The following is a 106118-nucleotide window of genomic DNA, read 5'->3' as shown; positions in this document are numbered from 1 at the left end:
TAACTGGGAATGCATCGCGAGAGAGGACCACACAATGGCGGATCGCAGTTTGCGCGGAATGAGGCTCGGATCCCAGAGCCTTCAGAGTGAAGAAGGCGTTACCTTCTCCCCGCGAAAGAAGAGCACGTACCAAGCCGCTGACGGGTCGACCTTTGAGGTGACGTTCTCGGCGGATGCCGAAGTTCCCACCGTGTGGGAGTCGCCGAAGAGCGGTCAAGAGGGTCGTTTGCTCGACGCTGCCGGGGTGCAGGTTGAGCCGGAGCCGTCAGACGCGAAGATTCCCCGTACCCACTGGGACATGCTGCTCGAGAGGCGCACCCGCCCGGAGCTCGAGGAGTTGCTCCAGGAGCGCCTCGACTTTCTCAGGGCGCGCAAGGGCCAGCACAAGATCGGCGCCTGACCACGGTTGGTCGCCCCACGCGTGAACGCGTCGCAGCCTCGGTTGCGGCGCGTTTGTCGTTTAAGGGCCAGTGTCGTTGAAGGGTCAGGGCCTGTGGCGTGCAAGCCGGGCGCCGATGCCCCACACCGTCACTCGCAGCAGGGCCTCGACCACGATTCCGAGGTGCATCTTGGACCGGCCGGCCGCGCGTTCGACGAAGGTGATGGGATGCTCCACTACCACTCCCCCGGCCCGTTCGAGTCGCCAGGCCAGCTCCACCTGGAAGCAGTAGCCCTGCGACGACACGGCGGAGAGGTCGAGGGAGCGCAGGGCCTCCGCGCGGAACACCCGGAAGCCGGCGGTGATGTCCCGGATGTCGGAGCGGAGCACCGCGCGAGCGTAGGCGTTGCCGAGGCGCGAGATGGCCTGCCGCAGCCACGGCCAGTTGCGCACCGATCCGCCGGCGACCCACCGCGAGCCGATCACGAGATCCGCGCCGTGCTGGGCGATTTGGAGCATGGCCGGCAGCTCGGCCGGGTCGTGCGATCCGTCAGCGTCGATCTCGACGACGTAGAGGTAGTCGCGCTCGAGGGCCAGGCGGAAGCCGGCGAGGTAGGCGCGGCCCAGGCCATCCTTCGCCGCCCGGTGCAGCACGGAGAGGCCGGGGTCCCCCGCGGCGAGCTGCTCAGCGAGCTCGCCGGTGCCATCCGGGCTCGAGTCGTCCACGACGAGGACGACGGCGAGGGGCAGCGACTGCCTGATTCGCCCGATCACCGTGGCGAGGCTCTCGATCTCGTTGTAGGTGGGAAGGATCACGAGAGTCTCAGCCACGGGCTTCCTTCCTGGGGGCGCGACGCGCGAGCGGGGTGAAGATCATGGCCAGCGCGAGGGTCGCGAGGCCGAGGCCGGAGACGAGCCATTCGATGCCACGGCCGATGAGCGTCGCCGGTGTCGTGGTGTGGCTGAGCGGCACGTCCTCGACCATCGATCCGGCCTGGAACGTCGGCAGTTGGGAGATCACGCGGCCGTCCGGCGCGAACATGGCACTCACGCCGACGGTGGAGGCGTTGACGACGCTGCGGCCGGTCTCGATGGCCCTGAGGCGGGCGATGCCCACCTGCTGGGCGCTCTCGTCGGTGTGGCCGAAGTCGGCGTTGTTGGTCGGCGCGATGATGAAGTCCGCACCGTCGCGCAGCATCTGGCTGATGAGCTCGTCGTCGACGATGTCGAAACAGATCGCGAGCCCCGCCACGGCACCCTTGATGGAGAAGACGTTGTCGCGGGTGCCGAACGAATAGTCCCTCGGCACCAGGTCGAACAGGCTCGGGGCAAGCGGATACCAGAACGCGCGGTCCGGGAGGTACTCGGCGAACGGCACCGGGTGGATCTTGTCGTACTGGTCGACGGCTCCCCTGCCGTGCTCCCAGAGCAGCAGGCTGTTGAAGGTGCGCCCCTCGGAGTCCTCGGTGATGGTGCCGGTGACGAGCGGCGCCTTCATCGCCCCGGTCACGTAGTCCAGGGTCTGGGCGGCGCGCTCGTTCTCGAGCGGGTTGACGTCCGACGCGTTCTCGGGCCAGACCACGACATCCACGGTCTGCCCGATGAGGGGAAGGGTGGCCTGCAGGTGGTCGTTGAGACTGTCGCCCGGCTGGATCTGCGCGAAGAGCCCCGAGTTCGAGTTGCCCTGCACCGCCGCCACCCTGATCGATCCCGCGGAGATCACGGGCCAGGCCGGGATGGCGGCGGCCAGCAGGAACGCGAATCCGGCGACGATGCCGCGCATCGTCCACGGCACGCTCACCTCGAGGAACGCCTGCACCAGCACGGCGCTGAGGAAGGCGATCGTGAAGCTGAGGCCGGAGATGCCGATCCAGGCCACGAGCGGGGCGAACGGACTGTCGGACTGGGAGAAGGCGAGACGGCCCCAGGAGAAGCCGCCGTACGGCCAGACGCTGGTGAACGCCTCACGAGCCACCCAGAGCCCGGCGAGCACCAGGGGCAGGCCGAGCAGGCGACCGGTCAGCCCCGGCCAGTAGCGTGGCACGAACCGCCAGGCGAGGGCGAGGAGGGAGGCCCCGAACGAGAAAAACACCGATTCGAGACCGGCGAGGGCGAGCCACGGTACCGGGCCCAGGTACACGGTGAGCCAGAGGATGTGGTTGCCGAAGAAGGCGAAGCCGGCCACCAGCCCGACGAGCACCGAGGGCCAGAACCGCCGCCCGCGAAGCGACAGCAGCAGCATCGCGGTGCCGACGAAGACGAGCGGCCACCAGCCGCGCCCGGGAAAGGCGAACGAGTTGACGAAACCGGAGAGGGCGGCGAGCACGACGGCGGCCCAGAGGGGCAGCGGTCTCAGGGGCCTCGGTCGCACTGGATAAGCCTAGATTGCCGCGAACACGCCGACTGACAGCGTTCTCAGGGGCCGAGCGTCGGTCACCGGGCCTCAGGCGACCGACGAGTACGCCACGATGCCACGGCGGATCGCGTCGAGGGCTGTGCGCGCCGTTCGCCCGACCTGACCGTCCGCCACGACCGAGAGCTGGTCGAGCAGGTCGATGGTTTGCTTGGTCATCCGCACGAAGTCTCCGGCGGCCAGGTCCGCCTCCCTCAGCACCGCGTCGAGCGACACCCCCTGCGCCCAGCGGTTCATCGCGAGCGACAGCCCGGTGGAGAGCGGGTTGCTCCCCGGCAGTTTGTGGTCGCGTTCGATGTCGTCGAGCCGCGCCCAGAGGTCGGTGGTCTTGTCGAAGGCGGGACGGAACGCGCCCTTCGGGAGGTAGCGGTCCGAGGCCTGGCCTTCGTCCCGGCGGGGCTCGTAGACGAGCGCGGCGGCCATCGCGGCGAGCCCGGCCGGGTCGAGGTCCTTCCAGACCCCGCGCCTCAGGCACTCGGCGACGAGCAGGTCGCGTTCGCCGTAGATGCGGCGCAGGGTGCGACCGTGCACTGTCGCGGTGACGACGCCGCGGTCCGACCGCTCCAGGTAGCCGAGTTCGAGCAGCACGTCGGAGACGCGATCGAAGATCCTCGCGACGGCACCGGTGCGGCTCCGGATCTGCTGGCTCAGCTCATCCGTCTGCTTCTTCAGGCGCCACCACCGCTCCGCCCAGCGCGCGTGCGCCTCTCGGTCGTTGCAGGCGTTGCACGGGTGCTGCTTGAGCTTGCGGCGGAGCGCGGTGAGCTGGTGCTGGCGCTTCTCCCGTTCGGCCCGGCTCTGGGTGTCCGCCCGGGCGGCACCCTTGCGTTCCACGTCGGTCAGTTCGCGTCGGATGCCGGAGTACTCGCGGAAGTCGCCGAGGTGGCAGCGCATCGCCTCCTCGTAGCCCGCGAGCGACTCCTCCTGGCTGCGCACCTTGCGGGCGAGGTCGACGACGGCGCGGTCCGCCTGGAACTGCGCGAACGAGGACTCGAGGATGTCGCGGGTGCGTTCCCGACCGAACTGCTCGATGAGGTTCACCGCCATGTTGTAGGTGGGCGAGAAACTCGAGTTGAGCGGGTAGGTGCGCCGGGACGCGAGGGAGGCGACCGCCTGCGGGTCGAGCCCGTCCTGCCACTGGATCACCGAGTGACCCTCCACGTCGATGCCGCGGCGCCCGGCGCGGCCGGTCAACTGGGTGTACTCCCCCGGCGTGATCGGCACCCTGGCCTCGCCGTTGAACTTCTCGAGCTTCTCCAGCACGACCGTGCGCGCGGGCATGTTGATGCCGAGCGCGAGGGTCTCGGTGGCGAAGACCGCCTTCACGAGCTTCTTCTGGAAGAGCTCCTCCACCACCTCCTTGAAGGCGGGGAGCATGCCGGCGTGGTGCGCGGCCACGCCGCGCTGCAGGCCCTCCAGCCACTCCCAGTAGCCGAGCACCGCCAGGTCCTCGTCGAGGATGGTTCGGCAGCGTTCCTCCACGATCGCCCGGATCTCGTCGCGCTCGGGCGCCGTGGTCAGACGCACGCCGGCGCGGAGCACCTGCTTCACGGCCTGGTCGCACCCGAGACGGCTGAAGATGAAGAAGATCGCCGGCAGCAGGTTGCGTTCGCCGAGCATCTTCACCACCGCTGCCCGGTCCATCTTGAGCTGCTCGGGACGGCCGCCGCGCGAGTGGTAGCGCCCCACATCCTTCATCTGGCGGGAACTGATGGTGCGTCCGCCGTAGCGCGCCATCTGCACGAGCTCCGGATTGACCCGGTTCGTCGCCGCGAGCCCGGACGAGTCGAACAGGTCGATGAGCTTGGTGCGCATGATCACGTGCTGGTCGAGGGGAACCGGCCGCTCCTCGGAGACGATCACCGCGGTCTCGCCGCGCACCGCCTGCAGCCAGTCGCCGAACTCCTCGGCGTTCGACACCGTGGCGCTCAGCGACACCAGCCGCACGTTCTGCGGGAGGTGGATGATCACCTCCTCCCAGACGGCCCCGCGGAAGCGATCGGCGAGGTAGTGCACCTCGTCCATGATCACGAACGAGAGGTCGCTGAGCAGGTCGGAGTCGGCGTAGAGCATGTTGCGCAGCACCTCGGTCGTCATCACGACGACCCGGGCACCCGAGTTGATGTTGGTGTCGCCGGTGAGCAGGCCGACATCCTGCGCCCCGTACTCGGCCACGAACTCCTGGAACTTCTGGTTGCTCAGGGCCTTCATCGGCGCCGTGTAGAACACCTTGGCCCGGGGATCCTGCATCGCCAGGAAGACCGCGAATTCGGCAACGATCGTCTTGCCGGCCCCGGTGGGCGCGGCGACGAGAACGCTGTCGCCGTTCTCGAGCGCGACGCAGGACGCGATCTGGAACGGGTCGAGGTCGAACGCGAGGTTGGCCCGGAAGCGTTCGAGCCTCGGGGAGCCCTGGCGGGACCTGGAGGCGGCGAAACGTTCGGCGGGAGAGAGCTGGTCGGTCATACGGTCGCCGGGCCGCCGAGTTCGGCGGTCAGGGCATCCGCACGCTTGGCCACCACGCGGTCATGCCACCAGGCGATCGCCGCGGCGACCAGATAGAGCAGGATCATCGGCACGGCGAGCAGGAACATCGAGCCCACGTCGGCCGACGGCGTCGCGATCGCGCAGAACACGAAGATGAGCAGGATGGCCACCCGCCAGCTCTTGATGATGGCGCGGGCCGAGATCACCCCGATGAAGTTGAGCAGCACGAGGAAGACCGGGAGCACGAAGGCGACACCGACGGCGAGCACGAGCTTGAGCACGAAGCTGAGGTAGTCCTTGGCCTCGATGAAGCTCGCGTCCTCCTTCGGCACGAAGGAGGTGAGGATCACCACGATGTGCGGCAGGACGAACCAGCCGGCGGCGCAGCCGGCCAGGAACAGCGGGATCGCGGAGAAGAAGAATCCGAAGGTGTAGCGCTTCTCCTTCTTCGTGAGCCCCGGCACGAGGAACGCGAAGACCTGGTACAGCCAGACCGGACTCGACACCACGATGCCCACGGTCACCGCGATTTGCAGGCGCAGGTCGAACGCGGAGGTCAGCCCCGAGTAGTTGATGATCGCGTTGTGGGCCTTCGCGATGGTCGAGATCGGCAAGCGAAGACCGTCCCAGACGAAGTCGGAGACGAACCAGCCGCCGATTCCGCCCACCACGATCGCGATCGCCGAAATGAAGAGTCGCTTGCGTAGTTCGATGAGGTGCTGGCCGAGCGACATCCGGCCTTCGTTGTTCGCGCCTCGCCTTGTGCGCGTTGCCATCGGAACGTCGACGGTCGGGCTACGGCTTGCTGTCGGACTTGGTGGCGTCCGTCGTCTGCTGCTGCGTCTCTGGCGAAGTCTGGTTCAGCTGTGGTCCGTCGACCGGCTTTGCCGGGTCCTCGCTCTTGACCTCGTTCTTGAAGATCTTCATCGACTGTCCGACGCTCTTGGCGAGGCCGGGAAGCTTGGTGGCTCCGAAGAGGAGAACGATGATGACCAGCAGGATGAGTGCGTGCCAGCCGGTGAATCCTTGGAACATGGGCGACATCCTTACGAGTCGAAATTGCCGTGACGATCAGTTTACCGCCCCGGAGGCCGAATACCTCTCAGTTGTCTTCGAACCACCGGCGAGTATTCGCATCGATCGCCGTGATCCGGCGGGCGCGGTCCAGCCGGGCGTCGCGCCTCGCCTGGCGGCGGTCCGCCGCCTGTCGCCGAACCCGGTCCCGGCGTGCGACGACCTCGGACCTCTTCTGCAGCAGCGCGAGGGTGGCGTGCTGCTCCCCCAGGGCCTCCCCGGCCGACTCGAGAAGCTCGGTCTTGGCGGCGAGTGCCTCGAGCGACTCGAAGACGGCCATCACCTTGCGGAAGAGTTGCCAGCCGAACAGCCCGAGCATCCCGAGCAGGGCAAGCCCGAGCACCACCCAGATGATGAGCCACGACCACCAGGGCATCAGTCGGCCTCGTAACGCGCGGCGCCGGCAGCGGCCCACTCCGCAACCGCTCGCCTGGCCTCCGGCGGGTCGACGACCGTGACGACTCCGGGCATGCCGGCGACGAGCCGTTTGAGCCCGTGGTAGTGCGACACCCGCACCGCGGTGCGCAGGCGTCCGTCGACCTCGGTGGACACGGCGTCGTCTGGAATGTAGTCGGCGAGCAGCGGCGCGGCGGCCGGGGCGACGTCGAGCGTGACGATGAGGTCGTCGGCCGACCCCTCGAAGAGCACGTCGGGCAGCAACACGTCGGCGGGGTGAAAGGCGATCGGCTCCGTCGTGATCTGCGGATTGCCGATGCGGTCGAGCCGGAAGGTGCGAACGGCCTCGCGGAGGTGGCACCAGCCGCGCAGGTACCAGTCCGCATCGACGGACTCCACACGCAGCGGGTCCACGCGGCGGCGCTCGTGTTCGCCGCGGGCATTGAGATAGTCGAATTCCAGCTGGACTCCGGTCGCCACCGACTCGCGGATGAGGGCGAGGGTGGCGTCGGACTCCGAGGCCTCCACAGCGACCTGGCTCGGCACCCCGGAGGCCCCGCGGGAGAGTTTGGTCATGAGCGTCGCGATGGCGCCGCGGTCCGCGTTCTCCGGCAGGGCGGAGAGGTACTGGAGCCCGGCGATCAGGGCGGCGGCCTCCCGGCCGGAGAACCGCGGGGCGTCATCGATCGCGACCAGGTTGGTGAGCACGATCTGGTCGTTCTCTTCGAAGTCGTCCCAGGCCAGGTCGAACAGGTCGCCGTGCTGGTACTGGCCGGTCTCGCCGGGGATTCCGGACACCGCGATGAGCTTCACGGCCTCCCTGATCTGCTGCGTCGGGACGCCGAAGTGCTCGGCGGCCTCCTGAACGCCGATGCGTTCGTGTTCCATGAGGAACGGCACGAGCGAGAGCAGGAAGGCGAGCTTGTCCTGCGCGTGGAGTGGAGCCTGGCGTTCAGCCACGGTGGACCCCCTCTCGTGCGTCCGTATGTTCGGCGGCAGTCCTGAGCAGCCGGGTGCGCACGGCGGCCCGCAAGACCGGAGGTGAGAGCACGAGCACCTCCGGTCCGTAGCCGGCGAGCTCGTCGGCGAAGATGTTGGCGTCGGAGTAGTGGAGTCGCAGCACGCCGTTCGCGTGGGTCTCGGTGCCGCGACGCTTGTGCAGGCGCGTCGCCGCATCCGAGTCCGGCACCACCTCGATCTCGGCGGTGTGGGACTCCCACACCTCCTCGAGCTCGCTCAGCGCGGCCTTCGTCTGGTCCACAAGCGGCGCCGGGAAGGTGGCCCCGGTGGTCGCTACCTGGCTCACGATCCGGCGCAGCAGGAACGTCTTGGTGCGCTGGGTGTCCGGTTCGAGCGCGTGCAGGTGCCAGCGGCCCTGGTGCTGCACGAGGGCGAGGGGTGCCACCGTGCGCACCCGCGCCTGCTCCTCCCCCGGCTTGAGGTAGGCGAACCGAACGACGGCGTTGCGTTCGAGGGCGGCGCGCAGCGGCTCGAACGCGGCATCCCGCACCCGCAGGCGCGGGGCGTAGCCGAGAACCGGTTCGTCGGAGACCAGCCCGAGACCCTTGAGCTTCATCACGGCGCGACGGGACTCTCCCGAGAGGGAGCCCTCTCGCCACACCATGGCCGCGAGGTTGAGCAGCGTCGTTTCCTCGGCCGAGAACGTGATGTCGCTCGGGAGCTCGTAGGCGCCGCGCGGGATCCGGTAACGCAGGTTCTGGTTGTTGCCGGCCTGGCCAGGCGATTCCACGGTCTCGAGCGGCACGCCGAGGTCGCGGATGTCGTCCTTGTCGCGCTCGAACTGCCGCTCGAGGTTGGCGTTGTCGCCGCCGACCCTGAACCGCTGGCGATAGCCCTGCACGGTGGACAGCACCTCGTTCTTCGTCAGCCCCGTCTCGGTCGCGAGTAGCGCGAGGACGAGGCTGAAGAGACGCTCTTCGACCGGGACCTTCTGGGTGCTGGATGCTGACACGAGAGAAACCCTAGTTTGGAATGAACTTGGAGACACTCGGCCTGTGTCTGCGGAGTGGGTGGACTACTTCGCTACACCCAGAATATCCACGACGTAGACGAGTGTCGCGCCGGTGGGCACCGTGGCGCTGGTGTCCGAGCCGTCGCTCGTCGCGAGTTTCGGCGGAACGACGATGAGCACCTGGGAGCCGACGCGCTGGCCGATGAGGCCCTTCGAGAGTCCGGCGACCACGCTCGAGGCGCCGACGCCGATCGCGGAGGCCTGGCCGGTCTTCCAGCTCGAGGTGAACACCGAGTTGTCGGCCCAGTTGATGCCGGTGTCCTTGATGATCACGAAGTCGCCGTTCGCGACCTTCGCGCCGTCGCCCTTCTTGAGCAGGGTGGCGCTGAAGTCTTTGGGAGGCGTCGTGTGCGGCAGGGTGATGCCGGGGGCGCCGTTCGGGGCCAGCACCACCGCGGGCAGGCCGTTGATCGGAAGCTGGTCCGCGCCATCCGCCCGGGCGGGGAAGGCGCTCTTCACGTCGATGACGTAGACGACGGCGTCGTCCTTCGCGAGGCCGGTGGAGGCCTGGCCGCCGTGGCTGTCCTTCGGGGAGCCGACGATCGCCACGCGGGAGCCGACCGTGGCGCACTGCAGCCCCTTGCTCACCGCGGGCAGGCTCGACTTGCCGATGGTGATGACGCTGCCGCCGCTCTTGGCATAGCTCGTCTTCTGCAGCACGCTGCCGTCCGCGCCGTTGAGCACGGTCACGTCGACGATCACGGGCTGGCCGTCCTGGATGGGCGCGCCCTTGCCGGCGATGATCGCGGAGCTCTGGGTGGTCTTCGTGCGCAGCGGCACCGGGAAGTCCACGGTGGGAGCCGTGCCGAAGTCGCCGGGAGCCGAGACCGCCGATGAGGCGTCGCCGGACGACACGAGGGGGTCACAGCCGTTCGAGCCGGCACCGCCCGCACACGCCGTGAGGCTGGCCAGGATGCCGAAGGCAGCGATCAGCGCTGTGGTCTTGCGCACGAATCCTCATTTCGATCGAGCTCGTGGGATGTCACAATTCTAGGGTCACGCCCGGTCACGGGTTGTCCGACGCCGCGACGGCCTGCTCGGCCGTGGCCTGGGCCGCCCGCGCGGTCTTGCGCAGGCGCTTGTCGGTGACCACACGCTCGCCGAGGGCGCCGGGGGTCCAGGCCTCGACATCCTCGTCGCTGAAGTCCGTCTTCGACGGCCGACGCTTGAGCTGCGGGAGGATCGTGTGTGGAGCCAGCCGGCGCGCGGTGAGCAGGAAGCCGGTGTGCGCCACCATGCGGTGGTCCGGGCGCACCGCGAGGCCCTCGACGTGCCAGCCGCGGATCATCGTCTCCGACGAGTCGGGGTCGGTGAACAGGCCGGTGCCGCGGATGGCCTCCGCCACCCGGGAGAGCTGGGTCACGGTGGCGATGTAGCAGAGCAGCACCCCCCCGGGAGTGAGCGCGTCGGCGACGACATCGAGGCACTCCCAGGGCGCGAGCATGTCGAGCACGACCCGGTCTACCGAGCCGTTCTCGACAGCGGTCGGCAACGACTCGACGAGGTCGCCGACCTGCACCGTCCAGTTGGTCGGCTCGGCGCCGAGGAAGCTCACGACGTTGCCCCGCGCCACCTGGGCGAACTCGTCCCGCCGCTCGAAGGAAGTGAGGGAACCGGTGGGCCCGATCCCGCGCAGCAGCCAGAGGCTCAGCGCGCCGGAACCGACGCCGGCCTCCACGACCTTCGCGCCGGGGAAGATGTCGCCGAGGCTCAGGATCTGCGCCGCGTCCTTGGGGTAGATGATCGCCGCGCCACGGGGCATCGACATGACGAAGTCGCTGAGGAGGGGGCGGAGGGCGAGGTACTCGTCACCGTTCGAGGCGGTGATCACCGAGGCGTCCGGCAGCCCGATCAGCGAGTCGTGCGCCACCATTCCGCGGTGGGTGTGGAACACCTTCCCGGCCTCGAGGGTGATGGTGTTGAGGCGGCCCTTCGGCCCGGTGAGCTGCACTCGGTCGCCCGCGCGGAACGGCCCGCTCTGCCGGCGTTCGCCGCTCACGCGACGCTCGTCTGGAGGAGGCGGAAGACGCTGGTGAGGTCGGCGAAGGTCTTGCCCTCGAGGCTGGGCCAGATCGTGTAGCCGAGGCCGTGCTCGAGCGGCGAGTGCAGCGGCACACCGATGGACACCGCGCCGGAGGCGACGGCGGAGGCGAGTCCCGTCGTCGAGTCCTCGATGGCCATGCACATCGCCGGGTCGACGCCGATGAGCTCTGCGCCCCGCAGGTACGGCTCGGGATGTGGCTTGCTGTGGGTGACGTCGTCCCCCGCCACTATGTGGTCGAACGCGTCGAACGGAATCGTGGAGACCACGTGCTCGGCCATCCGCCGGATGGACATGGTCACGAGCGCGGTGGGGATGCCGGCCTCGCGCACGGCGGCGAGCAACTCGTGCGCGCCCGGTCGCCACGGCACGCTCACGCGGATCTGGTCGAGCACGCGGTCGGTGAGGTGCTGCACGATCTCGTCAGCGCTGAGCTCCACTCCCCTGCCCTGCAGGACGGCGGCGGAGTGCCAGAGGCCGGATCCGACGAGGGTGAGGCCGTCCTCCTGGGTCCAGTTTCCGCCGAAAGACCCGACGAGATCGGCCTCCGCGCTCAGCCAGTACGGCTCGGTGTCGACGAGGGTGCCGTCCATGTCCCAGAGGACGGCGGCGGGGAGGAGTTCAGTCACGGAATCCGAGTTTAGCCGCGGGAGCGTCCTATCCTTGACTCTAAGGAAGTCGGCCAACACCAGTGCCGACCCAGTGAAGGTAGCGATTGTCTGACGCAGGAATGCTGAAAGGGCGGCTTCTGGTCGTCGCGTTCGAGGGCTGGAACGACGCCGGGGAGGCGGCGAGCGGCGCCGTGCGCACGCTCAAGGAACTGCTCGACCTGTACCCCATCGCCGAGATCGACGCCGAGCGGTTCTTCGACTATCAGTTCAACCGGCCCACGGTGGCGCAGGACGACGATGGCAACCGCGCGCTGGTCTGGCCGAGCGTCGTCACCTATGGACCGACATCCGTGCTCGCGCAGCGACTCCCCCTGGAGGGCCTCGCCGACGACGCTGAGCTGAGCGTGAGCGCCAACAACGGCTCGAACATCTACGTGCTGCTCGGCACCGAGCCCTCGCGCAACTGGAAGAGCTTCACCGCGCAGATCATGGAGACGATCACGCAGAACGAGATCTCCGGGGTGGTGTTCCTCGGTGCGATGCTCGCCGACGTTCCGCACACCCGACCGATTTCGGTGTTCGTAAGCAGCGAGAACGCGGATGTCCGGCGCGAGCTGGGCATCGAGCGCAGCACGTACGAGGGGCCGGTCGGCATCCTCTCCGTGCTGAGCGAGGCCGCGGAGAAGGCGGGGATCCCCACCGTGTCGATCTGGGCCTCCGTGCCGCACTACGTGCACAACGCCCCGTCGCCCAAGGCGACCCTCTCGATCATCGACAAGCTCGAGGAGATCATCGACGTGGTCATCCCCCGCGGCGACCTCGTCGACGAGTCAGCCGCCTGGGAGAGCGGTATCGATGCGCTCGCCAGCGAGGACGAGGAGATGGCGTCCTACATCTCGCAGCTCGAGCAGGCTCGGGACACCGTGGACTCGCCGGAGGCGAGCGGGGAGGCGATCGCGCAGGAGTTCGAACGCTACCTGCGCCGCCGCGACGGCAAGGGCGATTCCCGCGGGCCGGCCGGATCCGGCCCGAACGGGCCTGACGACCGTCGCCCCAAGGACTGACCGCGCCCGGCGCGGTCCCCAGCCATGCCCTCGTTTCGGGTGACCATGTCGATCGGCGCGCTCGCCGCCGGCACCGCGCCGCCGACGGTCGTTCCGGCGGCCGCGGCGGCCGTGGCCGAGCTCGCGACGGTCGAGGCCCAGGATCTCGCGGTGGTGAGCGGCGGCGCGCGCGTCACCGTGCGGTTCACCGGCGAGGACGATGAGCACGCGCTGCGGATCGGTCGGCACGCGGTCGAGCGCCTTCGGGAACGGGCCGAGGTGGTGTCCTGGCGGGTCACCCGACGCGTCGGCGGTCGCTGGTACCCCGTCGTTCCCTGACGCCCGCCGCAGGGAGTCACGACTCCCGCCGCGACGGCGTCGATCGGGAGTCGCGGATGCCGCAGGGATCGACCGGGCGGATCAGCCGGCGGGCAGGGAACGCAGCCGGATGCCCAGCAGCGCGTGTATCGCGGTGACCAGCGTCACCGTGCAGAGCGCTCCGCTCGCGATCCGGGCGTCGATGGCCCGGAGCGCGGACGGCGAGCCGAGGTCGTCGGCAAGCAACTCGCGGAGCTCTGTTGTTCCCTCGTCCGGGCTGCCGCTCTCGGGCTGGTCGGCGCCCGCGCGGGCGGCCCACTCGTCCCACGCGGCGAGTCGGGCCTCGGCCGTGACCAGGTGCGCATCCGTCCACTCCCAGTCCGAGCGATAGTGCTCGGAGAGCAGCGCGAGGCGTATCGCGCGCGGATCGGTTCCCTCGGCGACGAGCTTCGACACCAGCACGAGGTTGCCGAGCGACTTGCTCATCTTCTCGCCGTGATAGGCCACGAGCCCCGCATGCGAGTAGATCTGCGCGAGAGCGTGACCGGTGAGGGCCGCGACGTGTCCCGCGCTGAACTCGTGGTGCGGAAAGATCAGGTCGGATCCGCCTCCGTTGACGGTAATGGGGGTCGGCAGGTACTTGGCGGCGATCACGGCGCACTCGATGTGCCAGCCGGGCCGCCCGCGCCCCAGCACGGTGTCCCAGTGGGGCTCGCCCGGCCTCGCGGAGCGCCAGAGCACCGGGTCCAGGGCGTCACGCTTGCCCGGGCGCTGCGGGTCGCCCCCGCGCTCCGAGTTCAGCTCGAGCATCGTCGCCCGGTCGAGGTTGCACTCCGCGCCGAGGTGCCAGGGCGCGGGTGTTCCTGGATGTTGGACACCGGCCTTCTCGGCCGCCGCACTGTCGAAGTAGAGGTCTGGGGCGGCGCCCTCGCTGTCTACCGGGTAGGCGATTCCGCGGTCGAGGAGCTCTCGCACCGCCTCGGCGACCTCGGTGACGACCTCGGTGACCGCGATGTAGTGGTCCGGCGGGATGATCTGCAGCCGCTCCATGTCTGCGCGGAACAGATCCGTCTGTTCGGCGGCAAGCTCACGCCAGTCCACCCCGTCACGGGCAGCGCGTTCGAGAAGCGGGTCATCAACGTCCGTGGTGTTCTGCACGAAGTCGACCGCATAGCCGGCGTCGAGCCACAGTCTGATCAGGGTGTCGTAGGCGAGGTACGTCGCCGCGTGCCCCAGATGGGTCGTGTCGTACGGGGTGATGCCGCACACGTAGATGGCCGCGCGGCCGTCCGGTCGAGCAGTCAGCACGGAGCGGGACGCCGAGTCGTACAGTCGAGGGACGGAGCCGGTGCCGGAAAGCCGCGGCACCTCGGGTCGGGTCCAGGCTCTCACTTCAGCATTCTAGGCGAGTGCGGGCATCCCTCGAAGTCGGGGGCCGTTGAGGGCTACGGAGTCACCGTCCGCGCGACGACCCGCGCCGCCACGTCGTGCAGGTTGAGGTTGTTGTCGCGTGCGTAGGACCGAAGGATGCGGAACGCCCGGTCCATGTCAACGTTTCGGGTCTGGGCGATCACGCCCTTGGCCTGCTCGATCACGACCCGGCTGTCGAGGGCGTGCTGCAACTGTTCCTTCGCGACGCTGTTCTCGCGAAGAGTGCGTTCGTGGAGGATGCCGATGGTCGCGACATCGGCGAGACCCTGCGCGGCGGCGGCATCCTCGGGCGTCAAGAACCCCGGCTCGTTCCGGAAGAGGTTAAGTGTGCCGATCACGGATCCGCGCAGGCGGAGGGGAATGGCGTGCACCGAACGGAAGCCCTGGGAGAGTGCCTCCTCGCGGAACTCCGGCCAACGGGCGCTCGGCGCCTCGAGGTCGTCGACTTCCATCACAATTCCGGTGGTGAACGCCTCGACGCAGGGCCCGTGACCGTATCGCAACTGCATGATCTCCACGAGCCGGCTGCGCTCACTCGTTGATGCCATGACGGCGAGGTCGCCACTGTCGTCCGCGAGCATGAGCCCGGCGGCCGACGCGTCGAGCAACTCGGCGCACGCCTCTACCAGCGTCTGCAACAGATCGACCACGTCGTATCCTGCGACGAGTGTGTCTGCGAGAGTGACGAAGGTGCCAACGAGTCGCCTCTCGCGTGTCTCGGCCACCATCAGATCAGTTTACCTCCGCATCGAGGCGAATCACTGCGAAGCGCCCGTGGAAAAGTCGAGCCGCCTCTCGACGACGTCGTTCGAGATCTCCCGTACCGAACGTCCGCTCGAAAAGGCGTGCGCGCGGAGAAGCAGCGAGGCTTCGTCGGCGCTGACACCGAGTTGGGCGAGCACCATCCCGGTGGCCTGGTGCACCTCGCGCCTCGAGTGCGTCGAGCCGTCCTCGTCATCGGGGTTTTTGGTCAGCAGCCGCCGCAACACCTGCCAGCCGGTGAGCTGGGCGAGAGCCGACGCATCCGAGACCTGCTCTGCGGTGAGGTCACCAACGGTTGAAGAGTAGAGGTCGACAGCACCGATGTCGAGAGACCCGACCACGAGTGGGAAGGCGAACATTCCGTGCACTTCGCTGCCGCGGACCGCGTTGGCGAAGGCCGGCCAACTCGGCTGGGCCTCGTCCTGGATGTCGGAGTGCAGCGCGGGCCTCCGGGATGAGAGCGCCTCCCAGCACGGCCCCTCACCCAGATCGAACTGCAGCTCGTCGAGATGAGCCGCGGTGCTGTCACTCGAGCAGATCGTGGCCTGCGCCGCCCGGGTGACAAGAACCGAGACCGCCGCGCCCGTGACCGGCACCACCGACAGGAACGGCGCGCACAGCGAGGTCTTCTCGTCGAGCGAATAGATGATCGCCCGTTTAGCTTCTTCAAAGATCTCGCGTGTTACCGCCACGATTCACCCTCGCGCAATATGCTGCCCTCGCTCTCGTCCGCGGAGCTCGGGCGCTAGAGCGAGTCGCTGCGCCAAGTCTACCGCCGAGTGTGGCCGAATTACGGGTTCTAGGTGGGCTGAAGAACACCAGTCAGCAGCAGAACTACGAGCACCGCGCCGAGCAGCAAACGGTAGATGACGAAGGGCAGGAAGGAGCGCTTGGAGATGTAGTTCATGAAGAAGACGATCACGCCGAGGCCCACCACGAAGGCGATACCCGTCGACAGCGCGGTCTCGGCCGGGCCGAACACCTCCGTGGTCGGATCCTTGATGCTCTTGTAGAGCTCGTAGAACCCGCTGCCGAGCACCGCCGGGATCGCGAGCAGGAAGGAATAGCGTGCCGCGGCGCGCCGCTCGTAGCCCAGGAATAGGCCGGCGGTGATGGTGCCGCCGGAGCGCGAGACTCCGGGGATCAGGGCGAGGGCCTGCGCGCCACCGTAGATGGCGGCGTGCGGCACCGTGAGGTCCTTGAGCCTGCGCTTCTTCTCGCCGACGCGGTCCGCGATGCCGAGCAGGATGCCGAACACGATGAGCGAGATCGCGATCACCCACAGGGAGCGCAGCGTGGTCTCGATCGCGGTCTGGAAGATCACCCCGAGAATGACGATCGGCAGGGAGCCGAGGATGATGAACCAGCCCATCTTCGCGTCGGGATCATTGCGCGGGATCCGTCCGAACAGCGCGAGGAACCAGCGCGAGATGATGCGCCAGAGATCCGCGGCGAAGTAGACCACGACGGCGGCCTCGGTGCCGAGCTGGATGATCGCGGTGAATCGTGCGCCCGGGTCCGCCCCGATTCCGATGAGTTCGCCCACGATGCGCACGTGGGCGTTCGAGGAGATCGGCAGGAACTCGGTGAGACCCTGCACGATTCCCAGAATGATCGCGTTGATGAAGCTCACGGGGTCGATCCAATCGCCTGGTCAGTAGTTCAACAGCAGGTCGCTGAGGACTCGCCTGCCAAACACTAACGCGTCAAGCGGCACGCGCTCGTCAACGCCATGGAACATCGACGCGAAATCCATTTCGGGCGGAAGCTTGAGCGGGGCGAAACCGTAGCCCTTGATGCCGAGGGTGGAGAGCGCCTTGTTGTCGGTGCCTCCCGACAGCAGGTACGGAAGCACCGGGGCGCCGGGGTCGTGTCGTTTGAGGGTTCCGGTGATGGCGTCCACGAGGGGGCCAGCGAACTCCGTCTCCAGCCCGATGTCGCGGTGCATGACCACGATCTCGATGTCCGGGCCCACGATCTCGGCAAGCTCCGCGAGCACGGCATCCTCTTCGCCGGGCAGCGAACGGATATCGATGAGGGCCTCGGCCGTGTCGGGGATCACGTTGTGCTTGTAGCCCGCGGTGAGGGCGGTGGGGTTGGTGGTGGTGCGCAGGGAGGCCTGGATGAAGCGGCTCGCCGAACCCGTGGCGAGGGCCAGCTCGTCTGGACCGACGGTGAGTGGGTCGACGTCGAGGATGCGGGCCAGCTCGCCGAGCAGCTCGGTTGTGGTGTCGGTGAGGCGGATGGGCCACTCGCGCCGCCCGACCTTCGCCACCGCCTCGGCGAGCTTGGTGACGGCGTTGTCGCGCATCACGTGCGAGCCGTGGGCCGCGGTTCCCCGCGCGACGAGCTTGACCCAGACGAGCGACTTCTCTCCGGTCTGCAGCAGGTAGGCGCGGCTGCCGTTGAGGGTGATCGAGTAGCCGCCCACCTCGCTGATCGCCTCCGTGGCGCCGGCGAAGAGTTCCGGGTGGGTCTCCACGAGGTAGTGCGAGCCGAGCACTCCCCCGGCCTCCTCGTCCGCGAAGAACGCGATCACGAGATCCCGCGCCGGCCGCTTGCCCGCCTCCAGGATGTCGCCGAGCGCGGTGAGCATCATCGCATCCATATTCTTCATGTCGACGGCCCCGCGGCCCCAGAGCATCCCGTCCCTGATCTCGCCGCCGAACGGGTCGACCGACCAGTTGTCCGGCTGGGCGGGCACCACGTCGGTGTGCCCGTGCACCACGAGGGCGGGCTTGCTGCGATCTGTGCCCTCCACCCGGGCGACGACGCTCACCCGTCCCGGCTCGGATTCGAACATCTGGGCGTCGAGGCCGAGCCTTGTGAGGTGGGCGGCGACGTACTCCGCCGCATCCGTCTCGCCGTTGGAGCGGCCCTCCCCGAAGTTGCTGGTGTCGAATCGGATCAGGTCCCGCGCGATAAGCGCGGTGTCGTCGAGTAACTCGTCGGAGGGGAGGCCGGTCATGGGTCAACGCTAGCCGCGATCGTGGGGCGCCCGATCCGCCGGCACTCGCCGTGGCCGCCCCGATGTGCTTAGTTGGCCGTACCGCTTGTGCCCCGAAGAGGAGACCGATGCCCCACCAGCTCACCCCGGACGACGCCACCCACCTCGACCACGCGATCGACCTCGCCGCCGAGTCGCGGGAGCGAGGCAATCATCCGTTCGGAGCCGTCCTGGTCGCCGACGGGGTCGTGGTGGAGGGCTGGAACACCGTTCTCACCGAGAACGACCCGACCGGGCACGCCGAAACCAACCTCGTGCGGCGCGCGTCCGCGCGGCTCACACCGGCCCAGCTCCGTTCGGCCACCCTCTACACGAGCACGGAGCCGTGCGCCATGTGCGCCGGGGCGATCTACTGGGCGGGCGTGCCGCGCATCGTCTTCGCGCTCGCGGAGAGCGCGCTCGCCGAGTTCACCGCCGGCAGCGACGAGCCGACCCTGGCCCTCCCCTGCCGGGAGGTGTTCGCGCGCGGCGGTCGGTCGATCGAGGTCATCGGGCCGATCCCGAGCGAGCGCGCCGCCGAGGTGCACGCCGGATTCTGGTGATGACGCCCCGACTCCGGGGTCGGCGCAACGGGGTGCTTCGCGCGTGCTATTCTCGTGTGTCGGAGGTTCTGCAAGGGACTTTCGGATGCGCGCGGATGGCGGAAATGGCAGACGCGCTAGCTTGAGGTGCTAGTGCCCGTATAGGGCGTGGGGGTTCAAGTCCCCCTTCGCGCACAGAGGGGTAGTTCGGGCAATTGCCCGGTACTTGTTCAGAAAATGGGTCGCGACAACCGGTCAACGGTTGTCCGGCCCATTTTTCGTGCCCGGCTGAGGTCCTTTGAGTGATTCGTCGCCTCGCGCAATGGCGCGCTAACGAAGAAACGGCATGCCTGAAAGATTTCAGGAACGCCGGATTGTTCAAGTCTTGCAGATGTAGGGAATCGGTTGGAAAGCGGGAGGCTAGCCGGGCGGGTCTGAAGCGTCGTTGGCTTCGGCGGCCGGTGTCGTCGATTGCCAGTAGCTGCCCGGCAGTCGGTTGTTTTTCGGGGTGAGGGTTCGTAGTTTGAGTTGCTCTTTGTAGAAGCTCACGATTTTGCGCATGTTCTCGACGACGGTCGCGAGGGCGATGACGAGGTAGCTGAAGGTGTTGCCGCGGACGGCGCGCTTCTCGGCGTCGGCGATGTCCTCGTACTGGCTTCGCTTTAGGTTCCGGTTCACGGATTCGAGCCCGTTGCCCATGCCATTCGCGGCGCGCCAGTTGTCGCCGCCCCAGGGGTAGTACTGCTCATGCTTGAGCCCTCCGGCGTTTGGAATGTCAGCGTCCTTGCCTTCGGGTCGCTTCATTAACACGCTGCTGCCTTGATGGGCGCCGGGTTTCGCCTTCCACTTGGCGTAGTCGGGAGATTCGGTGGGGATCAGGTATCTGCGGGTCCAGTCAGGCTCCATGTGTCCCTTGGGCTTGAGTCGCGACTTCGCTCGCTGGGCGCTCTGCTGACGATAACGGTCCTCCGCCAGATCAAGTTGCTTTCTGGCGATGCTGAGAGCTTTCTCCTTGTCGGCGGGCGTGGAGGTGATGTCCTTTTTCAAGCGCTTCTTGATCGCGTCGTAGGTGTTGCCTGCCGCGAGGATGACTTTGTCAGCGTCGCGGAGAACCTTCGGCAAGGTGTCGAGGTACCAGGCGCCGGAGATCTGGACGAAGCCGCGAGGGTCGAATGCCTGTTCGCCGAGGTCGTTCTCTCGGTAGTTGAAGACGTGTTTGAACCCAAGCAGGCGCAGCGGAACGGCGTACTCGCTATAGAGCCCGTTGGAGTAGGCGCGGTCGACGATGAAGAGGTTGGCTTTGTGGCCCCTCTCCAGCAGCGAGTCGGCGATTCGGACGCCTTCGCCGACGATCGCTCCGGGGATGTGAAAGGAGATGCCGACGGTGAGGAGAGGGAAGCGTTCTTCCTCTTCGCGGTAGTTCGCGGTCATACGGGCGATTTCGATCTCAATCCCCCAATCCCGCTTGCCCTCAGGGGTTCCCTTGTAATTACTGCTCGGGTCGGCTTTGTTGAATATCACGGCGTCGAGGTGGGTGACAGCGCCATGGCTGCCCTCTCGCCGGTACCATCCGCCATCGGGGTTCGCTGTTCGACGATCGCCCTTGAGGTTCTTCGCTGAGCGGTTCCCGGTCTTTCCATGGAGGCCGGCGAATGTCGCGTCAAGGCAGACGTTGCCGTCTGAGCGGTCTCGGAGTTCTTGAGGTAGGCACAGTCGGGAATTACCCATGCAGCACTCACACGAACCCCCTTTGTCTTGTTCGAGCATGGCAGACCTGCCGAGATCTGCCGTGACACACTTCGCCGTTTACGGTCGCTCGTGCGCCACCCGACGAATCGCCTCGGCGAGTTCGTGAAAGCGCAGCGGCTCACTCTGCGCACCTATCTTTTTCACGGTGGACAACGCCATTCCATCTTGCGCGCTGGCCGAGACCCGTTCGTTGGACGCTACGTAGAACTCCCACTGGCCAACGTCAAGCGGGTCGTAGGTGCTGTGAGTGATTGCGTTCTGCACGCAGAAGACGTAGACGTCGGCGTTGTAGGTGCGTTCGCCGGAATAGCCGCCATCGGGTGTGAAGAGTTTCGCCCGAAGTCCTGAAAACGCGATTTTAGAAAGGGTTCGCTGATCCCAAGATTGTAGGTATGCCGAGGACTTCACCTCGATGGTGACTCCCTGCCAGTCCAAGTCAAACCCTGCCCACTCGACGCGCTTAGTCGAGATCCCGAGAGCAGTGGCCACGATGAACTCGGCCAGATATCCCCGCGCGTTATTCATCCGCAAATCCCCGAGCGCAAACTGCCAGAAACTCACCACCGACTTCTTCATCCCGGCGAACTTCTCAGTTCCGTCCAGGGGATCGTTGTCGATCGGCACTAACCAGTCCTCGTCCGAAGCCATTGGAGAATCATGTCACCGAGTCGCGACCGAGTCGGTGTGGTGGCACCAGGAAGCGCGGAATTGCCATTGAGAAGGATCTCTTAGGCGAAGATACTGTGGTGACGATTTCAACCGGCCCAGCAGACGGCCTAGCCCCCGGCGAGCGGTTCCTTCACACCTTTCGAGAGCTCGAAACTTGGATGCGCCACACCCTGAAAAGGGACGAGAGCTACGCCTACGGACGAATGGTCAAAGACTTGCACCAAAGGGCAGCAATCACCGAGGCACAAGCACAGCAACTCGTCACTTTCGGATACCTGCGCAATGCTCTCGCTCACTGGCAAACCGATTCCGATGGCACCGCGATCGCCGATCCTCGCCCAAACACACTCGCAGAATTTCAGCTCTTGGCAAGCAGAGTCATGGAGCCCGTTCTTGCCACGAGAGCTATTGGTGAGCAGAAAGTACGAACGCTCAACATTGACGACCGAATCGAGGATTTCCTGACCGTCGTCAGAGAGCACAACTACTCGCAAGTACCGGTGATGTCCTCAGGCGCGTACGTCGGCATCCTCACCGTGGGCGCTGTCGCGCGGTGGCTGGCGGAAAAGTCCTGGCAGGGGCCGGACGATTTTCGACGCGTCCCCATCAGCTCCGTGTCTCTTCGAGAGCTTGAGGATCCGGAGTTCACAGAACGCCCTCCGTCCCTCACCGCCCCCGAGGCGGTGTCCGCATTCAACGCAGAAGCCAACGCCGGCGCAATCGCTGGAATTGTGGTCATCGATCGAGACGAGGGAGACGATCGCGTGGTGGCGATAATCGTCCCCTGGGACATACCTGCCCTCATAAAAGCAACCTGATCTGACCAACTGAGATTGACACCAGCGGTGGCCTTGCTCCGCTCACGTGACAGGTTGTGGCCAGGTGACCGTAGCGGCCAGGTGAGCATCTAGGTTTCGGGAGCACGAAGCGCGCGGGCCGGCCGATCACCGATAGCAGCACTTATGACCACATTTGCGAAAGGTCACGGGCGAGGCCCAGCGCGCAGGGCTTCGTTGGAACTAAGTCTGCGGGGATGAGCCCGGGAACTGCTCGGATTCGAGTGCGCTTTAGTATGTAGACCGGGTCCAATTGGCTGTCCAAGACCCGTCGTCGTGCATCTCGAAGTGGTAGCCGATGATGTTCTGCGACCACAGGACGACGATCTTGCAGAGGTCCGTCAGCACAGCAGTGATCTCGTCAACTGTCATGGGTTCGTCTGCGGGCTCAAGCCGGTCGAGGTTCAAAGCCCATGCGTCCCAAATTTCCTCTAGGTACTTGTCCCAGCCTTCCGGCAGTGGGTCGGGTCGCAGTCCCTTGGTGATCGCGCCGCCAGTGCCCAGTTCGGCCCCGAGGTACGTCATTACTCGTATGAGGTCGTTTACAGCGTTTGAACTGCGCAACGTCGCGGCTTCGCCGTTCGTTAGGCGGAGGACATTCGATTCCGTCAGCTCTTTTCTCATGTGCGCGATCGTGTCGCCGATACTCTCGACGTTTGAGGACGGCGAGGGTGCGGTGCGGTTCGTCATCTTCTCGATGCGGAAGTCATCAATGTGAGCGGCCAGATGCTTCCGCCACGCCCGCTCTGTCTTGGTGCCGGTGGCGAGTTCTTGGAAGGCCTCCGAATCCTCGCCGCGCTGATGAAGGATCGCGTGACCGGACTCGTGGATGGCGAGATGCGCTCCGATGCTGTGCATGTACTCGACCAATTCCTCCGCAGAGGAAACCTCGAACGCGGGCATGAAAGACCACGCGCCAATCACGATGTCATAAGTCCCGTCGTGCGCGCTGATGGTCCGTGCGCCAACTTCGCCAACACCCCTCTCGATCGTGTAGCCGTTGTCTTCTTCGCGGTGCTCGATCGCGTTGACGCTCGCCACAACATCTCCGCTAATCGTCAGCCGCCACATGCCCGGGTCAGGCAGTTGCAAGAGCAGGCCGGCAACGAGTGTCCTCGCCAGCCCATGGTTGTTCAGGACGGTTACGAGGGCGTTAGCGAACTCGTCGTCCAGCACGTCGAAGTGCTCGATGTCGACTCGGTACTCGGGCTCGGGCTCTGGCGTCACAGTCGGGTCCTGATTCGTCATCCAACGAACGATACAGCCCGCTTCGACTAGGGAGTTGTTCGTGCGCTTCGAGAGTCGTTCTACTCCGCACGGCGCCTATCAAGTCAGATGGTTTTCGCTGCAATCCCATGAACCATTTCTGCACGATCCTTTTGGCTCCCCCGCCCGAACATTACAAGCATTGCGGGATCACGAAGGTGTAGCACCAACTGTCAGAGGTGCGATCAGTCACGGAGTTCAGAAGCCAGCGCGGCGCTTAAGGGACGCACAAGCCACCGGTGCCCCAGAACTGGCCCGATGGCTTGGTGGCGGTGACCTTGACTGGAGACGATGACGCCGGGCGTATCGAAGTGACGATCCACGGGCAAGGCACTATCTGTACTCGACGATCGCCAGCGAGCTCATCAACCTGCTCGTTGCACCGTTCGAGGGGAGCCGTCAGGCCGACATCGCGCTGTCCAATCCGCCTTCGACATCTGGAGCAGGTCGCGAGCGCACCGGCTTCCGATCCGCTGGCGGCACCGGCTCGTCTGGCACATGCACCTGGTGCGCGATGTTGTTCAGATGCGGCTCCGCTCGAAGTCGCCCATCCCCGAGATCCGAGAGCTTCACTGACATGAGCGTGTTCTGCGCAGCGCCAAGAGTGAGCGTATCCCCACCGATCACGGCGGTTAATGGCTCGATCGTCGCGAGCTGGTAGTGCTCGTCCGAAGCGATCGTGACGGAACCTTCGGTTTCGAACTCCATCGTTTTCCAAGTTCCGACAACTGTCTGCCCGCCTAAAAGCTTGGCCGCGCGGTGGACGGTCTGGGCGTCGCGTCCGGTCACGGTCGTCAGATCGGGTACGACAATCAACGTCGAAGTATGAGCTTGAATGGCAGCAAGAGCCTCGATGTACCGTGCGAGGAACATCGGGAACGGTGCCTCAACTTCGGGGATGACCTCGAAGTCGTGAAATGCCCCGTACTTTCCTGCAACCTGAAGTCGGTTCGGGTGTGAAAAGCTCGCCAGGAAGTGGACGGCCAAGGCGACCTCCGCCGCCTCGCGGCCGGTCGGGTCGTCGAGGGAAAAACTGAATACGCCTGATCGGTCCGTAGCGTCGAGCTTTCCATCTATTGACAAGATCCCTGACGCATCTTGGCCCTGAATCCAGGCGCCAGTGCGGTCGAGCCCGGTCGTGGAACTCAAAGAGAATCGCAGTTCTGCCAGCACCGAGCCGTCGGGGGCGCTAATGCGATACCGGCTCTCATACTTCGTTCCCCCGCTGGCCGGCAAGATGCTTGCGGTCGCGTTGTCGAACGATCCACCGAGCCCACCGGGCAGGTCCGCCTCAATGCTGACGCCGGCAGTCAGCGGCTTGCCGTACTTGCGCCAGTCGTCGAACGCCTCCTGCTCCGCGCTCCCCGGTTCGAATTGAAACTGGACTGTGATCGGGATCGGTCGCTCATTCAACGCCTCCGCGAACCGTTCGAAGATGCGGAAAGTGATGCACATTCCGCCGGGTGCGATCTCCTGTGCTGCCGCGATCAGACCTGTCTCCTCGGGCAACTGCGGGGCCGCGGGATCAACACTGAACCCGTACCGGAAGTGCGGGTCGCCATCGAGCACCCGAGCTAGCCTAGATAGGTGCTCGCGCAATTCGTGCGGCTCCACAATGGATGTACTGGGAGCTTCGGTACCGGCATTGGGGAGAATGACATCGCGCTGGAGGATCTTTGCGACCTCTGCCACAGCATCTTTGATTCGCTCACTCCCACCGTGGAGGTAGTACTCGGCAACGAACCAGAACTTGCTCGCAAGAGCCTCACAGTAGGTCAATCCCTTCCACTCGATGATCCGTCCGGGAGCCCCGCGCCATGCTTCGATGACGTCCATCTCTCTTTCCGTCAAGCCAAGCTTCTCGTTGGATGACATCCGGGAAATAACGTCATCGGGCATCCCGGCAAACCAGTCGAGCGCGTTCTCGATGGTCGGGTCCAGCGGCATTGTTAAGTACCAGTCTGCGAGCGGGATCGCTCGCCGAACCAGGCCAACCAATACCCGCTGGAAGGAGTCTTCGATCTGCCGCTTCTGCGAGGCATCCAGGTTCACGGCGAACTTCTTGATCTGATGAACATCCGCGAGCGAAGAATCACCAGGATGAGGCACAAGGACGTCGATGCCGAAGTCGCCCTGCGACGGTCGAATTCGCGTTGCACGGGGATGCTCATTGAAGATGAGCATCGAAACGACGGTCTCGACGTCGTCACCGCTCAGCGCAGCCCATTCGATTCGCGCCACCTACGACCTCCTTGTCGTTCCCAAAACGGCGGCTTCTTCCTCGACGCTCAGAACTCATGACCTCTTTCTCCAAGACTATCGAGCATCACTGAGCCCCTGAGGGCCGGAAGCCGACCTCATCACGTGGGGCACCGGATGCGAGTGACGGTCTGCGACGCTCGGCTATGTGGCTGATTTCATTGCGTGGCTGGAGCCGCAAATGGTGGTCTTGGGCGCCAAGTTGGGACCGGATTCTCAACATTTTCGCGTACTTGCGCAGCACCCTTCCGGACACTCAGCGGTCAGGGCCATTGCTTCTTGGCGAAAGCCTCTCCAAACCGAATTCCCCGGGATGCGGCCAGCGCTGACTTGAACTCCAAATCGAGCTTCGTTGCGCGAGGCGCGAGAAGCACAGCCTTCCAATAATTGTTAAGAGTTCAATTTGGGCGATCACGCCGTGGAGTCACCGAGGTCTGCGCTTTCGTTCCTCGGCAGTTGCTCACGGCTGATGCTGGTCAGCAACCGTGGAAAGTTTCTCGCCTTTCGACCCTCGATGTGGGGCATTCGAGGCCCGTTCGCAATTGGTACTGTGAGCAAATCGACCGGAGGACAGATGCTCACCCAGCTACAGATCCGCGTGCTGCTCGGCCTGTCCGTCTTCGTATTTTCCCTCACTGGCTGCTCGTCCACGTCTGACATCGAATATGGGAGCGATGCCGCCAACGACCCGCCGGACAGCTACGAACAGTCCGATGAACAGGCCCAGGATGAAGCGGATGCCTACTTGGACCAGCAGCGATCTGAAGACTTCGCCGCGGCCGGGTGGCGTTGTACGTGGGATCCGACGATGAATGACAACTGGCACGACGACTACGTCTGTTCTAACGGCACAAGCTACGACCGTCCGAACCTGCTTCCCGGGGATTCGTTCGTCGAGCGGTGGGAGATCGACGCCGCCGCGGCCGACTACGAAGTGAGTCTGAACCGCTGATCGGGCGCGGATGCTCTCGTCTTCCCGCATTGGACTTATCGGGGTTGGCCAGGCGGCACTCCTTTTCGAAACTGGCGCTCCGTGGCAAGCCTCCGCGGTGCTGAGGGTTGATCGACGGGTCCGGCCCGAGTTCATGCGGTGGGGCATCTCAGCGCAAGCCCCAATGGCACTGCCTCTGCGACACACTTTCGGCCTCGCCCCCGTTATGGGGTTCGTAGCGCGCGGGCGCGAAAGATAGCGTCAAGCAGATGGGAGTTCGACTTGTCTGATCCAGCGGCACGGCCGCCGAAGACCATGCGTCTTCGATACTCCGGCCACTGCGTAGTGTGCGGAATCGAATTGCCTGGCGGCACGATTGCGGTTTACAGCAGCAGTACCAAGAGCGTGACCTGTCTGGTGTGCCAGGCACCAGGATCCTCGGTTGTTCCTCAATCGCAGGGGCTGGATGTGCCAGCGAAGCTCAATGACGTGGAGGACTCACTAGCGGAACTGGTTCTGGAAGAGTCAGAGGTGTTCGTCGGGGTTGCTGGCGGATCGGCTCAGCGCGAGTATGAACGACGCAAGGACAAGCGTGAGTCACTCATTCGCGAGGCTCACCCGCGCATCGGTGGCCTCATCCTCGCTTTGAGCGATGACCCGCAAAGCACAAAGGCGTGGGCCACCGGCGCGCAGGGTGAGGAGCGACTGGGCCGACAACTCGATGCCGTCGTACAGGCGGGTATTCACGTTCTTCACGACCGCCGCATCCCCACCACCAAGGCCAACATCGATCACATTGTTGTCTGCCCTTCGGGCGTCTTCGTCATCGATGCCAAGAAGTACCAGGGGCAACGCCCCAGCCTTCGAATCGACGGCGGTTGGACTCGCCCGCGCACGGAGACATTGATCATCGGATCGCGAAATGGCACAAAGCTAGTCGACGGCGTGCAAGAGCAAGTAGACCTCGTCCGGGCGACGCTCGAAGCCAGCGGCCTCAACGAAGTGCCGGTCGGTGGAATGCTTTGCTTTGTCGAAGCCGATTGGCCCCTTTTCGGCGGCGATTTCACGATTGCCGGGGTGGGTGTGCTGTGGCCAAGGAAAGCAACCAGCCACATTGGGCGGCCCGGCGCCATCGATGCGGTAACGGCGGCTCGGATCCATCACGTCCTCGAATCTTCGTTCCCGCCGGCGTGAGCTCGTCAATTTCGGTTCCGAGTCCGTCACGCTCGCAGAATCTGAATGCTCGGTCCATTGCGCCGCCGGACGCCGTATTCATTGGGATGCTGGCGTCCTGCTGGAATTTTCGGGGTTTCTCGGTGGAACGACTTTTCCACCGTTCGAAATCCGACGCCTCTGATCAGGGCTTTTGTATTCTCCGAATCACCCACAGAGGGGTAGTTCGGGCAATTGCCCGGTACTCGTTCAAAAAATGGGTCGCGACAACTGGTCAACGGTTGTCCGGCCCATTTTTCGTTCCCTAAAGGCCGCGGTCGGCAGGGTTCTCATGATTAGGCGCGGAGCAGTTCGGTGAGAGCGGGATTATCGATCTCGGCCCCCAGCAGCCGAGCGGCCCGCCCCGCAGTCGAATTTCCCAGCGCCTCGGCGTGAAGCAGCGAGCGCACCGAGAATTCCTTCATCCCAGTTCGTGATGCAAGCGACTCCAACGACCTCACCCAGGATTCGGTGTCAGGGTGCCCATGACGCAGGCCGAGCGAGCATTGGGCGTCGAGAATGTGCGCGTCGAGCCAGACGTACGGATCAGCGAGCCGGTTGGACCTGATCCGCGCGTCGGCGAGGATCTCGAATGCGCGCTTCGATTCGCCGGCGGCCTCTGCGGCTAGCGCGAGTCCTCGGGCCGAGATCCCCTCCCAGCAGGGATCTCCGAGCTGACAGGCCCGCGCAAAGGCTTGATCGAGATACCCGGAGGCCTTGGCCGGGTTGGATCTGCCCAGTTCGACTTCGCCGCGCAACGCCTGGGGCCACGGCAGGAACGCTAGCCAGTGACTCCGTTCGCTCAGCTCGAGTGAGAGTTCGAGATAGTGAGCAGCCGCATCGAAGTCGCGCCGGATGAGGTGAACGCGACCATGCATCGACGCGGCGAAAGCTTCCATCCGTACTTCGCCCGCAGCGCGCGCCGCTCGAAGAGCCTCCTCGAGATGGGCGGCGGCTTCGGAGTAGTTGCCGCGGTCGCTCGCGATTGCACCAAGGTACATTCCGGTCTTGGCCACGGTCGCTGGGGCATCCGAACCCGTGCCCAGAGCACGGGCTTCGGTCAGCCACAGCTCCGCCCGGTCATAGCGTGCCCTGAGGAATCGACATACCCGATCTCCGCGCGGGCGTCGGCCGCCAGTCCGAGCTCTCCGGCGGTCATGCTCACCTGTTCGGCGACGTGCAGCGCAGCCACGCCCTCTTCATCCTGGCCTCGCAGGGAGTGGATGTGAGCCTCGCTGAGGGCGAGGCGGGAGGTCACTCTAAGCAGGTCGTGGGAGCCCGCGTCCGCCATCGCCACGCCGGTGCGCAGCGACTGGACGCCGGCCTCGATAGCTCCCGCACGCACCGCCGCCAGGCCCGCTTCGACGGTCGCCGCTACCGAAGCGGCGTCGGTCGGGCCGTCGATACGAATCCTCCGGGCGCGCATGGCCGCCTGAACGGCAGGCCCAGGGGTCACTCCGAGTTCCGCTTGGAACAGCTCGGTGCAGGCAGCGAATTGGCGCTTCGCGGCATCGTCATCCCCGGCGAGGCGATACAGCCTGATCAACAGATCTCGAGGCCTACCGCTCGTTCGGCGTGGGGCAGTGGGGTGTGGAGCAGGTGTTGTTCGACGCCGGCCCCGAGTACTGGACGCATCCTCGCGCGATCGGAGTCGAATTCCGGGAAGAACGGCGTCAGCAGGGGCGGGCGCCCGTGGATGATCCCTGGCGTGCGACAGCCGAGTTCGTCGTCGGGGTCAACGGCCTGGTCAGGCTGGCCTACGACTACCAGTATTGCGAGGACTTCCCGGATCCGCGGGTGCTCACGACCGCTGCCCGGCTGAGCTGACGGCGGAGAAAGGTACCTTCGGATGCGCCGGAAAATCCAGCCTGCGAACGGCGCTACTCGGGCGCCGGGAGAGCCATCACGGCGTCGCGGGAGTGACGGTTGCCTGAAAAGCAACGTTGGGGGCGCACCCCTCGATGGGCGCGAACCCTGAGGCGCGAACAAGGAACGCGGCCGCTTTGTCCCAGAGTTCCCACCGGCCCCATTCCGAATCGGAGGTGATGTCGGGTCCGGCGTGAGCCTCGAAGACCTGCCCGATCCTGCGGATGAAGCCGATCACCCGATGGTCGAGCTCAATTTCGTAGGTCGAGTTGCCGACGAACACCACGATGGTCTGGAGTGTGGTGATCTTGCCGCCCACCCCCATCCCCCGAAGTGGCGTGCTTCCCAGGGCCAGGGAGCCAGGCGCACAAGACAGTAGGAACGGCCACGAACCCTTCCTCGTCTCGCCCTCCGAGCGGGCACGGTCGCCGGCCTGTCCCCTCGCCTCGATCGATCTGCCCCCCCCCGGATCCCGCCCCGACTCCGGGAGGACGTGGCCGATCGCGCCCGGGCTGGTGGTGGGGTCACCCGCGCTACGAGGAGGGACGGGCGCCGCGCGCGATCTGGATTCGCGCTCAGAAGCGGAAGGGTCGACCAGAAAATCGGACACGGGGACTCCCGCCGGGGAAAATCGGCACCCCAACCACCGGAGTAACCGGGGTCTGGGGTGACTCCCGACCAGCATAGGCGCCCCCTTGCGGGGGCGCCTAGGAATTACTCCCCGCGTCAGTGACCACTCCCAGCTGGCCCGGTGAATCTCGATGTGCGGTGCACCCGCACATCAGCACGATGGCCACCGCACAGGAGGCCGCGGCGAAGCACGACTTCACACTCGCTCGAGAACTCAGCACACCCTGAAGGTAGCGAGAAAAGCAGGGGCGGCGTACGGGGGCCGCGGAGATCATCCTTCGGAGTCCTCGGAGCCTCGGCACTCGGCCCGTTGCACATCCGTGCAGCGAGAACGTCGAGCTCAACGGCATCGGCGTCGACCGAGGCGACAGGAATCCCGTCATCGCCCGCCTTCAGTGCATCGAAAAAACGCCGGTGAACCCGCGGCTATTGACTCGTGGTCAACGAATCGCCGCGCCGGCGCGAGGTTCCGGGCGGGGTGTGCACGTTCTCCCAATATCCGCTGTTTCCCAGTGCGCCGTGGCTGTCTTGGTCTCAGCCCCGGGTCCTGGACGACCCGGGAGAGCCTCAGGACGGGGCCCCTCTTTAGGACAATGACGACTGGAGACATGATGCACATCCGCACACCGCGAACTTTGTTCGCGACCGTTGCCGTGGCCACACTCGCGCTCACGTTCGCCGCGAGCCCCGCATTCGCCGACACCACCAACGTGAACCCGCCCGGATCCAATGACTTCTCCTGCAAACCGTCCGCCCTGCACCCGCAGCCGGTGATTCTGGTCCCCGGCACCTACGAGAGCATGGCCAAGAACTGGGCCGTGATGTCACCGATCCTGAAGAAGGCGGGCTATTGCGTCTTCTCGCTGGACTACGGCGCGGAGGACGGCGTGCCGGCCTCCGGGCCGATCGCGGATTCCGCCGCACAGCTCGGCAGTTTCGTGAATGCCGTCCTCGGCGCGACCGGAGCCAGGCAGGTCGACCTGGTCGGCCACAGTCAGGGCGGCATGATGCCGCGCTACTACATCAAGTTCCTCGGCGGCACAAAGACGGTGCATTCTCTGGTCGGCATCGCCCCGTCGAACCACGGCACCACGCTCACGCCAAACCCGCTCAGCTATGTGCCCGGCGTGTCCACCGGCGGGGATGGCGTCCCTTCGACCGCGCCGATCCCCGGCGGCCCCACCACCACGGAGATGTCCGGTTCCGTGGCCTTGGGCGACTTCAACGCGGCGGCCTCCGATCAGAGTGCCGGTTCAGCGTTCCTCAGCAACCTGAACGCCGGCGGCGACATCCAGGGTGACGTGTTCTACACGACGATCGCGACGACCCACGATGAGGTCGTCACCCCGTACACGAGCGAGGGCCTGGCGGGGCCGGCTGATCAGGTGACCAATGTCGTGATTCAGAACTTCTGCGCGCTCGACCCGATCGAGCACGACCAGACGCCCAACGACCCGGTGGTGCAGCAGCTCGTACTCGCTGCCCTGAGTAACGCGACCGGGCCGTTGTCGCCGAGTTTCAGCCCGAACTGCCTGTAGCCCGCAGTCGCCCGGGACGATGAGGGCTTGGGGGTGCACCGACGATCTCGCTCGCGCCGGTGCACCCACATCACCCGGCAATCCTCGTCCCTGCAGCCCGTGCCAGTCGCGGCCGGCATTACTGTGAGCATGTGGACTCTTCGCGGACGAGGCGGTTTCGGACCTGGATGCTCCTGGGCCTTGTCGATCAGAGCGGTGTGCATGTGGGGCCGTATGCGAAAACGGTCGAGAAGACGCATCCGTGGTGGCGGGTGATGTGTTTGACGGGTGTGGACTACTTCTCCACCCTCGGGTACCAGCCGGCAATTGCGGCGCTGGCTGCCGGTCTGCTGTCCCCCATCGCCACGGTCGTGTTGGTCGTGTTGACTCTCGCCGGCGTCCTTCCCGTGTATCGCCGGGTCGCAGAGGAAAGTTCCCACGGATCAGGTTCCATCCACATGCTCGAACGGTTGCTGCCATGGTGGAGCGGCAAACTTTTCGTGTTGGTGCTGCTCGGGTTCGCGGCCACCGATTTCATCATCACCATCACGTTGTCGGCCGCGGATGCCGCGGCGCACGCGGTCGAGAACCCCTTCGTCCCCTCCTGGCTGCACGGGAATGAGCTTCTCGTCACACTTGTGCTCGTCGCGTTGCTCGGGGTCGTGTTCCTGCGGGGTTTCAAGGAAGCAATCGGGATCGCCGTGGTGCTCGTTGTCACCTACCTGGCGTTGAACCTTATCGTGGTCATCGTCGCGGCCGCCCATGTCGCCGGGCATATGGCGGTCATCACCGATTGGTGGGGTGCGCTTACCGCACAACACGGGAATCCGCTGATCATGGTCGGTATCGCGCTGCTCGTCTTCCCCAAGCTCGCCCTGGGCCTATCGGGGTTCGAGACCGGCGTCGCCATGATGCCGCAGGTAACCGGGCGCCCGGATGACACCGAGGAGAACCCGGCGGGTCGCATCCACGGGACAAAGCGTCTGCTGACGACCGCGGCAATCATCATGAGCTGCTTCCTCATTGCCACCAGCACGGTGACCACCCTGCTCATCCCCCAGAAGGCGTTCCAGGCGGGTGGGCCGGCCAACGGTCGCGCCCTCGCCTATCTCGCCCACGAATACCTCGGTCCCGCGTTCGGGACCGTGTATGACATCAGTACGATCTGCATCCTCTGGTTCGCCGGCGCTTCGGCAATGGCAGGCCTGTTGAACCTCGTACCGCGGTACCTCCCGCGCTACGGCATGGCGCCCCAGTGGACCAGGGCGGTCCGTCCGCTCGTGCTCGTCTTCACCGGAATCGCGTTTCTCATCACCATCGTCTTCGACGCCAACGTCGACGCGCAAGGCGGCGCGTACGCCACGGGCGTGCTGGTTCTGATGACGTCCGCCGCCGTCGCCGTCACCCTCTCCGCCCGTCGCAAACGGCAAACGTGGCATGCCATCGGGTTCGCCGCGATCTCCCTCATCCTGCTCTACACGACGGTGGTGAACGTGATCGAACGACCCGACGGGGTTCGCATCGCCGGGTTGTTCATCCTCGGCATCCTGACCGTGTCGATCATCTCCCGCGTGCGCCGCTCGTTCCAACTTCGCGCAACCTCCGTCGTCCTTGACGCGAACGCCCTCGATTTCGTCAGTCAGGATGCTGAAGAGCACGCCGCCATCCGCATCATTTCCCACGAGCCGGACGGCGACAGTGACGACGAATACCAGAAGAAGAGCCGCGCGATGCGCCTCTACGACCACATCCCCGAACGCTCCCCCATCATCTTCCTCGAGGTGCACCCGGCGGACTCCTCCGACTTCGAGGAGGACCTGGTCGTCCATGGCGTCGCCAGACACGGATACCGTGTGCTCGAAGTCGTCAGCGCGAACGTGCCGAACACCATTGCGGCGGTGCTGCTGGAAATCCGAGATCAAACCGGAATTGTGCCCGAAATCTATTTCCAGTGGACGGAGGGCAACCCTCTGTCGAACATGTTCCGGTTCCTGATCGTCGGCGTTGGCGAGGTCGGGCCCGTGACACGCGAAGTGCTGCGCACCACCGAGCGCAATCCCAAACGCCGCCCAGCAGTGCATGTGAGCTGAGCAACGCGCGTTCGGCGGTCGTTCGCAGGGGCCTCGCGCGCGAAGGCGTATCGCGTGACGACAGTCCGTTGACCGGCCGATCCCTCTCCTGCGGTGAGGAGAGTCCCCCGATTCGAGAGCCGACTCACTGACTGGGCCGTGTCGCTGCGTCTCTCCACATCGTGAAGATCGTGGGCCCGTCGCCGGGCAGTTCGAACGAACCAATCACCTCGAATCCGTATCTTCCGTATAACGCTACGTTCGCCGGGTTGCTGGCCTCCAGATAGGCCGGCATCCGAAGCTCGTCGATCCGGCGCAGGTTGGCGGCCAGGAGGGCGAGCCCATATCCGCGCCCGCGGTGCTCGGAGCTCGTGCCCAACAGACTGAGGAAGAAGTGCAGCACCTCTCGAGGGTGGGCCCGCTCGAACAGGTCGAACGCCTCGAGCACGGGAGAGGCATCCGCCCCCAGCATCTCGACGATGGTCGCCTCCAGCGATGCATCCTGCTCGGGCGACAGGTCGGTTCCCTCTGGGGGGATCCAGACCGACGCGGCGGTGTTGTCCCGGCTCAGCCACACCCACGGGTAGCGCAGGGCGCCGTCGACGAACAGCCCCCACAGCCGCCTGTGCTGCTCGGATCTCAGGGCCGGATCCGGAAACGCCCAACTCCACGCCGGGTCGTCGTGGAACGCACTGACAAGAATCTCGACGACGACATCCCGGTCCTGCGAGGTCGCGACACGGGGACCCGTGACTTCTGCCGGCATGCACTGACTCCAACCCTCTGCAACTTCGGCCAGCGTACAACTCAGGCGTCCGGCGCGGGTGGCCAAGTCTTCGGCCCGATCTTTGGCGTCTGACGCGGTCGTCCTGCGGGGCTCGTCGCGCAGGTCATTCACCCGGGCGCCCACCGAGCTCTCAGCGGGGTCTCGACGAATCGCCAGGACAGGTAGGCGACGCCTATCAGCGATGCGAACCAGGCGACGCCCCACCAGCTGTGAATGGGGCTGAGGTGCACGATGGAAGCGAGAACGAAGATGGTGAGCAGGTTCCACAGATAGATGCCGTAGGACAGTTTTCCGACGAGGACCACCGGGGGCCAGGAGAGGATGGCCGCCACCCGGCCCGCCGGGGAGGTGGCCATCCAGAGAACGAGTGCCGCCGAGGCGAGGGCCGCCTGGCCGAAGGCCCCCTTGTCCATGTGGACGAGGGCGTCGCCGGAATACGGCCAGACGAGGGCGACGAGCGCGAGCAGACCGAGCGGCCCGGCAATGCGACCGGCCATGCGCAACGCCCGGCTTCGCGGCCAGCGGACGAGTACGAGGGCCAGGAGCGCGCCCAGAAGGAGGGCGTCGGCGTTGGTGTCTGGGGCGAAGTAGAAGCGGTTGTGGCTCATCCCGTCGGAGATCAGGAACGCCCGCAGGGCCCAGCAGCCCACCACTCCGGCGACGAGAACCGTCACGGCCGCCGCGAAACGGTGCCACCGGGCCAGGAGGATCAGGGACATCGGCCAGACGAGGTAGAAGAGCTCCTCGACTCCGAGCGACCAAGACCATTGGAAGTAGTGGCCGACGCTGCCGTTGCCGAAGAAGGGCTGAATGAGATCCGTGGTGAAGGTGAGACTGCCGATGATGCCGCCCCAATACGAGGCGATCGGTTCCCTCCTGATCGCCAGCCAGAGGCAGGTCGCCGCAATCACGACGATGAGTGCCGGCACCAGGCGCGCGAACCGGCGGCCGTAGAAACGGGCCAGCCGGATGCCGCCGCTCCTGTCGTGCTCCTTGAGCAGGAGGCCCGTGATCAGATAGCCGCTGATCACGAAGAACAGCGTGACCCCGTGGTAGCCGTCGAGGCCGGGAATCCCGGCGTGCTGGGCGACAACGGCGAGGATCGCCACCGCCCGCAGGCCGTCCAGGGCCGGGTTGTAGGCGTGCCCGGCCGGGGACTTCGCTGCCGCGACACTGGGGGTAGACATCCGCCGACGGTAGCCGCGGTACCTGAGGTGCACCTCCGTGTCGAGCAGGTTCTACGAGGAACCGCTCCAGGCCGCCGGAACGATGGTCCAGATGATCTCCGTGACGGCATCCGTGCCGTTGTCCCAGGAATGCGGCTCGCGGCCGGCGAGGGTCATGGTGTCGCCCGTCGCGAGTTCGACGGTGCCGGTGACGAGGCGCACGTGCAGCGAGCCGCTGAGCACGTGCACGATCTCCACATCGCAATTGATCGTGTACAGCTCGAGACCCCCGGTCGCACCCGGTTCGAGTCGGGAGCGGAGCACCTGCACTCGGGATTCTCCGCGGGGCGTCAACAGCCGCTCGATGGCGTTGCTGCCTCCCATGTTGATGAAGGGCGCATCGGCGAGGGCGATCACCTCGTTCTCCGGTGCCTCGAAGAGGCTGCCGAGCGGCAGCGAGAGCACCTGGCAGAGGGTGACGAGGGACGTGACGCTCGGCGAGGTCTCGTCGCGTTCGACCCGGCTGATGAAACCCGTGCTGAGACCGGTCGCCGTCGCGACGTCGGCGATGGTCAGGGACTGCGCCAGGCGGGTGGACCGGAGCTTGGCCCCGATCGCCAGCGGGGTTCCCGAAGGAGTCGGGTGTACGGCTCGCATGCTTGCCTCTTCGTCGGTGCGACCAGGTTCGTTGTGACGGCGAAACGCCGCCCTGCCAGTATCGGCCACCAGCGCGTGACGGGCGTGTAGGCCGTGCCCGCGCCGCTTAGCTGCTCTGCTCCGGTCGTGGAGTCATGGCGGACAGGATCTCGTAGGCCACGTGGGAGGCGGCGACGGCGGTGACCTGAGCGTGGTCGTAGGCCGGGGCGACCTCCACCACATCCGCGCCCACGATGGTGACGGCGGCGAGTGCGCGGATGATGGCCAGCAGCTCCCGGCTGGTGAGGCCGCCGGCCTCCGGTGTGCCCGTGCCCGGGGCATGGGAGGGGTCCAGCACGTCGATGTCGACGGAGACGTAGACCGGACGATCGCCGAGTCGCGCGAGCATCCGTTCGATCACCCGGGCGAGGCCATCCGTTTCGAACTCGTGAGCCGCGATCACCGCGAACCCGAGACGGGCGTCGTCCCTCAGGTCCTGGCGGCTGTACAACGGGCCGCGGATGCCGATGTGCAGGCTCGCGTCGAGGTCGATGAGTCCCTCCTCCGACGCGCGTCGGAACGGGGTGCCGTGGGTGACGGGGGCACCGAAGTAGGTGTCCCAGGTGTCGAGGTGAGCGTCGAAGTGCAGCACGGCGACCGGCCCGGTGCGCCTGGTGACGGCACGGAGCAGCGGCAACGCGATCGTGTGGTCGCCGCCGATCGTGAGGAGTCGGGTGCCGTCCGCCCCGAGCGCGGTCGCGGCCGCCTCGATCTGCTGTACAGCCTCGTCGATGTTGAAGGGGTTGGCGGCGATGTCCCCGGCGTCCACGATCTGCTGTGCGTTGAACGGCTCGACATCCTGAACCGGGTTGTACGGGCGCAGCAGCCGGGACGCCTCGCGCACGTGGGCCGGGCCGAACCGGGCGCCCGGCCGGTAGCTGACCCCGCTGTCGAAGGGCACGCCCACGACGGCGATGTCTGCCCTCGGCACGTCCTCGATGCGGGGAAGCCGAGCGAAGGTGGCGATGCCCGCATACCGCGGGGAGACGCTCGCGTCGGATGGACCGATGAAGGGTGAGGTCATTTCGATGCTTTCGGTCTGGAGGTCTGGAGGTCTGGAGGGCTGGTCGGGCGGACGTCAGGGGGCCAGCTGCAGCGCCACGGCGCGCACCGGTGCTCCATCGGCCGCCTCGAAGGCGAGCGGGAGCAGGGAGATGAACGGGTCAGCGAAACGGATCGACTCGAGGTTGGTCAGGTTCTCGCTGATGACCCCCGCCGCGTCGGCGATGAGGTGATGCACCGGGAATCCCTCGCCCGGGTGATCGTCATCCGGGGTCTCGTCGATGTTGAGCGCATCGATGCCGAAGGTGCGGATGCCCCGCGAGATCAGCTGCGCGCACGCCCCGGCATCGAGGAACGGGTTCTCGAAGTACCGTGGTGTTCCATAGTGAGCGCTCCACCCGGTGTGCAGCAGCACGATGGTGCCCGGAAGGAGCGACTGCTCGACGGATTCGAAATAGTCCCAGGTGATGCGCCCCCGCCGGCCGGCCGCTCGCGCGTCGACGACGACACCGGTGCCGACGAATCGCTCGAGCGGCAGTTCGTCGAGCTTCGCGGCGGAGTCGTCGAAGTGGAAGGGGGCGTCGACGTGGGTGCCGGTCTGGGATCCCATGCTCACCGACATCAGATTGAACCCGTCCCGCGCGATCGTGCTGTGGGGCTCGAATCGCGGCGTCGGATCCCCGGGGTAGGTCTGGGTGTCCTCATTGACCACAACCGAGAGGTCCACGATGGCTTGTATCCTCATGGTCAACAACTATTGCATGACAGTCACTATTTGCACTAGTGTCTTGCAGATCCGACGTGGGTGAGCCACGTCCGACCGAGAGCGAATCAATGTCACACAACAGAGCTGTTGCTGATGAACCCGTGACCGTCAACGCACGGCCGAAGGTCACCGAGATCGAGGTCCACGGGGTCGACACCATTCCGGACGCCGACCGCACCTCGAACTGGCTGGACCTGCTGCGCATCCAATTCGGCGGAGCAAACACGTTCGCCACGGTGCTGCTCGGCACCTTTCCGATCGTGCTCGGACTCTCGTTCTGGCAAGCGGTGCTCGCCACGATCTCGGGAGTTCTGATCGGCACGATCTTCCTCATGCCGATGGGCCTGTTCGGCCCGAAGACCGGTACCAACAATGCGGTCTCCAGCGCCGCCTTCTTCGGGGTGCGCGGGCGCATTGTGGGATCCTTCCTCTCGCTCCTCACCGCCATCGCGTTCTATTCGATCTCGGTCTGGGTGAGCGGCGACGCGCTGGTGGGGGCACTCACCAGACTCGGCGGCATCCCGGACTCCCTCGGCCTGCGAACTCTCGTCTACGGCGTGATCGGCGTGATCGTGATCGTCGTGGTGGTCTTCGGCTTCCAGTTCATGCTCCTCGTGAACAAGACCGCGGTGATCGCCAACACGATCCTGATCCTGTTGGCCATCGTCGCCTTCAGCGGCACCTTCGACGCCTCGTACGATCCGGGACCGAAGGGCTTCGCGCTCGGAGGGTTCTGGGCCACGTTCGTCGCCGCCGCCCTCATCGTGGCCTCGAATCCCATCTCCTTCGGCGCATTCCTCGGCGACTGGGCGCGGTACATCCCGCGCAACACGCCAGCACGCAAGCTCCTGGCCGCGACCCTGTTCGGGCAGCTGCTCACGCTGATCCCGTTCCTCTTCGGCGTGGCCACCGCCACGATCGTCGCGGGCAAGAGCGACTACGTGGTGGCCCTGATCCAGGCCTCACCGATCTGGTACGCGGTGCTGCTCATGGTCGTCGCCTTCATCGGCGGCCTCTCCACCGGCACCACCTCGCTCTACGGCACCGGCCTCGACTTCTCCTCGGTGTTCCCCAAGTTCAGCCGGGTGCAGGCCACCATCGGCATCGGGGTCGTGGCGTTCCTGTTCATCCTCACCGGGCGGATCTTCTTCGACCTGCTCGGCGCCGTGAACGCCTTCGTCGGCGCCATCATCGTGACGACGACACCGTGGATGGTGATCATGGCGATCGGCTACATCGTGCGTCGCGGGAGCTTCCGCCCGCGCGACCTGCAGGTGTTCAACCGCGGCGAGATCGGCGGAACCTACTGGTTCCGCAACGGTGTCAACTGGCGCGGGATGGTCGCGTGGCTCGGCGCCGCGGCCCTCGGCCTGCTCTTCGCGAACTACCCGCCGATCATCATCGGACCGTTCATCAACGTCGGCGGCGGCATCGACCTGAGCCTGGCGGTGGCCGTGGTGGCGGGAGCCGTGCTGTACCTCGGCGCGCTCTGGCTGTTCCCCGAGCCGCGGTACGTGTTCGGCGAGGAGGGACCGCGCGGCGTGCCGAGCAGACCGGGCGAGCCTCGGCCGATCGAGACCGACCACTCCTCCACTGCCGCCAGGGTCGCGGCCCGTCGAGCCGGCGCCACCTCGTGACCGGGACCGGCGCGGCGACCGAGGCGAGTGCCCTCGCCGCCGCGGACCGCATCATCGACGACTTCGGCAATCACCGCCGCGACGCCTACTTTGCGGGCTTCTCCCCCGACGCGACATTCCTGTTTCACAACGTCGACCACCGGCTCGAGTCCCGCGCGGCCTACGAGCGGCTCTGGTCGGAGTGGGAGGACGAGGGGTTCCGGGTTCACCGGTGCCTCTCGAAGAATCGTCGCGTGCAGGTCTACGGCGACGTGGCGGTATTCAGCCACGACGTCGAGACCGAGGCGGAGCTCGGGGGCGTCACGGAGGTCACCCACGAGCGCGAGACGATCGTGCTCGCGCAGACCGCCGGCCGCTGGCTGGGCGTGCATGAACACCTGTCGGCGATGGACTGATCTGAACTGATCGCACCGCGACAGCGCCGGGTGCCTGCGGCCCGTTTACTGCAGACGTTGCGGTCGGCAGCGCATAATTGTCACCGGCGCTCAGGCCCGTGGGACTGGCGCCCGCCATCTCCGTCCACGGAGTTGACGGCATCCGCCGGGAGCTGCTGACCGAACCGACCGGCAGCGTCCCACTTGTCACGGGAAGGCGGCACCACGTTGAGTTCGATCCTTGCGCTCAACATCGTCGACGGCACGGTGATCATCATCTGCAGTGCCCTGAGCGCGGCCGCTCTGGGTTATCTCCTGGTCCGTCGCGCCTCCCCGGGGCGGGAGAACGCGCGCCGGGCGGTGCGGCGTCCTGGCCGACGCTGGGCGATGACCGTGCTCGCCGGGGCCGGCGCGGGTGCGGTGCTGGCCGTTGTGATCCTGGTCCTGTGCGAGGTGGTCTTCAACGTCTTCGGTCTGCCGCTGGACCCCGACACTCGTGCCTGGGTGATTGGTGCATTCGCGGCCGTCGGCGTCGCGGTCGTTAATCTGTGGAATTCGCGATGGTGGCGCAAGGCAATTGCCGCGGTTGCGATTCTGCTCTTCGCGGCCACCGCTACTCTCGGCATCAACGCCGGATACGGGCTCAACCTCACCCTCGGCTCACTGCTCAACCTCAATACCGGGCAGGCCTTGGCGGTCCCTCGCCCGGTGAACTCCCCGACCTCGAGCCCGTCGACGCCCCCTCAGCCGCTGTGGCAGACCTGGAAGCCACCGGCGGGAATGCCGGCGAGTGGACAACTGGGCACCGTGAAGATCCCCAACACGGCATCAGGCTTCGCGGCACGGCCCGCCTATCTGTACCTGCCCCCCGCCGCTCTCGTGCCCAACCCGCCTGCCCTGCCGGTCCTCGTCATGATGATGGGACAGCCGGGCGGCCCCGAAAGCAGCGCACTCTTCGTGCCTACCCTCAACGCGATGGCAGCCGCGAACAGGGGCCTCGGACCGATCGTGCTCACGATCGACCAGATCGGCAGTCCGACGAAGAATCCTTTGTGCATCGATTCCCCGGCGGGCAGAGTGCACACCTACGTGATGACCGACGTCGTCAATTTCATCCGCACGAACCTGCACGTCGCAACCGGGCGGCAGTACTGGGCAGTGGGCGGCTACTCGAACGGCGGTGAGTGCGCCCTGTCCTTCGGGGCGAAACACCCGGACGTCTTCGGATCGATTCTGGACATCTCCGGTGAGATCGGGCCGTCGTTAGGGTCTCCAAGTGCGACGCTCAGGCTTGGTTTCGGCGGAAACAAGGCGGCATATGACGCCGAGCAACCACTCAACATCATGAAGGCCACCCACTACACCGATATGCTCGCGATCTTCACGAGCGGCTCGAAGGACACCGTCTACACACCCCAGGGGGCTGCGGCCGAGGCTGCGGCCAAGGCCGCGGGTATGACCACGGCGCGATTCATCGGACCGGGCGTCGGACACCGGGCGGACGCCATTCTGTTCGGCCTCCCCAAGGGGCTTCCCCTTCTCTACCGGCGATGGGATCTCGAGGCACCGGCACCGTGAAACCCACGGATGGCCGTGACGGCGGCGATCACTTGCTCCTCGAGGGGCGGCCGGAGCAGGCGGCTGCCCGGCCGTTCGCGGGTGCGTCGGTCCTTGAGACCCAATGATGGGATGGCAGTCGTGTCCAGCCCTGTTGCGAAGTGAGTCGGTGGTTTACCGAATGTGACCACCGGCGAGCGGCGCGACCGTCCGGTGCCTACGGTCGGAGGATGAGTCAGGCTGACAGCAGAGGAAATGCTCCGGTTCGTCGCGGAACCATGGTCATCGGTGCCACGGTGCGCACCCTCGGGGCCTGGCCATCCGGCTGGCGGTATCCGGGGGCGCACCGGGACCCGGCGGGCGACCCCCGCGTGCTCCGCTCCCTCGCGCTGACCGCCGAGGCCGCCGGGCTCCACTTCCTCTACTTCGGCGACTGGCTCGCGACCGGGCCGGAATTCGAACAGACGGATCCGTACCTGCTCGCACGCATCGAGCCGCTGGCGGCCATCAGCTACCTCTCCGCGGTCACCGATCGGATCGGACTGATCGCGACAGTGAGTTCGGCCCATTCCGAGCCGTATTCGACGGCCCGCGCATCGGCATCGATCGACGTGCTCAGCCACGGGCGCGCCGGTCTTTCCATCTCCAGCGGAGCGGAGCCGCGCTCGGCGGCGAACTTCGGCTGGACGAGTGTGCATCCGGACGAGGACCGCATCGAGGCGGCCGGCGAGTTCATCGAGATCCTCCGCGGACTCTGGGACAGCTGGGACGACGACGCGTTCATCGCGGACGCCGCAACGGGCCGCCTGATCGGCCACGGGGCCGTGCGCCCTCTCGGCTACGTCGGGCGGCACTTCTCCTCAGCCGGCCCGCTGAACGTGGTGAGACCGCCGCAGGGGCATCCGATCGTCTCGGTGGTCGGCAATGCGCCGGGCGCACGCGCCCTCGCCGCGCGGCAGGCCGACATCTCCTTCCTCGCGCCGAACTCGCTGGCGGAGGCGATCGACTCCTATCGGGCCACGAAGGAGCAGGCGCGGGATCTCGGGCGCGACCCGGATCAGTTCCTGCTGGTCACGCCGATCCTCCCCATCGTCGCTGCGACGCGGGAGGAGGCCTGGAGGGTCTACGACGACCTGGTGGACCTGGTGCCGGTGGAGACGGCCGCCGGAGTGGATGCGGGAGTTGCCCTCCCCTCGAACCGCACGATCCGCCGTCTGTCCAGCTTGCTCGGGGTGTCCCTCAACGGGGTGATCATCGACGAGGCCGTTCCTCTCACGACCGCCGCGCGGTTCAGCCCGCTCGGCGCCGGGGTCGTCGCTCTGGTGACCTCGCGCTCCGGCCGCACGGTCGGAGGGTATCGCCCGGTGACCTACCGGCACCTGCTCGTGGCTCACGCCGTGAGTGCTCCGGTGCTCGTCGGCTCGGGAACCGACGTCGCCGACTATCTGGAGGCCTGGTTTCTCGCCTCGGCGACAGACGGGTTCACCATCCTCTCCCCCTTCCTCGGTGGGCAGTTCGAGGCCTTCACCGCCCTCGTCATCCCCGAGCTCAAGCGCCGTGGCGTCTTTCCCGAGAACTATGCTGGGGCGACCCTCCGGGAAATCCTCGGCCTGCCCCGTCCCGCCAACACCCTGGGGCTGGCCACGTTCGGGGACTCGCGCTCACGGGTGCTCCGCGACCGCTAGGTACTCGAACCACGAGAAAGGCCACGATGTCCCCCGTCTCCCCCAGCACCGCCGTCGCGGCACTCACCGGACGGCAGGCCTAAGGGATGCCGTACTCCGCGGATGTCGTGGTCGTCGGCGGCGGCGCCATGGGCTCTGCCGCCGCCCGGGCGCTGGCCCGCCGTGGCCGGCAGGTCACGCTGCTCGAGCGCTTCGAGCCCGGTCACGTGAACGGAGCCTCGCACGGGGCATCCCGCAACTTCAACGTGTCCTACGCGGATCCGACCTATGTCGCCATGCTCGCCGAGGCCCTCCCCGCGTGGCGAGAGCTCGAGCAGGAGACCGGCCACGGGCTGCTCGATCTCGTCGGAATCGTCAACCACGGCGCGAATCCGGCCTTCGCCGAGGTGAAACGGGCGCTCGACGGCGCCGGAATCCCCGCCGAGTTCTTGCCGCCCGCGGAGGCCGGGCGACGCTGGCCGGGAATCCGCTTCGACCGTGAGGTGCTCTATAACCGCGAGGCCGGACGGCTCCATGCCGATCGGGCGGTCGCCGCGCTCCAGAGATCCGCCGTCGATCACGGTGCCGAGGTGGTGCATGGCCGCCGGGTGCTCGGCCTCGAGGTGCTGGGTGACGACGAGGTGCGTCTCCGGGTGGAGAACACCGCCAGCGGTGCGGTGGAGACCATCGTCGCCCGCCGCGTCGTCATCACGGTCGGTGCCTGGACCACGAAGCTGCTCACCGGCATCGTTCCCCTCCCGCGGCTTGTGGTCACCCAGGAGCAGCCGGCCCACTTCCGCGTGCTGGACGACACCGTCGCCTGGCCGGGGTTCAACCACGCTCCGGACACCGATGACGCCGACTACGGCTTCTGGCCCTCTCCGGTCTACGGCATGTTCACTCCCGGACAGGGCGTGAAGGCCGGATGGCACGGGGTCGGTCCACGAACGGATCCGGATTCCCGCACCTTCTCGCCGGAGCCGGTGCAGCTCGCCGAACTGCAGCGCTACGCGCGCGAGTGGCTCCCCGGGGTCGATCCGCAGGACTTCGTGCCGATCAGCTGCACCTACACGACGAGCCCCGACTCGAACTTCGTGCTGGATGCCGTCGGCCCGGTCATTGTCGGCGCCGGGTTCTCCGGCCACGGGTTCAAGTTCACGCCGACGGTCGGCCGGATCCTCGCCGATCTTGCGGATGGTGTCTCTTCGGCGCCCCGGGCCTTCGCCCTCGACGCCCGGCGCTGATTCCCCCGATCCTGGTCGATCGCCCCACCCGCGCCGGACTGGTCGTCGCGACCTGCTGGGCTTTTCAGTTAATGGTTGCTAACCTTGCATCACAGTTAACACTTCCTAACTGAAGTCCCACGAGAGACACATTCACGAGAGGTCGACGATGACCGAAGGCCTGACGACGGGGAATCTTCCCGACGAGTACCAGCAACTGATCGATAGCGTCGCGGACTTCGCGAGAACCGTGGTCGCGCCCGTCTCGGCGCAGCACGACGAGGAGCACAGCTTCCCGTATGAGGTTGTCGCCGGAATGGCCGAGATGGGGCTGTTCGGGCTGCCCTTCCCCGAGGAGTTCGGCGGGATGGATGGTGACTACTTCGCGCTGTGCCTCGCGCTCGAGGAACTCGCCAAGGTCGACCAGAGCGTAGCGATCACCCTCGAGGCCGGAGTGTCGCTCGGCGCCATGCCCATCTTCCGATTCGGCACCGACGAGCAGAAGGAAGAGTGGCTTCCTCAGCTCACCAGCGGCGAGGCCCTCGCGGCCTTCGGCCTCACCGAGCCAGATGCGGGGAGCGACGCCGGTGGCACGCGGACCCGCGCGGAGCTCGAGGGCGGCGACTGGGTGATCAACGGCAACAAGCAGTTCATCACCAACTCGGGAACCACGATCTCGAAGCTCGTGACCGTCACGGCCGTCACCGGCGTCGACGCGCGGGGCAAGAAGGAGATCTCGACGCTTCTCGTGCCGACATCGACCCCGGGATTCACGGCCGAGCCGGCGTACAACAAGCTGGGCTGGAACGCGTCAGACACGCATCCGCTCAGCTTCGTCGACGCGAGAGTGCCCGAGGCCAACCTGCTCGGCGAACGTGGCCGCGGCTATGCCAACTTCCTGCAGGTGCTCGACGAGGGACGAATCGCCATCGCCGCGCTGAGCGTGGGGGCCGCGCAGGGCTGCGTGGACGAGAGCGTGAGATATGCGAAGCAACGCGAGGCGTTCGGTCGCCCCATCGGGGCCAACCAGGGCATCGCCTTCAAGATTGCGAGGATGGAGGCGCGTGCGCACGTCGCCAGAACCGCCTACTACGACGCGGCCGCGCTCATGCTCGCCGGCAAGCCCTTCAAGAAGCAAGCGTCGATCGCCAAGCTCGTCGGCTCGGAGGCCGCGATGGACAACGCGCGGGACGCCACCCAGATCCATGGCGGCTACGGCTTCATGAACGACTACCTCGTGGCCCGGCACTATCGGGACAGCAAGATCCTCGAGATCGGCGAGGGCACCACCGAGGTGCAGCTCATGCTCATCGCGCGGGATCTGGGGCTGTAAGGCACGCAGTCAGGCCCAGCTCGGGCGGTCGGTGCCGTCAAGCGGCCCACGTGCATATCGGGGGCAGCCGCTGAGAAAATACTGTGCGGACGCGGGTCAATTCTCGCGCGCTCGCCTCGGGGACGGATAATTCAACCCGAATCTCCAGGGCCGAACGAAGGACAATTCTCTCGAATGGGGTCGTTTCTCGACATCAACATCATCGACGGACCAGTCGTCCTCGGCTTCGTCGTGGCGAGCCTGCTCGCCCTGGCGTATCTGGTGTTTCGCCGGGTGTCGCGGGCGATTCCCCTCGGGCAGAGGGTTCCCCGGGCCCACCCGGTGCGTCGCTGGGCCATCATCGTGGCCATCGGGGCGTCCGGTGGCGCGGCGGTCGGGGTGCTCGTGCTCGTGCTCACCGAGGTCGTCTTCAACGTCTTCGGACTGCCGCTCGACCCGGACACGCGTGCGTGGGTGGTCTGCGCATTCGCTGGGATAGGTGTCGCCGTCGTGAACCTCGGCAGGGGCCGATGGTGGCGGAAGGTGATCGCGGCCGCCTCGATCGCCCTGTTCGTGGTGACGGCCGCCGTGGGAATCAACGCGGGCTACGGGCTCAACCCGACTCTCGCATCCCTGCTCGGGGTGCAGACGGCTCCCGCCCTCGCGGTGCCCAGGCCGGTACCTACGCCGCGGGCATCCGCGACCCCCGGTCCGCCGAAACCCCTCTGGCAGATCTGGCACGCGCCGGCCGACATGCCCGCCGTGGGCAAGATGGGCACGGTGGTGATCCCGGCCACCGCCTCCGGATTCGCCGCCCGTCCGGCCTACCTCTACCTTCCGCCCGCGGCCCTCGTCGCCAATCCCCCGCCGCTGCCCGTCCTCATCCTGATGATGGGCCAACCCGGCGGCCCGGACAGCAGCACCCGTTATCTCCCGACCCTCAACCAGTTCGCCGCCGCCCACCGCGGACTCGGCCCGATCGTACTCACCGTCGACCAGATCGGCAGCCCCACCAAGAATCCGTTGTGTATCGATTCTCCGGCGGGAAGGGTGCACACCTATGTCATGACCGACGTGGTGGACTACGTGCGCTCGACCCTCCATGTGGCGACCGGTCGAGTGAATTGGGCTGTCGGCGGCTACTCCAACGGGGGCGAGTGCGCGCTCTCGTTCGGGGCAAAGCATCCCGACGTCTTCGGATCGATCGTCGACATCTCCGGCGAGATCGGTCCGTCGCTCGGCAGTGTGGCCACGACGATCCGCCTGGGCTTCGGCGGCGATGCGGCGGCCTACACCGCGGAACAGCCGCTCACCATCATGAAGGCGAACCGCTACACCGACACTCTTGCGGTGTTCACCGACGGGTCGGCCGACTCCTACTACGGGCCCGAGGGCGCGACGGCCGAGGCGGCGGCGAAGGCCGCCGGGATGACGACCGCGCGATTCGTCGGACAGGGGGTCGGCCACCGGTCGGACGCCATCGTCTACGGCCTGCCGATGGCGTTGCCGCTGCTCTACCCGCGGTGGGGGCTCGAACCGGTGGCGATCGCGCATCAGACCCAGTGAATGCTGGGCCTTCTGCCCACACCCGACTCCTTTCTGAGAGCCCTCACAGGCTTGCCCGTTGGGGGCCGAACGTCCTCGTCATGGCGCATTCCGACTGCTAGCGTCTCTTCTCGATGGATCTCAATCCCGACGACGTGACGGAGAAACACATGACGAACAATGGCCCGACCCAGGTGACCGAACCGGAGCACACCCTTCTGGCCGACGGGGTTTCCGCTGCGGGCTCGATAGTGATGGCAGTCGCGGGCAGCGCTCCGGCATACTCGATCGCAGCCACCGCCGCCGCCCTCGTCGCGGCCGCCGGGCTCGCCAGCCCGGCTGCGCTGCTCTGGTGCGGGCTGCCGATGCTCGGCATCGCCTGGGCGTTCGCCTATCTGGGCAGGGCGGACGTGCACGCCGGCGCGGCGTATTCGTGGGTGGGCCGCGCGTTGCATCCGATTCTCGGCTTTCTCTCCGGCTGGGCGGTCGTGGTGTCCGCGACGATCTTCATGGTCGCCGGTGCCCTGCCCGCCGGCGCGGCGACCGTCTCCCTGTTCAGCCCGGAGAGCACGGGCAACGTTCCCCTGGTGACCGGGGTCGGCGCGATCTGGTTCCTGATCATGGCCGCGTGTGTGCTGGTCGGGGTTCGGATCACGGCCAGGGCGCAGTGGATCATGTCCACGGTCGAGGTGGCGATTCTTGCGATCTTCGCCGTGGTCGCGATCGTTCACGCCGCAACGGGCTCACACGCCGGTCCGTCCTTTTCCTGGAGCTGGCTCGGGTTCAGCCACTTTCAGGGCACGGGGGCGTTCGTGGCGGCTGCCCTGATCGCCGCGTTCTACTACTGGGGCTGGGACGTGAGTTCCAACCTGGGCGAGGAAACCAAGAACGGACACAAGAGTTCGGGGGTCGGCGGCATCGTCGGCGTGATCATCGTCTTCCTGCTCTTCGAGGTCTTCACGGTGGCGATCCTCGAGGTGCTACCGGCGAAGACGATCCAGGCGAACAGCGGCAACGTGCTCGGCGTGCTGGGGGACGAAATCTGGCCGGGCATCGGGGGCAAGCTGCTCATCCTCGCCGTGATGCTCTCGACAATCGCGACCCTGGAGACGACGCTCATCCAGGTCACCCGCACCCTGTTCGCCATGGGACGCGACCACACGATCCCTAAGGCATTCGGTCGCTCCCACAAGAAGTGGCGCACACCGGCGTTCGCCACCGTCGTGGTCACGGGGGTGTCGGTCGTGCTGTTCATCGGCTCGAACTTCCTGGGCAGTGTCGGCACGATTCTCAGCGACGCCATCAGCTCCATCGGGCTTCAGATCGCCTTCTACTATGCGCTGGCCGGAATCGCGGTTGTCGTCGCCTACCGCAATGTGATCTTCAAGTCGGTGAAGAACTTCATCTTCATCGGACTGTGGCCCGCCATCGGCGCCATCTTCATGACCTGGATCTTCGCGGTGTCGATCCCTTCGTTGCCCACGATCGTCATTGTCATCGGTCTCGGCGCTCTCGCCCTGGGCGTCGTGCCCATCATCGTGTTCTGGCGCAAGGGCAGCAGGTACTTCAGCCGACGGCCCCTCGAGCTGCCAGACGAGCTGACGGGCAGCATTCCCGTGGTGGAGGGCGACTAGTCCCGGTCTGGCGACTCGCTCGTGCCACCCGGCGGGGACTTTCGGCTCTGGGCGTCGGGCACCGCGCGTTCGTAACCTAGGGGCATCGGGCGTCGCTCAGTGACCCCGCCGCGGTCGGCGCGAGGGGATGAGGCATGATCCGAGTCGAGAACGTCTCGAAGGTCTACACCCTCGGCACGGTGAAGGTGACCGCCCTGCGAGACGTCTCGTTCGCCGTGGACGACGGTGAGATGGTGTGCATCAACGGTCGAAGCGGATCGGGCAAGAGCACGCTCCTGCGCCAGCTCAGCCTGATCGACAAGCCGACCGCCGGACGGGTGGTGTTCGACGGAGTCGATGTCGTGTCCCTCTCCGAGCGGCGCAGATCGGAACTTCGTCTCGGCCGTCTGGGCTACGTGTTCCAGGAGTATGCGCTCATCCCGGAGCTCACGGCCGAGGAGAACGTGTTTCTGCCCGCGATGATGCGCGGGAGGAACGCCGGGCAGTATCGGTCTCGGGCGCGCGGTCTGCTCGAACTCGTCGGTCTCGGCGCGCGGGTCGCGCACCGTCCCAAGGAGTTGTCCGGCGGCGAACAGCAACGCGTGGCCATCGCGAGAGCCCTCGTGAACGAGCCATCCGCGATCTACGCCGACGAGCCGACGGCGAACCTCGACTCCGTCTCCGGCCAGGGGGTGATGCAGACCCTCACTCGTCTGAACGCCGAATTGGGCGTCACCATCCTCTTTGTGTCCCACGATCCGGACGACGGCCGGTACGCCTCGCGCACGATCCACCTGCGTGACGGCGAGCTCGTGGACGAGCCGGAGGCCGCCGGATGATGCGGCTGGGACGCTCCCTCAGGGTCGCCTTCTTCCTGGCGTTCAAGGGGCTCGTGCGCGGCAATTTCGGCGTCACCGCCATGACGATCCTGCTGATGGCCCTCATCTTCGTCGACGTGCTCTTCCTGCCGGCGCTCATCCGGGGCGCGGTGCGCACCATCGACGGCCAGGTGATCAACACCGTCACGAGCGACCTCGTGATCACGGCATCCGCGGGATCCGGCACCATCGACAATCGGGAGGCACTGCTCGCTGAGATCGAGGGGACGAAGGGAGTGCGGGCGGCGACCGCCACGACGCGCGTGGGGACCCAGATCAGCCATGGCAGCGAGTCGAACGCGTGGTCGGTCGACGCCATCGATCCGGCTCGCTACCGCCGTGTCTTCACGACTCCCGACCACCTCATCGAGGGATCATTCCTCCGCGGCACCGACACCACGGGCATCGTCCTCGGAGTGGATGTCGCGGGCGCCGACAGGACCCGCGAGCGCACCTACTCCCGCTCGCTCAAGACCGTGCACGCCGGCGACACGGTGACCGTCACCCTCACGGGCGGGGTGACCCGCCCATTCATCGTGCGGGGCATCTACCAGAACCGATTCCCACTCTCGGACCAGGGAGCGTTCATCACCGATGCCGCGGCGGCGGCGATCCTGCCGAGAGTCGCCGATCGGGCGACGGCGATCTACGTGAAGGCCGACGCCGGGGTCTCCTCCGTCGAGCTGAAGTCCCGCCTCGACCCGCTGCGAGACGGGCTGAACCTCCAGACTCCCGAGCAACTGACGGCGGCCATCCAGGACCAGATCGACACCTTCGACCTCATCAACAACATCATGAGAGCGATGTCTCTGCCCGTCGCCGCCATCACCGTGTTCATCATCACCTATGTCGATCTCGTCAATCGGCGGAGGCAGATCGGCATCGAGCGGGCCATCGGGATCACCGCCACGGCGATGGTCGGCAGCTACGTGATCAAGACCGTCGTGAACGCGATAGTCGGCACCCTGGTCGGCCTGGCGGTGTTCGTTTTCGCCCTCACACCGTTCGTGCAAAACCACCCGTTTCAGTTTCCCAACGGACCGGTCACCCTCGTTCTGGATGCCCAGGAGGCCGCCAGGAACCTCGCCGTGCTCGTCGCCGTTGCCGTCGTTTCGGTGTTGATCCCCGCGGTGAGGGCGATGCGGATGAAGATCCTTGACGCGATCTGGGGATCATGATCACCGCAGGTCGGCCGCGGTATTAACCAGCAGTTGCGTGGAGGTGAACAAATACTGAATACTGGTGCACGCCGAGCCAGTTCGGGTCTGTCACGGCGTGTCCTCGTGGAGGACGGGTGCGGGCTCGGTCGTCGACCGAGCCCGCATTCGGGCCTCCGGGTGTGCGGGAATCGGATCGTCGTCTGTCGGCCGGTCGCCCGTGCCCCTTGACTTCCCTGGAACCGGGATGCGAATCGGCCCAGTCTCCCCGAAGAATGCAGCCTGCACAGTGATCCCCTTCACTACCAGTGGCAAACGGATGCTGCGGCGTCGCAGCCGGCGTGAGGTCGCGACAGGTGGTGGGTCCGGTCCGAAGGAAACCCCGTCCCCCGAATACTGCCGAGTATCGCGCTGAACGCGACCAATTGTCAATGGTGGGCCGCCATCGCCACCAAACTCGCAGCGGGCGATGCCAGCATGGTGCTACCACCCCGCACCGACGCAAGGAAGAAGTCCCATGACTGTCATTAAGATCAACGCCATCACGGTTCCCAGCGACAGCGGGGACGAGTTGGCGAAACGATTCGCCGCCCGTGCCGGCGCCGTCGACGATCGGCCGGGCTTCGAGGGCTTCGAACTTCTCAAACCCACCGACGATCGCACCACCTGGCTCGTGGTGACCCGTTGGTCAGACGAGGAGTCGTTCCAGTCCTGGGTGAACTCCCCCGCGTTCGGCCACGGTCATCGCAGCGAGTCCGAGCGATCCGGCGGGCCGGCTCCCGCGCACGTGGGTGTCAGCAGCGAACTGTGGTCGTACGAGACCGCCGGCGGCACCGCCCGCTGACCTCCCCGGCCTCGCCTAATAGGTCCCGCCCGCGCGTTTCTCCGGAGGGTTGCCGCTCAACTGGCCGAAGTCGGGCTTTTAGGCGGCAATTCGGGCCTCCGTGAACCGAACCTCCGGAGAAACGCGTGTGGATGGCGCGCCGCTCGGCTGGTAGCGCGCCCGGTGCGGCGCAATGGGAGGACTTTGGACCATACCCTGCCGCACGCCTGCAGCCACTCTTGAACAATGGATGCCCCCGACTCGAGTGACCAGCGCAAGCCGGGCTTCTTCGGCAGGCACCAGTGGATCCGCTGGGTGGCGCTGTCCGTGGTCTTGATCGCGGCAGGGGTCTACCTCTTCTCGATCGCCCTGCCCGGATCCTCCGCCGAGAACCTGAGCTACTCCAAGTTCCTCACGGCCGTGGAGGCCGGGAGGGTCTCCGATGTCTCGATCTCGGCAGATGGCGCGGCCGCAGGCACGATGAAGGCGGGCACCCTGTTCACCACGGCGATCCCGGTCGTCGACGTGACCCTCCTCGAGACGCTCAAGGCGGCGAAGGTGGACGTGACCGCCGTTCCGGCCGCGACCTCGTCGATCTGGTCGACCCTCGCCGGATGGGCCTTCACGCTGCTTCCCTTCGTAGTGCTCGGTTGGTTATGGTGGCGAATGGCGAGGTCGCAGGGGGACGCCCAGGGACTATTCGGATTCGCCCGGTCCAAGGGCAAGCTGTTTGAGTCGACCGGTCCCAGGACCACCTTCGCGGATGTCGCGGGATACGAGGGCGTGAAGGCCGAGGTCTCGGAGATCGTCGATTTTCTTCGCACGCCGGATCGATATCGCAGGCTGGGGGCGAAGATCCCCCGCGGTGCCCTCATGGTCGGCCCACCGGGCACGGGCAAGACGTTGCTGGCGCGGGCGGTGGCCGGCGAAGCGGGGGTGCCGTTCTTCTCCGTCGACGGATCGAGTTTCGTCGAGATGTTCGTGGGTGTTGGCGCCTCGCGCGTGCGAGACCTGTTCAAGGAGGCCCGCACCCGCGCTCCGGCCATCGTCTTCATCGACGAGATCGACTCGATCGGTCAGCGGCGATCCGGCACCTCGTCGTTCGTCTCGAATGACGAGCGCGAACAGACGCTCAATCAGCTGCTGGCCGAGATGGACGGCTTCGACGCCGCCAGTGGCGTCGTGGTGCTGGCCGCCACGAACAGGCCCGATCTGCTCGACGCCGCCCTGCTTCGCCCGGGGCGTTTCGATCGCAGGATCAGCGTGCCGCTGCCGATGGTCTCCGAACGACGGGCCATCCTCATGGTCCACTGCCTGGGCAAGCCGATCGAGACGGGTGTGGACTTCGACGTGATCGCGCGCGGCACTCCCGGCTTCTCGGGAGCCGATCTGGCCAATCTCGCGAACGAGGCGGCGATCGAGGCCGTGCGCAATTCCCGCGACAGCATCACCCAGGCCGACTTCGATGCCGCCCGGGATCGTCTGGTGTTGGGACGCCGAGACAACTCGACCGTGCTGCTTCCCGAGGAGAAGGAGGCGATCGCCGTTCACGAGTCCGGGCACGCCCTCGTGGCAGCGCTGTGCCCCCGGGCCGACCCTGTCTCCAAGATCACCATCCTTCCGGCCGGTGAGAGCCTGGGCGCTACTCATCAGCTGCCCGAGGTGGAGCGCCACCTGTACGGTCAGGACTATCTCACCGACGACCTGGCCGTGCGGCTCGGCGGCCGGGCGGCCGAGATCGTGGCCTTCGGCCAGGGCTCGTCCGGCGCGAGCAACGACCTGCTGGGGGCGACAGCCCTGGCCACGAGGATGGTGCGGGAGTTCGGCCTGTCGCCGCGCCTCGGTCCGGTGAGCTATTCACACGCCGACAATGGGAGCGGTTCGTTCTTCGATCGGCCGTATTCCGACGACACGCAGGCCGCCGTCGACGGCGAGGTGGCTCGACTGCTTCGGGAGGCCGAGGCCCGCGCCATCCAACTCATCACCGCCCACCGCGGGGTTCTCGACCTGCTGTCCTCACTGCTCGTCGAGCGTGAGACTGTCGATGGCGGCGTCGACTACGACCTCATTGCGGCGGAGAGCTCGGCCGTGACCGGCGCCGGCGACCAGCTCCGTCGAGCGTGAGCGAGAGGTAGGCGAGCAGCGACAGCGGGATCGGCAGCCAGTACTGGAGCAGGCGCCAGCCGATCACCGCCAGAGGCGCGGTGGAGTGCGGTGCGCCAAACGCCACGGTCGCCGGAACGAGCACGCCCTCCACGATCACCAGCCCACCGGGCGAGATCGGTGGCCTCCCGGCCTAGGGCCGCGGGGCTAGTTCGGCGCGGCGAAATGCACCGAGAGCGGAGTGGTGGCCGAGATCAGGAGCAATTCCACACCCTCGCGATGCAGCAGCGGCACGAGTTGAGCGTCACCATCGTCGATGAGTCCTTGGGCGTGATGCAGGAAGATCCCTGCCATTTCCGCCGAGGCGACGAATTTGCGACCGCCGTGATGGATGCAGACCGGCCGGGTGTTCCTCGTCGTCCTGGCGCGATCCTCCGACGTCTCGGCGAGCATCGTCCGCGCCAGGCCGATCACGAGTTGAGGTCCATTGTTCGCTCCACTCCGAGGGTCTGGGGAGATGTGGCCGAACGGACGCAAACGCTCCCTCAGCCGGGCACCTTCGATCCTGGCGGACTTCGCTCGACCGATTAGGGGCTTAGGTCCCTCTGAGGCCGATTGCGCACGGGGCGGTGCCGCGGCCGGCCGGTGTCGTTCGGGTCGGCGCCGGCCGGCCGCGGTGTCCGGGGGTGGCGGGCTCCGCGCCACTTCGGCCAGAGTGCCATCCCGCGCGACTCGCCGATGTGCCGAAAGTCCCGAACCGACCGGGCCGCGTCGCGCGGATCCATCGATGCCCGGTCGGCCGGCCACGGTGTCCTAAGTCCCTGTCGGAGAAGGGACGTTGGTGGCACGATAGGCGTCACAGGTTGACGAGTTTCCGTGAGGAGGTCAGCGACCATGAGAGACGAACCCGACGTCTTTTCATCGCAAAGTGCAGAATTCCCCGATCCCGAGCATCCGTATGCCCCGGTGCCGGCCCTGTCGGCCCCGCTGCTGCGCGTAGTCGCGTCGCAGCTCAACGATCAGGTTAGGCACTCACTGCTCCACGCACGGCTCGGACCTCATCCGTTGACCCACCGGCGGAGGGAGCGCGGCTCGCTCGGCTAGGCCGGTGCGACCGACCCACTGCCCGTCAGTTGCGCATCGTCGAGCGACGACAGCCGCACCACGTAGCGGACAGCCCGGTCGAAGTCGTCGAAATACGGTCGCTCAGACGGGAAACGGACCGAACTCGCGCCATAGAGGTTGCCGATCTTGCGGACGCTCCCGATCAACTGGCGTGCCGCCTGGTCCGCGCCGCGCAAGTCATGGATCTTCCAGAGCGTGTTCGAGACCTCGACAACGGCAACACCCTCGAGCATCCATTCGCCGGCCACGGCAGTCATCGCCACTCCCGCCTCGGGTAGAGGAGGCGACGCGCGTCGTCGACTCAGTCACACCGTAAGACCGCCGTCGGCACGTCTGCCGGGACTTTGGTCCGCCTATTCGGTGCCGGCCGGGCTCCAGGACAACGCCTGGCCAACGGTCCGATGCCACTCGGTCGCCGGGAGTTCGCCAGCGAGAACGTCGGTGAGCCAATAGGTGCGGTCGGGATCCCAGCCCGCCAGAACAGTCTTGGCCTCGCCAGCGACGATTGCTCGCCCGGCTGCGCACAGGTACCCCCACACGGTGAGGTGCACGGCGTCGAAGTCGTGGGAGACGGCTTCCCAATCCGGAATCACCCAGCGAGTCGCCTCGCCCGTGGTCCTCCACCAGTCGTGTCGTCGCGACAGGCTCAGGTCGAGGGGGTACCGCGTGGCCAGGGTCGACCAGGCCGCTGCCCCGGTGATCTCGTAGACGCGGATGCCGGGCCGAACCGCCACGGGAGTGACCAGGGCCTCTTGCCAGCCCAAGCCGTCCTCGACCAGCGCGAGGCCGATCGCGGCGAGACCCGGCCGGCTGCTGGTCGTGGAGGGGAGGCCGACCAGCGCCGGGATGGACCACCACTGGCCGCTGACCATGGCGGTCGGATCCGATGGTCGTGTCGCGCTCTCACGCTCGTCGGTGAGTGTCGCCGCCCTCCAGGACGCGAGCCTCCCGGCGGCGCCGGCGGTGGCGAGGGGTACGGACGGCGAGTCGTCCAGCCAGCGCACGTGCCGTTGCCGGCGCGTGTCCATCGGGCTGGCCCACCAGGCAGTGCGCGGATCGGCGCAGATGGCCTCGGCGACGGGACGGAGCGCGGCGAGGATCGTGGGTTGAGCGAGAATCGCATGATTCTCGTCTGGCTCCTGCCAGTAGCGTGCGACCTCGGTGGTCTCCCCTAGCGCGCCCCAGAGCCCATTGTCTCCGCGTTCCTCGAGGGCCGAAATCGTCGTCGGGTCGATCTCGCCGAGCAGCGCGGCGAGGGCCTCCCGCACCTCGTCGGCGAGCGGCGCGGCAGCGAACACGGGCAGGGCCGCACGAACCCCCGGGCCGAGAAGTTCCGCCACGGCGAGGCAGAGCCGTCGCCCGCGCGGGCCGGACAGCAGGTCGTCCGGCGTGCGAGCGCGATCCATCGAGCCTTCCATGGGGTTGATCCTAGGGGCCGGGTTGCGACGCTCCTCCCCCGGTCTCGATACGCTTCTCCCAGCGAACCATGCCGGCAGGAGCCCAGGTGCCTCATTCATATCCACTCCATGTGGCAATCGACGCGGAGTGTCGCTGCTGCCGCATGGTTCAGCCGTTCAGGTTCGCCTCGCCGACCGACCAGGTGGTCTGTGCCTTCTGTACACGGCATTTCGGTGGGGACAAGGCCGAGAAGCGGGACGCGGATCACGTGGCGATGTGGTCGGAACTGTACGGCGAGGCCGTGGAAGAGCACGGCCGATTCGTCGCCGAGGCGACCGCGGCACGGCGTGCCGCGGATGCCGAGATCGCCGAACTTCGCGCGCGGGTTGCCGAACTCAGTGGATCCATCGCCGACTCGTTCGAGGGCTCAGACCTCGGCGGCGCGCGCGGCCTGGTCGAGACCGAGGTCATCCGTCGGGCGGAACGAAAGATCGAGCTCTCCCAGCGACTTAACGACCGGATCATGGCCGCGCTGTGGCGGATCGAGTGCCTGCATCGGGACGCCGACACGACAGGCACGTCGTGCACCTGTGGCAAGTCCACCGCGGTCTGTGCCGAATGGAAGGCGGTCGAGCCGCAGCGGCGCGCGCTGCGCGACTGGGAGGCCAGAAACCTGGCGTTGCTGAGGGGCGGGGACCGCCATGCCCTCCCCGAGGAACATCCTGATGCGCGGCGCGCGGGCACATCGAGCCGCTGACGCGGGTGGGGCTCTCTGGGCGGCCCGTGCCGGTGCAACAATCCGGGCTTTGACGCCATCAGGATATGGGTTCAGAATTAGCGAATGGATGCCGACAGAGAGGCCGAGGCCGTGGCCGTGGTCATCGATCGTCTCGCCGAGAAGTTCCCCCGCCTCGGACGAAACGAGGTCGAGCGTGCCGTGCGTGAGGCGCACCAGGCCCTCGACGGCAATCCGATCCGCGAGTACATCCCGGTGCTGGTCGAACACGACGCCAGGCAAGAGCTACGACAGATCACCACGGGCCGGCCCGCTGAGCTCACGATGGCCTGAGTCTGATCGGCACCCGGTTCTCGATCGTCCGCGACCCGTTGGGGTGCTTGCGGCGTTAACCATGCTTCGCCGTGCCCGGGGGTGGAGGGACCTTCGACTCTCCACGACCCGATGGCCAATGCGAACCTTGGCCCATGACCCCACCCCTGTCGAGCACGCAATTGCCCAGCAGGCCTCGAAGGATCACCGCCGTGGTGCTCGCGGTCGTGGCGATTCCCTTGCTGGTTCTCGGCCTGATCGACCCGCTCGAGGGGGCCTCGCCCTTCTGGGCGTGATCGCGCTCGGCGTCGCCGTGCGTCTCCTCTCGAAGGTGCGCCTGCCCCGGCTGGCCTGGATCTCCATGCTCGCCACGGTAGCCATCGGCGCGCTCGTTCTGGTCCTCGCCGTGACCGCGCGCCCCGCTCCGGATGTAGGGGGTAGCGTGGCGTCGCCGATCTCGTTGGTGGTCGTCGTGTTGCTCTGGGTCTATCGCCTCGGAGCGCTCGTCACCCTGGCCGGCGCGGTGATCTACCTCGTTCGACTTGTCTCCTCCATCCCGCGAAACCGGCGATGATCTCGCCTCGGTGAAAAGGGAACCTCGGGTCTTTGTCCCCTACGCGTCCACGGCTCTCGCGCGCATCATTGCCGAATGACCACCCCATCCGATTCCCCGGCAGGCGACGACCTCACTGTAAAAGAGGAGGTCGAGGAGGAGTTGCTCTGGACGCCGGAAGTGGATCCCGCCCGTATCGGCGTGTCGGTGCACGACGGCGTGGTGACCCTCACCGGCGAGGTGCGCAGCTTTGCCGAGCGGATCGCCGCGACCGAGGCCGCGATGGGAGTTCGGGGCGTTCTGAGCGTGGCGGACGATCTCACCGTCGATCTCGCCGCGGAGGCTGTCCAGAGCGACACCCACATCGCTCACGCCGTGCTGGATGCTCTCGCGCGCGAGACGACGATTCCTTCCGGAGCGATCACTGTCGAGGTGCGGGATGGCACGGTCACGCTCCAGGGCGAGGTCGAGTGGAACCACGAGCGGGAAGGCGCGCGGCGAGCCGTCGAACACCTTCCGGGCGTGCGATTTCTCGATAGCCGCATCGAACTGAGCAGACGACCGTCGGCATCCGACACGGAGGAGCGAATCCGCCGGGCCATCGTGCGCAACGCGCAACTGGACGCGAGTCACATCCACGTCTCGATCGACGGAACCGTGGCCACGATCACCGGCGAGGTGCGCTCGTGGGCCGAGAAGAGGCAGGCGTCCCTCTCGGCCTGGCGCTCACCCCATGTCACCTCGGTGCACAACGAGATCAGGGTCAAGCCGAGCTACTGAGACACGCCCCGACTAGGCGCGCCCGCCCGCGACCATCTCGGGCGGAACTGCACGCTGATTCTCGGCCCGACGGCCCGTTTCGTCTTGAGGATCGCGTGTTCGTGGGTGCGTTGGCAACTGCCGCCCATCACGATGAGGTCGCCGTGTCCGAGCGGAAACCGCTGGGTTTCGCCCCCACCCCGCGGTCGCACCGAGAGGGTCCGCTCGGCGCCGACCGACACGATGGCGACCATCGTGTCCCGATCGATGGCGCGGCCGACCCGATCGCCGTGCCAGGCGACGCTGTCGTCACCCGTGCGGTAGAAGCAGAGGCCGGCGGTTTCGAAGACCTGCTCTTCTGGTGCGTCGTAGTGGTCGTTGAGAGCGATGAGTGCTTCGCCGAGAAGCGGATCGGGGAACGACGCCGACGAGCCGAACCATGACACGAGTCGGGGCACCGCCACGACCCGGTCGTACATCTGTCGACTGTCGGCCTTCCAGGTGACCCGGTCGACGAGGCGCTCGAAGAGCTCATCGGAGTTGGCCACCCAGCCCGGTCGGAGGTCGATCCATGCCCCGTGCTCGAGGGTGATCCGCCTCACGGTGCCCGGGAGAGGTTCGAGAGCCGCTGCGGCATCGGCGACGTCGAAGAGGGAGGCTTGAAGGGAAATGGTCACGCGACAAGCCTACGCTAATTCGAACATAGATTCGAAACTAGCGCGCGAGGTGGCACTAGCGCCCCCCCAAAGTGGGACGTACTCTGGAGAAGAGCAACCCCAGACCCCGGTCGCTTTGACTACCGGGGCGCCGTGTGCCCAGGGGCGGGAGTAGTCGTGACGAACCAGTTGGCCGAGACCGACGACCGTGCCCGCCGTCGATCCGCTGGTGGGGTCGCCACTACCGGAGGCGCCGATGCCCGGTTCGATTCGGCGACGATCGAAGCTGCCTCGGATGATCGCGCGTCGCTGCGCATTGTGCTGAGACGGCTGGTGACCGCAGCGGTGGACGCCGGGGGTGCCGATTCGGGCGCCCTCGCGCTCTTCTCGCCGGACGGTGTGCTCACCGAGTTCGTCTCGGTCGCCCGAGCCGAGCAGGTTGACGCGGCGGGCAACCTCGACTCGCCACTGGGAATCGTCGACCTCGTTCTCGACAATCCGATGCCGATCAGGCTAAGCCCCCCGGCCACGACATCCGGCTCCATCGCCGAGCGCCGCACGGTCGAGAGCCTGCTGGGAGTGCCGGTCGCGATCGGCGACTCCGTTCTCGGCTGTCTGTATCTCTGCAACCACAAGTCCGGGCTGTTCGGCGACCGTGACGAGAGGATTCTCGAGGAGTGGGCGGCGGCCGTGGCGCTTGCTGCGGACCACGGTCGCGTGCTTGAGGAGCTGCGTGTCCGTCGCGACTGGACGGCGACCGCCGCCGAGGTGGCCTCCGCGCTCGTGACGAGTGCCGACAGCGAGGCGATGGATCTGTTCACTGACCGGCTGATCGCGCTGACCGACGCGGACTTCGTGGCCCTTCTCCAGGTGAGCCAGGTCACCGGTTCGCTCGTCGTGAGTGCCGTTCGTGGGCTGGAAGAAGACGCCCTCGACGCGGCAGTGCTCCCGGTGCCCGGCGCGCGTGCCCACGGCATCTTCGAGGGGCGCCACCCGATCCTGATCGACGACTGCTCCGAGGCCGGACTCGGCATCCTGCGGGAGGGGACGCTTGGGCCCGGCATGGTCGTGCCGCTCATCGCCCCCAACCGGGCGGAGTCGATCCTGCTGGTGGCGCGAGCGTCTGGGAAGCCGCAGTTCCGCGGCACCGATCTCGAGATGACGGCCGATTTCGCCGGGCTCGCGACGGTCGCGCTCGCACTCGCGACGCCTCACGCGGCACTCTGACCGCTCCGGCAGCGGCGGTGATCGGGGCCGAAGGTCCCTCGTGGTGATGCGGCGGCCGGCCTAGGTTGGAGGGCATCGGCGTCGATCGGTGCCGTGCCGCAGGTGAACGGGAGCGGAGCATCAGCATGAATGTCACACGAGTCGAGCTTGAGCCGCGCACGATCTGCGGCGTGCACGAGGTCATTCCGATGAACGAGATGACCGAGTTCTTCGGGCGTGCCTTCGCGGAGGCCGCAGCCGAGATGGGCAAGCAGGGAGCGTTCCCCGCCGGCCCTCCCGTTACCCTCTATCACGGGATGCCGACAGGCACGATCGACGTGACCGCCGGCTTCCCGGTCTCGAATCAGGTTGCCCCGGCTGGCGAAGTCGTCGTGGCCACCCTCCCCGGCGGCAGCGCGGTGGAGGCAACCCATGTCGGGTCCTACGACACCCTCGCTGACACCTACGCCGAGATCAATTCGTGGATCGCCGATCACAAGCTCACTCCCGCCGAGGACATGTTCGAGGAGTATCTCGTGGGCCCCGACGGCGAAACCGACCCGGCGAAGTGGCGCACCAGGATCGTCTTCCCGCTCGCCTGACCGCTCAGGCGGGGTCGATCGGTGCGCACACGATGATCGGCACCCGGTAGCTGAGCGAGTCGCTGTACAAGCGAATCATTGCCGTGCGGGAGCGCACCTCGCCGCAGTCCCCCGGGCAGTTCACCGGTGGCTGACTCTCGACCGAGACGTGAGTGCGCGTGAGAATCGCCACGTTGAGGTCATCCGGAAGGGCCGCCCATCTCCCGTCGGAATCCGGCGTCGCCCAGTCGAGGACTTCGAGACCGAGCGCTCGGAGGCTATCGACCAGCTCCAGGGTCTGTCGGCTCGGAGTGCTGGTGAGTGCCAGCGAGACCGAGTTGCCCGCGGCGGCGCAGGCGGCAACATGCACGGCGATTCGCAGCGTAGAGGCCTGCGGGCCGGCGACGATCATCACTCGTCCGAGGGGATGAACGTCGATCGCCTCGATCGCCTCTGCGTCGATGCGAAGCGCGCCCACCACATTCCGGGCCAGGTCGCTCTCGAGAAGGAAGATCTGGGCTGCCGCCTGCCGGAGGGCCGGGCCCTTGCACGCGGCAAGCCGAGTGGCGAACACCTTGAGCATCCGCGAACGGGACCTCAGCTCCTTCGGTGCCTGCTCACGGGATGCCGGTGGCCAGTCGTGGACCGCGGCGATGGACTCCATCGGGCTACCGTGACACCGCCCGGTGACGTCCTGACAGTGCCAAAGGTCCCCCCGGCGAGGGAGACCCTAGCCGTCTTTGCCGGGTCCCCTGTCTTTGCCGGGTCCCTTGTCGCCGCCGGGTCCCTTGTCCTTGGTCGGACTGGGCGACGGGGTCGGTGAGGGGGTGGGCGTGGCCCTCGGCCCGAGGTCAGCGCGCACCAGGTCGATGGCGGCCTGGATCCGCGCGCCGCGGTCGCGGCTCACGAGTCCGGCGGCGATGTCCCCGTCGAGTTGACTCTGCAGCGAATCGAGCGAGGCGAGTGCGGCCGCGAAGTCTCTCGAGGCGGCCTGCCCGGCGATGAGCCGCACGGAAGCCTGCAGGGACGACGCGGCATCCTTGCTCAGATCGGTGGTCGGCGCGCATCCGGCGAGCATCACGCTGACGAGAACCACTGCCGCGAGAACCGGCATCCGCGTTCGGCGGGCGCCCATCACTTGGTCACGCTCGCGAGAAGCTGGCGAAGGTGCGCGTCGAGTTGGCCGCCCACCGAGGGCAGGGACGCGGTCGGAACCGGAGCGGGGTTGCCGTGGGCGAACAGCAGGACCACGACCACGACGGCCGCCAGCGCGAGCACGGTGAAACCCACCGCCAGGACGCGTCGAGGGAATCGTCGTCGAGGGCGCGGCATCGGTTCGCGACCCATGACCTCGGTGCGCTGGCCGGTATCGCCGGGGGCTTGGACGGCGGCCGCCGGCGCAGTGTGGCCGCCGAGAACGGCGGTCGGCACGTCGGTCATCAGAGCCGTCGGCGCGTAGTCGGCAGCGTCGAGGCCGTCCTGGGCTGTGGCGAAGGCCACGGTGTCGCTGCGGTCGAGCTGGGAACCCGCGCTGCGCTCGATGGCATGGGCGGATTCGGCGACCTCGAGCGCGGACGGACGCTCCGCCGGACTCTGGGCCGTCATTGCCGTGAGCAGCTGGACCCACGCGGTTCCGAGGCTCGCCGGTACCACGGGGTCCCTGGCGAGCCGAGCGCCGAGCGATTCGATCATCGAGCCGGGGAACTCGCGGGTGCCCGTGAGCGTCTCGAGCAGCACCAGACCCAGGGCGTAGATGTCGGTGGGGGCGCCCGGCGCCTCCCCCTTGGCCTGCTCCGGGCTGACGTAGGCCGCCGTGCCCACGACGGTGCCCGGGGTCGTGAGGCGCGTCGAATCGATGAGGTGAGCGATGCCGAAGTCCGCGAGCTTTGCCCGGAATTCCCGGTTCGACACCGGAGAGGGGGCGAGGAGGATGTTGGCCGGCTTGATGTCCCGGTGCACGACGCCCCGGTCGTGAACGACGTGCAACGCCTCGGCGAGGTCGGCGGCCATGGCCGCGACGTCCGACTCGGCCACCGGGCCGTTTTCGATCCTGGCCCGGAGGGTCGGCCCATCCACGAGTTCCATCGCGAGGTAGGCGCGCTGATCAGACCGGTCCCCCTCGACGTTGGCGTCGAACAGCGTGACCAGCGCGTGGTGGTTCAGCGAGGCGAGCAGCCGGATCTCGGAGGTCTCCCGCCTGAGCGCCTCGGCATCCGTGGCATTGCTGTCGAAGAGTTTGAGCGCTACCGCGCGACCGAGCGACTCGTCCCGCGCCCGGTAGACCGACGCCATCCCGCCGCGACCGATCAGGCTCTCGATGCGGTAGCGATCGCCGACGAGGGTGCCCTCGAGGGCCGCGTCTCGTCCGTGATTCTGTGGCACACTGCTCCTTCGCGACGATCTCACCGCGAGTCGTCGCCGTCCCCCATGCTAATTCACCGGCCGCGACGCGGACTCCGATCCGGTGCGGCTCTTCGGCGGCCTGATCTGGCGGTACTCCCGGTAGACGAAGAAGATGATCAGCGCATCGAGCACCGTGAAGATGGCCAGCCCGATGCTCGGCGCGGTCACGAACGCATAGGCCTGATAGGCGAGGAACACCACGAGCACGCCGATCGCGATCGGATACACCCGGTGGAATTTGCGAAGAAGGCAGTAGACGAGCACGAGTTTGACGACACCGTGGATGAGAAGAAACGCGATGAGGAAGGCGAGGCCGCTTCGGGCCAATTGTGAGTCGAGACGGGCGACGTAGTCGCTGATGAGCCTGGTGGTGGCCGAACTCCCCTCCCGCGCCTCGGATGCCACCGCGGAAAGCACGCTGTGCACCAGGCCGGGCGCCACGAGGAGCAGGAGCCCCACCACGAATTCGATGGCCCCATCGATTCCCTTGACCACGACGCCGATCGTGTAGGCAACATCGATGAATCGCGGGATGCTGTTGGTCATCATGGCACAGACACTAATCGTCCGGACGGTTCGGCGGGAGGCGCCGGGCCACGCAGGGTCGCGAAGCTGACAGAATCGGCTGATGCCACACTCCAGCCCGACCGACATGACGAGCGCGCTGCGACGCCGGGGGCTCGGCCTCGAATGGGCGACGCTGGCCTGGAACGTCGTCGGTCTCGCGGTTCTTGCGGTGCTGGCCGTTCGCGCCTCGTCGGTGGCGCTCGCCGGGTTCGGACTCGACAGCCTCATCGAGATCGGGGCGAGCACCGTCGTGATCTGGGAGCTCCGGGGCACCGGGGAGGCGCGGCAGCGCCGGGCACTGCGCATCATCGGGATCGCGTTCCTCTGCCTGGCCGGCTATCTGCTCGTGCAGTCGCTCGTCGCCATCCTCAACGGGCACCACGCCACCCCCAGCGTGGGCGGAATCGCCTGGACCGCGGTGACCGCGGTGGTGATGTTCGCGCTGGCCTTCGCCAAGCGACGAACGGGCCTGGCACTGGGCAACCCGGTGCTGGTGAGCGAAGGTTCGGTCACCTTCATCGACGGGCTGCTGGCGGTGGCCGTGCTCGTGGGGCTCGCGCTCAACCAACTGGTCGGCTGGTGGTGGGCCGATCCTGCCGCCGGGCTCGTGATCGTCTTCTATGCTCTGCGCGAGGCGGCCCACCTGCTTCGGCCGCGGCCACGGTGAGGACCGCCGTTTCATCGACCCGACCACACGCTCCGGGGGGTTGTCGCGGGGCCTAAGTCCCGGTGCCGCTCGGCCCGTCGCCGTAGCGTCGAACCTGGAGGCAGGCGACATGATGTACGGATTCGGAAGCCAGTGGGGCGTCGTGGGCTGGATCGTCATGGGACTCGTGATGCTGCTGTTCTGGGGCGGCGTCGTGGCGGTCTTCGTGACATTGTTCACGCGGAGAACCCACGCAGATGTGCCGGGCGCGCGGGTGCACGAGGACGCCGAGCGCATCCTCAACGAGAGATTCGCGCGCGGCGAGATCGATGAGCAGGAGTTCACGGCGCGTCGCGCGGCGCTGAGGCGTAAGGAATGACAGCGGTCAGTGGGCGCGTGCTGCTGTGGAGCGCGGTCGCGACGGTGCTGCTCACCGCCGGCTCGCTGGTCACGGTGGGTCTTCTCACGGCGACCGATCCTTCGAGCGCGCGGCTCGGGCAACCCTGTGCCGGGCCGACATCGACCTCGGGCACGGTGGTGAACGCCACGCTGGTCAACCGGGGGATGCGCCGGGCGCCGATGGCGGGCGGGATGGGAGCGGGCGCCATGCGACTGATTTCCGACCGCGCGACCGTTCAGGCGGGGCGGGTGACCTTCGTCGCGACGAACACCGGAACCGTGAGCCACGAACTCGTGATCCTTCCGCTGCCACGAGGCGAACTCGCCGGTTCCCGCCAGATCGGCGACGACGGCACGGTGAACGAATCCGCGAGCGTGGGCGAGGCGTCGTCGAGCTGCGCCGAGGGGTCCGGCGAGGGAATCCTTCCCGGCGCGATCGGCTGGGTCACCGTGACCCTGCGTCCCGGCCGCTACGAGATCATCTGCAACCTGCCCGGCCACTACGAGGCTGGAATGTACGCGCAAATCACGGTCACCTGACTGCCGCTCTACATCAGCCAGACGTCGCGGTTCGACGACGCGATTGCGCTGGCCCCGGCGCCCAGGGCGGCCACGACGTCGTCCTTGTCACAGACCAGTCCCCCGGCGATGAGCGGAATGTCGGTGTCGTTCCGTACCCACCCGATCACCCGCGGCATGCATCCCGGCAGTATCTCGATGGCGTCCGGCTCCGAGATCTTCACCTGCTTGGACACGTTGTTGTAGCTGAACGAATCGACAAGGAACAGTCGATGAACGGCCAGGAGACCAGCAGCCTTCGCCGCCCTCACCATGATGGACTTCGAACTGAGCACGCCGTCGGCCTCGGTATGGGCCTTCAGGAAGTCAACCGTGATCGGCTTGCTCGAGAATCCATCGAGCAGATCGACATCCACGAAGACCGTCTTGCCCGCGTCCTTCAGGGCTGCCACAATGCCGCGAATGGTCATCACGGATCCGAAGAGCACGAAGACGACGGGGCACGGGGCATGCATGACCGCCCTCAGCCCATCCTCGTCCTTGATGCTCGCGATAACGGGATGGAGCGACAGGACGCCGTCGATTCTCGACGATTCGTCGGCCCTGGGGCGGACTCTGCTCGGCGTTACTGGCACGCTTCCACTTCCTTCGTTGAAGATCCCGCTGACGTGCGATCCGGCATCGGAGACACTGGTCTCTTCGGCGGCCAGCCGCTCCCAGACTAGGCCCGATGAACCCGGCGTGTTCCAGGGCCGATCGCCGGGAGCCGCCGGGAGTCCTCGTCAGTGGCCGTGCTAGGCTTCCGCGAAACCTACAACTTCATACCCGTTCCGGCTTTGTCCGGAACTGTTGCTCAAAACTTAGAGAACAGCGACTCCCTTTCGAGGGGATCGCTGTTTTTTGTTTTTAACCCACGAACAGGCGGACATCGTGCTCAACACCAGGAACCCGGAACACCGAGAACGAACTGAATCAGTCGAAGTGACGCCCCTCACGCGTGAGCAGATCGTCAGTGCCTACGTCGAGATTCTCGGAAGCGATCGGGTGATAACCGATGAGCAGACGCTGAAGGACAACAGCGCGGATCGCTACTACAAGGTCGAGAACATCTTCGGAATCTACGCGCTGCCGCTGCCCGCGGCGGTCGTGAAGCCCCGCACGCCGCAGGAGGTGGCGCGGGTGCTGGTGTTCGCGAACGCCAACGGTATCAACGTCGTGGCGAAGTCGGGCGGATCCGCCACCGAGGGCGGCCTCGAGACAGTCGTCGAGAACTCGATAGTCGTCGACGGTTCCGGCATGAACCAGATTCTGAACATCGATACGGCCAACATGCTCGCCACCGTGCAGTGCGGAGTCTGCCTCGAGGATCTCGAGAACGAGCTCCGCGCGATCGGCTACACGACCGGGCACTCACCGCAGTCCAAGCCCCTGGCCCAATACGGAGGCCTGGTCGCGACCCGCTCCATCGGGCAGTTCTCCACCCTGTATGGCGGAATCGAAGACATGCTCGTCGGGGTCGAAACGGTCTTTCCCAACGGCGAAATCTGCCGCATCAAGAACGTACCGCGGCGCGCGGCCGGACCGGACATCCGGCACCTGGTGATCGGCAACGAGGGCGCCCTCAACTTCATCACCGAAGTGACCGTGAAGATCTTCCGCTACTACCCCGAGAACAACCGCTTCTACGGCTACCTGCTGAACGACATGAAGACGGGCTTGGAGATTCTGCGCGAGGTCATCACCCAGGGCTACCGACCGTCCGTGGCTCGGCTCTACGACCGCGAAGACGGACTCTTCCACTTCAAGCACTTCTCGGACGGCCGCTGCGTTCTCATCTTCGTCGCCGAGGGACCGAAGCCCATCGCCGACGCCACCGGAACGGCCATCGAAGAGATCGTGGCCTCGTTCGACTCCGCCGAGCGCGTCGACGACACACTCATTGCGGACTGGTTCGACAACCTCAACTGGGACGTCTCGAAGATCGAGGAGGAACGGGTCGAGATTCGCGACACCCTGATCAACGGCTTCACCACGGAGATCTCGGGCAACTGGAGCGTGATCCACGACATCTACACCAATGCGATGGCCCGCATTCGGAGCGAGATCCCGGCGGACTTCAGCCTTCTCGGCGGCCACTCCAGCCACAGCTACCTCAACGGCACCAACATGTACTTCGTCTACTACTACAAGATCGACGTCGATCCTTCTGAGGAACGGGCCACCTACCACGACCCGATTCAGAACATCATCGTGGAGGAGACCCTCAAGCTGGGCGGGTCGATGTGCCACCACCACGGTGTGGGCAAACACCGCACTCATTTCCTGGCCGAGGAGTACGGCTCATCGCTGTACATGCTCGAGACTCTGAAATCCGCGTTCGACCCGAACGGGATCATGAACCGCGGAACCATCTTCCCGCTCACCAAGTAGCCATCGGTTCCGGCGCGGGTGTTGCGGCGGGCCGGCAGCGATGCCGTGCCTTCCGACGCACCCGCGCAGACCCCAGAACAAAGAGAAATCGAGAATACGCATGACTGACGCCACCATTTCTGGCTTCCAGATGGACTTCTTCTCACTCGCCGGCAAGAACGCCATCGTCACTGGTGGCAACACCGGGCTCGGCCAGGCATTCGCCCTGGCCCTGGCGAAGGCCGGCGCGAACGTCTTTGCCGTGAGCATCATGCCCGACGACGGGACCACCGGCGCCCTCGTCGAGGAAGCCGGCGCGAGGTATGGCTATCTCATGGCGGACATCACCGCGGACGGAAACCCCAAGCGGGTCGTCGACGCCTGCGTCGAGGAATTCGGCAGCGTCGACATCCTCGTCAACTGCGCCGGTCGCAGCATCAACGAGCCTGACGTCACCAAATACACCCGCACCCAGTGGGACCCGATGGTCGCTCTCAACCTCACCGCGGCCTTCGAGATGTCCCACGAGTGTGCCAAGTTGATGATCGAGCAGGGCAGCGGCAAGATCATCAACATCTGCTCGGTGTTCACTTTCCTCGGCGGCCAGTGGTCCCCCGCCTACGCCGCCACCAAGCACGGCATCGCCGGATTCACCAAGGCGTACTGCGACGAGCTGGCGCAGTTCGGGATTCAGGTGAACGGCATCGCGCCGGGCTACTACGCCACCGAGCTCACCTCGGCGACCCGGGCGAACGCCGACACCAACCAGCGCGTGCTCGACCACATCCCAGCCAACCGGTGGGGCCAGACCCAGGACCTCATGGGGGCGACGGTGTTTCTGGCAAGCCGCGCCTCCGACTACGTGAACGGCCACATCCTGAGTGTCGACGGAGGCTATCTGGTGCGCTGAGCGCCGGTAATGACGATGAATCTCACTCTGCCTAAGAAATACATTCTGGGGATCGACGGCGGCTCCCAAAGTTCGAAGGTCGTCATCTTCGACACCGACGGACGAGTCGTGTGCGAGGCGAGCCAGGCCCTGAAACCCCTCAGCACCCCCGCTCCGGGAGTTGTCGAGCATCCGGACGACGACCTCTACGACTCGATCGTGGCGGCGGCATCCCGGGCCATGGAGGCGTTCTCGGGCGATCCCGCGGATATCATCGGCGTCGGCTTGTGCACCATTCGGTGTTGTCGGGCCCTGACCCGAGCGGACGGCACCCTCGTCGAGCCGGTGCAGAACTGGATGGACGAACGCCTCTCCAAACCCTACGAACCGACCAACGACGACGTCGTCTACGTCACCACCACGTCTGGCTACCTCATGGGACGGATCACCGGCCAACTCACCGACACCGTCGCCAACTACATCGGCCCATGGCCGATGGACGTCGGCGCGTGGGACTGGTTCAGTGACGAGAAGGAGTTCGACTCATTCAACGTCAGCCGGGGCATGCTGTATCGGCTGCAGATGCCCGGGGACGTGGGCGGTCACGTGAATGACGAGTTCGCGGCCCGCACCGGAATCCCGCGGGGCCTCCCGGTGGTGCACACGGCGAACGACAAGGCCGCCGAGGCTCTCGGGGCGGGTCTTCGCGACGAGACGACGGGCCTGGTGTCGCTCGGCACCTACATCGCCGGGATGATCGTGGGAGCGGAATACGTCGCGGAGCCGAAGGCCTACTTCTCCAATTTCGCGTCGGAGCCGCATCGTTACCTCTACGAGAGCGGCGGCATTCGCCGGGGCATGTGGACAGTCTCGTGGCTGCGAGGCCTGCTCGGGCAGGAGATCACCGAGGCCTCATCGGCCGCCGGTCTGACCGGGGATGAGCATCTCAATGCCCTGGCCTCCGCCGTCCCGCCGGGAAGCGACGGCCTGCTGTGTGTTCTCGATTGGCTCGCGCCGCCGACAGAGCCACACAAGAGGGGGATGTTCGTCGGATTCGACGAGCGCCACGGGTATGCCCACATGTACCGCGCCATCCTCGAGGGAATCGCCTTCACCATGAAGAAGAACATGGTTGACATGCAGGAGGAGCGGGGCATCCGCATCAACACTCTCGTGGTCTCGGGCGGCGGCTCGTCCAGCGACCCTTGCATGCAGATCTTCGCCGACGTCTTCGGCATCCCCGTGGTGCGCAACGAGGTGCGCAACGCCGCCGGCCTCGGCGCGGCCATCTGTGTGGCCGTGGCCTGCGACCTGTACCCGACCTTCGACGACGCCTCGAGCAACATGGTGCATCGCGAAGATCGGTTCGAGCCGAATCCCGAGAATGCCGAACTCTACGCCCGGCTGGGAGAGGTCTCCGCCGACCTCAGGGCGCAGACCGACTCCATCCTCCAACGCACTCACCGAATCCTTCTCGATCACCAAGGAGCAAATCGACCATGAATAAGCCCGGCAAATCAACGAAGATTTTCCAGCTCGCCCTCCTGATTCTGGCGGGCGGCTCCATCTACCCGCTGGTGTACCTGCGCCAGAACTTCGAAGCGACCATCCTGAAGGTCTTCGACATGTCCAACGCCGAGCTGGCGAACCTCTACTCGATGCTCGGCATCATCTTCGTCGTCGGCTACCTCCCCAGCGGATGGCTGGCCGACAGGTTTCGCACGAAGTACCTGATCACCTTCTCGCTGGCGCTCACGGCGATCGCCGGACTGTTCTATGCCCAGATCCCCAACAAGTCGACGCTGGTGTATGTCTTCCTCGTCTGGGGCTTCGCCTCGGTGTTCACCTTCTGGAGTGCGCTCCTCAAGGCCGTCAACCTCCTGGCCGCAAAGAACGAGGAAGGGCGATTCTTCGGCGCTCTCGATGGGGGTCGAGGGGTGGTCGAAGCGGCTCTTGCCACGGTGGCAGTGGCCATATTCGCGCTGTTCGTCGGGAGCGGCGGTTCGCACCTCGCCGACACCAGGGCGGGATTCCAGGCGGTCGTCTACATGTACTGTGCCGTGCTCATCGTGCTTGCCGTCGCGCTCGTCGTGGTGCTGCCCCGCCATGAGCCGAAGCCCGACGGAGCGACCCACACCGAGCCCGTCGAATCCACCTTCGCCGCTGTGGGTCGCATCCTGAAGATCCGCGAGGTGTGGGTGCTCATGTTCGTGCTCTTCTGCGGGTACACCCTCTTCTGGGCCTACTACTACTTCTCCGGCTACCTGACGACGAACCACGCGGTGACCCCGGTCGCCGCCGGCGTCGTGACGGTGATCGTGATGTGGATGCGTCCCATCGGCGGATTCGGCGGCGGATACCTTGCGGACAGGCTCGGCAAGTCGCGGGTGTTGTCGGCCGCCATGGTGATTGCGGCGATCGGACTCATCGCCCTGGCGCTGATGCCCGTCGGTTTCGCCATCGGTCTGGTCTACGCCCTGGTGGTTCTCGTCGGTCTGTTCGTCTACGTGATCCGCGGTGTGTACTGGTCGCTGCTGGAGGACTGCCGTGTCCCGGTCGCGGCCACGGGCATCGCGATCGGGCTGATCTCGCTCGTGGGCTACCTTCCCGACATCGTCCTGCCTCAGATCAGTGCCGCGATCTACACCGCGTATGGCAAGGACGTGGCCGGGGCCAACAACCTCTACTTCCTCATCACGGCCGCCATCGGCTTGGTAGGTGCCGGTGCCGCCGCGTACTTTGCGGTGCTGGTGAGAAGGCGCAAGACCGCCGAGGTCGCCGAGACGGGCGTCGAACAGCCCGTTGTGGCGTCCGGGCCCACCGGCGTCTAGAGGCGGTTCTCCAGACCGGCGTCGCGAGAGAGGCGCCGGTCAGCTCCCCACATAGGCCGCAAGGTACTGACCGGTGAGCGTGGAGCGCGCGGCGACGAGGTCGGCCGGTGTGCCGGCGAAGACGACCCGCCCCCCGTCGTGGCCGGCACCGGGCCCGAGGTCGATGATCCAGTCGGCGTGCGCCATCACGGACTGGTGGTGCTCGACGACGATCACCGACTTGCCGGAGTCGACCAGCCGATCGAGCAGTCCGAGGAGCTGCTCGACGTCGGCGAGATGGAGGCCGTTCGTGGGCTCGTCGAGAACGTAGACCTCCCCCTTCTCGCCCATGTGGATGGCCAGCTTGAGTCGCTGGCGCTCGCCGCCCGACAGGGTGGTGAGCGGTTGGCCGAGGCTCAGATAGCCGAGCCCGACGCCGGCGAGTCGATCCAGCACGACACGGGCCGCCGGCGTGTGCGCCTCTCCGGCGCCGAAGAACTCCCTGGCCTCGCTCACCGGCATCGCGAGCACCTCGCTGATGTCGCGGCCACCGAGGTGGTACTCGAGCACCGATGCCTCGAACCGTTTGCCCTCGCACACCTCGCAGACCGTGGCGACGCCGGCCATCATGGCCAGGTCCGTGAAGATCACGCCGACCCCGTTGCAGTTGGGGCAGGCGCCCTCCGAGTTGGCGCTGAAGAGCGCCGGCTTCACGCCGTTCGCCTTGGCGAACGCCTTGCGGATCGGGTCGAGAAGGCCGGTGTAAGTGGCCGGGTTGCTTCGCCGCGAGCCGCGAATGGCGCTCTGATCGACGGTGACGACGCCGTCCAATCCCGACACCGAGCCGTGGATCAGTGAACTCTTGCCCGAGCCCGCCACTCCGGTGACGACGACCATCACGCCCAGCGGGATGTCGACATCCACGTTCTGCAGGTTGTGTTCCGTCGCGCCGCGGATCTCGAGGGTTCCCGATGGCGAGCGCACCGTCTCCTTGAGGGCGGCACGGTCGTCGAGGTGGCGACCGGTGAGGGTGTCGCTTGCGCGGAGCCCCTCGAAGGTGCCCTCGAAGCAGACCGCTCCGCCCGCGGTGCCGGCGCCCGGACCGAGGTCCACAACGTGGTCGGCGATCGCAATGGTCTGCGGCTTGTGCTCCACGACGAGAACCGTGTTTCCCTTGTCCCGAAGCTGCAGCAGGAGCGTGTTCATGCGGTCGATGTCGTGCGGATGCAGTCCAACGGTGGGCTCATCGAAGACGTAGGTGATGTCGGTGAGCGGAGAGCTGAGGTGACGGATCATCTTGGTGCGCTGAGCCTCGCCGCCCGACAGTGTGCCGGTCGGACGGTCGAGCGAGAGGTAGCCCAGGCCGATCTCCACGAACGACTCGAGGGTCTGCTGCAGCGACTGGAGAAGGGGCGCCACCGTCGGTTCATCGAGGCCGTGCACCCATCCGGCCAGGTCGCTGATCTGCAGGGCGGAGGCGTCCGCGATGCTGATGCCCGCGATCTTGGACGACCGAGCACCCTCGTTGAGCCTGGTCCCGCCGCATTCCGGGCAGGTGGTGAAGGTGACGGCCCGGTCGACGAAGGCACGGATGTGCGGTTGCATCGACTCCCGGTCTTTGGAGAGCATCGACTTCTGGATCTTGGGGATCAGGCCCTCGTAGGTCAGGTTGATGTTGTCGACCTTGATCTTGGTCGGCACCTTGTACAACAGGTCGTGGAGCTCGCGCTTGCTGAACGACCTGATCGGCTTGTCCGGGTCGAAGAAGCCGGCGCCACTGAAGATGCGGCCGAACCAGCCGTCCATGCTGTAGCCGGGGATGGTGAGCGCGCCGTCGTTGAGGGACTTGCTGTCGTCGTAGAGCTGGGTCAGGTCGAGGTCGGTGACGCTGCCCATCCCCTCGCAGCGCGGGCACATTCCCCCGGTGACGCTGAAGGTCCGGCGCTCCTTCACGGTCTGCCCGTGACGTTCGAGGGTGACGGCACCCGCCCCGCTCGCCGACGCCACGTTGAAGGAGAACGCCTGGGGCGAGCCGATGTGCGGGCGTCCGAGCCGGCTGAACACGATTCGGAGCATCGCATACGCGTCGGTGACGGTGCCGACGGTGGAGCGCGGATTGGCACCCATCCGCTCCTGGTCGACGACGATCGCGGTGGTCAGACCGTCGAGAACGTCGACCTCGGGCCGCGCCAGCGTCGGCATGAAGCCCTGAACGAATGCGCTGTACGTCTCGTTGATGAGGCGCTGCGACTCCGCCGCGATCGTGCCGAACACCAGCGAACTCTTGCCTGATCCGGAGACTCCGGTGAACGCCGTCAGCCTTCGCTTCGGAAGCTCGACGGTGATGTCCTTGAGGTTGTTGGCGCGAGCGCCCTGAACGCGGATCAGATCGTGGCTGTCGGCAGGCCTCTGCTCGGGCGCCCGGGTGTCCGCGGTCCTGCTGGTGGTCATGCTCATGGTCTTCAGGGTAGGCCGCTGGCGCCGAATTTCCCTTCTCCCTTCCTGCTCGAAAATTGTGGTAGCGAAGGATTCTCAGTGCACCCCTAGGCTGGTGGCGCGAGGGATCCCCTCTCCGTCCGGTGGATGCGCCGGAAGACGCTCCGCCGAAGCCGCGCCACCTGCGCACGAAGGGCAACCCGTGTTCGACTTTCTGTTCTCCCCCGTGCCGGCGATCATCATCGGCGTCATCGTTCTCTTCTTCGTCGTTCTCATCTACGCCAAGTCCGTCTACAAGAACGCCGGCCCGGACGAGGCGATCCTGATCACCGGAAAGCGGTCGAAGGTGAAGACCGTCGGCGGTGTCGCGACCGAGGAGTCCGGCATCCGCATCGTCGTCGGCTCCGGCGTGTTCATCACGCCGTTCTTCCAGAAGGCCTTCAAGATCAGCCTCCGCTCCCGCGCCATCGAGCTCGCCGCCGTCGCGCAGGACGCCCGCGGGATCACCCTCACGGTCGAGGCCGTCGCCATCGTGAAGGTCGGCGACACCCACTCGGCGATCCTCGCGGCCGGCCAGCGCTTCATCGGCAACGACAAGAACATCGACGGCTTCGCCCTGGAAGTGCTGTCCGGTTCGCTTCGCTCGTCGATCGGCGGCACGGATGTGCAGACCATCATCCAGAAGCGGGATGAGCTCGGTGCCGCGGTTCTGTCCACCGCCCGCGAGTCCCTTCTCAGCCAGGGACTCGACGTCGACTCCTTCGAAATCAAGGGCATCTCCGACGACAACGACTACATCCGCAACATGGGCCGCGCCGAGCAGGCCGCGGTGCTGAGGGCTGCCGAGGTGGCGGAGGCGCAGGCCGGGCAGGCGTCCCAGGAGGCGGCGATCGCCGCCGAGCAGGCGGTCGCCATCGCCCAGAACACGTTGGCCCTCAAGCGTGCCGCACTCCAGCTCGACACGGACAAGGCCACGGCGGAGGCCGCGGGAGCGAAGCCGCTGGCCGAGGCGAAGACGCGGCAGAACATCGTGCACGAGCAGGAGGTCACCGCTCAGGCGGCCGCGAAGCTGCGCACCGCCGAGCTCGCCTCCGAGGTCAACGCCGTCGCCGACGCGGACGCGTACAAGGTGAAGGTTGCCGCGACTGCCGAGGCCCAGGCGCGGGTCATCGCGGCCAACGCCGAGCGCGACAGCCGCATCGCGAACGCCGACGCCATCCGCGCGGAGGGCCAGGCGACCGCCGACGCCATTCTCGCCAAGGGCGCCGCCGAGGCCGAGGCGACCAAGCTTGCGGCGGCCGCCGTCGCGCAGCGCTCGGAGGCGCTCATCCAGCTTCGCCTGGTTGAGATGCTCCCGCAGATCGCGCACGAGCTCGCCGCGCCGCTGGGCAACATCGACCAGCTGACCGTGGTCTCCACCGACGGCGCGAGCCAGCTCACCAAGAACGTCGCCGGCGGATTCTCCGAGATCGACGCGGTGTTGAAGTCGACGACCGGACTCGACATCCGCAGCCTCCTCGGGAGCTTTGTCGGCGCGGCGGCAGGCACTGCCGCGGCCCACGCCGCGCAGCCCGCCGCGACGGTCACCCTTCCGAGCGAGGTGAGCGTGAAACTGCCGAAGATTCGGCTCGACTCGGCCCCGTCGGTGCCGACGGTCTCGGTGCCGTCCGTGGTGCCGTCCGTCTCGGTGCCGTCCGTCTCCGTGGAGGACTAGCGCGTCTCGGCCCTTTGGCGGTGCCGCCCGCGTCGGTCGGGCCGTGTTCTGCAGGACGGGACCCGGAGGCGTGGGTGCCTACCCCGCAGACTCTGGTTATGCAGGACAGCGTGTGCAGGACAGCCTGTGCGCGACAGCTTGTGCAGGCCAGTTTGTGCAGGCCAGCTTGTGCAGGACAGTTTGTGCAGGACACGGCAGGGGTTCGACGGCCCGAAGGGTCCCGGTCTGCAGGACGCTCTCGTCGGTTCTGCACCTCTCGTCCTCGCTATCCGCCCGAGCCGTCCTGCACAACCTGTCCTGCACAACCGGAGTCTGCGGGGTGGACAACCGTCGACGCCGGCGCCGTCCTGCAGAACCTGTCCTGCACAACCGGAGTCTGCGGGGTGGGCACCCGTGGGAGCCCGCAAATCGCCAGAACGTCCTGCACAACGCGTGCCTGGGCAAGAGAGGCCTCACACGGCGATCGAAGCCCGCCCACCCGCCAGCCGGTTGACCGACTTCGCGGGCCAGCACAGCTACCCGGCGGTGTGCTCGTTAACGAAGTCGAGGGCGATCTTGGCAACATCCTCCCACCCGCTGTCGATCGTGAGCGAGTGGCCGCGGTGAGGAATCGAGACGATTTCCGTGACCCCCACGTTGCGCTTCTGCCGGTTGTACGAGGCGTTGACGATCGCCCACGGCACCGTGTGGTCGTCCGCCCCCGAGATGAGAAGGAGCGGACCGCGGTCGGGGTTGGTGGTGTCCACCTTGTCGTCGGACCACGGATTGAAATTGGCGGTGGCCGCGGAGAAGAGGGGGCGACCGGGGGCGGCGACGTGGTACCTCTCGTAGATCTCCCTCGCCTCCTGCTCGTCGAGGGCGTTCGCCCAGCCATAGGCGAATTGCTCAAAGGTGAGGGTGACGGCTCGGTCGAAGTTGGCCGGATTGGCCAGCACCGGGGACGATGACCGGAGCGAGGACACCGGCAGGGGAAGCACCCCTTGGAACGGCGCCGGGTCGATCGCGACGGTGGCGCGCGAGGCGCCGTCGCCGGCGAGCTTCTGCGCGATGACCCCGCCGAACGAGTGGCCCACGAGCGCGGGTTTGGAGCCGAGTTTCGCGATGGCCTCGAGATAGTGGCTGGTGACGGCACCGATCGACTTCCTGGCGAAGACCTCCGGATGCTCGCGCGCCTCCCCCACGGTCTCCGGGTCGTCCGGCCACCCCGGAGCGATCGTGGCGAAGCCGTTCTCCTCGAAGAGCGTGCGCCACTCGTCCCAGCTGCTCGGCAGGAGCCAGAGACCGTGCACGAAGACCACGGGGGTGAGCCCCGTGGAATTCGCGCGCTCGATTTGTTTCAGTTCGTGGTCGGTGATCGTTGTCACGGCCGCACCTCCAAACGAATGGGATATCTCGATCGTCCTCGCCTCGCACCGGCCGGGTCAAGAACGAGCTGGCACGACTTGCCCGTTCGGGGTTCCGTACCTCGCGCGAGGCGTCTATCGTGACGATTAGCGGCCCGAACCGGGGTGCGGAGTTCGACTGCCGATAACTCGACGACGAGAGCAGGAGAAGAGACTGATGACTGACAGCACAGGCGAACGTGACGCCAAGGGCATGTACCAGGACGAGCAGTTGCCCGACGGAACCCGCTCGACCTCATCCGGTGACGAGGGCATGTACACCGACGAACAGCTGCCGGATGGATCGCGCAGCACCGCCACGGACAAGCGCGGGACGTACACGGATGAAGAGTTGCGTGATGGCTCACGCACTCGCGAAGACGAGACCGAGCCCGACATGGGCAGCTACACGGAATCGGAGACTCGCGAGGGCGAGAAGGAGCGGAAGGACCAGCACGATTGACGCCGTGATGTCTGCGCCGTCTGGACCGTTTGCACGATGGTTGCTCGCTCGCTCGCTCGCTCGCTCGCAGTGAGCAGTTCGACGAGGGTGCGGCAGAGCCCCGCGTTCTGGGGTAGGACGGGCATCGCCCTGCCATGAGCAATGCCCGTAAACTCCTGAAAGGGCCAGTATCGGGCCCCGCTATCGGGGGATGTCAGCGTGTCAACGAATCTGCAGTCCGACGTGGTGTCGGCAGGCTGGTACGCCGACCCCGAGGACGACGGTCGGCTTCGCTGGTGGGACGGTGAGGCCTGGACGGCCGACGTCATCGCAGCGGCGGCGGTCGTTCAGGAGACCGCGCCGGAGACTCGGCCAGAGAATCAGCCGGAGAGTCAGCCGGACGCCGTGCACGAGGATCTTCCGCACGCCGTGCCGGACGCCGTCGCCGGCACGGAGGTATTTCTCAGCCGTCGGCAACTGCGGGAGAAGAACGGTCCGCTCACCACCGAGTCTGCGGAAGAGCCGGAGCCGACCGAGCCGGAGGCGACCGCGCCGCAGGCTCCGGTTGCGCCCACTGACGAGCCGCGGCCTCCCTCGTCGCCCCATCCGGAGGTACCGCCCCTCGAGCCACGCCCGCTGAGTGTCCCGGCGGGCTGGTTCGACGACCCGACGGGTCTCGAATTGAACCGCTGGTGGAATGGCACCGAGTGGACCGAGCACACGGCACCCAAACCGGCCGAGCCGGTCGCTGCCGAATCGCCCGCCACGGCATTCCGCCCCCGCGTGCCCGAGATCGAAACGCTCCCCCAGGACCTGACCCACGCCTACGTGCCGTTCGGCGACCACCGCTCCTGGCAGGCCCACATGCCGCCGATGGTGACGGCACCGATCAGGTGGAACACCCCGGGCGCCATCGCTGTCGGCTTCACCCCGTTGGTTGGCCTGATCGCCGCCGTGGGTATCGTTGCGCTCACCCTTCTGGGCTCCGGAGCGTGGTGGTGGTCCATCGGCGCCGCGCTTCTGCCACTTCTCTGGTCGATTGCCTTCGCGTCGCGGGACCGCATCAAGCTGGACGTGTGGGGCTACGAGGCGCGGGCAAGCCTCGGCTGGCTCCTTCTCGGCCCGCTCGCCTACCTCATCGCTCGCACCGTTCGGGTCCACCAGCGGGTTCACCGGGGCTCGTTCCCGCTGTGGCTGTTCATCATCAACTCGGTGCTCATCTCGGCGCTCGCCGTAGGGGCGGGTGTCGGCCTGGGCGCGAGCGTGGCTGCTCGTGGCACCGCGGCGATAGAACAGCAGACCGAGGCCGGACTCCGCGCCCAGGGCCACGAATACTCGGTGGTGTGCCCGGCGTCCTTGACCATTTTCGTGGTCGGCTCCACGTTCGATTGCATCGCCTCCGACGCCGCAGGAACAGTCGGCACCGTATCGGTGAAGATCACCGGCGCGAACGGCATGTTCGCCTACCGCTTCACGCCGTCGCCCTCGACGGGGGCATGACGGCGGCTACCTGCCCGAGACCGAGCCGAACCGATTGTCCGGGTCGAGACGGCCGAGCATCCTCGCCATGATGCGGTCGAGATCCGCCACGTCGTCGTCATCGAGAACGTCGATCACATTCTCGCGTACGGTGCGCACGTGGCCGGGGGCTGTGGCGACCACCTTCTCCCAACCCGCCTCCGAGAGCACGGCGTTCGTCGCGCGACGATCCTCCGGGCACGGGACGCGGTTGAGGTAGCCGCGGGTCTCGAGTCGCGAGACGACGTGCGACAGGCGCGGCAGGGTCGCGTTCGTCTCGGCGGCAAGCTGCGTCATCCGGAGCGTTCGCCCCGGCGCCTCGGAGAGCATCGCGAGCACGAAGTACTCGAAGTGGCTCAGTTCGGCGTCCCGCTGCAACTGCGAATCGAGCACCCCTGGAAGCAGTTCGACAACGGAGATGAACTTCCTCCACGAGTCGAGCTGGGGGGCGGTGAGCCACGGCGTGTCGTCCATCTGCCCATCCTAGCAAATTAACTTGACGCTACAACTAAACGCGCTATGTTGGTTGTATCAACAACTATTGCGGTTGTTGCTCAACGACAATGGGAGTAGAACAAATGGCTGACATCACGATCATCGGTGCGGGAAACATGGGCGCGGCGATTGCCGCAGTGGCCGTTGCAGGCGGCAATTCGGTGCAGGTGCTCGCCCGGGACGCCTCGAAGGCCGCTGCGGCCAGTCCGTCGGCCTCGGCCGGAGTCGTCGGCGACCCGATCACCGGAGACATCGTCGTGCTCGCGCTGCCGTTCGGCGCCATTGCCGAGGTGATCGCCGAGATCGGCGGGCAACTCGACGGCAAGATCGTGGTCGACATTTCGAACCCGGTCGACTTCTCCACCTTCGACTCCCTCGTCGTTCCGGCCGACTCATCCGCGGCCCAGGAGATCGCGGCACTCGTGCCGTCTGCGAGGGTTCTCAAGGCCTTCAACACCAACTTCGCGGCGACCCTGCACAGCGGACGGGTCGGCGAAGAGGGCACCACGGTGATCGTCGCCGGGGATGACGTCGACGCCAAGGCCGCCCTCATCGGCGCGCTCGCGGGCAGTGGCGTGGCCGCGGTCGACGGCGGGAGCCTGAGGCGCGCCCGCGAGCTGGAGGCCCTCGGCTTCCTGCAGCTGACTCTCGCCGCCGGTGAGAAGACGTCCTGGACGAGCGGATTCGCCCTCGCCGGCTGACTCACCGGCCCTCGCCGGCTGGCCCGCGTCTTGCGTCTTGCGTCTCGCCTGGCACTCCGAGGGCCCGCGCTTTTCCGGAGGTTTCGGATCCCACGCTCGAATTTTGCGCCGCAGCCGGCCATATCGGCCCGGAATCGCGCGCTGTGTGAAGAACCTCCGGAGAAGCGCCCACCATCCGAGGACTCAGACGAAGCGGATCTTCTCCTGGAGCTTGGCACGGACCTCGAACAGCTCGGCTCCCCCGGCGAGTGCCCGGCCGGGCAGGCCGTCACGCAGCAGCGCCGAGAGGTATGACCGCTGCACGGCGACGCCCGCGGCTCCGCGAACGTTGCCCAGGGAGACGACGGGCGCGTCCAGTTCGTCATCGGGGAGCACTATCACGAGGGCGGTGAAGCGTACGCGAACGGCGCGGACGAGGGCCTTCGCTCGAAGGCCGAGCTGGTGCATCGGGCGATCCTCGGTGAGATCATAGGTGTCGACGGCTCCGACCAATTCACCCCGCCGGACGCGCACCGGCGCGCCGTAGTCCTCGGAGAGGATGGCAAACAGGCCGGTCGGGCCCAGCACCACGTGGTCGATCTTGTTCTCCGGGTCGCCGGTCGCCACGTCGTGCCAGACGGTGTAGCCGATCCCTAGCAACGACAGGGTGCGGGCAGTGGCCTCCTCGGCGAGAGCATCGGCAAGAATGTGCCGGATCTCCCGCGGCGCGCCCCTGACCAGCGCCGGGTCGTATGGATCCGTGAGCTCCTCGCCGCGGCCCACCCATTCGCGCATGAGGGCGAGGTAGCGTTCGCGCCGCCAGCCCCCGGGGTGGCCGTAGGCCCGCGCACGTGGGCGCGTGTCCCGCTGCTTCGGGGCGGACCGGGGCGCCCAGGTGAACGAGCCGTCCCCTTCCGCGTCCTGGTCTGCCGTGGCGCGCGAGAAGCCGCCTCGATCGTAGGCCTCGCGATCGGCCGGCGTGCCGATCCGCTCCCAGGCCAGCTGAACGGCGACGAATCGTGCCGTGCTCCCCCCGGTGTCCGGGTGGGACTCCCGCAGCAGCCGGCGGTACGCGCGACGCAGCTCGTCCTCGCTGGCCGAGGGGCTCACCCCGAGCACCTCGTAGGGCGTCGCCGAGATTGGGCTGTCTGGCATGGGTTCTTTCTGGCCGGGGCGCGTCGTTCGCGCCGGGAACGCTGTCGAGAATATCGAACCGACCCTGTGACCCGGATGGTGGGGAGCGGTTTTCAGCGTAGGGCATGCGCAGGCGGACCCCGCCCGCGCGACCGCATGATAGGCGCGAACTCCTCACCTCAAGGTCACAGTTGCCCGAGAGAATGCATCATCAACATTTGAGTCCTCACACGAAGGGCGCGTGCCCTTTTCCTTGCCCCGCGCGTGCGATTAGCGTCGAAAGGGCAAGTAACCACTCTGGAACGTAAGTAACCACACCGGAATGCAAGTAACCACACCGGAATGCAAGTAACCACACCGGAATGTACAGAGATTCACTGAGTCAGGGGATAAACAATGACATCGAGTACTGGAACCGCAGAACGAACGACAGCCGAAACCACATCGGCACAGGAAGCATCGGGTGAGCGCGTGACCGCGCAACTTCACGCCGGGCGACTTCGCCTCCAATTGGAGAGCCGACGCGCAGCGATGGGAATCGGGGTGGCCGCGATAGCGGCGATCCACGTTCTCGACCTGCCGGACAAACTCAAGGAAACGCCCTACCTCGGGTACCTCTACATTGTTCTCATTGTGGCGGCGCTCGTGATCACGGAACGGCTGTTCACCGTTGCCACGAAGCTCGACTACCTCGCCGCCGGGGCCCTCGCGGCCGCGGTTCTCGTGGCATTCGTGATCAATCGCACGGCCGGAATGCCGGGCGCGATGGATGACATCGGCAACTGGCTCGAACCGCTGGGGCTTCTCTCCCTCGTGGTCGAAGTGTTCGTCGTGTGGCAGTCCGTCGCCGCGCTCAGGGCGATCCGTCGCCTCCGCGCACTCGCGATCGCCTGACCGCAGGGTCGAGAACGGCCGAACGGCCGCGTCATACCGGTATCCCGAACACTCGGATATCTCGAATTCCGGGAATACCGGCCGAGGCGCGGCCGTTCGCTATCTCATGGGCATAAACGACATCCCGATCACCACCATCGACGGGCAGACCACCTCGCTCGGCGCGTACCCCGATAAGGTGCTGCTCATCGTGAACGTCGCCTCCCGATGCGGGCTCGCCCCGCAGTACGAGAAGCTCGAGGCGTTGCAGAAGAAGTACGGCGAGAAGGGCTTCACCGTGCTGGGCTTCCCCAGCAACCAGTTCCTGCAGGAGCTGAGCAGCGAGGACGCCATCAAGGAGTATTGCTCCACCACGTGGGGTGTCACCTTCCCGATGTTCGAAAAGGTCAGGGTGAACGGCCGCTCGCAGCATCCGCTCTACGCGGAACTCGTCAAGACCCCGGATGCCGCCGGCACCGCGGGCAAGGTCAAGTGGAACTTCGAGAAGTTCGTGGTCACCCCCTCCGGTGACGTGCACCGCTTCCGTCCCACCACGGAGCCGGACGACCCGGCGATCGTCGGCCTGATCGAGGAATCGCTTCCCCGCTAGCGAGACCCGTCGCGCCCGCGCGGCCTGACGGAGCACGGGCAAGCGTGGGCGAAGTCATCGGGCGCTCGCCCGAGATCATCGGTCGCTTCTCCGAGCCGGAAACCGGTAGTCATCGGGTGCCAGCCAGCGCACACCGCGGCGATGGCTGAGGAGGAAGCCGCGCACCCGCACGCCCCTCTCGCCGAACTGTTCGTCGATTGCCCGAGCCCACGCCGTGTCGGCGGGGGTCACGGCCTGGTCGGCAAACCGCTCGATCACGACGATCACCGACGCCGCGTCGACAGACTCCATGGCCGCGGAGATGCCCGCCGCCAGGGTGCTGACCGATGCGTCGGGACGGGTCGGCGGATCGCCGACGGGGATGATGAGCGGCAGCTGCACCTGGTGCTCGTCGAGGAAGAGGAACCAGAGCTGGCGGCGGCAGGCGCGCCCCACGAGGCGGAGACCCTCTGCTCGACGAGGGCATCGGTGTTGAGCGGCTGCAGGAGCGACTCGTTGTAGGTCGGTGGCTTCATGGCGCAATGTTGCACGCCGCAACGAGGCGACGGAGGCGCAGGGCCGGGATCGGTGCACGGGCCTCGCGATTGGCCGGGTGGGAGGAAGGGGCGGCCTACTCGGCACCGGTGTCATCGGAGAGTCGGAGCTCCTCGAGATCGATGCGAGCCTGCACGCGCCGAAGAATCACGTCGTCGATGTGGTTCTCGTCGCGGAGTCTCAGCAGCGTCTTGCGTTTGATCGGCAGCAGGGCGAGCCGGAGGGCCGCCTCGTGGTCGGTGTCGATCTCGTCGCGACGGGCTTGCTCGGGATTTCCCTCCTCCCGGTGGATCCGCTCCAACAGCGCCTCATAGTTCTTGGCCAGGCGTTGCGATGCCTCCACCGGCACCCCGAGTCGGCTGGCGGTGTCTGGCAGGGCGTCGAGCATGGCGCGGAGGGTCTCCTGCTCCGCGAGCAGCTCCTCGTCCAGCTCGGTCGGGTCCGGCGGCAGCCTGGCCCAGCGCACGACCGCCGGCATGGTGAGACCCTGCACGAGAAGGGTGAAGAGGATCACGGTGAAGGTGACCGCAATCACCACGTTCCGGCCCTCGAGCGGCTGACCGTCCGCGGTCTGCTGCGGCAGGGCGAGCGCGGCGGCGAGCGACACCGCTCCCCGGAAGCCCGCCCAGCCCAGCGGAAAACGCTGGCGGAACGGCACCCGCCTGGAGCGCTGCTGGGGCCGCCGGTCGATCGCCCGGATCAGGTAGGGCGTCGTGTTGGTCCAGGCGAGCCGCACCGCGAGCACCGACAGGGCGATGATGACCCCGAGCGCGACGGTGCTCCCCCACGATCCATCGAGTCCGAGCACGATCTTGTGCAGCTCGATCCCGATCAACACGAAGAGGGCGCCGTTGAGGATGTAGGTGGCGAGTTGCCAGAATCCGAACGACTGGGATCGCATGCTCGCGGTGATCACGCGGGGACCGAGCTGGCTGAGCACCAGCCCGCAGGTGACCACGGCCACGACCCCCGAGACGCCGAGCGCCTCCGCCGGCAGGTAGGCGAGAAACGGGGTCAGCACGCTCAGGGTGTTCGCGAGAAGCCTCTCCCGCACGTACAACCGGACGGCGACGACGGCGAGCCCGACGACCAGCCCGATCGCGATTCCGAACCCGTAGGACGCGACGAAGCGCAGCGAGGTCTCCCCCAGCGAGGCGGGCACCCCGGACACCGCCGCCGCGACCGCGACGGAGTACAGCACGAGCGCGGTGCCGTCGTTGACGAGGCTCTCCGCCCGCAGGATGGTGATGGTGCGTCGCGGAAGGCGCCCGGCGACGGCGACGACCGCCGTGGCATCCGTGGGGGCGAGGATGGCGCCGAGCGCGATCGCCATCGGCCAGGCGAGCCCGAAGGCATGGGCGACGAGCGCGACCACCCCGGCGGTGGCGAAGACGAGGCCCACCGAGAGGAGGAGGATCACCCGGAGGTTGGCGCGGATCTCCCGAAGCGAGGTGTTGAGCGCGTCCCAGTAGAGCAGGGCAGGCAGAAAGAGCAGCAGCACGAGATCCGGCGGAAGCTCGATGCTGCCGAGCGCCGGGATGAAGCCGAGTCCCGCGCCGAGCACGAGGAGCACGAGCGGCGCGGCCACCGACAACCGGCTGGCGATCGCGCCGCCCAGCAGGATCGTCGCGCCGAGAACAACGACGAGCTCGAGTCCCTGCACCGACCCTCCGCCCGATCCGTCCACGCTGCGTTGGATCTAACCTACCGGCGGCGCGGGTGCGAGGCGATCCCGGCCGCCGAGTGGTGGTCGGTCAGTTCGGGCCGGGCACGCTCGCGAAGACGAGCGACACGGCGCCCCACCAGACGAGCAGCTCCACCACGATGCCGGTCAGCGGCAGCCACCAGGTGATCCGTCGACGCACCAGACTCACGACCGTGAGCACGAGGGTGAGTAGCATGACGACGCTCGGCCCGATCATGGCGATCAGCCAGCCGGCGGTGAGCTGCGGGAGGTTGCACTCCCTGTTTGCCCCGCACGAATCGGCGGCCATCACGAGGAAGATCGACGACAGCGAGACGAGAGCACCGATTCCGAGCCCCAGCAGCGTGAGCAGGATCGACAGCACGAGATCCCAGACGATGATGGGACGACGCAGGCCGGGAACGATGACACTCACTGCTGGTTGACGCTCACTATCTGCTCGACGGTGCCGGTCGGATCGGGTGCCGGTTGCTCCACCCTACGACAGCCGTCGTCGGATCAGTCCGTGGAGTACCAGGAGGGATCGTCCGCTTCGCGATCCTCCGATTCCAGCGCCCCATCGGGAACGTAGGCCGCCACTATCGCCTCGAATTGCGCCGTCGTCGTCGGCACCTGGAGGAGCGGCGTCGGAGCGTCGTCGAAATGCTTGCCCATGGCTCTCTTCTCTCACTCGTGTTTGTCGCTCTCGGCGGCGACCATTCTGCTGGTCATTGCACCCTGCGCCCCGGGGACCCGTTGCCGCAACGGTTGCCGCATGAACACGGGGTAAATTCGGAGGTGGTCTGGCACCGCCGAGTCCGGCCGCGGGTCAGACGCCGCCTCCGCCGCCTCCCCCGCCTCCGCCACCCGACACGGCGCCGCCGCCCGATCCGCCGCTCGACGCGCTGTAGGCGGATGACGCGCTCACCGACACCGAGCCGATGCTGTTGGCGAAGAGCGCGGCATTGAAGGCGCTCCGGCCCGCGTACCAGGTGGGCTGTTGGCCGAGCTCCTCGTAGTAGCGGCCGAGTTCCTTGGCCCATTCCTTCTCGTTGCCGAACAGCACGGCATAGGGAAGCAGCCTCTCGTTGACCTTCACGAGCTGGGCCTTGTCGTCGGTGGCCATCGGCGCCCGCTCCGCGCCCTGTGGGGACTGCAGGTAGCGCAGCCGGTCGGCCTCGGCGAGCGAGATGTACATGTCCAGGCCCCTGAGGTACTCCCTCAGTTCCGCGCCTCGGGGCTCGAGCGGAACATGGGAGATGGCGACGATCGTGACGACGAAGCCGAGGATGCCGATGCCGATGAACACGGCGGGCACGATGCCCCCCACGGCGTCGCCGAACGCCAGGGCACCGAAGAGGAAGCTGAGTGCGCCCGCGACGGCGGAGGCCGCGGCGACCAGGAACATGCGCGCGGCCGGGAGCTTTCGGCGATACCCGTCGGCCGTCGCGTCCGAACGCACCCTCCGCATGAGGGCCGTGATGCGTTTGACCGCCCGTTGGTCGGGCTTCTTCAGCGTTCGCTGCTCCCCGGGGGTGAGCGAGTCGCCGAAGAGTGCATGCAGGAACTCCGTCTCGTCGGGGTTGGCGCCCTCGGCGGTGACGAACTCGAGCGCGAACCCCGGCTTGCTGCTGAAGCCGGTGGGCTCCACCTCCAGCACTCGCAGCCTTCCAGAGACCGCGAGATCGAGGATCTGGGCCGGGTTCGCCTTCGCCGTCTTGCCCGCGATCGTGGAAGACAGAAGCAGGGGCACTCCCTTCGGCGGAAGGTACTCCGGAATGATGATGCCCCGTCCGGGTGCGTCCCGCAGGCGGGTGACCCTCAGCACGATTGCCCCGACGGCCGCGGCGATCGCGCCGAGCGCGCCGAGCAGCGACAGCGTCGGCCAGGCAGCGGCGAAGAACCCGCTGTCACGCGGGGTGAAGGTGCCCGGGGCGAAGCCGATCGCGAAGGTGAGGTTCTGCCGCGGTCCGAGGTTCTTCGCCTCGAAGGCGAAACCGTCGTCCGTCCTGGCGACCGTCGCCGGGCCGCTCGCCCCCTCGGCGCCGGAGGCGGCATCCGCCTTGCCGGTGAGCCTGGGCAGCAGCGACGGCGCCAGGTGCACCGTGGCGGTGACCCGGCCGAACGGTTGAGCCCAGCCGGTTCCGTTGGTGTCCCAGTAGAACTCGTCGGCCCTGGTGTCGGCGAAGTAGCGGGTGACGTTGTGCTGGGTGTAGGTGATCACATACTTCTGCGGGCCGTGCACGAACGAGTCGGCCGCGATCGTCACGTCGAGGAACTCGTTGTTGCGCTCCGTCGTGAAGCGGCGCGGACCGCCGTTGCCGTCGGTCACCGAGGTGATCTTCAGGTCGGTGGGGTGCCCGTCGTAGGTGTCGACGAGCTCCCGGCGGATGCCGTGGTTCTGATCGGTCTGCGGGAAGACCGCCACGAGCGTCTCGACGACCGTGAGCACCGAGCGGCCGGCGCCATCCCGCCCGAGGGTGTACTGGCCATCGAAGCTCGAGAACGAGAAGTCATCGACTCCGGCGGAGGCGGGGGCCGCGACCCCGAGCAGCATCGCCGCCGCCAGCATCGCCGTGAGAATGAGTCGCTTCATGGCTGCCAGCGTAATGGCGTTCGCCGACGGAGACGGGCCTTACGGCTCGCGATCGACGGGTGACTTTCGGCCCGTCTGCCGCGCTCTGACGCTGTCAGGGTGGGGACGGGTCGTGTGGCCCGTGCACGGAGCCTGAGGAGGAGCCATGTCAGTTCTCGTCGCCTACGCGAGCAAGTACGGTTCGACGGAGGAGATCGCCGAGCGCATCGCCGGGAGGCTGCGCGATCTCGGCCAGAACGCGCTCGCCGTGCCCGCCGAGGCGGCGGGCGACCCGGCCGGCTACGACGCGATCATCGTCGGCAGCGCGGTCTATCTGGGGTCCTGGCGCAAGGAGGCCACGGAGTTCGTGCGGCACAACCGCGAGACGCTGTCCGCCCGCCCCGTCTGGCTGTTCAGCAGCGGGCCGCTCGGCACGGAAAGCACGGACGTCAACGGCAAGGACGTCCAGGCCGAGGCCCGGCCCAAGGAGATCGACGAGTTCGAGCGGGAGATCTCCCCGCGGGGATCGCACGTGTTCTTCGGCGTGCTCGATCCAGACAAGCTCGCGGGCCGCGACCGGCTCATGCGGCGGCTGCCACCCGTGCGCGAGATCCTGCCGGAGGGCGACTTCCGCCACTGGGACGAGGTTGATGCGTGGGCGACCTCGATCGCGGACGAACTGGCCAGGACCACCCCGTCACCTAGCGCGTGAGCACCCTGGCCACCTCGGGGATGCGGTCGATGTAGCCGGCGAGCAGGCTTCGGGCCACCGTCACGGAATCCACCAACGGGTGCAGGGCGAAGGCCTTGAGGGCCTCGTCGCGCGACCCGGTGACCGCGGCGGCGATCGTGTGCCGCTCCACCGCCTTCACCTGCTGCATCAGGCCGATCTGGGCGAGTTCCGGCTGCGCCGTGGTCTGCGGATGCACGCCGTTGGCGTCCACCGTCGTCGGCACCTCGATCACGGCATCCGCCGGGAGCCCCTGGATGGTCGTGCCGTTACGCACGTTGAGGATCATGGTCGCCCGCTCGTTGCGGGTGATCGCGGCCATCACACCGAGCGCGACGCCCGCGTAGCCCTGGTGACTGGGATCCGTCTCGTGTTCGCGCGAGCTCGTCGGTGCCCCCTGCACGCCGCCCTTCGCTTCGGCCATGTAGCTGGCGCTTCGCGTCTCGACGGTCTCCCGCCAGAGCTCTGCCGCCCCGTCGCCCGCGGCGATGGCGCGGTCGAAGAACTCGCCCTGGGTCTTCGCCAGGAAGTCCCCGCGGGTGATCTTCGAGTCGACGATGTTCCGCACGGCGTCGCGGTTGAAGTAGTAGTAGTACAGGTATTCGTTGGGGATGGCGCCCAGGCTGCGGATCCAGTCCGTGCCGAACACGTGCCCCTCTTCCATCAGGCCGAGCTTCTCGTCATCCGCGAGCAGCCGAGGCAGCACGTCCTCGCCGTTGTACATCACGCGGCGCATCCAGCCGAGGTGGTTGAGGCCCACGTAGTCCATCTGAACGCGGGTGTGGTCGAGGCCGAGGAGCCCGGCGACGCGGCGGCCGAGCCCGGATGGCGTGTCGCAGATGCCGAGCACCCGGTCGCCCAGCACGGACTGCATGGCCTCGGTGATGATGCCGGCCGGGTTGGTGAAGTTCATCACGTAGGCGTTCGGTGCGAGTTCGCGCACGACCCTGGCGATGTTCATCATGACCGGGATGGTGCGGATCGCGTAGGCGAGGCCGCCGGGACCCGTCGTCTCCTGACCGAGCACGTTGAGGTCCAGCGCGACGTGCTCGTCACAACGGCGGCCCTCGAGTCCCCCGACCCGGATCGCGGCGAAGACGAAGTCGCTGCCCTCGATCGCGCTCTCGAGGGAGAGGGTGGGGACGAGCCGCGGCGCGTCCTCGAATCCCGCGGCGAACTGTTCGAGGATCGCCGTCATCGACCGGAGCCGGTGCTCGTCGACGTCGTAGAGCGCCACCTCCGTCACCCGCGGGAACCCGCGGTCGCGAAGCAGGGCCTGGTAGACGTACGGGGTGCGGAAACCTCCGCCGCCGAGGATGCACAGTTTCATGCGATGATCACCTTTCCACCGGCTTCGCGGCATTTGTTCAGGGTCTGCTCGTTCGCGCCGGCCGTGGTGATGACCACGTCGACGTCGGCAAGGGAGCACAGCCGAAGGGCGCCGTTGCCCGGGAACTTGGCTTCGGAGGCGAGCAGGACGACCTTGTCGGCCGACTTGATCATCGAGTGTTTGATCGGGGCCTCGACCGCCATGTTGTCGACGACATGGCCGGAGGCCCGCACGCCGGTGCAGCTGAGGAACACGATGTCCGCGCTCACCTGGGCGAGGGCGAGTTCCGTGAGCGAGCCGACGAAAGAGCGGTAGTTGCGTCGCAGGACTCCCCCGAGCATCACGAGTCTCACGGTCGTGTCGTCCCTCAGCTCGTCGAGAACGGCGAGGTTGCTGGTGATGATGGTGACCGGCCGACCGCGCAGCTCACGCGCGACGAGGGGCGTGGTGGTTCCGATGTCCAGGATGATGACGCTCTCGTCTTCGACGAGTGCGGCCGCCTCCCGGGCGATCGCCTTCTTGAAAACGAGGTCGGTGTCGATCGCGAAGGTGCCCTCGAGCGGATCCTCCCCCGGTTCGCGCACGGTCTCGCCCGGGCGCAGCACCGCTCCGCCGTAGGTGCGGGTGAGCTCGCCGTTGCGGTCCAGCATATCGAGATCGCGACGGATGGTGGATTCGCTCACCTCGAGCGCGAGGGCGAGTTCACTCACCGAGGCGCCGCCGCCGGAGCGAAGCGCCTTGACAATCCGGTCCTGCCGCTGTTTGCCGATCATGGGATCAGCCTAGGCGATTGTTGGAGGAGTTTGCGCGTTGATGATCAAGTTTCCGAACCAAGATCGTCAAACTTTACAAACTTGACGCATTTCCGACGTACGATCGTCACATCAGATCCGCAGACTGGATAAAACCTGCGCAAACTCGATCACCGTTGATTGCGCCGATCTCATACCCCTGGAGTCTCGTGCTCAGTGAAACCTCGGCAACCGCCGCGACGCCACACCTCGACCTGCTCTTCGCGGGATCGGTCTTCTGTGATCTCGTGTTCGCCGGCGTCCCGCTGCCGGAGGCCGGGGCGGAGGTTTTCGCCGACGCCTTCATGCTCACCCCGGGCGGCACGGCCAACCGGGCCGTGGCCGCCTCGCGGCTCGGAGCATCCACCGCCCTGCTCTCCCAACTCGGCGACGACGCTCTCGGCAGCAGGGTCGACGACATCCTCTCGGCCGAGCCGGAACTCGACCTCACCTGGCTCAAGCGGGTACCCGGATTCCAGAGCCCGGTCTCGGTGTCGCTCACCGGACAGCACGAGCGCAGCTTCATCACCTACGAGGAGGATGCGCTGCCCCTCGACTGGCCGGAGGGCGGTCCGACGGTGGGGGCGACCCACGTGGGAGTGCAGGCCGAGCTTCCCGCCTGGGTGCGGCGGGTTCGGGAGCAGGGAACCGTCGTGTTCGGCGGCGTCGGCTGGGATTCGAGCGGCGAGTGGTCGCCGTCCGTGTTGCGCAGGCTGCGGGAGATCGACGTCTTCGTGCCCAACGACCTCGAGGCGATGCGCTACACCCGCACCGACACCGCCGAGGATGCGGCACGGGCGCTCGGCGAGTACGTCGGCCTCGCGGTGGTCACCCGCGGCGCCCGAGGCGTGGTCGCCTTCGAACGCGCCACCGACACGCTCACCGAGGTGGACGCGATCGCGGTCGACACGATCGATCCGACGGGCGCCGGCGACGTCTTCGTGGCCTCGCTGATGGCGACCGAGAGGTTCGACTGGCCCCTCGACGTGCGCCTGAGGCTCGCCTGCCTCTGCGCCTCGCTCTCGGTGCGCACCCTCGGCGGCGCGGCGAGTGCGCCCCGCCCGGCCGAGATCCTGCGCTTCCTCGACGCCGAGGCTCCGGTCGGCGACTGGTCGACGATTCGCCACTGGGCGTGAACAATCTCGTGCGCGCCAAGAGCGGCGCCTGGACCGATGCGAAGTCGGTCGAGGCGGCCACGATGCTCACGAACTGGGTCGACAAGGGCTACCTCACGCCGGATGCCAACGGGATCTCACGCGACGACGCCCTCGCCGCCTTCATGGCCGGCAAGGCGGCGTTCACCATCACGGGAACCTGGCAGCTGCAGACAGTGACCGAGGGACTCGGGGCCGACGCCGGCTTCCTCGCCCTCGGTCCGAACGGCTCGACCACTCCGGTGACCACGGGAGGCGAGGGACTGGCCTGGGCCATGACCTCGGCCACGAAGCATCCGGATGTCGCGGCGGCGTACATCGACTTCGTGACCAACGCGAAGGCCAGCCAGGTTCTCGTCGACACCGGAAACCTCCCCACCGTGCCGCCCGCCGACTGGGCGCCGGCCAAGGGCACCCTCGCGGCGGATGTCGCGAGCGAGTGGAAGCGCGTGAACGCGAGCTCCGGACTGGTGCCGTACCTCGATTACTCAACGCCGACCTTCTACGACACCCTCACCGCGGCGGTGCAGGAACTCACGGCCGGGAAGGCGACACCGCAGCAATTCGCCACGACGCTGCAGACCGACTACGCCGCGTTCACCGGTCGCTAGCATGCTCCTGGCAACCACGAACCGCACCGCACCGGGCGCGAGCACCACTCGCGCCCGGTCCGGTCGCCGACCGCGCGTGCAGTGGAAGGCCTACCTGTACGTGCTGCCCGCCTTCGTGGTGTTCGCGGTGTTCCTCGGCATCCCCGTGCTGCAGACGGCGCAGTACTCGCTCTTCGAATGGAACGGCATCGGGCCGTCCACCTGGGTTGGCCTGAAGAACTATGTCGACCTCTTCACCGACGCGAAGCTTCGGGACTCCTTCCTGCACGCCGGGGTGATGATCTTCTTCTACTCGGTGGTGCCGGTGACCCTGGCGCTCGTGCTCACGGCCGTCATCTCCCGCGCCGCCCACCTGCGGGGCATGTCCTTCTTTCGAACCCTGCTCTTCCTGCCCCAGGTGGTCTCGTCGGTCGTGGTCGCCACGACGTGGATCTCGATCTACTCCCCCGAGGGCCTCGCCAACCAGCTGCTGCGCGCCATCGGCCTCGGCTCGATCACCCGGGCGTGGCTCGGCGACTTCGACACCGCCCTTCCGGCAATCGGCCTCATCGGCAGCTGGCTCGGAATCGGGTTGTGCCTCGTGCTGTTCCTGAGCGGCGTCGCCAACATCCCCCGGGAGCTGTTCGAGGCCGCACGCATGGACGGCGCCGGCGCTGCTCGCGAGTTCTTCAGCATCACCCTCCCCGCCCTGCGCGGCCAGATCGCCGTGGCCCTCACTCTGACCGTGGTCGCGGCGCTCAAGACCTTCGACCTCGTCTACGTGACCACCAGGGGAGGGCCGGGAAACAGCACATCGCTGCCCGCCTTCGAGGCCTACAACCGGGCATTCACCACCGGTCAGGTCGGCTCGGCGGCGGCTGTCGCGATCGGGCTGAGCGTGCTCATCCTCGTGATCACCGCCGTCATCCAGAAGATCCAGCCGGAGGAAGTCGAATGAGAATCGCTCGCCGGGAGGCCGTGCTCAACTACCTGGTGCTCGGAGTCTTCAGCCTCTTCGCCGTCGTGCCGATGGTGGGGGTGCTGCTGTCGGCGGTGACCCCGACGACGGATCCGCAGGCCGGCTTCCACCTGCCGTCGAGCATCGACCTCGGCAACTTCGTCGAGGCGTGGAATCGCGGCCAGTTCTCCACCTACCTCCGCTCGAGCCTCACCGTGACGATCTCCGTCGTGATCCTCACGAGCATCCTGAGCATCTTCGCCGGATTCGCCTTCGCGCGCCTGCACTTTCCGGGCAAGAACGTGCTGTTCTTCCTCCTGCTGGCCGGACTGATGCTCCCCGCCGAGGCGTTCATCATCCCGCTCTACTACGACCTGCGCGGGGCCGGCCTCACCGACAGCTATTGGGCCCTGATCCTGCCGCAGACCGCCCAGTCGCTCGCCTTCGGGGTGTTCTGGATGCGCAATCAGTTCCGCACCTTCCCGGGCGAGATCATGGAGGCCGGAAAGATGGATGGCGCGAGCGACCTGCGCGTGCTCTGGCGCATCGTGGTTCCGCCGTCGGTGCCCGCGATCACCACGATGTGCCTGCTTGTGGCGATGTGGACGTGGAACGAGTTCCTGATCCCGCTCATCATGGTCTCGAGCGAGAATCTGCGCACAGCGCCCCTCGGCCTCGCCTTCTTCCAGGGGCAGCACATCACCGAGTACTCGCTTCTCGCCGCGGCGGGCACGATCGTGGCGTTGCCGATCGTGCTGCTCTACTTCTTCCTGCAGCGCCGGTTCATCTCGGGCATGCTCAACGGCATCTCGAGTCGCTGATCGCGCCCGGCGTCAGTCCGGCGGGAACGGCACGTCGATCGCCTGGCGGGCGAGCAGGGCCTCCCCGGCCGCAGTGACCGAGACCAGCACGGGTCCGGGCGCCCGGCGCAGCAGGTCCAGGATTCGCGCGGGGTTGGCATCGGCGTAGCGGTCGTGCGCGTTCCGCACCTCGGATCGTCGGCCGAAGAGCGCGTCCGCCTCGTCGAAGAACAGGATGGCGCCGCCGCGATCGGCGCGCTCGAACAGCCCGGCGAGGTTGTGTTCGGTCTCGCCGATGTACTTGCTCACGACCTGGCCCAGGTCCACCTCGAGCAGCGGACGCCCGAGCGTCGTCGCGATGGCGGCTGCCGCCGCGGGCTTTGCCGCGGCATCCGCGCCGGACAGCACGGCGATCACTCCGGGGGCGGCGACGGCGGTGAGGTCGGCGATCGAAGCGGTGGCCGACCGCACGCCGACGGTGCTGAGGTCGACCGTCGCGACGATCACGAACGAGAGGCGAATTGCCGCGTCGGAGGCGATCCAGAGCGCGGTGTGCTCGACGATTCCGAGCGAGGTGGTGCTGAGGCGAACCTGCCGAACCATGCCGGACGCCAGGGTCACGGACATCACCGGGTTGTTCTCCACCGCGGCCCGCGACGCCCCGTAGAGCACCTGGCTGGAGGCGTCTGGATCGCTCTTGTGTGCGGGGTACGCGGTGACCAGGTAGCGCAACTCGGTGCCGATGACGACGCCGGGGCTGTCGGGTTCGCCGCCGGCACGGTAGCGGGTGGGAGCGTCCTGGTAGAGGAACAGGTTGACGGATGCCCCGGATTGGCCGGCCCGAGCGGCGATCGGCATCCGCGCCGTGACCTCTGCCGGGGCCGTCGTACCGGCGATGAGGTGGGAGATGCCGGCGGTGACGGCGGCGATGGTCTGCCCGTAGTCGGTGAGGTGAGCCATGCCCGATAGTAGCCCCGAGCCGTGCCCCTTCGCTCGGCGGCGGAGCACGCGGGGCCCGTACGGCGGGCTACTCGGTGCGCGCGCTACTCGGTCCGCGGCGTGGCCGACGGCTCCACGAGGGTGATGAACGCGCTCAGTCGAGCGACCCCCTCCGGCGTGGGCGGCAGGTATTCGGTGAGCGCCGGCGAATAGACGAGGTAGGCGGCCCACTGCGCGCGGGAGATCGCCACGTTGAGCCGGTTCGCCAGCAGCAGGAACTCGAGTCCGCGGGGCACGTCGTCCGCTGAGGACGCGGCGAGCGAGACGATCGAGACCGCGGCCTCCTTGCCCTGGAACCGGTCGACGGTGCCGACCGGCACATCCCCCAGCCCGGCGGCGCTCAGGGCCGTGCGCAGGAGCGCGACCTGGGCGTTGTACGGGGCCACGACGATCACGTCGTCCTCGGCGAGGCGCGCGGTCGTGCCGCCGCTCGACCACGGCCTGCCGATGACGTTCCGCACGAGAGCGACCACGGCATCCGCCTCTTCGATCGACGAGGTCGAGTTGTCGACGTGGGGCACGGCCACCGGGTGCAGGCCGGGCTCGACCCCGTCGAGGCGGCGGTCAGAGGGGTGCGAGAGCAGCTTGCCCTCGTAGGAGAGCGCGGACACCGGCGCGCACACCGCGGCATGCATGCGCCAACTCGTGTCGAGAAAGTAGCCGAATTCGGGCGGCAGCACCTGGTGCCCGTCGGCGAGCCAGCCGAGCGCAGACACGTCGACCGGTTCGGGATGCGTGCCCTGGCTCACCTGCGGAAGCTGCTGCGGGTCGCCGAGCAGAAGCAGGCGCTGCGCCGACACCGCGGCGGCGATGGTGCTGGCCAGCGAGTACTGCCCGGCCTCGTCGACCACGAGCAGGTCGAGCGAGCCGCGCGGCACCGAACTCGCGTTGCTGAACGTCCAGGCCGTGCCGCCGATCACGAAACCGCCGGGATGCCCACCGAAGCCCGCGACGGTGCCGTCGGTCGGACCGGTCCATGGCACCTCGACCTGCTCGTCGCCGGCCTTCGGCTTCTTGCCGATCAGCTCGGGGTCGAGGCCGGCCTTCACCACTCCCTCGAGCATGTTCTGCACCGACGCGTGGGACTGGGCGACCACACCGATGCGCCAGCCGTGATTGGCCACGAGATCGGCGATCACCCGCGACCCGGTGAAGGTCTTGCCGGTGCCGGGCGGACCCTGCACCGCGAGGTACGACCGGTCGAGCTCGAGAAGGGTGGCCAGGATCGCCGACGTCGTGTCGCCGTCCGTGACGGGAAGCAGCGCGCCCCGGGGCGGCACGCGCCTCAGGATGTCCAGGGCGGCATCCGGCACCATGCCCGGCAGGGCGTCGAGGACGTCGCGACCCCACTCGGAGATGGCGCCGACCTGGCTACCGGGGTCGGGCGGGGTCGCCGGGGTGAGGGCCACGGGCAACTCCGCGTACCGCGGAGCGCCGCTCTCGAGCCGCTCCTCCACGAGGAACCCGGCCTCGCCCAGATCGTCGACGATTGTCGCGCGGTTGTGCGCCGAGCGGGATCCGGGTGCCGAACTCCGGGCGATCGGCGGGTACGGCGCGTCGTAGAGCAGGAACGGCTTGCCGCCGACCCCGAGCGAGCTGCCAGGGGCGAGCGTGCCGGTGAGGCGCAGCAGGCGCCGGTCGGAGCGCTGCCGGCCCTCGCGATACCAGTCCCGTTCGACGCGGGCCGACGAAACGACGAAGACGTCGCGCGTGTCCGCCCAGTCCTCGACGGGGGTCGCCAGCCGGTTGAAATGATCCCACCAGAAGCTCTTGAGCTCGCGTCGGTGGTAGTCGATCGCGGCCGAGGCGAGGGCGAGGGCGGTCTGGTCCGTCGTGCGGTCCACCGGTGACGTGCCGGAGAGCAACTCGACGAGTTCGAGATACACGCGGTCGGGCTCCCGGGCCGGAACGTCCAACTCGAGGTCGCGAGGGGTCGCGAGCGGCACGGCGTTCTCGGTGGCGCGCGCGAGGAGCCAGTCCCGCAGCCGCAGCGTCGAGACGCAGTCGTACGCGTTGTAGCGGGCGATGTCGTCGAGAACCGCGGCGGCCTCGGCCTGCTCGCCCGCATCCCGAAGCTCCTGGTAGTGCACGTATTCCGCAATCGAGTCCGCCGCGTTGTCAACACCTTGACGGGCTTCGTCCATGTAGAGGGGCTCGAGCTTCTTGAGCGAGTAGCTGCGGCTGCCGATCCTCAGCGACTGCTTGACCACCGGGTAGAGGTCGACGAGCACGTTGTTGCGCAGCAGGTCGTCCACGGCCTCCTCCCCCACCCCGTGGCGCGCGGCGAGCGACAGAAGGTGGGTGCGCTCGTACGCGGCGTAGTGATAGATGTGCATGCCGGGGTGAGCGGCCCGACGCGCGGTCACGTAGGCGAGGAAGTCGTCGAGCGCTCGACGCTCCTCGGCGAGGTCGTGCGCCCAGAACGCGCGGAAGGTGGTGTCGGCCTCGATGAGACCGAACAGGTAGTCGAGACCCCACAGTGGGCCGTCCTGGTAAAGCGGGTCGCCCTCGAAGTCGAAGAAGATGTCGCCGTCGTCCGGCGCAGGGAGCGCCGCGAGGGCGAGCGGGTTGATCACCGTCCAGGCCGGCGCGGCGCCCGAGTGCGTGTCGAGTTGCAGCGCGGCCTGTTGCCTCAGGGCGGCGAGGGTCGAATCCGAGATTCCGTCGACGAGCCCGGATGTCGCGGCCAACGCGTCGATCGTGGTCACCCCGGCGGCGCGCAGCCTCGCCCGCTGGCTCACGCGAAGGCCGGCGACCAGGAGCACGTCCCGGGTCGACTGCACCTCGGCCGCGCAGGCATCGCAGCGCCCGCAGGCGGCGTCGCGCGGGTCGCCCCACCGTACGGGTTCGCCGGCGGCGAGACGCTCCTCGATGATCGTGCCGAGAAGCGCGCGGCGGCGGCGGTACACCGGCAGGATGTCGCCCAACCGGTGCGTGCTCACGCTGCCGTCCCCGAGAAGCAGCTCCACGGTGTCGCTCACCGGCACCCCCACCCGAGCGAGTTGCTCGGCGTAGGCGGCGAGCTGCAACAGCGCGGTGACCTTGGCGTGCCGGGCGAGCTTGGTGTCCTGCACCCGGTATCGACCGTCGGCGGTGCGCACGATGAAGTCCGCGAACCCGACGAAGCTCCCGTCGAAGAAGGTCGCCTGGAATACGACGTCGGCGCCGCTCGCGAAGGCAGCGCCGGTGGCGGCGACCGCCGCCTCGAGCGACCCGGGGTCCCTGAGGTCTGGTCGCTCCACCTCGACGACTCCGGCACCGAATCTCTCGCGACACGCCTCCAGGACTCGCAGTTCGTGCGCGTCGCCGAGCCGGGAGGTGCGGGCGAGCATCGCATCCGGCACGACGTCGGGGGCCTCGATGCGGCCGAGGCGCACGTCGATCGCCCGGGCGAAGGCGAACTCGCAGCTGGAGGCCGAGGTGAGGTCGCTCGCGCTCGTGACGACGGTGCCATCGAGCACGAACATTGCAGACTCCCCCTGGTGTCGGGCGCGGGCCGATGCGGGGCCGCTCGAGCCCTACAGCGGGCCCGTGGATGAAGACTAGCCCGGGCGTGCGACGCCGGGCCGGACTACGCCGGGCCGGGCGACGGTTCGCGCCCTCCCTGCGCCGGGCGCGGGATCAGACCGCGCTCGACTCCGCCCACAGGTTGATGCCCATGTCCACCGCGTGCTCGTCGATGGCGGCGAGCTCTTCGGCGGTGAAGGTCAGGTTGCTCACGGCAGCGAGGTTGGCCTCGAGCTGCTGCACGGACGACGCGCCGACGAGCGCGGATGTCACGCCCGCGTTGCGCAGAGTCCAGGCGATGGCGAGTTGGGCCAGGGTCTGGCCGCGGTCGGCGGCGATGTCGGTGAGGGCCCGGATGGCGGCCAGGGTGTCGTCGTTGACCATGCTCTTCTGCAGGGAACCCTCGCGCGCGGCTCGCGCGTTCCCCGGAATGCCCGCGAGGTAGCGGTCGGTGAGCAGGCCCTGGGCGAGCGGCGAGAACGCGATGCAGCCGACCCCGAGCTCGCCGAGGGTGTCGAGCAGGTCGTCCTCGATCCAGCGGTTGAACATCGAGTACGAGGGCTGGTGGATGAGTAGCGGACTGCCGAGATCGGCGAGGATCGCCGCAGCCTCCCTGGTGCGCGCCGGCGAGTACGACGAGATGCCGGCGTAGAGCGCCTTGCCCGAGACCACGGCGGAGTGCAACGCGCCCATCGTCTCCTCCAACGGGGTGTTCGGATCGGCACGGTGCGAGTAGAAGATGTCCACATAGTCGATTCCGAGACGCGCCAGCGACTGGTCAAGGCTCGCGGTGAGGTACTTGCGCGACCCGAAGTTGCCGTACGGGCCCGGCCACATGTCGTAGCCCGCCTTGGTGGAGATCACCAGTTCGTCGCGATACGGCGCGAAGTCGCGCCGCAGGTGCTCGCCGAAGTTGGACTCGGCGCTACCGTATGGCGGCCCGTAGTTATTCGCGAGATCGATGTGGGTCACGCCGAGGTCGAAGGCGCGACGCAGGATCTCTTGCTGGCGCTCCATCGGAACGTCGTGTCCGAAGTTCTGCCAGAGGCCGAGGGACACCGCGGGCAGTTGCAGCCCGCTTTGCCCGGTGCGGCGGTACGGCATGGAGTCATAGCGGGAGTCGGATGCGAGATAGGTCACCCATCCATACTGCCCGAGCGACGACCGTGCCGCGCTCCTCTGAGGAGTGTTGGTTTAGGTGTGTTGGTCGTGCGCGATCTCGAAGTCCGAACCGGGCTGGATCACGCTCTGGTGGCCATCGTCGAATCGGATCACGTATGGCGGCCCACCGCCCTCGCCCCGAACCTCGATCACCTCGCCGTGTCGATCCGGCGACTCCACCGTGCGACCCCGAATCACGATGCGGTCACCTGTTTTTGCCTGCATTGCCAACACCTCCAGACTGTCAGGGTACGCCGGAGGCCGGTCGGCTCCACAGGGCCTTTCGACCTTTGCGGCGTTGGTGGCACGAGCACAAACTTGGCACATGGCCGCCATTTTCGAGGATCGTTCCGACGCCGCAGCGCACCTCGCGCGCGCCCTGGCGGACTATCGCCGCTCCGACACGGTGGTGCTCGCAATTCCCCGGGGCGGCGTGCCGGTCGCGCGCCGTGTCGCGGACGCGCTGGGGGCACCCCTCGGCGTGATCAGCACCCGCCGGTCGCGTCGTCCGTCGGAGTCCCCCGCGACGCCGCCCTCGGGCGGGGATCGGCCACGGGAGCCCGCCGGCGGCCTCGTTCTCTCCGATGCTCGGGGTCTCTCCGGGGCTCCGGATCTCCCCGGCGATCGGGACCTCACTGGTGCTCGGGTGATCATCGTGGACGATGGCGTGGCAACGGGCGCGACCGCCCGGGTCGCCTGCCGCACCGCGCGCCGACACGGCGCCCTCGAGATTGTGCTGGCGGTGCCGGTCGCTCCGCCCGACTGGACCCGCATTCTGGCGGGCGAGGCCGATGCCTTCGTGGCGGTCGCCACCCCGCATCCGTTCTGGTCGGTGGGCCAGTGGTACACCCGCTTCGATCGGGTCACGGACGCCGACGTGGCGGCGTGCCTGGACACGGCCGCACCAGAATCTGGGCGAGCCAGTGCCGCTCGGGCCGACTTTCGCGTACAGTGCGAATCAGCAGTCGGACACGGTGAACAGCACACCCCGGGGGGCTCAGATGGCAGCTAACTCGCAGCTCGAGTTGCGGTGAGATCGAATGAGTGCGCCCGCCCTGCCTTCACGGTTGCCACCCTCGATCGGCACGGTGTCGGTCACCGACTTCGACTCGCGGATCGGCGTGTTCGGCTCCGCGCTCGGCTTCCTGTTCTTCAGCCTTTTGGCGGGTCTGCTCGTCGCCTCGCTTGCCGTGCCGTCAATCATCGTGGTGAGCCGCGGGGCGAACTTCGCCGTCGGTTATTTTGACGCCCTTCCGGACTATCTCACCCTTGATGCGCAGTCCCAGCGCAACACCATTTACGCCAATCGTGACGGCCAGCCAGTGCCGATCGCGAGCATCTACGACCAGAACCGCGAGGTAGTGGGCTGGGACGCGGTGTCTCAATACCTCAAGGATGCGACGGTGGCCGGTGAGGACCGGCGCTTCTACCAGCACGGCGGGGTGGATCTGAAGTCGGTCGTCAGGGCGGCCGTGGGCAACGTCGTCCACAAGGGGATCACGAGTGGCAGCTCCACGATCGCGATGCAACTGGTGAAGAACACCCTCATCCAACGCGCTCTTCAGATCGAGGACCCCCGCGTGAAGAAGATCGCCTATCAGGCGGCGATCGACGACACGCTCAACCGCAAGGTCCGGGAGATGAAGCTCGCGATCGGGCTCGAGAAGCGCTATTCGAAGAGGGAGATCCTGCTCGGCTACCTCAACATCGCTGGCTTCGGCGGAACCACCTACGGCGTGGAGGCGGCCGCGCAGAAGTATTTCAGCGTGAGTGCGAAGGACGTGACCCTCCCGCAGGCGGCGAGTCTCATCGCGATGGTGCAGCAGCCGAATCTCCGCAACCTGAGCAGTCCCGACCTCTACGCGGCGAACAAGGTTCGGCGCGATTTCATCCTGGGCGACATGCGCGACCTCGGCTACATCACGACCACCCAGTTCCGTGAGGCGGTTGCGACGCCGATCCAGCCCAAGCTGCAGGGGCCGAGCAACGGCTGTCTCTACGCGAGCGACGCCAAGTTCGCCTGCGACTACGCGCAGCGTCTCGTGCCCACTCTCGACGCGCTGGGTCCGACCGAAGCCGTGCGCAAGGTGGCCTGGGCGCGAGGCGCCTACAAGATCTACCTGAGCATCGACCTCAACCAGCAGGATGTGGCCCAGCAGGCCCTGAATGCGAGCGCGCCGGCGACGGAGACACGCTTCGCCCTCGGGGCGTCCGCCGTCTCGGTTCAGCCGGGGACCGGCCGCATCCTGGTAATGGCGGAGAACAAGGAATTCGACAATTCGGGCGCGGGAAGCGGCTCCACGGCGACCGCGGTGAACTACAACACCGACAGGAACTTCGGAGGCTCGGCGGGGTTTGCGACCGGGTCGACCTACAAGATCTTCACCCTCACCGAGTGGTTCCAGCAGGGGCACACCCTCAGCGAGGTGGTTGATGGCACCGTGCGGCCGTTCCCCATGCAGAGTTTCAAGGCCTCCTGTGCGCGCTTCTCGGGCAAGCCGTATGCGCCGAAGAATGACTCGCCTGGCGAGGGCGGCCCCTGGACGATCGCCGCTGCCACCAACGCATCGGTCAACGTCGCCTTCATCACGATGGCCCAGAAGCTCGACCTGTGCCGAATCCGGGCCGCGGCCATGGCGATGGGGGTGCACCGGGCCGACGGGCGCCCCCTCGACGTGTACCCGTCCGCGACGATCGGAACCAACGAGATCGCCCCGCTCTCGATGGCGGGGGCGATCGCCACCATCGGCGCGAATGGCACATACTGCGCACCGACGATCGTCGACAAGGTCGTCGGGCCCGACGGCAAGGAGGCTGCGGGGCAGCCCAGACAGTGCTCGAAGGCGATGGAGCCGAACATCGCGAGCACGGTCGCCTATGCGCTCTCCGGAGTGATGAAGGCGGGGACCGGGCGGGCAGGCAATCCGGTGGACGGTGTGCCGATCGTGGGCAAGACCGGTACAACCAACTACGCGGATCAGAACTGGCTGATCGGCACCACCACCAAGGTGGCACTCGCGGTGTGGGTGGGCAATACCGATGGCGGGCAACGCAACCTGCGGCACATCACTCTCGCGGGCACCAACGGCTACAACACCAAGTTCAACATCTTCCGCACCACCTTCCGCTCGCTCGACACCAATCCGGAGTATCGGGGCGGGGCATTCCCCGCGCCGGATCCCGCCCTCGTTCGGTAGTCGCCTTCGCGGGTCCTCACCTCGTCCTCGTGGGGTGACCGGTGACCGGTGACCGTTGACCGGTGGCCGGTGGCCGGTGGGCCGACACCCTGCCCGACACACGGCCCTAGAGCCGCCCGACACCCTGCCCTGCGCCGGATGTGCCTGCGCCGGGGCGCAGGTCCCACAGGTCGGGATTCTTGCTCGGGAGGGGAATCCTCACCTGGATTGGGTCGACGCTGCGTGGCGGGACAAGCCAGTAACTTCCGCCATCACGAATAATTTCCCAACCGTTGTTGTGCACGAGGAGATGATGTCGGCGGCAGAGAAGCACGCCATCGGCCACGTTCGTCTTGCCGCGATCTCTCGCCCAGAAGTCGATGTGGTGGGCTTCGCAGTAGGAGGGCGGCCTGCCGCAGTTTACGAACAGGCAGCCGCCATCACGAACAGCCAGGGCTATGCGTTGCTTGCTGGTGAACAGCCGCTGGTCACGACCGACATTCACGCACTGACCCTCGTCATCGAACGCGACGGGGACCGCGCCCGTGTCGCACAGGTACCGTTCCACGGTTGCGATCGAAACCGGATCCAGCACTCCCTCGATTCGGCCATGGCCCGGGTGCGGGGACGAAGGGGAGCTTCGCCTCGCGGTCTCCGAGCCCCTCGTCGGATCGTCCGCCGCCGCGAGTATGGCATGGTCGGTGACGATGATCCGAACGCTGGGGCGACGGTGACCGACCATCGTGGCCGGGTTGACTTCGAGCGCACTTCGAAAGAGATCGAAGAACGCGTCGGCCGCAATCTGCTCGTTCGTGCGCGAGTCCGCGAGCAGGGCCGTCGCCTCCCGTTGGTCGGCCGGATCGGTGAATCGCGGCCCGCCCCGGCGCGGCCCGAGCGCGCCGTGGTACCAGGCGAGCAGCGGTTCGCCCTCCTCGGGATGGGCGACCAGGCTGGTCTGGATCATCCCGTCCCGGCGCGTCCACAGGCGCATTGACCGCTCGCCGTATTGCCGGGCCTCGCGCCCGGAAATGCCCGCCTCATCGATCCGGTCGCGGATTTGTCTGGCGCGCCGGTACATCTGGTCGGCGTTGCGGGTGGCGGCATCCAATACAAGGCGTTCGCAGGCTTCCCGCAGAACCGGTTGGGGAACCCGATCCGCCACCTCGCCGAGGATCGTTCGGATGGCTTCGGCGGCATCGAGCGCCAGAGTGCCGTCCGCGACCGCATGGGCGATCGGCGAGTGCCAGGAAAGAGAAGACAGCGGCCAATCGGAGTCCGCGGCCAGTGACGTCGCGGTGTCATCGGCCTCGTGGCTCTCCGCCATGAGCAGGCCGACCTTGACTAGTTTCGAAGCCTCGGAGCGAGACGACCCGGACAACGACTGGATGAGCTCCTCCGGGCTGAAGAAGCCCTGCCTCTGGGCCAGTCCGGCGTAGCCGAGCTCGTGGGCGGATCTCCGCGCCAACTCCCCCGCGAGCCAGGCTCCGTGAATGTCGACCTGGTTTTTCAGCGCGCTGTGCCGACGCTGAGCCTCGAGCAGAGTGGCGTCGTCAAGCCCCGCGAGATCATCCGGGCATGAGCCCAGTTCGGCGACGCGGGAGGCCGCTCGAACCAGTACCGATGGGGAGGATTCCATGACCCAATTTTCTCACATTCGAACATAGATCAGCCTTACGATTCCAGTGAGATAGCCATAGGGTGATCCCATGAGTAGGCCGGACTCGATGTGAGCGTCGACGTCATGCCCTGCTCGCGTGGGCATACGGGTACTCGCATCGTCCGCGATGGCATTCAGCGCATGGGCGGCCGGGAGAAACAACGCTGGCGCTGCATCTCTCCAGAGGGAGTACACCACCGATTCCTCGGTCCGTTGAGTAGGCCACGCACGGTCGACGGCACTTGTGAGGAGTGCGAGAACCATCTCCACGCGCACCAGGGCCCGCAGGCGCCGGCGGAGTTTGAGTACCTGGTGAAAGAGATCGCCGCCGCGCTCGTCGACCTCGGCCGCGGATCCACCTACACGGATGCCGCTAAACGGGTTCGTGCGCAGGCCAACTACGGCAAGACCGCGAAGTATCGCGAGGTGATCAACGGTCAGACGGTCGCGGAGTGGATGGCTGACTTCGTGCCCGTCGTCTCCCGGCGGTGGAGGCCGACCGAGTGGCCTGCTGTTCTCGTCCTGGACTCGATCTCCTTCCGGTGGACCGACCACTCGACCACTTCGAAGAGCAACCTCATGCTCTACTCGATCCTCGCCGCGTACGGCTATGACAAGGACGGCAAGAACGGGCGGCTCTGGAAGCTGGAAGCCGCGCCGTCCGGTGACGCATCGAGCTGGGCGGACTTCCTCGGGGCCTTGCCGGGCAAGCCCGAGTCGATCGTCTGCGACCAGGACAAGGCCATCGGCGGCGGCATCGAGAAACACTGGGGTATGTGGGCCGCGGTGAACCTCGTTCATCACTGCGAGTACCATCTCAGCGCCCGTGGCACGAGCCGGATGAACAGCGACAAGCTCGACCGCGAGGATCCCGCGCGCCTGCTTTTTCATGGCGCTCTCAAATCGCGTGAACGCTGGGATGCCTTCGAAGCCGAGGTGCGGAGCCGGCCGGAACTGCTGAACTCAAACAACTGGCTGGACCTCAACGCGATCAAGCTGAGAGTGCAAACCTTCACCCGTGAAAACATCCCACCCGTGTACTCCAACAGCGCGGTCGAGCAACCACTCCGCGATTTCCGCAGCGCCTTGGAAAGCCGCGTCTATTCGTTCCGCAACCGGGCCAGGCTCAACAACCTCCTCGAACTGATGCGCCTGTCCTATCAGAAAGTCGACCGGGTCGCCGGGTACTCCACGGACATCCGCAGCTACCTCGAAGCACACAACGGCAGACCCAAGCGGAGCTACCGGGAGGCCTATGACCCGCAGTTCGATGGGGCCGGAACCCAGCAGTTCAATAGTCTCTGGGGCGTCTCGGCACAGATCGCCATCCGCGAAGCGCAGATACGAAAGAAGGGTTCTTCATGACCGAGCGAGGAAGAGTTCCGTCAGTTCCGCTCG

At 66.9% G+C, this 106118-nt stretch carries 103 protein-coding genes and 1 tRNA gene; 51 read left to right on the top strand and 53 right to left on the bottom strand.

All coding sequences use genetic code 11. The features are described 5' to 3' along the window. The first annotated feature begins 34 nt into the window (after nucleotides 1-34). Nucleotides 35-400, top strand: a complete 366-nt coding sequence (locus ACHZD8_RS15625; protein WP_147782098.1) for an RNA polymerase-binding protein RbpA — start codon at nucleotides 35-37, stop codon at nucleotides 398-400. Between the two features lie 84 nt (nucleotides 401-484). On the opposite strand, the gene ACHZD8_RS15620 is transcribed toward ACHZD8_RS15625, so the two are convergent. The 11 genes from ACHZD8_RS15620 to ACHZD8_RS15570 all read right to left on the bottom strand — a co-directional run bounded on the left by ACHZD8_RS15620 (nucleotide 485) and on the right by ACHZD8_RS15570 (nucleotide 11451). Then, entirely contained in the window at nucleotides 485-1210 is a 726-nt protein-coding gene (locus ACHZD8_RS15620) for a polyprenol monophosphomannose synthase (protein ID WP_394771350.1), read from the bottom strand. Continuing rightward, complete coding sequence (gene lnt, locus ACHZD8_RS15615; RefSeq protein WP_394771349.1) at nucleotides 1203-2750, bottom strand: apolipoprotein N-acyltransferase; 1548 nt, start codon at nucleotides 2748-2750, stop codon at nucleotides 1203-1205. The genes ACHZD8_RS15620 and lnt overlap by 8 nt, the downstream gene beginning before the upstream one ends. Before the next feature lie 72 nt (nucleotides 2751-2822). Further along, on the bottom strand, nucleotides 2823-5258 hold the full coding sequence (locus ACHZD8_RS15610) for a DEAD/DEAH box helicase (RefSeq protein WP_394771348.1): 2436 nt from the start codon (nucleotides 5256-5258) through the stop codon (nucleotides 2823-2825). Continuing rightward, entirely contained in the window at nucleotides 5255-6013 is a 759-nt protein-coding gene (tatC, locus tag ACHZD8_RS15605) for a twin-arginine translocase subunit TatC (protein WP_147782436.1), read from the bottom strand. Before tatC ends, ACHZD8_RS15610 begins: the two co-directional genes overlap by 4 nt. Before the next feature lie 61 nt (nucleotides 6014-6074). Continuing rightward, entirely contained in the window at nucleotides 6075-6314 is a 240-nt protein-coding gene (tatA, locus tag ACHZD8_RS15600) for a twin-arginine translocase TatA/TatE family subunit (protein WP_394771347.1), read from the bottom strand. Nucleotides 6315-6381: 67 nt separating this feature from the next. Further along, nucleotides 6382-6729, bottom strand: a complete 348-nt coding sequence (locus ACHZD8_RS15595; protein WP_394771346.1) for a hypothetical protein — start codon at nucleotides 6727-6729, stop codon at nucleotides 6382-6384. After that, nucleotides 6729-7709, bottom strand: a complete 981-nt coding sequence (locus ACHZD8_RS15590) for a helix-turn-helix transcriptional regulator (protein WP_394771345.1) — start codon at nucleotides 7707-7709, stop codon at nucleotides 6729-6731. The genes ACHZD8_RS15595 and ACHZD8_RS15590 overlap by 1 nt, the downstream gene beginning before the upstream one ends. After that, complete coding sequence (locus tag ACHZD8_RS15585) at nucleotides 7702-8721, bottom strand: helix-turn-helix transcriptional regulator (RefSeq protein WP_394771344.1); 1020 nt, start codon at nucleotides 8719-8721, stop codon at nucleotides 7702-7704. The genes ACHZD8_RS15590 and ACHZD8_RS15585 overlap by 8 nt, the downstream gene beginning before the upstream one ends. A gap of 63 nt (nucleotides 8722-8784) precedes the next feature. Then, entirely contained in the window at nucleotides 8785-9732 is a 948-nt protein-coding gene (locus ACHZD8_RS15580) for an FKBP-type peptidyl-prolyl cis-trans isomerase (protein WP_394771343.1), read from the bottom strand. A 55-nt stretch (nucleotides 9733-9787) separates the two neighbouring features. Continuing rightward, entirely contained in the window at nucleotides 9788-10780 is a 993-nt protein-coding gene (locus tag ACHZD8_RS15575) for a tRNA (adenine-N1)-methyltransferase (protein WP_394771342.1), read from the bottom strand. Then, entirely contained in the window at nucleotides 10777-11451 is a 675-nt protein-coding gene (locus ACHZD8_RS15570) for an HAD family hydrolase (RefSeq protein ID WP_394771341.1), read from the bottom strand. Before ACHZD8_RS15570 ends, ACHZD8_RS15575 begins: the two co-directional genes overlap by 4 nt. A gap of 86 nt (nucleotides 11452-11537) precedes the next feature. Between ACHZD8_RS15570 and ACHZD8_RS15565 the strand changes: the two genes are divergently transcribed. Then, complete coding sequence (locus ACHZD8_RS15565) at nucleotides 11538-12497, top strand: proteasome assembly chaperone family protein (protein ID WP_394771340.1); 960 nt, start codon at nucleotides 11538-11540, stop codon at nucleotides 12495-12497. 45 nt (nucleotides 12498-12542) lie between these two features. Continuing rightward, nucleotides 12543-12815, top strand: a complete 273-nt coding sequence (locus tag ACHZD8_RS15560; RefSeq protein ID WP_394771351.1) for a hypothetical protein — start codon at nucleotides 12543-12545, stop codon at nucleotides 12813-12815. An 81-nt stretch (nucleotides 12816-12896) separates the two neighbouring features. Here ACHZD8_RS15560 and mshC read toward each other — a convergent pair whose 3' ends face one another. From mshC to ACHZD8_RS15535, 5 genes are all read right to left on the bottom strand, one after another. Next, a complete protein-coding gene (gene mshC, locus ACHZD8_RS15555) occupies nucleotides 12897-14186 on the bottom strand; it encodes a cysteine--1-D-myo-inosityl 2-amino-2-deoxy-alpha-D-glucopyranoside ligase (protein WP_394771339.1) in 1290 nt (429 codons plus the stop codon). A gap of 53 nt (nucleotides 14187-14239) precedes the next feature. Beyond that, nucleotides 14240-14953: an ANTAR domain-containing protein gene (locus tag ACHZD8_RS15550; protein ID WP_394771338.1), complete on the bottom strand. Its 714-nt coding sequence runs from the start codon at nucleotides 14951-14953 to the stop codon at nucleotides 14240-14242. 30 nt (nucleotides 14954-14983) lie between these two features. Further along, on the bottom strand, nucleotides 14984-15679 hold the full coding sequence (locus ACHZD8_RS15545) for a GAF and ANTAR domain-containing protein (RefSeq protein WP_394771337.1): 696 nt from the start codon (nucleotides 15677-15679) through the stop codon (nucleotides 14984-14986). A gap of 107 nt (nucleotides 15680-15786) precedes the next feature. Further along, nucleotides 15787-16620, bottom strand: a complete 834-nt coding sequence (locus ACHZD8_RS15540) for an undecaprenyl-diphosphate phosphatase (protein WP_394771336.1) — start codon at nucleotides 16618-16620, stop codon at nucleotides 15787-15789. A 21-nt stretch (nucleotides 16621-16641) separates the two neighbouring features. Then, a complete protein-coding gene (locus ACHZD8_RS15535; RefSeq protein ID WP_394771335.1) occupies nucleotides 16642-17955 on the bottom strand; it encodes a M20/M25/M40 family metallo-hydrolase in 1314 nt (437 codons plus the stop codon). 107 nt (nucleotides 17956-18062) lie between these two features. Here ACHZD8_RS15535 and ACHZD8_RS15530 point away from each other — a divergent pair, with 107 nt between their 5' ends. Beyond that, on the top strand, nucleotides 18063-18536 hold the full coding sequence (locus ACHZD8_RS15530; RefSeq protein WP_394771334.1) for a nucleoside deaminase: 474 nt from the start codon (nucleotides 18063-18065) through the stop codon (nucleotides 18534-18536). A gap of 89 nt (nucleotides 18537-18625) precedes the next feature. Then, nucleotides 18626-18710: transfer RNA gene (locus ACHZD8_RS15525), tRNA-Leu, on the top strand. A 225-nt stretch (nucleotides 18711-18935) separates the two neighbouring features. Here ACHZD8_RS15525 and ACHZD8_RS15520 read toward each other — a convergent pair. Together ACHZD8_RS15520 and ACHZD8_RS15515 are read right to left on the bottom strand one after the other, a co-directional pair. Continuing rightward, the gene (locus tag ACHZD8_RS15520; protein WP_394771333.1) at nucleotides 18936-20243 is read right to left on the bottom strand and encodes a hypothetical protein; all 1308 of its coding nucleotides are present in this window, start codon (nucleotides 20241-20243) and stop codon (nucleotides 18936-18938) included. 78 nt (nucleotides 20244-20321) lie between these two features. After that, nucleotides 20322-20912, bottom strand: a complete 591-nt coding sequence (locus tag ACHZD8_RS15515) for a hypothetical protein (RefSeq protein ID WP_394771332.1) — start codon at nucleotides 20910-20912, stop codon at nucleotides 20322-20324. A 98-nt stretch (nucleotides 20913-21010) separates the two neighbouring features. On the opposite strand from ACHZD8_RS15515, the gene ACHZD8_RS15510 reads away from it, so the two are divergent. Next, the gene (locus ACHZD8_RS15510; RefSeq protein ID WP_394771331.1) at nucleotides 21011-21751 is read left to right on the top strand and encodes a CBS domain-containing protein; all 741 of its coding nucleotides are present in this window, start codon (nucleotides 21011-21013) and stop codon (nucleotides 21749-21751) included. 249 nt (nucleotides 21752-22000) lie between these two features. Here the strand turns inward: ACHZD8_RS15510 and ACHZD8_RS15505 are convergent, their stop codons facing one another. Together ACHZD8_RS15505 and ACHZD8_RS15500 are read right to left on the bottom strand one after the other, a co-directional pair. Beyond that, on the bottom strand, nucleotides 22001-23017 hold the full coding sequence (locus tag ACHZD8_RS15505; protein ID WP_394771330.1) for a hypothetical protein: 1017 nt from the start codon (nucleotides 23015-23017) through the stop codon (nucleotides 22001-22003). 417 nt (nucleotides 23018-23434) lie between these two features. Next, nucleotides 23435-25276, bottom strand: coding sequence for a hypothetical protein (locus ACHZD8_RS15500; protein ID WP_394771329.1), 1842 nt, complete (start codon nucleotides 25274-25276; stop codon nucleotides 23435-23437). A gap of 568 nt (nucleotides 25277-25844) precedes the next feature. On the opposite strand from ACHZD8_RS15500, the gene ACHZD8_RS15495 reads away from it, so the two are divergent. After that, nucleotides 25845-26246 carry a hypothetical protein gene (locus tag ACHZD8_RS15495; protein ID WP_394771328.1) on the top strand — a complete coding sequence of 134 codons (402 nt, stop codon included), beginning with the start codon at nucleotides 25845-25847 and terminating at the stop codon, nucleotides 26244-26246. 261 nt (nucleotides 26247-26507) lie between these two features. Next, complete coding sequence (locus ACHZD8_RS15490; protein WP_394771327.1) at nucleotides 26508-27419, top strand: nuclease-related domain-containing protein; 912 nt, start codon at nucleotides 26508-26510, stop codon at nucleotides 27417-27419. Nucleotides 27420-27733: 314 nt separating this feature from the next. Here the strand turns inward: ACHZD8_RS15490 and ACHZD8_RS15485 are convergent, their stop codons facing one another. Then, nucleotides 27734-28453, bottom strand: coding sequence for a hypothetical protein (locus tag ACHZD8_RS15485; RefSeq protein WP_394771326.1), 720 nt, complete (start codon nucleotides 28451-28453; stop codon nucleotides 27734-27736). 44 nt (nucleotides 28454-28497) lie between these two features. Then, on the bottom strand, nucleotides 28498-28983 hold the full coding sequence (locus ACHZD8_RS15480) for a hypothetical protein (RefSeq protein ID WP_394771325.1): 486 nt from the start codon (nucleotides 28981-28983) through the stop codon (nucleotides 28498-28500). Between the two features lie 29 nt (nucleotides 28984-29012). Here ACHZD8_RS15480 and ACHZD8_RS15475 point away from each other — a divergent pair, with 29 nt between their 5' ends. Next, a complete protein-coding gene (locus ACHZD8_RS15475) occupies nucleotides 29013-29264 on the top strand; it encodes a hypothetical protein (RefSeq protein WP_394771324.1) in 252 nt (83 codons plus the stop codon). Between the two features lie 76 nt (nucleotides 29265-29340). On the opposite strand, the gene ACHZD8_RS15470 is transcribed toward ACHZD8_RS15475, so the two are convergent. Beyond that, entirely contained in the window at nucleotides 29341-29622 is a 282-nt protein-coding gene (locus tag ACHZD8_RS15470; RefSeq protein WP_394771323.1) for a hypothetical protein, read from the bottom strand. A gap of 964 nt (nucleotides 29623-30586) precedes the next feature. Between ACHZD8_RS15470 and ACHZD8_RS15465 the strand changes: the two genes are divergently transcribed. Both ACHZD8_RS15465 and ACHZD8_RS15460 read left to right on the top strand, forming a co-directional pair. Then, on the top strand, nucleotides 30587-31471 hold the full coding sequence (locus ACHZD8_RS15465; protein WP_394771322.1) for a lipase family alpha/beta hydrolase: 885 nt from the start codon (nucleotides 30587-30589) through the stop codon (nucleotides 31469-31471). Nucleotides 31472-31638: 167 nt separating this feature from the next. After that, the gene (locus tag ACHZD8_RS15460) at nucleotides 31639-33540 is read left to right on the top strand and encodes an amino acid transporter (protein ID WP_394771321.1); all 1902 of its coding nucleotides are present in this window, start codon (nucleotides 31639-31641) and stop codon (nucleotides 33538-33540) included. Nucleotides 33541-33664: 124 nt separating this feature from the next. On the opposite strand, the gene ACHZD8_RS15455 is transcribed toward ACHZD8_RS15460, so the two are convergent. The 5 genes from ACHZD8_RS15455 to ACHZD8_RS15435 form a co-directional block, all read right to left on the bottom strand. Then, nucleotides 33665-34285, bottom strand: a complete 621-nt coding sequence (locus tag ACHZD8_RS15455; RefSeq protein WP_394771320.1) for a GNAT family N-acetyltransferase — start codon at nucleotides 34283-34285, stop codon at nucleotides 33665-33667. 128 nt (nucleotides 34286-34413) lie between these two features. Continuing rightward, the gene (locus tag ACHZD8_RS15450; protein WP_394771319.1) at nucleotides 34414-35493 is read right to left on the bottom strand and encodes an acyltransferase family protein; all 1080 of its coding nucleotides are present in this window, start codon (nucleotides 35491-35493) and stop codon (nucleotides 34414-34416) included. Nucleotides 35494-35544: 51 nt separating this feature from the next. Further along, complete coding sequence (locus ACHZD8_RS15445; RefSeq protein WP_394771318.1) at nucleotides 35545-36129, bottom strand: helix-turn-helix domain-containing protein; 585 nt, start codon at nucleotides 36127-36129, stop codon at nucleotides 35545-35547. Nucleotides 36130-36235: 106 nt separating this feature from the next. Next, entirely contained in the window at nucleotides 36236-37192 is a 957-nt protein-coding gene (gene speB / locus ACHZD8_RS15440) for an agmatinase (RefSeq protein ID WP_394771317.1), read from the bottom strand. Between the two features lie 54 nt (nucleotides 37193-37246). After that, the gene (locus tag ACHZD8_RS15435) at nucleotides 37247-37915 is read right to left on the bottom strand and encodes a cyclase family protein (RefSeq protein ID WP_394771316.1); all 669 of its coding nucleotides are present in this window, start codon (nucleotides 37913-37915) and stop codon (nucleotides 37247-37249) included. Between the two features lie 122 nt (nucleotides 37916-38037). On the opposite strand from ACHZD8_RS15435, the gene ACHZD8_RS15430 reads away from it, so the two are divergent. The 12 genes from ACHZD8_RS15430 (at nucleotide 38038) to ftsH (ending at nucleotide 53843) form a co-directional block, all read left to right on the top strand. After that, nucleotides 38038-39573: a purine-cytosine permease family protein gene (locus ACHZD8_RS15430; protein WP_394771315.1), complete on the top strand. Its 1536-nt coding sequence runs from the start codon at nucleotides 38038-38040 to the stop codon at nucleotides 39571-39573. After that, a complete protein-coding gene (locus ACHZD8_RS15425) occupies nucleotides 39570-39968 on the top strand; it encodes a nuclear transport factor 2 family protein (RefSeq protein ID WP_394771314.1) in 399 nt (132 codons plus the stop codon). The genes ACHZD8_RS15430 and ACHZD8_RS15425 overlap by 4 nt, the downstream gene beginning before the upstream one ends. A 207-nt stretch (nucleotides 39969-40175) precedes the next feature. Further along, nucleotides 40176-41525, top strand: coding sequence for an alpha/beta hydrolase (locus ACHZD8_RS15420; RefSeq protein ID WP_394771313.1), 1350 nt, complete (start codon nucleotides 40176-40178; stop codon nucleotides 41523-41525). A 209-nt stretch (nucleotides 41526-41734) separates the two neighbouring features. Then, nucleotides 41735-43189 (top strand): NtaA/DmoA family FMN-dependent monooxygenase, encoded by a 1455-nt coding sequence (locus tag ACHZD8_RS15415; RefSeq protein WP_394771312.1) that lies wholly within the window; start codon nucleotides 41735-41737, stop codon nucleotides 43187-43189. Nucleotides 43190-43275: 86 nt separating this feature from the next. Continuing rightward, a complete protein-coding gene (locus ACHZD8_RS15410; protein ID WP_394771311.1) occupies nucleotides 43276-44412 on the top strand; it encodes an FAD-dependent oxidoreductase in 1137 nt (378 codons plus the stop codon). A gap of 148 nt (nucleotides 44413-44560) precedes the next feature. After that, entirely contained in the window at nucleotides 44561-45724 is a 1164-nt protein-coding gene (locus tag ACHZD8_RS15405; RefSeq protein ID WP_394771310.1) for an acyl-CoA dehydrogenase family protein, read from the top strand. 174 nt (nucleotides 45725-45898) lie between these two features. Further along, nucleotides 45899-47269, top strand: a complete 1371-nt coding sequence (locus tag ACHZD8_RS15400; RefSeq protein WP_394771309.1) for an alpha/beta hydrolase — start codon at nucleotides 45899-45901, stop codon at nucleotides 47267-47269. A 113-nt stretch (nucleotides 47270-47382) separates the two neighbouring features. Beyond that, entirely contained in the window at nucleotides 47383-48882 is a 1500-nt protein-coding gene (locus ACHZD8_RS15395) for an APC family permease (RefSeq protein ID WP_394771308.1), read from the top strand. Between the two features lie 134 nt (nucleotides 48883-49016). Continuing rightward, nucleotides 49017-49700 carry an ABC transporter ATP-binding protein gene (locus ACHZD8_RS15390; RefSeq protein WP_394771307.1) on the top strand — a complete coding sequence of 228 codons (684 nt, stop codon included), beginning with the start codon at nucleotides 49017-49019 and terminating at the stop codon, nucleotides 49698-49700. Further along, the gene (locus tag ACHZD8_RS15385) at nucleotides 49697-50917 is read left to right on the top strand and encodes an ABC transporter permease (RefSeq protein ID WP_394771306.1); all 1221 of its coding nucleotides are present in this window, start codon (nucleotides 49697-49699) and stop codon (nucleotides 50915-50917) included. The genes ACHZD8_RS15390 and ACHZD8_RS15385 overlap by 4 nt, the downstream gene beginning before the upstream one ends. Before the next feature lie 496 nt (nucleotides 50918-51413). Further along, nucleotides 51414-51740, top strand: coding sequence for an antibiotic biosynthesis monooxygenase family protein (locus tag ACHZD8_RS15380; protein ID WP_394771305.1), 327 nt, complete (start codon nucleotides 51414-51416; stop codon nucleotides 51738-51740). A gap of 225 nt (nucleotides 51741-51965) precedes the next feature. Next, nucleotides 51966-53843, top strand: coding sequence for an ATP-dependent zinc metalloprotease FtsH (gene ftsH / locus ACHZD8_RS15375; protein WP_394771304.1), 1878 nt, complete (start codon nucleotides 51966-51968; stop codon nucleotides 53841-53843). Between the two features lie 186 nt (nucleotides 53844-54029). Here the strand turns inward: ftsH and ACHZD8_RS15370 are convergent, their stop codons facing one another. From ACHZD8_RS15370 to ACHZD8_RS15360, 3 genes are all read right to left on the bottom strand, one after another. Next, nucleotides 54030-54296, bottom strand: a complete 267-nt coding sequence (locus tag ACHZD8_RS15370; RefSeq protein ID WP_394771303.1) for a hypothetical protein — start codon at nucleotides 54294-54296, stop codon at nucleotides 54030-54032. 626 nt (nucleotides 54297-54922) lie between these two features. Further along, a complete protein-coding gene (locus tag ACHZD8_RS15365; protein WP_394771302.1) occupies nucleotides 54923-55204 on the bottom strand; it encodes a hypothetical protein in 282 nt (93 codons plus the stop codon). A 96-nt stretch (nucleotides 55205-55300) separates the two neighbouring features. Continuing rightward, nucleotides 55301-56353, bottom strand: coding sequence for a hypothetical protein (locus tag ACHZD8_RS15360; RefSeq protein WP_394771301.1), 1053 nt, complete (start codon nucleotides 56351-56353; stop codon nucleotides 55301-55303). 155 nt (nucleotides 56354-56508) lie between these two features. Between ACHZD8_RS15360 and ACHZD8_RS15355 the strand changes: the two genes are divergently transcribed. The 5 genes from ACHZD8_RS15355 to ACHZD8_RS15335 all read left to right on the top strand — a co-directional run bounded on the left by ACHZD8_RS15355 (nucleotide 56509) and on the right by ACHZD8_RS15335 (nucleotide 58726). Beyond that, nucleotides 56509-57102 (top strand): hypothetical protein, encoded by a 594-nt coding sequence (locus tag ACHZD8_RS15355; protein ID WP_394771300.1) that lies wholly within the window; start codon nucleotides 56509-56511, stop codon nucleotides 57100-57102. Nucleotides 57103-57186: 84 nt separating this feature from the next. Further along, on the top strand, nucleotides 57187-57414 hold the full coding sequence (locus ACHZD8_RS15350) for a three-helix bundle dimerization domain-containing protein (protein ID WP_394771299.1): 228 nt from the start codon (nucleotides 57187-57189) through the stop codon (nucleotides 57412-57414). Nucleotides 57415-57548: 134 nt separating this feature from the next. Further along, entirely contained in the window at nucleotides 57549-57689 is a 141-nt protein-coding gene (locus ACHZD8_RS15345; protein WP_394771298.1) for a hypothetical protein, read from the top strand. Next, nucleotides 57686-57967, top strand: coding sequence for a hypothetical protein (locus ACHZD8_RS15340; protein WP_394771297.1), 282 nt, complete (start codon nucleotides 57686-57688; stop codon nucleotides 57965-57967). The genes ACHZD8_RS15345 and ACHZD8_RS15340 overlap by 4 nt, the downstream gene beginning before the upstream one ends. 75 nt (nucleotides 57968-58042) lie before the next feature. Next, nucleotides 58043-58726, top strand: a complete 684-nt coding sequence (locus tag ACHZD8_RS15335) for a BON domain-containing protein (RefSeq protein ID WP_394771296.1) — start codon at nucleotides 58043-58045, stop codon at nucleotides 58724-58726. Here the strand turns inward: ACHZD8_RS15335 and ACHZD8_RS15330 are convergent. Further along, a complete protein-coding gene (locus ACHZD8_RS15330; RefSeq protein WP_394771295.1) occupies nucleotides 58720-59382 on the bottom strand; it encodes an alpha-ketoglutarate-dependent dioxygenase AlkB in 663 nt (220 codons plus the stop codon). The genes ACHZD8_RS15335 and ACHZD8_RS15330 overlap by 7 nt on opposite strands. A 156-nt stretch (nucleotides 59383-59538) precedes the next feature. Here ACHZD8_RS15330 and ACHZD8_RS15325 point away from each other — a divergent pair, with 156 nt between their 5' ends. Beyond that, complete coding sequence (locus tag ACHZD8_RS15325; protein ID WP_394771294.1) at nucleotides 59539-60588, top strand: GAF domain-containing protein; 1050 nt, start codon at nucleotides 59539-59541, stop codon at nucleotides 60586-60588. A 125-nt stretch (nucleotides 60589-60713) separates the two neighbouring features. After that, on the top strand, nucleotides 60714-61169 hold the full coding sequence (locus ACHZD8_RS15320; protein ID WP_394771293.1) for a GyrI-like domain-containing protein: 456 nt from the start codon (nucleotides 60714-60716) through the stop codon (nucleotides 61167-61169). 4 nt (nucleotides 61170-61173) lie between these two features. On the opposite strand, the gene ACHZD8_RS15315 is transcribed toward ACHZD8_RS15320, so the two are convergent. The 4 genes from ACHZD8_RS15315 to ACHZD8_RS15300 form a co-directional block, all read right to left on the bottom strand. After that, the gene (locus ACHZD8_RS15315) at nucleotides 61174-61812 is read right to left on the bottom strand and encodes a hypothetical protein (RefSeq protein ID WP_394771292.1); all 639 of its coding nucleotides are present in this window, start codon (nucleotides 61810-61812) and stop codon (nucleotides 61174-61176) included. A 66-nt stretch (nucleotides 61813-61878) separates the two neighbouring features. Next, nucleotides 61879-62286, bottom strand: coding sequence for a hypothetical protein (locus ACHZD8_RS15310; protein WP_394771291.1), 408 nt, complete (start codon nucleotides 62284-62286; stop codon nucleotides 61879-61881). Further along, on the bottom strand, nucleotides 62283-63530 hold the full coding sequence (locus ACHZD8_RS15305; RefSeq protein WP_394771290.1) for a serine/threonine-protein kinase: 1248 nt from the start codon (nucleotides 63528-63530) through the stop codon (nucleotides 62283-62285). Before ACHZD8_RS15305 ends, ACHZD8_RS15310 begins: the two co-directional genes overlap by 4 nt. A 48-nt stretch (nucleotides 63531-63578) precedes the next feature. Beyond that, on the bottom strand, nucleotides 63579-64100 hold the full coding sequence (locus tag ACHZD8_RS15300; RefSeq protein ID WP_394771289.1) for a DUF2127 domain-containing protein: 522 nt from the start codon (nucleotides 64098-64100) through the stop codon (nucleotides 63579-63581). A 79-nt stretch (nucleotides 64101-64179) separates the two neighbouring features. Between ACHZD8_RS15300 and ACHZD8_RS15295 the strand changes: the two genes are divergently transcribed. The 3 genes from ACHZD8_RS15295 (at nucleotide 64180) to ACHZD8_RS15285 (ending at nucleotide 65703) form a co-directional block, all read left to right on the top strand. Continuing rightward, a complete protein-coding gene (locus tag ACHZD8_RS15295; RefSeq protein ID WP_394771288.1) occupies nucleotides 64180-64785 on the top strand; it encodes a cation transporter in 606 nt (201 codons plus the stop codon). Nucleotides 64786-64894: 109 nt separating this feature from the next. Beyond that, the gene (locus ACHZD8_RS15290; RefSeq protein ID WP_394771287.1) at nucleotides 64895-65143 is read left to right on the top strand and encodes an SHOCT domain-containing protein; all 249 of its coding nucleotides are present in this window, start codon (nucleotides 64895-64897) and stop codon (nucleotides 65141-65143) included. Then, entirely contained in the window at nucleotides 65140-65703 is a 564-nt protein-coding gene (locus tag ACHZD8_RS15285) for a sulfocyanin-like copper-binding protein (protein ID WP_394771286.1), read from the top strand. Before ACHZD8_RS15290 ends, ACHZD8_RS15285 begins: the two co-directional genes overlap by 4 nt. Nucleotides 65704-65711: 8 nt before the next feature. Here ACHZD8_RS15285 and ACHZD8_RS15280 read toward each other — a convergent pair whose 3' ends face one another. Beyond that, complete coding sequence (locus ACHZD8_RS15280) at nucleotides 65712-66317, bottom strand: glycerol-3-phosphate responsive antiterminator (protein ID WP_394771285.1); 606 nt, start codon at nucleotides 66315-66317, stop codon at nucleotides 65712-65714. Nucleotides 66318-66663: 346 nt separating this feature from the next. On the opposite strand from ACHZD8_RS15280, the gene ACHZD8_RS15275 reads away from it, so the two are divergent. The 4 genes from ACHZD8_RS15275 to ACHZD8_RS15260 all read left to right on the top strand — a co-directional run bounded on the left by ACHZD8_RS15275 (nucleotide 66664) and on the right by ACHZD8_RS15260 (nucleotide 71811). Next, nucleotides 66664-68112: an FAD-binding oxidoreductase gene (locus ACHZD8_RS15275; RefSeq protein WP_394771284.1), complete on the top strand. Its 1449-nt coding sequence runs from the start codon at nucleotides 66664-66666 to the stop codon at nucleotides 68110-68112. Between the two features lie 100 nt (nucleotides 68113-68212). After that, a complete protein-coding gene (locus tag ACHZD8_RS15270) occupies nucleotides 68213-69001 on the top strand; it encodes an SDR family oxidoreductase (protein ID WP_394771283.1) in 789 nt (262 codons plus the stop codon). A gap of 9 nt (nucleotides 69002-69010) precedes the next feature. Further along, a complete protein-coding gene (locus ACHZD8_RS15265) occupies nucleotides 69011-70483 on the top strand; it encodes an FGGY-family carbohydrate kinase (RefSeq protein ID WP_394771282.1) in 1473 nt (490 codons plus the stop codon). Further along, nucleotides 70480-71811, top strand: a complete 1332-nt coding sequence (locus tag ACHZD8_RS15260; protein WP_394771281.1) for a nitrate/nitrite transporter — start codon at nucleotides 70480-70482, stop codon at nucleotides 71809-71811. The genes ACHZD8_RS15265 and ACHZD8_RS15260 overlap by 4 nt, the downstream gene beginning before the upstream one ends. Nucleotides 71812-71850: 39 nt before the next feature. On the opposite strand, the gene ACHZD8_RS15255 is transcribed toward ACHZD8_RS15260, so the two are convergent. Next, nucleotides 71851-74247 carry an ATP-binding cassette domain-containing protein gene (locus ACHZD8_RS15255; protein WP_394771280.1) on the bottom strand — a complete coding sequence of 799 codons (2397 nt, stop codon included), beginning with the start codon at nucleotides 74245-74247 and terminating at the stop codon, nucleotides 71851-71853. Between the two features lie 181 nt (nucleotides 74248-74428). Here ACHZD8_RS15255 and ACHZD8_RS15250 point away from each other — a divergent pair, with 181 nt between their 5' ends. Then, complete coding sequence (locus tag ACHZD8_RS15250) at nucleotides 74429-75940, top strand: SPFH domain-containing protein (RefSeq protein WP_394771279.1); 1512 nt, start codon at nucleotides 74429-74431, stop codon at nucleotides 75938-75940. Between the two features lie 515 nt (nucleotides 75941-76455). Here the strand turns inward: ACHZD8_RS15250 and ACHZD8_RS15245 are convergent. After that, nucleotides 76456-77304 (bottom strand): alpha/beta hydrolase, encoded by an 849-nt coding sequence (locus tag ACHZD8_RS15245; protein WP_394771278.1) that lies wholly within the window; start codon nucleotides 77302-77304, stop codon nucleotides 76456-76458. 196 nt (nucleotides 77305-77500) lie between these two features. Here ACHZD8_RS15245 and ACHZD8_RS15240 point away from each other — a divergent pair, with 196 nt between their 5' ends. Together ACHZD8_RS15240 and ACHZD8_RS15235 are read left to right on the top strand one after the other, a co-directional pair. Continuing rightward, entirely contained in the window at nucleotides 77501-77785 is a 285-nt protein-coding gene (locus tag ACHZD8_RS15240; protein ID WP_394771277.1) for a hypothetical protein, read from the top strand. A gap of 198 nt (nucleotides 77786-77983) precedes the next feature. Next, nucleotides 77984-79264, top strand: a complete 1281-nt coding sequence (locus ACHZD8_RS15235) for a DUF2510 domain-containing protein (protein ID WP_394771276.1) — start codon at nucleotides 77984-77986, stop codon at nucleotides 79262-79264. Between the two features lie 6 nt (nucleotides 79265-79270). On the opposite strand, the gene ACHZD8_RS15230 is transcribed toward ACHZD8_RS15235, so the two are convergent. After that, nucleotides 79271-79756 carry a MarR family winged helix-turn-helix transcriptional regulator gene (locus ACHZD8_RS15230; RefSeq protein WP_394771275.1) on the bottom strand — a complete coding sequence of 162 codons (486 nt, stop codon included), beginning with the start codon at nucleotides 79754-79756 and terminating at the stop codon, nucleotides 79271-79273. A 104-nt stretch (nucleotides 79757-79860) separates the two neighbouring features. Here ACHZD8_RS15230 and ACHZD8_RS15225 point away from each other — a divergent pair, with 104 nt between their 5' ends. Continuing rightward, complete coding sequence (locus ACHZD8_RS15225; protein WP_394771274.1) at nucleotides 79861-80478, top strand: NADPH-dependent F420 reductase; 618 nt, start codon at nucleotides 79861-79863, stop codon at nucleotides 80476-80478. A 183-nt stretch (nucleotides 80479-80661) separates the two neighbouring features. Here the strand turns inward: ACHZD8_RS15225 and ACHZD8_RS15220 are convergent, their stop codons facing one another. After that, entirely contained in the window at nucleotides 80662-81612 is a 951-nt protein-coding gene (locus ACHZD8_RS15220) for a DnaJ domain-containing protein (RefSeq protein ID WP_394771273.1), read from the bottom strand. 450 nt (nucleotides 81613-82062) lie between these two features. Here ACHZD8_RS15220 and ACHZD8_RS15215 point away from each other — a divergent pair, with 450 nt between their 5' ends. Further along, a complete protein-coding gene (locus ACHZD8_RS15215; protein ID WP_394771272.1) occupies nucleotides 82063-82485 on the top strand; it encodes a hypothetical protein in 423 nt (140 codons plus the stop codon). Nucleotides 82486-82591: 106 nt separating this feature from the next. Continuing rightward, nucleotides 82592-83074 (top strand): glutathione peroxidase, encoded by a 483-nt coding sequence (locus ACHZD8_RS15210; protein ID WP_394771271.1) that lies wholly within the window; start codon nucleotides 82592-82594, stop codon nucleotides 83072-83074. A gap of 75 nt (nucleotides 83075-83149) precedes the next feature. Here the strand turns inward: ACHZD8_RS15210 and ACHZD8_RS15205 are convergent, their stop codons facing one another. The 5 genes from ACHZD8_RS15205 to ACHZD8_RS15185 form a co-directional block, all read right to left on the bottom strand. Then, nucleotides 83150-83509 carry a hypothetical protein gene (locus ACHZD8_RS15205; protein WP_394771270.1) on the bottom strand — a complete coding sequence of 120 codons (360 nt, stop codon included), beginning with the start codon at nucleotides 83507-83509 and terminating at the stop codon, nucleotides 83150-83152. A gap of 175 nt (nucleotides 83510-83684) precedes the next feature. Beyond that, nucleotides 83685-85295: a Na+/H+ antiporter gene (locus ACHZD8_RS15200; protein ID WP_394771269.1), complete on the bottom strand. Its 1611-nt coding sequence runs from the start codon at nucleotides 85293-85295 to the stop codon at nucleotides 83685-83687. A 67-nt stretch (nucleotides 85296-85362) separates the two neighbouring features. After that, the gene (locus ACHZD8_RS15195) at nucleotides 85363-85728 is read right to left on the bottom strand and encodes a hypothetical protein (RefSeq protein WP_394771268.1); all 366 of its coding nucleotides are present in this window, start codon (nucleotides 85726-85728) and stop codon (nucleotides 85363-85365) included. A gap of 83 nt (nucleotides 85729-85811) precedes the next feature. Beyond that, complete coding sequence (locus ACHZD8_RS15190; RefSeq protein WP_394771267.1) at nucleotides 85812-85967, bottom strand: hypothetical protein; 156 nt, start codon at nucleotides 85965-85967, stop codon at nucleotides 85812-85814. Nucleotides 85968-86121: 154 nt separating this feature from the next. Further along, on the bottom strand, nucleotides 86122-87888 hold the full coding sequence (locus tag ACHZD8_RS15185; RefSeq protein ID WP_394771266.1) for a DUF2207 domain-containing protein: 1767 nt from the start codon (nucleotides 87886-87888) through the stop codon (nucleotides 86122-86124). Nucleotides 87889-88033: 145 nt separating this feature from the next. Between ACHZD8_RS15185 and ACHZD8_RS15180 the strand changes: the two genes are divergently transcribed. Continuing rightward, nucleotides 88034-88579, top strand: a complete 546-nt coding sequence (locus ACHZD8_RS15180) for a flavodoxin domain-containing protein (protein ID WP_394771265.1) — start codon at nucleotides 88034-88036, stop codon at nucleotides 88577-88579. On the opposite strand, the gene ACHZD8_RS15175 is transcribed toward ACHZD8_RS15180, so the two are convergent. Together ACHZD8_RS15175 and ACHZD8_RS15170 are read right to left on the bottom strand one after the other, a co-directional pair. Further along, the gene (locus ACHZD8_RS15175; protein ID WP_394771264.1) at nucleotides 88569-89927 is read right to left on the bottom strand and encodes a 6-phospho-beta-glucosidase; all 1359 of its coding nucleotides are present in this window, start codon (nucleotides 89925-89927) and stop codon (nucleotides 88569-88571) included. The genes ACHZD8_RS15180 and ACHZD8_RS15175 overlap by 11 nt on opposite strands. After that, nucleotides 89924-90700, bottom strand: a complete 777-nt coding sequence (locus ACHZD8_RS15170) for a DeoR/GlpR family DNA-binding transcription regulator (protein ID WP_394771263.1) — start codon at nucleotides 90698-90700, stop codon at nucleotides 89924-89926. Before ACHZD8_RS15170 ends, ACHZD8_RS15175 begins: the two co-directional genes overlap by 4 nt. A gap of 188 nt (nucleotides 90701-90888) precedes the next feature. On the opposite strand from ACHZD8_RS15170, the gene ACHZD8_RS15165 reads away from it, so the two are divergent. The 4 genes from ACHZD8_RS15165 to ACHZD8_RS15150 are packed head-to-tail and all read left to right on the top strand — an operon-like array spanning nucleotide 90889 to nucleotide 94241. Further along, nucleotides 90889-91854: a carbohydrate kinase family protein gene (locus ACHZD8_RS15165; RefSeq protein ID WP_394771262.1), complete on the top strand. Its 966-nt coding sequence runs from the start codon at nucleotides 90889-90891 to the stop codon at nucleotides 91852-91854. Next, on the top strand, nucleotides 91851-92483 hold the full coding sequence (locus tag ACHZD8_RS15160; protein WP_394771261.1) for an extracellular solute-binding protein: 633 nt from the start codon (nucleotides 91851-91853) through the stop codon (nucleotides 92481-92483). The genes ACHZD8_RS15165 and ACHZD8_RS15160 overlap by 4 nt, the downstream gene beginning before the upstream one ends. A 1-nt stretch (nucleotide 92484) precedes the next feature. Continuing rightward, nucleotides 92485-93420, top strand: a complete 936-nt coding sequence (locus tag ACHZD8_RS15155; protein ID WP_394771260.1) for a carbohydrate ABC transporter permease — start codon at nucleotides 92485-92487, stop codon at nucleotides 93418-93420. Then, entirely contained in the window at nucleotides 93417-94241 is an 825-nt protein-coding gene (locus ACHZD8_RS15150; RefSeq protein WP_394771259.1) for a carbohydrate ABC transporter permease, read from the top strand. The genes ACHZD8_RS15155 and ACHZD8_RS15150 overlap by 4 nt, the downstream gene beginning before the upstream one ends. A gap of 12 nt (nucleotides 94242-94253) precedes the next feature. On the opposite strand, the gene ACHZD8_RS15145 is transcribed toward ACHZD8_RS15150, so the two are convergent. The 4 genes from ACHZD8_RS15145 to ACHZD8_RS15130 form a co-directional block, all read right to left on the bottom strand. Further along, nucleotides 94254-95180: an AAA family ATPase gene (locus ACHZD8_RS15145; RefSeq protein WP_394771258.1), complete on the bottom strand. Its 927-nt coding sequence runs from the start codon at nucleotides 95178-95180 to the stop codon at nucleotides 94254-94256. An 83-nt stretch (nucleotides 95181-95263) separates the two neighbouring features. Beyond that, nucleotides 95264-98686 carry a TM0106 family RecB-like putative nuclease gene (locus ACHZD8_RS15140; protein ID WP_394771257.1) on the bottom strand — a complete coding sequence of 1141 codons (3423 nt, stop codon included), beginning with the start codon at nucleotides 98684-98686 and terminating at the stop codon, nucleotides 95264-95266. 154 nt (nucleotides 98687-98840) lie between these two features. Next, the gene (gene mgrA, locus ACHZD8_RS15135) at nucleotides 98841-99866 is read right to left on the bottom strand and encodes an L-glyceraldehyde 3-phosphate reductase (RefSeq protein WP_394771256.1); all 1026 of its coding nucleotides are present in this window, start codon (nucleotides 99864-99866) and stop codon (nucleotides 98841-98843) included. 54 nt (nucleotides 99867-99920) lie between these two features. Next, a complete protein-coding gene (locus ACHZD8_RS15130) occupies nucleotides 99921-100112 on the bottom strand; it encodes a DUF1918 domain-containing protein (RefSeq protein WP_394771255.1) in 192 nt (63 codons plus the stop codon). Nucleotides 100113-100212: 100 nt separating this feature from the next. Between ACHZD8_RS15130 and ACHZD8_RS15125 the strand changes: the two genes are divergently transcribed. Both ACHZD8_RS15125 and ACHZD8_RS15120 read left to right on the top strand, forming a co-directional pair. Next, nucleotides 100213-100899, top strand: a complete 687-nt coding sequence (locus ACHZD8_RS15125; RefSeq protein ID WP_394771254.1) for a phosphoribosyltransferase — start codon at nucleotides 100213-100215, stop codon at nucleotides 100897-100899. 55 nt (nucleotides 100900-100954) lie between these two features. Next, nucleotides 100955-103084 carry a transglycosylase domain-containing protein gene (locus tag ACHZD8_RS15120; protein WP_394771253.1) on the top strand — a complete coding sequence of 710 codons (2130 nt, stop codon included), beginning with the start codon at nucleotides 100955-100957 and terminating at the stop codon, nucleotides 103082-103084. Between the two features lie 106 nt (nucleotides 103085-103190). Here ACHZD8_RS15120 and ACHZD8_RS15115 read toward each other — a convergent pair whose 3' ends face one another. Continuing rightward, nucleotides 103191-104699, bottom strand: coding sequence for a DUF222 domain-containing protein (locus ACHZD8_RS15115; protein WP_394771252.1), 1509 nt, complete (start codon nucleotides 104697-104699; stop codon nucleotides 103191-103193). A gap of 90 nt (nucleotides 104700-104789) precedes the next feature. Here ACHZD8_RS15115 and ACHZD8_RS15110 point away from each other — a divergent pair, with 90 nt between their 5' ends. Further along, nucleotides 104790-106085 carry a hypothetical protein gene (locus ACHZD8_RS15110; protein WP_394771251.1) on the top strand — a complete coding sequence of 432 codons (1296 nt, stop codon included), beginning with the start codon at nucleotides 104790-104792 and terminating at the stop codon, nucleotides 106083-106085. The last annotated feature ends 33 nt before the right edge of the window (nucleotides 106086-106118 follow it).

The organism is Lacisediminihabitans sp. (assembly GCF_043726815.1).
Lineage (GTDB): Bacteria > Actinomycetota > Actinomycetes > Actinomycetales > Microbacteriaceae > Lacisediminihabitans.
Note: the sequence above shows the minus strand (reverse complement) of the source record. Positions and strands in the feature narration are given on the sequence as shown.

What these genes read in the sequence shown, in the direction of transcription:
- ACHZD8_RS15185 (WP_394771266.1), bottom strand. Translation starts at nt 87,888, where the DNA reads ATGAAGCGACTCATTCTCACGGCGATGCTGGCGGCGGCGATGCTGCTC.
- tatA (WP_394771347.1), bottom strand. Translation starts at nt 6,314, where the DNA reads ATGTTCCAAGGATTCACCGGCTGGCACGCACTCATCCTGCTGGTCATC.
- ACHZD8_RS15405 (WP_394771310.1), top strand. Translation starts at nt 44,561, where the DNA reads ATGACCGAAGGCCTGACGACGGGGAATCTTCCCGACGAGTACCAGCAA.
- ACHZD8_RS15240 (WP_394771277.1), top strand. Translation starts at nt 77,501, where the DNA reads ATGACTGACAGCACAGGCGAACGTGACGCCAAGGGCATGTACCAGGAC.
- ACHZD8_RS15150 (WP_394771259.1), top strand. Translation starts at nt 93,417, where the DNA reads ATGAGAATCGCTCGCCGGGAGGCCGTGCTCAACTACCTGGTGCTCGGA.
- ACHZD8_RS15115 (WP_394771252.1), bottom strand. Translation starts at nt 104,699, where the DNA reads ATGGAATCCTCCCCATCGGTACTGGTTCGAGCGGCCTCCCGCGTCGCC.
- ACHZD8_RS15535 (WP_394771335.1), bottom strand. Translation starts at nt 17,955, where the DNA reads ATGACCGGCCTCCCCTCCGACGAGTTACTCGACGACACCGCGCTTATC.
- ACHZD8_RS15320 (WP_394771293.1), top strand. Translation starts at nt 60,714, where the DNA reads ATGAATGTCACACGAGTCGAGCTTGAGCCGCGCACGATCTGCGGCGTG.
- ACHZD8_RS15180 (WP_394771265.1), top strand. Translation starts at nt 88,034, where the DNA reads ATGTCAGTTCTCGTCGCCTACGCGAGCAAGTACGGTTCGACGGAGGAG.
- ACHZD8_RS15230 (WP_394771275.1), bottom strand. Translation starts at nt 79,756, where the DNA reads ATGGACGACACGCCGTGGCTCACCGCCCCCCAGCTCGACTCGTGGAGG.
- ACHZD8_RS15360 (WP_394771301.1), bottom strand. Translation starts at nt 56,353, where the DNA reads ATGGATCGCGCTCGCACGCCGGACGACCTGCTGTCCGGCCCGCGCGGG.
- ACHZD8_RS15335 (WP_394771296.1), top strand. Translation starts at nt 58,043, where the DNA reads ATGACCACCCCATCCGATTCCCCGGCAGGCGACGACCTCACTGTAAAA.
- ACHZD8_RS15145 (WP_394771258.1), bottom strand. Translation starts at nt 95,180, where the DNA reads ATGGCTCACCTCACCGACTACGGGCAGACCATCGCCGCCGTCACCGCC.
- ACHZD8_RS15315 (WP_394771292.1), bottom strand. Translation starts at nt 61,812, where the DNA reads ATGGAGTCCATCGCCGCGGTCCACGACTGGCCACCGGCATCCCGTGAG.
- ACHZD8_RS15450 (WP_394771319.1), bottom strand. Translation starts at nt 35,493, where the DNA reads ATGTCTACCCCCAGTGTCGCGGCAGCGAAGTCCCCGGCCGGGCACGCC.
- ACHZD8_RS15220 (WP_394771273.1), bottom strand. Translation starts at nt 81,612, where the DNA reads ATGCCAGACAGCCCAATCTCGGCGACGCCCTACGAGGTGCTCGGGGTG.
- ACHZD8_RS15130 (WP_394771255.1), bottom strand. Translation starts at nt 100,112, where the DNA reads ATGCAGGCAAAAACAGGTGACCGCATCGTGATTCGGGGTCGCACGGTG.
- ACHZD8_RS15290 (WP_394771287.1), top strand. Translation starts at nt 64,895, where the DNA reads ATGATGTACGGATTCGGAAGCCAGTGGGGCGTCGTGGGCTGGATCGTC.
- ACHZD8_RS15415 (WP_394771312.1), top strand. Translation starts at nt 41,735, where the DNA reads ATGAGTCAGGCTGACAGCAGAGGAAATGCTCCGGTTCGTCGCGGAACC.
- ACHZD8_RS15365 (WP_394771302.1), bottom strand. Translation starts at nt 55,204, where the DNA reads ATGACTGCCGTGGCCGGCGAATGGATGCTCGAGGGTGTTGCCGTTGTC.
- ACHZD8_RS15265 (WP_394771282.1), top strand. Translation starts at nt 69,011, where the DNA reads ATGACGATGAATCTCACTCTGCCTAAGAAATACATTCTGGGGATCGAC.
- ACHZD8_RS15170 (WP_394771263.1), bottom strand. Translation starts at nt 90,700, where the DNA reads ATGATCGGCAAACAGCGGCAGGACCGGATTGTCAAGGCGCTTCGCTCC.
- ACHZD8_RS15560 (WP_394771351.1), top strand. Translation starts at nt 12,543, where the DNA reads ATGTCGATCGGCGCGCTCGCCGCCGGCACCGCGCCGCCGACGGTCGTT.
- ACHZD8_RS15255 (WP_394771280.1), bottom strand. Translation starts at nt 74,247, where the DNA reads ATGAGCATGACCACCAGCAGGACCGCGGACACCCGGGCGCCCGAGCAG.
- ACHZD8_RS15175 (WP_394771264.1), bottom strand. Translation starts at nt 89,927, where the DNA reads ATGAAACTGTGCATCCTCGGCGGCGGAGGTTTCCGCACCCCGTACGTC.
- ACHZD8_RS15455 (WP_394771320.1), bottom strand. Translation starts at nt 34,285, where the DNA reads ATGCCGGCAGAAGTCACGGGTCCCCGTGTCGCGACCTCGCAGGACCGG.
- ftsH (WP_394771304.1), top strand. Translation starts at nt 51,966, where the DNA reads ATGGATGCCCCCGACTCGAGTGACCAGCGCAAGCCGGGCTTCTTCGGC.
- ACHZD8_RS15345 (WP_394771298.1), top strand. Translation starts at nt 57,549, where the DNA reads ATGACCCCACCCCTGTCGAGCACGCAATTGCCCAGCAGGCCTCGAAGG.
- ACHZD8_RS15505 (WP_394771330.1), bottom strand. Translation starts at nt 23,017, where the DNA reads ATGACGAATCAGGACCCGACTGTGACGCCAGAGCCCGAGCCCGAGTAC.
- ACHZD8_RS15270 (WP_394771283.1), top strand. Translation starts at nt 68,213, where the DNA reads ATGACTGACGCCACCATTTCTGGCTTCCAGATGGACTTCTTCTCACTC.
- ACHZD8_RS15300 (WP_394771289.1), bottom strand. Translation starts at nt 64,100, where the DNA reads ATGATGACCAACAGCATCCCGCGATTCATCGATGTTGCCTACACGATC.
- ACHZD8_RS15125 (WP_394771254.1), top strand. Translation starts at nt 100,213, where the DNA reads ATGGCCGCCATTTTCGAGGATCGTTCCGACGCCGCAGCGCACCTCGCG.
- ACHZD8_RS15260 (WP_394771281.1), top strand. Translation starts at nt 70,480, where the DNA reads ATGAATAAGCCCGGCAAATCAACGAAGATTTTCCAGCTCGCCCTCCTG.
- ACHZD8_RS15350 (WP_394771299.1), top strand. Translation starts at nt 57,187, where the DNA reads ATGGATGCCGACAGAGAGGCCGAGGCCGTGGCCGTGGTCATCGATCGT.
- ACHZD8_RS15190 (WP_394771267.1), bottom strand. Translation starts at nt 85,967, where the DNA reads ATGGGCAAGCATTTCGACGACGCTCCGACGCCGCTCCTCCAGGTGCCG.
- ACHZD8_RS15140 (WP_394771257.1), bottom strand. Translation starts at nt 98,686, where the DNA reads ATGTTCGTGCTCGATGGCACCGTCGTCACGAGCGCGAGCGACCTCACC.
- ACHZD8_RS15355 (WP_394771300.1), top strand. Translation starts at nt 56,509, where the DNA reads ATGGTTCAGCCGTTCAGGTTCGCCTCGCCGACCGACCAGGTGGTCTGT.
- ACHZD8_RS15210 (WP_394771271.1), top strand. Translation starts at nt 82,592, where the DNA reads ATGGGCATAAACGACATCCCGATCACCACCATCGACGGGCAGACCACC.
- ACHZD8_RS15550 (WP_394771338.1), bottom strand. Translation starts at nt 14,953, where the DNA reads ATGGTGGCCGAGACACGCGAGAGGCGACTCGTTGGCACCTTCGTCACT.
- speB (WP_394771317.1), bottom strand. Translation starts at nt 37,192, where the DNA reads ATGACCTCACCCTTCATCGGTCCATCCGACGCGAGCGTCTCCCCGCGG.
- ACHZD8_RS15295 (WP_394771288.1), top strand. Translation starts at nt 64,180, where the DNA reads ATGCCACACTCCAGCCCGACCGACATGACGAGCGCGCTGCGACGCCGG.
- ACHZD8_RS15155 (WP_394771260.1), top strand. Translation starts at nt 92,485, where the DNA reads ATGCTCCTGGCAACCACGAACCGCACCGCACCGGGCGCGAGCACCACT.
- ACHZD8_RS15610 (WP_394771348.1), bottom strand. Translation starts at nt 5,258, where the DNA reads ATGACCGACCAGCTCTCTCCCGCCGAACGTTTCGCCGCCTCCAGGTCC.
- ACHZD8_RS15515 (WP_394771332.1), bottom strand. Translation starts at nt 20,912, where the DNA reads ATGGCTTCGGACGAGGACTGGTTAGTGCCGATCGACAACGATCCCCTG.
- tatC (WP_147782436.1), bottom strand. Translation starts at nt 6,013, where the DNA reads ATGTCGCTCGGCCAGCACCTCATCGAACTACGCAAGCGACTCTTCATT.
- ACHZD8_RS15225 (WP_394771274.1), top strand. Translation starts at nt 79,861, where the DNA reads ATGGCTGACATCACGATCATCGGTGCGGGAAACATGGGCGCGGCGATT.
- ACHZD8_RS15520 (WP_394771333.1), bottom strand. Translation starts at nt 20,243, where the DNA reads ATGGGTAATTCCCGACTGTGCCTACCTCAAGAACTCCGAGACCGCTCA.
- ACHZD8_RS15530 (WP_394771334.1), top strand. Translation starts at nt 18,063, where the DNA reads ATGCCCCACCAGCTCACCCCGGACGACGCCACCCACCTCGACCACGCG.
- ACHZD8_RS15595 (WP_394771346.1), bottom strand. Translation starts at nt 6,729, where the DNA reads ATGCCCTGGTGGTCGTGGCTCATCATCTGGGTGGTGCTCGGGCTTGCC.
- ACHZD8_RS15445 (WP_394771318.1), bottom strand. Translation starts at nt 36,129, where the DNA reads ATGCGAGCCGTACACCCGACTCCTTCGGGAACCCCGCTGGCGATCGGG.
- ACHZD8_RS15390 (WP_394771307.1), top strand. Translation starts at nt 49,017, where the DNA reads ATGATCCGAGTCGAGAACGTCTCGAAGGTCTACACCCTCGGCACGGTG.
- ACHZD8_RS15460 (WP_394771321.1), top strand. Translation starts at nt 31,639, where the DNA reads ATGCTCCTGGGCCTTGTCGATCAGAGCGGTGTGCATGTGGGGCCGTAT.
- ACHZD8_RS15395 (WP_394771308.1), top strand. Translation starts at nt 47,383, where the DNA reads ATGGATCTCAATCCCGACGACGTGACGGAGAAACACATGACGAACAAT.
- ACHZD8_RS15400 (WP_394771309.1), top strand. Translation starts at nt 45,899, where the DNA reads ATGGGGTCGTTTCTCGACATCAACATCATCGACGGACCAGTCGTCCTC.
- ACHZD8_RS15435 (WP_394771316.1), bottom strand. Translation starts at nt 37,915, where the DNA reads ATGAGGATACAAGCCATCGTGGACCTCTCGGTTGTGGTCAATGAGGAC.
- ACHZD8_RS15625 (WP_147782098.1), top strand. Translation starts at nt 35, where the DNA reads ATGGCGGATCGCAGTTTGCGCGGAATGAGGCTCGGATCCCAGAGCCTT.
- ACHZD8_RS15410 (WP_394771311.1), top strand. Translation starts at nt 43,276, where the DNA reads ATGCCGTACTCCGCGGATGTCGTGGTCGTCGGCGGCGGCGCCATGGGC.
- ACHZD8_RS15285 (WP_394771286.1), top strand. Translation starts at nt 65,140, where the DNA reads ATGACAGCGGTCAGTGGGCGCGTGCTGCTGTGGAGCGCGGTCGCGACG.
- ACHZD8_RS15385 (WP_394771306.1), top strand. Translation starts at nt 49,697, where the DNA reads ATGATGCGGCTGGGACGCTCCCTCAGGGTCGCCTTCTTCCTGGCGTTC.
- ACHZD8_RS15380 (WP_394771305.1), top strand. Translation starts at nt 51,414, where the DNA reads ATGACTGTCATTAAGATCAACGCCATCACGGTTCCCAGCGACAGCGGG.